109 protein-coding genes, 1 pseudogene and 3 riboswitches (2 of these 113 running past the window's edge) are annotated in these 110,811 nt (G+C 66.9%); of the genes and pseudogenes, 55 read left to right on the forward strand and 55 right to left on the reverse strand.

Features of this window, described 5'->3' with window-relative positions; all coding sequences use genetic code 11:
• The 5 genes in view from ACETK3_RS08180 to mnhG are tightly spaced (each overlapping or abutting the next) and all read left to right on the forward strand, a layout consistent with a single transcriptional unit that may run on beyond the window.
• A protein-coding gene (locus ACETK3_RS08180) for a Na(+)/H(+) antiporter subunit C (protein WP_236799962.1) crosses the window boundary here: on the forward strand, positions 1–181 show its 3' end. The gene continues 440 nt to the left of window position 1, outside the view; 181 of the gene's 621 nt are visible here — the last part of the coding sequence; its start codon lies off the left edge, out of view; it ends in the stop codon at positions 179–181.
• Positions 178–1,797, forward strand: a complete 1,620-nt coding sequence (locus tag ACETK3_RS08185; RefSeq protein WP_236799959.1) for a Na+/H+ antiporter subunit D — start codon at positions 178–180, stop codon at positions 1,795–1,797. The genes ACETK3_RS08180 and ACETK3_RS08185 overlap by 4 nt, the downstream gene beginning before the upstream one ends.
• The gene (locus ACETK3_RS08190) at positions 1,794–2,339 is read left to right on the forward strand and encodes a Na+/H+ antiporter subunit E (protein ID WP_236799957.1); all 546 of its coding nucleotides are present in this window, start codon (positions 1,794–1,796) and stop codon (positions 2,337–2,339) included. Before ACETK3_RS08185 ends, ACETK3_RS08190 begins: the two co-directional genes overlap by 4 nt.
• Entirely contained in the window at positions 2,336–2,614 is a 279-nt protein-coding gene (locus tag ACETK3_RS08195; RefSeq protein ID WP_237429112.1) for a monovalent cation/H+ antiporter complex subunit F, read from the forward strand. The genes ACETK3_RS08190 and ACETK3_RS08195 overlap by 4 nt, the downstream gene beginning before the upstream one ends.
• Positions 2,604–3,014: a monovalent cation/H(+) antiporter subunit G gene (gene mnhG, locus ACETK3_RS08200; RefSeq protein WP_237429111.1), complete on the forward strand. Its 411-nt coding sequence runs from the start codon at positions 2,604–2,606 to the stop codon at positions 3,012–3,014. Before ACETK3_RS08195 ends, mnhG begins: the two co-directional genes overlap by 11 nt.
• A gap of 7 nt (positions 3,015–3,021) precedes the next feature.
• On the opposite strand, the gene ACETK3_RS08205 is transcribed toward mnhG, so the two are convergent.
• The 4 genes from ACETK3_RS08205 to ACETK3_RS08220 all read right to left on the reverse strand — a co-directional run bounded on the left by ACETK3_RS08205 (position 3,022) and on the right by ACETK3_RS08220 (position 5,860).
• Positions 3,022–3,285 (reverse strand): DUF4235 domain-containing protein, encoded by a 264-nt coding sequence (locus ACETK3_RS08205; RefSeq protein ID WP_236799950.1) that lies wholly within the window; start codon positions 3,283–3,285, stop codon positions 3,022–3,024.
• A gap of 117 nt (positions 3,286–3,402) precedes the next feature.
• Positions 3,403–3,681: a CDGSH iron-sulfur domain-containing protein gene (locus tag ACETK3_RS08210; protein WP_237429110.1), complete on the reverse strand. Its 279-nt coding sequence runs from the start codon at positions 3,679–3,681 to the stop codon at positions 3,403–3,405.
• Entirely contained in the window at positions 3,678–4,808 is a 1,131-nt protein-coding gene (locus ACETK3_RS08215; RefSeq protein WP_373992723.1) for a glycosyltransferase family 2 protein, read from the reverse strand. The genes ACETK3_RS08210 and ACETK3_RS08215 overlap by 4 nt, the downstream gene beginning before the upstream one ends.
• Positions 4,805–5,860, reverse strand: a complete 1,056-nt coding sequence (locus ACETK3_RS08220; protein ID WP_373992724.1) for an iron-containing redox enzyme family protein — start codon at positions 5,858–5,860, stop codon at positions 4,805–4,807. Before ACETK3_RS08220 ends, ACETK3_RS08215 begins: the two co-directional genes overlap by 4 nt.
• 280 nt (positions 5,861–6,140) lie before the next feature.
• A riboswitch (TPP riboswitch) is annotated at positions 6,141–6,281 on the forward strand.
• Between the two features lie 66 nt (positions 6,282–6,347).
• Here ACETK3_RS08220 and ACETK3_RS08225 point away from each other — a divergent pair.
• The 5 genes from ACETK3_RS08225 to ACETK3_RS08245 all read left to right on the forward strand — a co-directional run bounded on the left by ACETK3_RS08225 (position 6,348) and on the right by ACETK3_RS08245 (position 12,263).
• Positions 6,348–6,971: an ECF transporter S component gene (locus tag ACETK3_RS08225; RefSeq protein ID WP_237429107.1), complete on the forward strand. Its 624-nt coding sequence runs from the start codon at positions 6,348–6,350 to the stop codon at positions 6,969–6,971.
• Complete coding sequence (locus ACETK3_RS08230) at positions 6,971–8,518, forward strand: ABC transporter ATP-binding protein (protein ID WP_373992725.1); 1,548 nt, start codon at positions 6,971–6,973, stop codon at positions 8,516–8,518. The genes ACETK3_RS08225 and ACETK3_RS08230 overlap by 1 nt, the downstream gene beginning before the upstream one ends.
• Complete coding sequence (locus ACETK3_RS08235; protein WP_237429105.1) at positions 8,515–9,315, forward strand: energy-coupling factor transporter transmembrane protein EcfT; 801 nt, start codon at positions 8,515–8,517, stop codon at positions 9,313–9,315. Before ACETK3_RS08230 ends, ACETK3_RS08235 begins: the two co-directional genes overlap by 4 nt.
• 129 nt (positions 9,316–9,444) lie before the next feature.
• Complete coding sequence (locus ACETK3_RS08240) at positions 9,445–10,968, forward strand: UDP-N-acetylglucosamine 1-carboxyvinyltransferase (protein ID WP_236799940.1); 1,524 nt, start codon at positions 9,445–9,447, stop codon at positions 10,966–10,968.
• Positions 10,969–11,036: 68 nt separating this feature from the next.
• Positions 11,037–12,263 (forward strand): glutamate--cysteine ligase, encoded by a 1,227-nt coding sequence (locus tag ACETK3_RS08245; protein ID WP_373992726.1) that lies wholly within the window; start codon positions 11,037–11,039, stop codon positions 12,261–12,263.
• 110 nt (positions 12,264–12,373) lie between these two features.
• On the opposite strand, the gene ACETK3_RS08250 is transcribed toward ACETK3_RS08245, so the two are convergent.
• From ACETK3_RS08250 to ACETK3_RS08260, 3 genes are read right to left on the reverse strand one after another with little or no spacing between them, the layout of a single operon-like run.
• Entirely contained in the window at positions 12,374–13,582 is a 1,209-nt protein-coding gene (locus ACETK3_RS08250; protein WP_373992727.1) for an O-succinylhomoserine sulfhydrylase, read from the reverse strand.
• The gene (locus ACETK3_RS08255) at positions 13,583–13,993 is read right to left on the reverse strand and encodes a rhodanese-like domain-containing protein (protein ID WP_236799937.1); all 411 of its coding nucleotides are present in this window, start codon (positions 13,991–13,993) and stop codon (positions 13,583–13,585) included. It abuts the gene before it with no gap.
• Positions 13,990–14,265, reverse strand: a complete 276-nt coding sequence (locus ACETK3_RS08260) for a DUF1737 domain-containing protein (RefSeq protein ID WP_237429101.1) — start codon at positions 14,263–14,265, stop codon at positions 13,990–13,992. Before ACETK3_RS08260 ends, ACETK3_RS08255 begins: the two co-directional genes overlap by 4 nt.
• A gap of 13 nt (positions 14,266–14,278) precedes the next feature.
• Positions 14,279–14,394, reverse strand: a riboswitch (SAM riboswitch).
• A 182-nt stretch (positions 14,395–14,576) separates the two neighbouring features.
• Between ACETK3_RS08260 and opgC the strand changes: the two genes are divergently transcribed.
• Positions 14,577–17,036: an OpgC domain-containing protein gene (opgC, locus tag ACETK3_RS08265; protein WP_373992728.1), complete on the forward strand. Its 2,460-nt coding sequence runs from the start codon at positions 14,577–14,579 to the stop codon at positions 17,034–17,036.
• Between the two features lie 126 nt (positions 17,037–17,162).
• Here opgC and ACETK3_RS08270 read toward each other — a convergent pair whose 3' ends face one another.
• A complete protein-coding gene (locus tag ACETK3_RS08270) occupies positions 17,163–17,417 on the reverse strand; it encodes a hypothetical protein (protein WP_236799935.1) in 255 nt (84 codons plus the stop codon).
• Between the two features lie 227 nt (positions 17,418–17,644).
• On the opposite strand from ACETK3_RS08270, the gene ACETK3_RS08275 reads away from it, so the two are divergent.
• Positions 17,645–18,349 (forward strand): TetR/AcrR family transcriptional regulator C-terminal domain-containing protein, encoded by a 705-nt coding sequence (locus ACETK3_RS08275; RefSeq protein ID WP_236820660.1) that lies wholly within the window; start codon positions 17,645–17,647, stop codon positions 18,347–18,349.
• Positions 18,350–18,366: 17 nt separating this feature from the next.
• On the opposite strand, the gene ACETK3_RS08280 is transcribed toward ACETK3_RS08275, so the two are convergent.
• Positions 18,367–18,831 (reverse strand): pyridoxamine 5'-phosphate oxidase family protein, encoded by a 465-nt coding sequence (locus tag ACETK3_RS08280; protein WP_236799933.1) that lies wholly within the window; start codon positions 18,829–18,831, stop codon positions 18,367–18,369.
• Between the two features lie 60 nt (positions 18,832–18,891).
• A complete protein-coding gene (locus ACETK3_RS08285; RefSeq protein WP_373992729.1) occupies positions 18,892–19,821 on the reverse strand; it encodes an aminodeoxychorismate lyase in 930 nt (309 codons plus the stop codon).
• Positions 19,822–19,914: 93 nt separating this feature from the next.
• Here ACETK3_RS08285 and cls point away from each other — a divergent pair, with 93 nt between their 5' ends.
• Positions 19,915–21,390, forward strand: a complete 1,476-nt coding sequence (gene cls, locus ACETK3_RS08290; RefSeq protein WP_373992730.1) for a cardiolipin synthase — start codon at positions 19,915–19,917, stop codon at positions 21,388–21,390.
• Positions 21,391–21,408: 18 nt separating this feature from the next.
• On the opposite strand, the gene ACETK3_RS08295 is transcribed toward cls, so the two are convergent.
• The 7 genes from ACETK3_RS08295 to ACETK3_RS08325 all read right to left on the reverse strand — a co-directional run bounded on the left by ACETK3_RS08295 (position 21,409) and on the right by ACETK3_RS08325 (position 28,263).
• Positions 21,409–22,683, reverse strand: coding sequence for a multidrug effflux MFS transporter (locus ACETK3_RS08295; protein WP_373992731.1), 1,275 nt, complete (start codon positions 22,681–22,683; stop codon positions 21,409–21,411).
• Between the two features lie 163 nt (positions 22,684–22,846).
• On the reverse strand, positions 22,847–24,913 hold the full coding sequence (pabB, locus tag ACETK3_RS08300; protein ID WP_373992732.1) for an aminodeoxychorismate synthase component I: 2,067 nt from the start codon (positions 24,911–24,913) through the stop codon (positions 22,847–22,849).
• Between the two features lie 33 nt (positions 24,914–24,946).
• Positions 24,947–25,498, reverse strand: coding sequence for a DUF2231 domain-containing protein (locus ACETK3_RS08305; protein ID WP_373992733.1), 552 nt, complete (start codon positions 25,496–25,498; stop codon positions 24,947–24,949).
• 78 nt (positions 25,499–25,576) lie between these two features.
• Positions 25,577–26,110, reverse strand: a complete 534-nt coding sequence (locus tag ACETK3_RS08310) for a low molecular weight protein-tyrosine-phosphatase (RefSeq protein WP_236799928.1) — start codon at positions 26,108–26,110, stop codon at positions 25,577–25,579.
• A 134-nt stretch (positions 26,111–26,244) separates the two neighbouring features.
• Positions 26,245–26,868 (reverse strand): LysE family transporter, encoded by a 624-nt coding sequence (locus ACETK3_RS08315; protein WP_236799927.1) that lies wholly within the window; start codon positions 26,866–26,868, stop codon positions 26,245–26,247.
• Positions 26,869–26,914: 46 nt separating this feature from the next.
• Entirely contained in the window at positions 26,915–27,733 is an 819-nt protein-coding gene (locus ACETK3_RS08320; protein ID WP_237429095.1) for a methyltransferase domain-containing protein, read from the reverse strand.
• Between the two features lie 29 nt (positions 27,734–27,762).
• Positions 27,763–28,263, reverse strand: coding sequence for a MarR family winged helix-turn-helix transcriptional regulator (locus ACETK3_RS08325; protein ID WP_236799925.1), 501 nt, complete (start codon positions 28,261–28,263; stop codon positions 27,763–27,765).
• 204 nt (positions 28,264–28,467) lie between these two features.
• Here ACETK3_RS08325 and ACETK3_RS08330 point away from each other — a divergent pair, with 204 nt between their 5' ends.
• From ACETK3_RS08330 to ACETK3_RS08360, 7 genes are all read left to right on the forward strand, one after another.
• On the forward strand, positions 28,468–30,669 hold the full coding sequence (locus tag ACETK3_RS08330; protein ID WP_373992734.1) for an efflux RND transporter permease subunit: 2,202 nt from the start codon (positions 28,468–28,470) through the stop codon (positions 30,667–30,669).
• Between the two features lie 168 nt (positions 30,670–30,837).
• Complete coding sequence (locus ACETK3_RS08335; RefSeq protein WP_373992735.1) at positions 30,838–31,278, forward strand: hypothetical protein; 441 nt, start codon at positions 30,838–30,840, stop codon at positions 31,276–31,278.
• 233 nt (positions 31,279–31,511) lie between these two features.
• The gene (gene dnaK / locus ACETK3_RS08340; RefSeq protein ID WP_236799922.1) at positions 31,512–33,389 is read left to right on the forward strand and encodes a molecular chaperone DnaK; all 1,878 of its coding nucleotides are present in this window, start codon (positions 31,512–31,514) and stop codon (positions 33,387–33,389) included.
• Between the two features lie 3 nt (positions 33,390–33,392).
• On the forward strand, positions 33,393–34,100 hold the full coding sequence (locus ACETK3_RS08345) for a nucleotide exchange factor GrpE (protein WP_373992736.1): 708 nt from the start codon (positions 33,393–33,395) through the stop codon (positions 34,098–34,100).
• A gap of 95 nt (positions 34,101–34,195) precedes the next feature.
• Entirely contained in the window at positions 34,196–35,167 is a 972-nt protein-coding gene (locus tag ACETK3_RS08350) for a DnaJ C-terminal domain-containing protein (RefSeq protein WP_373992737.1), read from the forward strand.
• A 14-nt stretch (positions 35,168–35,181) separates the two neighbouring features.
• Positions 35,182–35,607, forward strand: coding sequence for a heat shock protein transcriptional repressor HspR (locus tag ACETK3_RS08355; protein WP_272910812.1), 426 nt, complete (start codon positions 35,182–35,184; stop codon positions 35,605–35,607).
• Between the two features lie 182 nt (positions 35,608–35,789).
• A complete protein-coding gene (locus ACETK3_RS08360; RefSeq protein ID WP_373992757.1) occupies positions 35,790–36,176 on the forward strand; it encodes a hypothetical protein in 387 nt (128 codons plus the stop codon).
• A gap of 123 nt (positions 36,177–36,299) precedes the next feature.
• Here ACETK3_RS08360 and ACETK3_RS08365 read toward each other — a convergent pair whose 3' ends face one another.
• The 6 genes from ACETK3_RS08365 to ACETK3_RS08390 all read right to left on the reverse strand — a co-directional run bounded on the left by ACETK3_RS08365 (position 36,300) and on the right by ACETK3_RS08390 (position 42,800).
• The gene (locus ACETK3_RS08365; RefSeq protein ID WP_373992738.1) at positions 36,300–37,121 is read right to left on the reverse strand and encodes an HpcH/HpaI aldolase/citrate lyase family protein; all 822 of its coding nucleotides are present in this window, start codon (positions 37,119–37,121) and stop codon (positions 36,300–36,302) included.
• Positions 37,106–37,891, reverse strand: a complete 786-nt coding sequence (gene hpaH, locus ACETK3_RS08370; RefSeq protein ID WP_373992739.1) for a 2-oxo-hept-4-ene-1,7-dioate hydratase — start codon at positions 37,889–37,891, stop codon at positions 37,106–37,108. The genes ACETK3_RS08365 and hpaH overlap by 16 nt, the downstream gene beginning before the upstream one ends.
• 2 nt (positions 37,892–37,893) lie before the next feature.
• Complete coding sequence (gene hpaD / locus ACETK3_RS08375) at positions 37,894–38,979, reverse strand: 3,4-dihydroxyphenylacetate 2,3-dioxygenase (protein ID WP_373992740.1); 1,086 nt, start codon at positions 38,977–38,979, stop codon at positions 37,894–37,896.
• Positions 38,980–39,074: 95 nt separating this feature from the next.
• Positions 39,075–40,586, reverse strand: coding sequence for a 5-carboxymethyl-2-hydroxymuconate semialdehyde dehydrogenase (gene hpaE / locus ACETK3_RS08380; RefSeq protein WP_373992741.1), 1,512 nt, complete (start codon positions 40,584–40,586; stop codon positions 39,075–39,077).
• Positions 40,587–40,647: 61 nt separating this feature from the next.
• Positions 40,648–41,334: a GntR family transcriptional regulator gene (locus ACETK3_RS08385; protein WP_236820648.1), complete on the reverse strand. Its 687-nt coding sequence runs from the start codon at positions 41,332–41,334 to the stop codon at positions 40,648–40,650.
• Positions 41,331–42,800: a fumarylacetoacetate hydrolase family protein gene (locus ACETK3_RS08390; RefSeq protein WP_373992758.1), complete on the reverse strand. Its 1,470-nt coding sequence runs from the start codon at positions 42,798–42,800 to the stop codon at positions 41,331–41,333. Before ACETK3_RS08390 ends, ACETK3_RS08385 begins: the two co-directional genes overlap by 4 nt.
• Positions 42,801–43,033: 233 nt before the next feature.
• On the opposite strand from ACETK3_RS08390, the gene ACETK3_RS08395 reads away from it, so the two are divergent.
• Positions 43,034–44,962, forward strand: coding sequence for an FAD-binding monooxygenase (locus tag ACETK3_RS08395; protein ID WP_373992742.1), 1,929 nt, complete (start codon positions 43,034–43,036; stop codon positions 44,960–44,962).
• Here the strand turns inward: ACETK3_RS08395 and ACETK3_RS08400 are convergent.
• Both ACETK3_RS08400 and ACETK3_RS08405 read right to left on the reverse strand, forming a co-directional pair.
• A complete protein-coding gene (locus ACETK3_RS08400; RefSeq protein WP_237430557.1) occupies positions 44,935–45,789 on the reverse strand; it encodes a prephenate dehydratase in 855 nt (284 codons plus the stop codon). The two genes, ACETK3_RS08395 and ACETK3_RS08400, sit on opposite strands and share 28 nt — an antisense overlap.
• A gap of 53 nt (positions 45,790–45,842) precedes the next feature.
• Positions 45,843–47,756 carry an amylosucrase gene (locus tag ACETK3_RS08405; protein ID WP_236820645.1) on the reverse strand — a complete coding sequence of 638 codons (1,914 nt, stop codon included), beginning with the start codon at positions 47,754–47,756 and terminating at the stop codon, positions 45,843–45,845.
• Between the two features lie 198 nt (positions 47,757–47,954).
• Between ACETK3_RS08405 and ACETK3_RS08410 the strand changes: the two genes are divergently transcribed.
• Positions 47,955–49,007: a tartrate dehydrogenase gene (locus ACETK3_RS08410; protein ID WP_306969487.1), complete on the forward strand. Its 1,053-nt coding sequence runs from the start codon at positions 47,955–47,957 to the stop codon at positions 49,005–49,007.
• A gap of 20 nt (positions 49,008–49,027) precedes the next feature.
• Here the strand turns inward: ACETK3_RS08410 and ACETK3_RS08415 are convergent, their stop codons facing one another.
• Positions 49,028–49,696: a GntR family transcriptional regulator gene (locus tag ACETK3_RS08415; RefSeq protein ID WP_237429085.1), complete on the reverse strand. Its 669-nt coding sequence runs from the start codon at positions 49,694–49,696 to the stop codon at positions 49,028–49,030.
• A 125-nt stretch (positions 49,697–49,821) separates the two neighbouring features.
• Here ACETK3_RS08415 and glyA point away from each other — a divergent pair, with 125 nt between their 5' ends.
• The 8 genes from glyA to ACETK3_RS08455 all read left to right on the forward strand — a co-directional run bounded on the left by glyA (position 49,822) and on the right by ACETK3_RS08455 (position 59,647).
• Positions 49,822–51,162 (forward strand): serine hydroxymethyltransferase, encoded by a 1,341-nt coding sequence (glyA, locus tag ACETK3_RS08420; protein WP_236820642.1) that lies wholly within the window; start codon positions 49,822–49,824, stop codon positions 51,160–51,162.
• On the forward strand, positions 51,159–52,379 hold the full coding sequence (locus tag ACETK3_RS08425; protein WP_236799905.1) for a sarcosine oxidase subunit beta family protein: 1,221 nt from the start codon (positions 51,159–51,161) through the stop codon (positions 52,377–52,379). The genes glyA and ACETK3_RS08425 overlap by 4 nt, the downstream gene beginning before the upstream one ends.
• Before the next feature lie 29 nt (positions 52,380–52,408).
• Positions 52,409–52,813: a sarcosine oxidase subunit delta gene (locus ACETK3_RS08430; RefSeq protein ID WP_236799904.1), complete on the forward strand. Its 405-nt coding sequence runs from the start codon at positions 52,409–52,411 to the stop codon at positions 52,811–52,813.
• Positions 52,810–55,752 carry a sarcosine oxidase subunit alpha family protein gene (locus ACETK3_RS08435; protein WP_237429084.1) on the forward strand — a complete coding sequence of 981 codons (2,943 nt, stop codon included), beginning with the start codon at positions 52,810–52,812 and terminating at the stop codon, positions 55,750–55,752. Before ACETK3_RS08430 ends, ACETK3_RS08435 begins: the two co-directional genes overlap by 4 nt.
• Entirely contained in the window at positions 55,745–56,383 is a 639-nt protein-coding gene (locus tag ACETK3_RS08440) for a sarcosine oxidase subunit gamma (RefSeq protein WP_236799902.1), read from the forward strand. Before ACETK3_RS08435 ends, ACETK3_RS08440 begins: the two co-directional genes overlap by 8 nt.
• Positions 56,383–57,756, forward strand: coding sequence for an L-serine ammonia-lyase (locus ACETK3_RS08445; protein ID WP_236820640.1), 1,374 nt, complete (start codon positions 56,383–56,385; stop codon positions 57,754–57,756). Before ACETK3_RS08440 ends, ACETK3_RS08445 begins: the two co-directional genes overlap by 1 nt.
• Before the next feature lie 3 nt (positions 57,757–57,759).
• The gene (purU, locus tag ACETK3_RS08450) at positions 57,760–58,656 is read left to right on the forward strand and encodes a formyltetrahydrofolate deformylase (protein ID WP_236799900.1); all 897 of its coding nucleotides are present in this window, start codon (positions 57,760–57,762) and stop codon (positions 58,654–58,656) included.
• A 139-nt stretch (positions 58,657–58,795) separates the two neighbouring features.
• Positions 58,796–59,647, forward strand: coding sequence for an ABC transporter ATP-binding protein (locus ACETK3_RS08455; RefSeq protein WP_236799899.1), 852 nt, complete (start codon positions 58,796–58,798; stop codon positions 59,645–59,647).
• 8 nt (positions 59,648–59,655) lie between these two features.
• Here ACETK3_RS08455 and ACETK3_RS08460 read toward each other — a convergent pair whose 3' ends face one another.
• Positions 59,656–60,345, reverse strand: coding sequence for an AmiS/UreI family transporter (locus ACETK3_RS08460; protein WP_237429079.1), 690 nt, complete (start codon positions 60,343–60,345; stop codon positions 59,656–59,658).
• A 200-nt stretch (positions 60,346–60,545) separates the two neighbouring features.
• Here ACETK3_RS08460 and gdhA point away from each other — a divergent pair, with 200 nt between their 5' ends.
• The 3 genes from gdhA to ACETK3_RS08475 all read left to right on the forward strand — a co-directional run bounded on the left by gdhA (position 60,546) and on the right by ACETK3_RS08475 (position 63,080).
• A complete protein-coding gene (gene gdhA / locus ACETK3_RS08465; RefSeq protein ID WP_237429078.1) occupies positions 60,546–61,883 on the forward strand; it encodes an NADP-specific glutamate dehydrogenase in 1,338 nt (445 codons plus the stop codon).
• Positions 61,884–61,935: 52 nt separating this feature from the next.
• Positions 61,936–62,610, forward strand: a complete 675-nt coding sequence (locus ACETK3_RS08470) for a DUF1345 domain-containing protein (protein ID WP_236799896.1) — start codon at positions 61,936–61,938, stop codon at positions 62,608–62,610.
• Between the two features lie 62 nt (positions 62,611–62,672).
• On the forward strand, positions 62,673–63,080 hold the full coding sequence (locus ACETK3_RS08475; protein WP_236799895.1) for a DUF1003 domain-containing protein: 408 nt from the start codon (positions 62,673–62,675) through the stop codon (positions 63,078–63,080).
• A gap of 58 nt (positions 63,081–63,138) precedes the next feature.
• On the opposite strand, the gene ACETK3_RS08480 is transcribed toward ACETK3_RS08475, so the two are convergent.
• The 5 genes from ACETK3_RS08480 to ACETK3_RS08500 all read right to left on the reverse strand — a co-directional run bounded on the left by ACETK3_RS08480 (position 63,139) and on the right by ACETK3_RS08500 (position 66,928).
• Positions 63,139–63,315: a CsbD family protein gene (locus tag ACETK3_RS08480; RefSeq protein WP_214946270.1), complete on the reverse strand. Its 177-nt coding sequence runs from the start codon at positions 63,313–63,315 to the stop codon at positions 63,139–63,141.
• A gap of 138 nt (positions 63,316–63,453) precedes the next feature.
• Entirely contained in the window at positions 63,454–64,440 is a 987-nt protein-coding gene (locus ACETK3_RS08485) for an NAD(P)-dependent oxidoreductase (protein ID WP_237429077.1), read from the reverse strand.
• Positions 64,441–64,555: 115 nt separating this feature from the next.
• Positions 64,556–64,930 (reverse strand): cupin domain-containing protein, encoded by a 375-nt coding sequence (locus tag ACETK3_RS08490; protein ID WP_237429076.1) that lies wholly within the window; start codon positions 64,928–64,930, stop codon positions 64,556–64,558.
• Positions 64,931–65,084: 154 nt separating this feature from the next.
• Positions 65,085–65,843, reverse strand: coding sequence for a ThuA domain-containing protein (locus ACETK3_RS08495; protein ID WP_236799892.1), 759 nt, complete (start codon positions 65,841–65,843; stop codon positions 65,085–65,087).
• The gene (locus ACETK3_RS08500) at positions 65,843–66,928 is read right to left on the reverse strand and encodes a Gfo/Idh/MocA family protein (protein WP_236802950.1); all 1,086 of its coding nucleotides are present in this window, start codon (positions 66,926–66,928) and stop codon (positions 65,843–65,845) included. Before ACETK3_RS08500 ends, ACETK3_RS08495 begins: the two co-directional genes overlap by 1 nt.
• Positions 66,929–67,273: 345 nt before the next feature.
• Between ACETK3_RS08500 and ACETK3_RS08505 the strand changes: the two genes are divergently transcribed.
• Positions 67,274–68,566 (forward strand): ammonium transporter, encoded by a 1,293-nt coding sequence (locus ACETK3_RS08505; protein ID WP_237429075.1) that lies wholly within the window; start codon positions 67,274–67,276, stop codon positions 68,564–68,566.
• 99 nt (positions 68,567–68,665) lie between these two features.
• Here the strand turns inward: ACETK3_RS08505 and ACETK3_RS08510 are convergent, their stop codons facing one another.
• Positions 68,666–69,715, reverse strand: coding sequence for a glycoside hydrolase (locus ACETK3_RS08510; RefSeq protein WP_306969474.1), 1,050 nt, complete (start codon positions 69,713–69,715; stop codon positions 68,666–68,668).
• 203 nt (positions 69,716–69,918) lie between these two features.
• Positions 69,919–73,404: an SNF2-related protein gene (locus tag ACETK3_RS08515; RefSeq protein ID WP_373992743.1), complete on the reverse strand. Its 3,486-nt coding sequence runs from the start codon at positions 73,402–73,404 to the stop codon at positions 69,919–69,921.
• A 213-nt stretch (positions 73,405–73,617) separates the two neighbouring features.
• On the opposite strand from ACETK3_RS08515, the gene ACETK3_RS08520 reads away from it, so the two are divergent.
• The 4 genes from ACETK3_RS08520 (at position 73,618) to ACETK3_RS08535 (ending at position 76,581) form a co-directional block, all read left to right on the forward strand.
• Entirely contained in the window at positions 73,618–74,223 is a 606-nt protein-coding gene (locus tag ACETK3_RS08520; RefSeq protein WP_237429071.1) for a hypothetical protein, read from the forward strand.
• Positions 74,224–74,389: 166 nt separating this feature from the next.
• Positions 74,390–75,100 carry a protein tyrosine phosphatase gene (locus ACETK3_RS08525; protein WP_236820634.1) on the forward strand — a complete coding sequence of 237 codons (711 nt, stop codon included), beginning with the start codon at positions 74,390–74,392 and terminating at the stop codon, positions 75,098–75,100.
• A gap of 172 nt (positions 75,101–75,272) precedes the next feature.
• Positions 75,273–75,851, forward strand: coding sequence for an RNA polymerase sigma factor (locus ACETK3_RS08530; RefSeq protein ID WP_236799886.1), 579 nt, complete (start codon positions 75,273–75,275; stop codon positions 75,849–75,851).
• Positions 75,844–76,581, forward strand: coding sequence for a hypothetical protein (locus ACETK3_RS08535; protein WP_236799885.1), 738 nt, complete (start codon positions 75,844–75,846; stop codon positions 76,579–76,581). Before ACETK3_RS08530 ends, ACETK3_RS08535 begins: the two co-directional genes overlap by 8 nt.
• A gap of 18 nt (positions 76,582–76,599) precedes the next feature.
• On the opposite strand, the gene ACETK3_RS08540 is transcribed toward ACETK3_RS08535, so the two are convergent.
• Positions 76,600–77,175 carry a hypothetical protein gene (locus ACETK3_RS08540; protein WP_236799884.1) on the reverse strand — a complete coding sequence of 192 codons (576 nt, stop codon included), beginning with the start codon at positions 77,173–77,175 and terminating at the stop codon, positions 76,600–76,602.
• 284 nt (positions 77,176–77,459) lie between these two features.
• On the opposite strand from ACETK3_RS08540, the gene ACETK3_RS08545 reads away from it, so the two are divergent.
• Complete coding sequence (locus ACETK3_RS08545) at positions 77,460–77,960, forward strand: sigma-70 family RNA polymerase sigma factor (protein WP_236799883.1); 501 nt, start codon at positions 77,460–77,462, stop codon at positions 77,958–77,960.
• Positions 77,957–78,610, forward strand: a complete 654-nt coding sequence (locus ACETK3_RS08550; RefSeq protein WP_306969470.1) for an anti-sigma factor — start codon at positions 77,957–77,959, stop codon at positions 78,608–78,610. The genes ACETK3_RS08545 and ACETK3_RS08550 overlap by 4 nt, the downstream gene beginning before the upstream one ends.
• Here the strand turns inward: ACETK3_RS08550 and ACETK3_RS08555 are convergent.
• The gene (locus ACETK3_RS08555) at positions 78,607–79,107 is read right to left on the reverse strand and encodes an SRPBCC family protein (RefSeq protein WP_373992744.1); all 501 of its coding nucleotides are present in this window, start codon (positions 79,105–79,107) and stop codon (positions 78,607–78,609) included. The two genes, ACETK3_RS08550 and ACETK3_RS08555, sit on opposite strands and share 4 nt — an antisense overlap.
• Before the next feature lie 27 nt (positions 79,108–79,134).
• Complete coding sequence (locus tag ACETK3_RS08560; RefSeq protein ID WP_236799880.1) at positions 79,135–79,944, reverse strand: DUF1206 domain-containing protein; 810 nt, start codon at positions 79,942–79,944, stop codon at positions 79,135–79,137.
• Positions 79,945–80,187: 243 nt separating this feature from the next.
• Between ACETK3_RS08560 and ACETK3_RS08565 the strand changes: the two genes are divergently transcribed.
• Together ACETK3_RS08565 and ACETK3_RS08570 are read left to right on the forward strand one after the other, a co-directional pair.
• Positions 80,188–81,768, forward strand: coding sequence for a hypothetical protein (locus tag ACETK3_RS08565; protein ID WP_236799879.1), 1,581 nt, complete (start codon positions 80,188–80,190; stop codon positions 81,766–81,768).
• 5 nt (positions 81,769–81,773) lie between these two features.
• Positions 81,774–82,220 (forward strand): hypothetical protein, encoded by a 447-nt coding sequence (locus tag ACETK3_RS08570; RefSeq protein WP_236799878.1) that lies wholly within the window; start codon positions 81,774–81,776, stop codon positions 82,218–82,220.
• Positions 82,221–82,269: 49 nt separating this feature from the next.
• On the opposite strand, the gene trmB is transcribed toward ACETK3_RS08570, so the two are convergent.
• Entirely contained in the window at positions 82,270–83,193 is a 924-nt protein-coding gene (trmB, locus tag ACETK3_RS08575) for a tRNA (guanosine(46)-N7)-methyltransferase TrmB (protein WP_236799877.1), read from the reverse strand.
• A gap of 43 nt (positions 83,194–83,236) precedes the next feature.
• Positions 83,237–83,506 carry a hypothetical protein gene (locus ACETK3_RS08580; RefSeq protein WP_236799876.1) on the reverse strand — a complete coding sequence of 90 codons (270 nt, stop codon included), beginning with the start codon at positions 83,504–83,506 and terminating at the stop codon, positions 83,237–83,239.
• Between the two features lie 487 nt (positions 83,507–83,993).
• On the opposite strand from ACETK3_RS08580, the gene ACETK3_RS08585 reads away from it, so the two are divergent.
• Entirely contained in the window at positions 83,994–85,247 is a 1,254-nt protein-coding gene (locus ACETK3_RS08585) for an MFS transporter (RefSeq protein ID WP_373462171.1), read from the forward strand.
• Between the two features lie 8 nt (positions 85,248–85,255).
• The gene (locus ACETK3_RS08590; protein ID WP_236820624.1) at positions 85,256–86,689 is read left to right on the forward strand and encodes an MFS transporter; all 1,434 of its coding nucleotides are present in this window, start codon (positions 85,256–85,258) and stop codon (positions 86,687–86,689) included.
• 25 nt (positions 86,690–86,714) lie between these two features.
• On the opposite strand, the pseudogene ACETK3_RS08595 reads toward ACETK3_RS08590, so the two are convergent.
• Positions 86,715–87,518, reverse strand: a pseudogene (locus ACETK3_RS08595) (cyclopropane-fatty-acyl-phospholipid synthase family protein).
• A 317-nt stretch (positions 87,519–87,835) separates the two neighbouring features.
• On the opposite strand from ACETK3_RS08595, the gene ACETK3_RS08600 reads away from it, so the two are divergent.
• Entirely contained in the window at positions 87,836–89,746 is a 1,911-nt protein-coding gene (locus ACETK3_RS08600; protein WP_236799871.1) for a DEAD/DEAH box helicase, read from the forward strand.
• 124 nt (positions 89,747–89,870) lie between these two features.
• On the opposite strand, the gene ACETK3_RS08605 is transcribed toward ACETK3_RS08600, so the two are convergent.
• From ACETK3_RS08605 to ACETK3_RS08640, 8 genes are all read right to left on the reverse strand, one after another.
• Positions 89,871–90,995 carry a permease gene (locus ACETK3_RS08605; protein WP_236820622.1) on the reverse strand — a complete coding sequence of 375 codons (1,125 nt, stop codon included), beginning with the start codon at positions 90,993–90,995 and terminating at the stop codon, positions 89,871–89,873.
• Between the two features lie 49 nt (positions 90,996–91,044).
• The gene (locus tag ACETK3_RS08610; protein WP_236820621.1) at positions 91,045–91,695 is read right to left on the reverse strand and encodes an MBL fold metallo-hydrolase; all 651 of its coding nucleotides are present in this window, start codon (positions 91,693–91,695) and stop codon (positions 91,045–91,047) included.
• Positions 91,696–91,699: 4 nt separating this feature from the next.
• A complete protein-coding gene (locus tag ACETK3_RS08615) occupies positions 91,700–92,017 on the reverse strand; it encodes a putative quinol monooxygenase (RefSeq protein ID WP_236799865.1) in 318 nt (105 codons plus the stop codon).
• A 41-nt stretch (positions 92,018–92,058) separates the two neighbouring features.
• Positions 92,059–93,072 carry an aldo/keto reductase gene (locus ACETK3_RS08620; RefSeq protein ID WP_236820620.1) on the reverse strand — a complete coding sequence of 338 codons (1,014 nt, stop codon included), beginning with the start codon at positions 93,070–93,072 and terminating at the stop codon, positions 92,059–92,061.
• Positions 93,073–93,103: 31 nt separating this feature from the next.
• Positions 93,104–93,730, reverse strand: a complete 627-nt coding sequence (locus ACETK3_RS08625) for a nucleoside/nucleotide kinase family protein (RefSeq protein ID WP_237429063.1) — start codon at positions 93,728–93,730, stop codon at positions 93,104–93,106.
• 9 nt (positions 93,731–93,739) lie between these two features.
• Positions 93,740–94,105: a multidrug efflux SMR transporter gene (locus tag ACETK3_RS08630; protein WP_236799860.1), complete on the reverse strand. Its 366-nt coding sequence runs from the start codon at positions 94,103–94,105 to the stop codon at positions 93,740–93,742.
• The gene (locus tag ACETK3_RS08635; RefSeq protein WP_237429062.1) at positions 94,105–94,428 is read right to left on the reverse strand and encodes a multidrug efflux SMR transporter; all 324 of its coding nucleotides are present in this window, start codon (positions 94,426–94,428) and stop codon (positions 94,105–94,107) included. Before ACETK3_RS08635 ends, ACETK3_RS08630 begins: the two co-directional genes overlap by 1 nt.
• A 10-nt stretch (positions 94,429–94,438) precedes the next feature.
• Positions 94,439–94,504: riboswitch (guanidine-III (ykkC-III) riboswitch) on the reverse strand.
• A 70-nt stretch (positions 94,505–94,574) separates the two neighbouring features.
• Entirely contained in the window at positions 94,575–95,144 is a 570-nt protein-coding gene (locus tag ACETK3_RS08640) for a HutD family protein (RefSeq protein ID WP_236799857.1), read from the reverse strand.
• Positions 95,145–95,247: 103 nt separating this feature from the next.
• Here ACETK3_RS08640 and ACETK3_RS08645 point away from each other — a divergent pair, with 103 nt between their 5' ends.
• Together ACETK3_RS08645 and ACETK3_RS08650 are read left to right on the forward strand one after the other, a co-directional pair.
• Positions 95,248–95,859 carry a phosphoribosylanthranilate isomerase gene (locus ACETK3_RS08645; RefSeq protein ID WP_236799855.1) on the forward strand — a complete coding sequence of 204 codons (612 nt, stop codon included), beginning with the start codon at positions 95,248–95,250 and terminating at the stop codon, positions 95,857–95,859.
• A 146-nt stretch (positions 95,860–96,005) separates the two neighbouring features.
• Positions 96,006–96,422, forward strand: a complete 417-nt coding sequence (locus tag ACETK3_RS08650; protein ID WP_236799854.1) for a YccF domain-containing protein — start codon at positions 96,006–96,008, stop codon at positions 96,420–96,422.
• On the opposite strand, the gene ACETK3_RS08655 is transcribed toward ACETK3_RS08650, so the two are convergent.
• From ACETK3_RS08655 to ACETK3_RS08665, 3 genes are all read right to left on the reverse strand, one after another.
• Positions 96,419–96,802 carry a VOC family protein gene (locus ACETK3_RS08655; protein WP_236799852.1) on the reverse strand — a complete coding sequence of 128 codons (384 nt, stop codon included), beginning with the start codon at positions 96,800–96,802 and terminating at the stop codon, positions 96,419–96,421. The genes ACETK3_RS08650 and ACETK3_RS08655 overlap by 4 nt on opposite strands.
• 105 nt (positions 96,803–96,907) lie before the next feature.
• Positions 96,908–97,717, reverse strand: a complete 810-nt coding sequence (locus ACETK3_RS08660; RefSeq protein WP_373992745.1) for a 2-phosphosulfolactate phosphatase — start codon at positions 97,715–97,717, stop codon at positions 96,908–96,910.
• Positions 97,714–98,583: a DUF4031 domain-containing protein gene (locus tag ACETK3_RS08665; RefSeq protein WP_373992746.1), complete on the reverse strand. Its 870-nt coding sequence runs from the start codon at positions 98,581–98,583 to the stop codon at positions 97,714–97,716. Before ACETK3_RS08665 ends, ACETK3_RS08660 begins: the two co-directional genes overlap by 4 nt.
• A 118-nt stretch (positions 98,584–98,701) precedes the next feature.
• On the opposite strand from ACETK3_RS08665, the gene ACETK3_RS08670 reads away from it, so the two are divergent.
• The 5 genes from ACETK3_RS08670 to clpB all read left to right on the forward strand — a co-directional run bounded on the left by ACETK3_RS08670 (position 98,702) and on the right by clpB (position 104,714).
• Positions 98,702–99,112, forward strand: a complete 411-nt coding sequence (locus tag ACETK3_RS08670; protein WP_236820615.1) for a molybdopterin-binding protein — start codon at positions 98,702–98,704, stop codon at positions 99,110–99,112.
• Positions 99,109–99,945: a molybdate ABC transporter substrate-binding protein gene (modA, locus tag ACETK3_RS08675; RefSeq protein ID WP_373992747.1), complete on the forward strand. Its 837-nt coding sequence runs from the start codon at positions 99,109–99,111 to the stop codon at positions 99,943–99,945. The genes ACETK3_RS08670 and modA overlap by 4 nt, the downstream gene beginning before the upstream one ends.
• 14 nt (positions 99,946–99,959) lie before the next feature.
• A complete protein-coding gene (locus ACETK3_RS08680) occupies positions 99,960–100,844 on the forward strand; it encodes an ABC transporter permease (protein WP_373992759.1) in 885 nt (294 codons plus the stop codon).
• Positions 100,841–101,899 (forward strand): sulfate/molybdate ABC transporter ATP-binding protein, encoded by a 1,059-nt coding sequence (locus ACETK3_RS08685; RefSeq protein WP_373992748.1) that lies wholly within the window; start codon positions 100,841–100,843, stop codon positions 101,897–101,899. The genes ACETK3_RS08680 and ACETK3_RS08685 overlap by 4 nt, the downstream gene beginning before the upstream one ends.
• Before the next feature lie 172 nt (positions 101,900–102,071).
• Positions 102,072–104,714: an ATP-dependent chaperone ClpB gene (clpB, locus tag ACETK3_RS08690; RefSeq protein WP_373992749.1), complete on the forward strand. Its 2,643-nt coding sequence runs from the start codon at positions 102,072–102,074 to the stop codon at positions 104,712–104,714.
• A gap of 43 nt (positions 104,715–104,757) precedes the next feature.
• Here the strand turns inward: clpB and ACETK3_RS08695 are convergent, their stop codons facing one another.
• Positions 104,758–105,438 (reverse strand): septum formation family protein, encoded by a 681-nt coding sequence (locus ACETK3_RS08695; RefSeq protein ID WP_373992750.1) that lies wholly within the window; start codon positions 105,436–105,438, stop codon positions 104,758–104,760.
• Positions 105,439–105,708: 270 nt separating this feature from the next.
• Here ACETK3_RS08695 and ACETK3_RS08700 point away from each other — a divergent pair, with 270 nt between their 5' ends.
• Complete coding sequence (locus ACETK3_RS08700; RefSeq protein ID WP_142135039.1) at positions 105,709–105,942, forward strand: DUF3073 domain-containing protein; 234 nt, start codon at positions 105,709–105,711, stop codon at positions 105,940–105,942.
• 216 nt (positions 105,943–106,158) lie between these two features.
• Entirely contained in the window at positions 106,159–106,932 is a 774-nt protein-coding gene (locus tag ACETK3_RS08705) for a VOC family protein (protein ID WP_373992751.1), read from the forward strand.
• A 72-nt stretch (positions 106,933–107,004) separates the two neighbouring features.
• Here the strand turns inward: ACETK3_RS08705 and purM are convergent, their stop codons facing one another.
• The 3 genes from purM to ACETK3_RS08720 are packed head-to-tail and all read right to left on the reverse strand — an operon-like array spanning position 107,005 to position 110,189.
• Positions 107,005–108,150, reverse strand: a complete 1,146-nt coding sequence (gene purM / locus ACETK3_RS08710) for a phosphoribosylformylglycinamidine cyclo-ligase (protein WP_236799836.1) — start codon at positions 108,148–108,150, stop codon at positions 107,005–107,007.
• On the reverse strand, positions 108,147–109,817 hold the full coding sequence (gene purF, locus ACETK3_RS08715; RefSeq protein WP_373992752.1) for an amidophosphoribosyltransferase: 1,671 nt from the start codon (positions 109,815–109,817) through the stop codon (positions 108,147–108,149). The genes purM and purF overlap by 4 nt, the downstream gene beginning before the upstream one ends.
• Positions 109,818–109,874: 57 nt before the next feature.
• Positions 109,875–110,189 carry a hypothetical protein gene (locus tag ACETK3_RS08720; RefSeq protein WP_236799834.1) on the reverse strand — a complete coding sequence of 105 codons (315 nt, stop codon included), beginning with the start codon at positions 110,187–110,189 and terminating at the stop codon, positions 109,875–109,877.
• Positions 110,190–110,515: 326 nt separating this feature from the next.
• Here ACETK3_RS08720 and ACETK3_RS08725 point away from each other — a divergent pair, with 326 nt between their 5' ends.
• Positions 110,516–110,811, forward strand: the start of a protein-coding gene (locus ACETK3_RS08725) for an S-(hydroxymethyl)mycothiol dehydrogenase (RefSeq protein ID WP_236799833.1). It continues 790 nt past the right edge of the window; only the first 296 of its 1,086 coding nucleotides appear in the window; the start codon lies at positions 110,516–110,518; the stop codon falls past the right edge of the window.

Consider the following 110,811-nt stretch of genomic DNA (forward strand, 5'->3'; position numbering starts at 1 on the left):
CGTCTCCAACCACGGAACGCCCGGTGCCGGCTCCGAAAGGGGTGTGGGAAGCCAGGAAACGGACCAGCCCGTGGCCACGCTGGTGGCCGGGGGCCGGGAGATGCCCGCAGAACACGCTGCCGCGGAGGAAAAGCCCGGCTCGCTCAACGTTGACCCCAACCCGGAAGGAGGCGGCAAGTGAACATTGCAAGCCTGGCCCCGCTCGCCGTCGTACTTCCCATCCTGGGCGCCGCCCTCACCTTCCTGCTGATCCGGCACTCCCGGGCCCAGCGTGGGGTGAGCATCGGCCTGCTCTCGCTGACCCTGCTCCTCGAATGCCTCCTGCTGGCGTCCGCCTGGAGCGGCGGCACCACGGCGGTGACCATTGGCGGCTGGGTGCCGCCGTTCGGCATCGTCATGGTGGTGGACCAGTTCTCATCGCTGATGCTGGTGGTGTCCTCCGCCGTGAGCCTGGCCGTGCTGATCTACGCCACCGGACAGGGCATGGCCGACGGCGACGAGGACGCCCCGGTCTCGATCTTCCACCCCACCTACCTGATCCTGGTGGCCGGGGTGTCCAACGCCTTCCTGTCCGGGGACCTCTTCAACCTGTACGTCGGCTTCGAGATCCTGCTGACCGCAAGCTACGTGCTGATGACCCTGGGCGGCACCGGGCCGCGCATCAGGGCCGGCGTCACCTACGTGGTGGTCTCCGTGGTGTCCTCCGTGCTGTTCCTGATCGCGATCGCCATGGTTTACGGGGCCACCGGAACGGTCAACATGGCGGACCTGGCCATCAAGCTCGGCGAACTGGACCAGGGCACCAAGACCCTCCTGCACGTGATGCTGCTGGTGGCGTTCGGCATCAAGGCCGCCGTCTTCCCCCTGTCCTTCTGGCTCCCGGACTCCTACCCCACGGCCCCGGCACCCGTCACCGCGGTGTTCGCCGGCCTGCTCACCAAAGTGGGCGTGTACGCGATGGTCCGCACCGAGACCCTGCTGTTCCCCGGCGACACCCTGAACACGCCGCTCATGGTGGCGGCGCTGCTGACCATGGTGGTGGGCATTCTGGGTGCGCTGGCCCAGAGCGACATCAAGCGTCTGCTCTCGTTCACCCTGGTCAGCCACATCGGCTACATGGTGTTCGGGCTGGCCATGTCCTCGGCCGTGGGGCTGGCGGCGGCCGTCTTCTATGTGGCGCACCACATCACCATCCAGACCAGCCTGTTCCTGGTGACCGGGCTCATCGAACGCCGGGGCGGCAGCTCCTCCGTGGACCGGCTGGGCGGCCTGGCCAAGTTGTCGCCCATGCTGGCCCTGCTGTTCTTCATCCCCGGCATGAACCTGGCCGGCATCCCGCCGTTCTCCGGGTTCCTCGGCAAGGTGGGGCTGATGCAGGCAGGCATTGAGCTGGGCACGCCGCTGGCCTACGCCCTGGTGATCGGTGGGGTGGTGACCAGCCTCCTGACGCTGCTGGCCATCGCCAGGGTCTGGAACCGTGCCTTCTGGCGCCGTCCAACCGACGCCGAACATCCGGACCCGGTGCTGCTTGCCACCCCTGGGACGAGGGCTTCCGGGCCCGGAGCCAAGGCCAACAGCACCGTGACCCTCCTGCCGCGCACCATGGTGGGCTCGACGGCGGGCCTGGTGGCGCTTGGCGTTGCCCTCTCCGTGTTCGCGGGGCCGCTGTTCGGGCTGTCGGACCGGGCGGCCCGCGACATGCTTGAGCGCACCCCGTACATCCATGCGGTCCTGGGGGAGGGCACCGCTGTACCGGGAGCCGCTGCAGGGACCTCCACCGGGGGAGGAACACGATGAGCCGCCAACGCATCTCCCTGCGCCAGGAACTGCCGCTCCTGGTCTGGCTGGTGATTGTCTGGGGCGCCCTCTGGCAGGATTTCAGCCCTGGCAACCTCCTGTTCGGTGCCCTGCTGGCCGTAGGGGTGGCCCGGCTCTTCTACCTTCCGCCGGTGGAGCTCAGTGGCCGCTTCAACATCCTTCATGCCGTGCCCTTTGCCCTGGTGTTCCTGTGGAAGGTGGTGGTGGCCAGCGCGCAGGTCCTCTACCTCGCCACGGTCCGCGGCCCCAAGGTGACCAACGCCGTCGTCGCCGTACGGCTGCGCAGCCACCAGGACCTGATCGTCACCGCCACCGGGCATGTCATTTCCCTGATCCCGGGGTCGCTGGTAGTTGAGGTGGACCGCTCGACATCCACCCTCTACCTGCACGCACTCAACATCACCTCCCCGGAAGACGTGGAGGGCCTGCGGAACGAAGTCCGGTCCATTGAGGCCGGCCTGATCCGCATCATGGGCAGCCGGGAAGAACTTGAAGCCGTCCGAATGGAGGCCGCCGCATGATGCCCGTTGTCCTGGCTGTTACAGCCGTCATCTTCTCGCTGGCCGCCGCCGGAGCGATCATCAGGATTGCCCGCGGGCCGTCGCTCCTGGACCGGGTACTCGCCGCCGACGTCCTGCTGGCCATCCTGGGCGGGGCGCTGTGCATCGACATGGCCGTGAACCGGCACCTGAACAACCTGATGCTGGTGGTGGCCATCTCCATTATTGGCTTCATCGGATCTGTGACCGTGGCACGCTTCGTAGCAGACCGGAGGGTGAAACCCGATGAATCCTGACTTCTCCGACCCCGACGCCTGGATCGACCTGGTTTCGGCCATATTCATGGTGGTGGGGGCACTCATGTCCCTGGGCGCGGCCATCGGCCTGCTCCGCTTTCCGGACCTGCTGAGCCGCATGCACGCGGCCACCAAGCCCCAGGTGCTGGGCCTGTTCCTCCTGCTGGCCGCCATTGGGCTGCAGATGCGGACGTGGTGGGTGTGGCCGGTGCTGGTGGTGGCCTGGATCTTCCAACTTCTGACGGTGCCGGTGTCCGCGCACATGGTGGGCCGCGCAGGCTACCGCACCAAGCACCTGCACCGGGAACTGCTCACCGCCGATGAGCTGGAGGCCGTGGTGCAAAAAGCCGCCGCCGAGGCTGCCCGGAAGGACAGCCCCGACGACGGCCGGCAGCGGTAAGGAAGAGCTAGACGATGTCCTGGCTCTTGGCGAACCGGGTGATGGCACGCTGCGTGCCGCGGTTGGCCAGGACCTGGATGATGGCGCTCACCGATGCCGAGATCAGCGCGAAGGTCAACGCCGAACGCAGGCTGGTGGGGACGTCCTCGTGCTTGCCGGTGGGCGGCTTCTGTCCCGTGGTCTTTTCCCAGATGGTGTTGACCAGCTTGGTGCCGGCCAGGCCTGCACCCAGGCTCACCCCGGTCCCGAGCAGCTTGATGAAAAGGTTCATTCCTATTACTCCTTGCGGGCGGAAAACGGACTGTCCCCAGCCTAGCCGCACACCCGCCAACCACCCGGCAAGAGTCGGGGCAAGGGCGTGGCAGGCAGGCGGAGCTTGCTGGACTGGCTAAGCAGCCGGGGGCTCTGTGCGGAACTTGATCAGCTTGTGCGTGCCGTCGCAGTACGGCTTGATGGCGGAGGCCCCGCACCGGCACAGGGCCACCGTCTTCCGGTCCCGGGGTACGGCACCGCCGGACGGGGTGACGAGCTCAAACTCACCGCGGACAATCAGGGGCCCGTCCGGGCAGACCACGATGGAGCTCGCGGCGGGGTCCTGCTCCGCATTTGCCCGCTCCACATCCACCTGTTCCAGGTCGGCTCCTGTTCCATGCTGTTCACGATTCATGCCTGCACCGCATCCATCCTTGTTGTTCCTGGTGTGCCCGGGACGCGTCTGTCCGGGACCCCTCTGCCCGGGACGCCCTGCAGCCTGCCCCCGTGGCGCCGCAGGAGCTCCGCCTCGGAGTGCGCCGCCGTCCTGATCCTGCTGCCCGCGTAGGGAACGCCGCCCCTCGACCTGAACCCGAGGGCCAGCCACACGCAGGTGGCCCGCTCAAGTGCCCACAGCGGAGCGAACCAGGCTGCCGAGGCGGGGAAGACGGCGGTACCGTTGTGCCGCCGTCGTCCAATCTCTGCAGCGGTGGTGATCACCACGGCGAGCCCGCACAGGGTGGTTGCCCGCCCTTTGCCCGGAAGGAACAGCGCGGCTGCGGCTGCCGGGAACAGGGCAAGCTCGGCGGCCAGCCGCCGAGGCTGGGCGAAGCCGTCGTACGCCTGGCGCACCCGCTGGCGCAGGAAATGCCGCACGGTGGGCGGCCTGCGGGCCACGAACAGGTCCGCAAGTGTCCGCTCGCTCCCCCCTGCGGCCTTGATGGTCCTAATGAGTTCGAGGTTTTCGAACAGGACGCCGGCATAGCCGCCGGTGGCCAGCAGCGCGTCGCGGCGCACCCCCAGCGTTCCCGGGTAGTCGGCCGACCAGGCCCGGTTAAGCAGGGTCCGGGCCGTGTCCCAGCGGGCGTGCCATGGGAGGGGGGTGAAGTAGTTCTGCGGGCGCACCACGTGGGCGGACTCCAGGTGATGGACGACGGCGGCGAGGGCCTCGCGCGTATAGCGGACGTCGTCGTCCGCGATGACAAGGAACGGCGCACCCGGGGTGCGCACGCCGGTCATGACGCCTGCCACCTTGCCGTTACTGGCCTGCCCGTGAAGGGCAATGCTGTCCGGCGGGGTGTCCGGCCGGATGTGGCGGACCGCTGCGGGAAACGTGGCACGGTGCCGGTCGAAGAGGTCGGGGTCTGAGCCGTCCACCACGGTGACCGGAATCCAGCCCACCAGTTGGCGGAGGTAACCGGCCAACTCTGCCAGGCCCGAGTCCTCCGTCCAGCGCAGGGGAAGGATGTACTCCGCGTCGGAGACCAAACGGGGACGCCCTTCCCTTGCCCCGGGAGCGACTGCCGCGGGCGCGGCTGTCACGCTGCCGCCGGTACAGCCGCCCGGAGCGAGGTCTGCCCGGCTTCCCAGGACGACATCAGGTGGGCGGTAAGGCGGCTGTCGATGGCCATGACCGCCGTCGCCCCGAACAGGACATCGGCAAGCAGTTGCGGTTCGGCTTCCACCAGGCCGCCGGCGAGGTCCCGTCCCGCAATCTGTTCGTGCACGGCGTCGGCCTCCACGTGCTCGTCAAAGTAGTGCGTGATGTCAGGCCCGAAGCCGTGCCGGCGGAATCCGTTGCCGTAGAAGCGGTTGGGCTGCGAGGAGGTCATTTCGTAGATGGCGAGGTGCCCGGTGATGGCACCGCGGAGCCGGCGGTTCAGGCCGCAGAGCGACATGAGGTTGACGGAAGCCAGGGAGATTGCCGGGACTGTGTCCACGTAGGCGCCGTAGCTGTCATCCAGGCCCAGGCCTCGCATGGTCCGGGCGAACAGCGCGCTGTGCATCCGCTCAGGCCGGCCGCCGCCGTATTCGTCCGCCTGGATTTCCACCAGGGCCGCCTTCGGCCTGCCGCTGAGCCGCGGAATGGCCCAGGTGTGCGGGTCGGCTTCCTTCAGCTGGTACATGGATTTGTGGACCAGGAACTCCTTGAGCTGGTCCAGGGTGGCTTTCCGGGCCACGTAGCGGGACAGGCTGGGGCCGGTGTCCGTGGCGGCCAGGCCGAAGAGGACGTCGGCAACTGCGTCACTGGTCATGGCAATTCCGTCGGGCAGTTCGAAGTTTCCTGCCGCCTCCTTGGCGGCAGCGCGCAGTGCCGCTTCGAAGGGTTCCTCGATCAGCCGCCGGACCCTGATCAGCGCAGGCTCCCACTCCCAGCTGTCTGAAACGCCGTCCAGCCCGGAGTAATGGAGTTCGTAAAGGCAGAATAGTGCGAGTTGGATGTCCTCGTCGGCAATGATGTCGCCGGTTCCGGCCAGCTGCCGCACCACCAGGGAGTACAGCCCATCCAGGCCCGGCCCCGCGGCGTCCGGAGCCTGCGCCAGGACTTTGAACAGTGCGCTGCTGACGGGGCCTCTGGTTTCCGGGATTCTCATGGTGCTCCTTGGTCTGCCGCGCTGCTGACGGGAACGAACGCGGGGCCGACCATGGTGAGTCCCATGTGCCCGTACTCCTCGAAACCCGGGAGACAACATAGTAAGCATGATTACTAATAAAAGCTAAGCGCGCTTGTTTCCATGCCTGGCGCCACCACGCACGGCCGGTCACATCCTGTCCGGTTGGCGCCCGCAGCCCTCAATCCAGCGCCGTTCGGTGTAAACTGGACCACGCCCGGATGGGCAAATCAAAAGCCTTACCCAAACCAAAAAGCAACACTAAAAACGACAGGGGAGCGCCGCCGTCGGGCATCCTGGCAGAAGCCGGGCACCGCAGGTGGGCGCTGAGAGTGCGGACCGCCGCAGACCCTCGAACCTGATCCGGTTAGTACCGGCGCAAGGGAGTCGAGTTCTCAAAGTGTCGCGGCTGCACGGCAACGGGCCGTCAGCCGGTCCACTTTCCCCTCCTGTTCCCCAGGAGGATCACATGAGCACTGCAGCAATCAAGAAGACCACCAGCAGGTCCTGGCGCGTCGTGGACATCGTGGTGGCCGCGCTGGTGGCCATCGCCGGCGGCGTCATCTTCTGGGCATGGGACCAGGGCGCGGCAGCACTGTCCGCCCCCATGAACGCGGCCTACCCGCCGCTCACCGGTCTGCTGGCCGGCGGATGGATGATTCCGGGCGTGCTGGGCATGCTCATCATCCGCAAGCCGGGCGCGGCGCTGTTCTGCGAGACCGTGGCCGCCACCGGAGAGCTGCTCATGGGCTCGCAGTACGGCGCCTCGGTCCTGTTCTCGGGGTTAATCCAGGGCCTGGGTGCGGAGATCATCTTCATCATCTTCGCCTACCGCAAGTTCAACCTGCCCGTCTCCCTGCTGGCAGGCGCCGCGGCCGGCTTCTTCTGCGGCCTGAATGACTCGTTCGCGCCGTGGGGCTGGAACATCGCCTACTCAGGTGCGGACAAGTTCGCCTACATCGTCCTCACCACCATCTCCGGCGCCGTCCTGGCCGGCGGCCTGTCCTGGCTCGCCACCCGCGGCCTGGCCCGCACCGGCGTACTGAGCTCCTTCGCGTCCCGCAGGGCTGCCACGGAGCCAGTCTTCTCCTGATGGCACCCTCCCAGGGCGCAGCCGGCGCCGTCCGCCCCGCCGCGGTCACTGCCCGCGGCTGGGGCTGGCGGCATGCCGGCAGGGCCAGGCCCGCCGTCCATGCCCTTGACCTGGACATCAGCCCCGGCGAGCGGGTGCTGCTGCTGGGCCCCTCGGGCGCCGGAAAGTCGACGCTCCTGCATGCGCTGGCCGGCGTACTGGGAGACATTGACGACGACGGCGAGGCGGGCGACGCCGACGAGTCGGGTTCGCTGCTGGTTGACGGCGCCGTGCCCCGCTCCCAGCGCGGCCGCGCCGGCTTGATGCAGCAGGACCCGGAGACGCAGGTGGTCCTGTCGCGGGTGGGGGACGACGTCGCGTTCGGAGCCGAGAACCTTGCCGTGCCGCGTGACGCCATCTGGGCGCGCGTGCACGAGGCGCTTGCCGACGTCGGACTGTCCCACCTCCCGCTGGACCACCCGACGTCGGCCCTGTCCGGCGGGCAAAAGCAGCGCCTGGCGCTGGCGGGGATCCTGGCCATGCGCCCGGGGCTAATCCTGCTGGATGAGCCCACCGCCAACCTGGACCCGGACGGGGTGCTGGAAGTCCGCGACGCCGTGGCGCGCTGCCTGGACAAGACCGGGGCCACCCTGGTGGTGGTGGAGCACCGGGTGTCGGTGTGGAAGGACCTGGTGGACCGGATCGTGGTCCTGCAGCCGGGCTCCGCCTCCGAGCCCGCCGTGCTCTTGGACGGGCCGCCGGACCGGGTACTCAGTGAGGCGCGCACCATGCTCGCCGCGGCGGGGGTGTGGGTTCCCGGCTACGTCCCGGCCACCCGTGCCCGGGCTGCGGTGCAGGCGCCGGGAACGGGGAATCTCCTGCTGGCGGCCGAACAGCTGGGTGTTTCCCGCGAACGACCCAGCCGCAAGGGCTTCCGCAGGATCCCGCCCGTCCCCGTCCAGGAAGGCGTGGCCGCGCAGGTCCGCGCCGGGCAGGCCCTGGCCATCACCGGTCCCAACGGCGCCGGCAAGTCGACCTTCGCGCTGACCCTTGCCGGCCTCCTGGAGCCGGTCTCCGGAAAAGTCTCCGCCACCCTGGACCTCAGCCGGGGTGCGGGCATCGACCCGTTCCGGTGGAAGGCCGAGCAATTGATTTCCCGCGTAGGGACGGTGTTCCAGGAGCCTGAGCACCAGTTCGTGACCGGCAAAGTGCTGGATGAGCTGCGCTTTGGCCCCCGGCACCTGGGCCATGGTGAGGACCGGGTTGACGAGCTGCTGGAGCGGCTGCGGCTCACCCAGCTGGTGGATGCGAACCCGTACACGCTCTCCGGCGGTGAAAAGCGGCGGCTGTCCGTGGCCACCGTCCTTGCCGCCAGCCCCCGGGTCCTGGTCCTTGACGAGCCCACCTTCGGGCAGGATGCCAACACCTGGGCCGAATTGGCCTCGTTCCTGTCCGAGCTGCTTGATGCCGGAACGGCGGTGGTTTCGGTGACCCATGATGCCGAATTCACTGAGGCGCTGGGCGGCGAGGAGCTGCGGATGTTGGCTGCGGAAACGGTGGCGCCATGAGGCAGCAACTCACCCTCAGCGGCAACCGGGCCGTGCTCACCCGCGCCAACCCGCTCAGCAAATTCGCGGCGGTCCTGCTCATCACCGCCGTCCTTGCCCTGTCCATCGACTGGGTCTCGGCATCCGTGGCGTTGGTCTTCGAGCTTCTGCTCTTTCCCCTGGCCGGGCTCACCCTGTCCCTGCTGTGGCAGCGGGGCTGGCCGCTGATCCTCGCGGCCGCCATAGGCGGTTGGAGCACGTCCATCCTGGCGCCGGACAGCGGCAGGATCCTGCTCGACGCCGGCATCTGGACCATGAGCGAAGGTTCCCTTCAGCTGGGGATCGGCTTCCTCCTGCGCGGCTTTGCCATCGCCCTTCCGGCGGTGCTCCTGATGAGCTGCACTGATCCCACGGACCTTGCCGATGCGCTGGCGCAGAAAGCGCGCCTGCCGCACCGGTTTGTCCTGGGAACCCTCGCCGCAATGCGGCTGGTGGGGCTCATGGCCGAGGAGTGGCAGACCATCGGCATGGCACGGCGTGCCCGCGGCGTGGGTTCACGCGGCAGCCTGGGCCAGCGGGTGAAGGCTACGCTGGGGCAAAGCTTCGGGCTCCTGGTGCAGGCCATTCGGCGCGCGTCGAGGCTGGCCGTCACCATGGAAGCGCGGGGCTTTGGCGGTGCCACGCGAACCTGGGCGCGGGAATCAACCTTCAGCCTGCTGGATCTCGGAGTGGTGGCCGGCGGCGTCGTGGTGGCCGGGCTTGCGCTTTTTGCGGCTGTTACCGCCGGTACCTGGAACATGGTGTGGTTGGGAAGCTAAGTCCCGGGCTTAGGTGCTATGTAGGCTTCCCTATCGCACTTGATGGGTACAGCCTTTCCGTATCCCCCCAATGGGCCCTTGGGTAGGTGCTCGGCAGGCTGGATAACTCATTTATGATATATTCGGCGTATGACGCAAGAGACCGCTGAACACGTTGCCGCCATGCTGAGGGACGCCCGGAGCGAGAAGGGGTGGACCCAGGGCCAGTTGGCTGCCGAACTCGGCACCAGCCAGAGCGCCGTGGCCCGGATGGAACAGGGCAAGCAGAACCTGAGCCTAAAAATGATCCAGCGCCTGGAAAACATCTTCGACCGCAGCATCGTCAACGTGGGCAAGCCGCAGATGACCCACCTGCGGGTAGAGGGCGGCCGCACCCTGTCCGGCGCCGTGGACGTGAACAGCAGCAAGAACGCCGGCGTCGCCCTTCTGTGCGCCAGCCTGATCAACCGCGGCACCACCGTGCTCCGCCGGCTGGCCCGCATCGAGGAAGTTAACCGCATTGTCGAGGTGCTCACCAGCATCGGCGTGGAATGCACCTGGCTTAACGACACGGACCTGCGCCTCCGCCGTCCTGCCGTCCTGGACCTCGAAGCGATGGACGTGGACGCGGCACGCAGGACCCGCAGCGTCATCATGCTGCTCGGCCCCATGCTGGATGAATCGCGGGAGTACCGGCTGCCCTACGCCGGCGGCTGCGACCTTGGCACCCGCACGGTGGAGCCCCACATGCAGGCACTGCGCGAGTTCGGCCTCTCGGTGGAAGCCACGGCCGGTTTCTACACCGTCCAGGCACCTCCTGCCGACACCCGCGACCGTTCCTTCGTCCTCACCGAGCGCGGCGACACCGTCACCGAGAATGCGATCATGGCGGCGGCGCACCGGCCGGGAACAACCGTGATCCGCAATGCCAGCCCCAACTACATGGTCCAGGACCTCTGCTTCTACCTGCAGATGCTGGGCGTCACCATTGAGGGCGTGGGCACCACCACCCTGAAGATCACCGGCCAGCCCGAGATCGACGCCGAGATCGAATACTTCCCCTCCGAAGACCCCATCGAAGCCATGAGCCTCATCACGGCCGGCATCGTCACCAACTCCGAGGTCACGGTGCGCCGCGTTCCCATCGAGTTCATGGAAATCGAGCTGGCCACCCTGGGCCAAATGGGCCAGAAGCTTGAGATTTCGGGCGAGTACATGGCCCGCAACGGCCGAACCCGCCTGGTGGACGTCACCACCAAACCCTCCGAGCTGCGCGCCCCCGAGGACAAGATCCACCCCATGCCCTTCCCCGGGCTGAACATCGACAACCTGCCGTTCTTCGCCGTCATCGCCGCGAACGCCCATGGCCAGACCATGATCCACGACTGGGTCTACGAAAACCGGGCAATCTACCTCACCGAGCTGAACCGGCTCGGCGCCCAGGTACAGCTCCTGGACCCGCACCGGATCTACGTCAACGGGCCCACCAAGTGGCGTGCCGCCGAGGTTGGCTGCCCGCCAGCACTCCGCCCGGCGGCCTGCCTGCTGCTGGCGATGCTGGCAGCACGCGGCGTCTCCGAACTGCGGAACATCTACGTGATCGAGCGCGGATACGAAGACCTGGCGGAGCGTTTGAACACCATCGGTGCCAAGGTGGAGTACTTCCAGGACTAGGCATTCACGGTTCGTCATGAACCGCGTGTGACAGTTCCAATATCCCTGCGCTGCCGCAAAATGTTCGTATGCGTACGTTCGGCGTAGAGGAAGAACTCCTGATCGTTGATCCGGAGTCCGGGGAACCGCTTGCGCTGGCTGACGCCCTCCTTGCCGGCCACCGCGTTGCGGCGGACGATCTTCCCGTGGAACCGGACACGCATCACGCCGGGAACCACGGGGATTACGACGACGAGATGGGCCTGAGTGCCGAGCTGAAGCTTGAGCAGATCGAGACCCAGACCCGGCCATGCGTGGATTACGGCAGCCTCCTGGAACAGATCCGCGCCGGCCGTGCCCTGGCGGACCAGGCGGCCCGGAAACACGGTGCCAGGGTGGCGGCCCTTGCCACCTCGCCGGTGGCATCCCCCAGCCATACCACCCCGGATCCGCGCTACGCCAGGATGCTGGAACGCTTCGGCCTCACTGCACAGGAGCAGCTGACCTGCGGCTTCCACGTCCACACCTACATCGAATCGCCGGAGGAAGGCGTGGCGGTCCTGGACCGCACCCGGGACAAGCTGGCGGTCCTGACGGCGCTGAGCGCCAATTCACCCTTCTGGAACGGGGTGCCCACCGGGTTTGAAAGCTACCGGACCCAGGCCTGGAACCGGTGGCCGACGGCTGGGCCGGCAGGTATCTACGGCACCTACCCCGCCTACCGGAGGGTGGTGACGCGGCTGCTGGATACCGGGGTCATGTTGGACGAGGGGATGCTGTACTTTGATGCCCGCCTGTCCCGCAACCACCCCACCGTTGAGGTGAGGGTGGCGGATGTATGCCTGCGGGCCGAGGACGCAGCCCTTATTGCCGTGCTGGTCCGGGCGCTGGTGGAATCTGCCAGCAGGGAGTGGCGGGATGACGTTGATCCCACACCCGTTCCCACAGTTCTTTTGCGAATGGCCTCCTGGCAGGCCAGCAGCGAGGGGCTCAGCGGCGAGCTCCTGGATTTTGGCAACTTCCGTCCGGCCCCCGCCGCGGATGTGGCCCGTGCGCTGGTGGATTACCTGGCCCCTGTCCTGCAGGAGCAAGGCGAGCTGGCTTTGGCCCGGCAGGGTGTGGAGGAGATCATCGCCCGCGGAACAGGGGCCGCCGAACAACGCCGCGCCCGGGACAAAGCCCTTGCCGGTCCGCCGCCTGAGGATATGGGTTTTGGCGCCGTGGTGCGCCAGGCCGTGCAGGTGACCATGCGCGGAGCGCTGGATCTCGGAGACGTGGAGGACACGCCGGAGCTGCTGCGGGTCCGCCAGGCCTGACCCGCCGCGGCGCGCAGTTTCCTCTTCGACGCGGTGCTTCCTTCCCGCGGCCCACATTCGGGCCGCGCCAGGGAATATGCGCCGCGGGAACACCGCAGCGCGTCGAAAAATTAGATCTGCTTGAGCGCCTGCTCCAGGTCGCGGATGAGGTCGTCCGCATCCTCCAGTCCCACGGAGAGGCGGACCACGCCGTCGCTCAGGCCAATGGCCGCTCGTCCTTCCGGGCCCATGGCGCGGTGCGTGGTGGTGGCGGGATGCGTGATCAGCGACTTGGAATCGCCCAGGTTGTTGGAGATGTCGATTATCCGCAGCCCGTCCAGCAGGGCGAAGGCGGCTTCCTTGCCGGAGCGTCCGCCTGACGGGGCAAGCTCCAGGGTCAGGACGGTGCCGCCTGCGCTCATCTGCTTCGCCGCCAGCCCGTACTGCGGGTGCGATTTCAGCAGCGGATACTTCACCCAGCTCACGGCGGGCTGCTCCTCCAGCCACTCGGCAAGCCGGAGGGCCGTGGCGGAGGAGTGGTTGACGCGCAGCCCCATGGTTTCCAGGCCCTTGGTCAGGACCCAGGCGTTGAACGGGGACAGGGCGGGGCCGGTGTGGCGCATCAGCTGCTTTACGGGGCCGTCAATGAACTCCTTGGTGCCCAGGATGGCACCGCCCATCACCCGGCCCTGCCCATCGATGTGCTTGGTGCCGGAGTAGACGATGACGTCCGCGCCCAGGTCACCGCAGCGCTGCAGCAGGGGAGTGGCAAAGACGTTGTCCGCCACCACGGTGGCCCCGGCGGCGTGCGCCAGGTCGCTGACCGCGGCGATGTCCACGATTTCCTGCATGGGATTGGATGGGGATTCGAAGAAGACAGCCGTGGTGGGCTTGGAGAGCGCTTCGCGCCACTGGTCCAGGTCCGGGCCGTCCACGAACACGGTCTCCACGCCCCACCGGGGCAGGATCTCGTTCAGGACCACGAAGCAGGAACCGAACAGCGAGCGGGCGGCCACTACACGGTCGCCGGCTGCCAGCAGGGCGCCCAGGGCGGTGAACACCGCGGACATGCCCGACGCCGTCGCGAAGCACGCTTCGGTGCCTTCGAGCAGCCGGAGCCGTTCCTGGAACGTGGCCACGGACGGGTTGCCGTAGCGGGAGTAGACAAAGCGCTCGTCTTCGCCGGTGAAGGCGCGTTCAGCAGCGGCTGCGGATTCGTAGACGAAGCCGGAGTTGAGGAAGATGGCCTCCGACGTTTCCTGGAAGTTGCTGCGGTCCAGCCCGCCGCGGACGGCCTGGGTGTCGGGGTTCCAGCCGGGGGCGTCGTGGTTGAAGCTCACTTAGTTCTTTCCGAGGTTGGTGGGCAGGCCGCGGTTTTTCCAGCCATTGACGGTCCGTTCGCCGAAGCGGTCGGGATCGCCCTCGAAGCCCTCGAGGACGCTGTAGGCGGTGAAACCCGCCTGGGTGGCGGCGGTGGCAGCGGCGACGGAGCGCTTGCCGGAGCGGCACAGGAACACCAGTTCCGTGCCCGGGTCCTCCGGCGCCTGGTCCGTCAGATCCTTGATGAAGTCGGGGTTGGGGATGCCGCCGGGGAAGGTCCACTGGATGAAGAGTGGGTCGTTGTCCGTGGCCTTGGTGTCCGGGATGCCGATGTGGGCCCATTCGCCCTCGGTACGGACGTCCACCAGGACGGCGCCCTGCTCCAGCTTGGCCCAGGCTTCCTGCGGCGTCAGGTCTCCGGCGTAGCTCATGCGTGGCCCTCGCCGTCAAACTCGCCGTCGAACTCGCCCTCAAGCTCGTCAACGGCCGTTGCAACGGCGGCGTCTGCCGAGGCGATCGCGGCCGGAAGGACGATGGCCTGCGCCACGATGACGGTGGTGCCGTTAAAGGTTGCTGCCGGGCTGCCGTGCAGCACGTAACCGTCCGCGAGTGCAGCGGAGATCCGCTCGCAGAACTCACGGTTGTCCGCGCCGGTAATCAGGCGGTAGGACAGTCTTTCCTCAGGGGCGGGTGCGTCGGACACGACGGATCTCCTTCTTTCACGCTTGCAGCTCGAATCGGTCGATATGCCGAGTATTCACCTGAGGCACCCCGCCGCGAAAGGGAGGGTTGCCGACCGGCCAGTCAGGGCTTCACACCGGTACTCATTACTCCCCAAAAACGTAACACCTGCGCTCCCAAGCCGCACCGCCGCCGTCGTCATGTTCCGTAATTCACCGGACGGCCAGGCGACACGCAAGGGCCGGCCGCCGGATAAAGTTCTTACCGGGGGCACCACCCCGTCGCCTAAGCAACGGGCAGCAGAGCAAAGAGTACCGGGGGGTCCTTGTCAGCATGCGGGCAATCACATCGCATCACCGCGCCACCAGCCACGTAAACCGTCCGCGCTCTGTGGCTGCCTTTCTAGCGGCCATCGTCATCGCCTTCCTGGCCGTGCTGGCGCCGGCAGGTCCGGCGCAGGCTGCACCGGACAGCGGCAAGCCGTGGCTGGGTGCGGTGCTCGAGTGGGGCGAGGATACCGCTGCAGGCTTCAGTGACCGGCTGGGCGCCACCCCTGCTGTCTTCGGCCACGACATCACCCTTCCGTTCCGTGATTCCGAACGGAACGACATCGACGGCTTCCTGCAGCAGGCCGCAGCCAAAGGTGCCCACGCCCTGCTCACGGTCAAGCCCTCGGTGCCGCTGGACCAGCTCGGCACTGCCGAAGCCGAAGCCTTCGCGCAGCAGGTGCACACCCTCACATCCGGGTTCAAGGGGCAGCTGCTGATCCGGTTCGCCCCTGACATGAACACAAGCTGGGTGGGTTGGGGCCAGCAGCCCGCCGAGTACCGCCAGGCTTTCCAGGAGGTGTCCAAGGCATTCAAGAAGTACGACGGCGGCCGGGCCACCATGGTGTGGGCGCCTTACCTGGGCAAGGACTACCCCTTTGACCGGAGCCGGAATGCGCCGCAGCCAGGAAGCGAGGGGTTCGCGCTCCTGGACACCAACGGGGACGGCACCTGGAACGGAAGCGACAACGCCTACGCACCGTACTACCCGGGCGACGACGCCGTGGACTGGGTGGGCCTGGCCGCCTACCACGACGACACCGCAGGCGGGGCCGCCGTCAACACCTTGCCGCGGGCCGGCGAGCTTGAGGAGATGCTGACAGCCTCCGGAAGCGAAAACTTCTACGCCACCTACTCCGAGGGGCGCAGGAAGCCTTTCCTCCTGCAGACCGCGGCGTTCTACAGCCCTTCAACCGGCGGCGCGCCCGAAGCCGGCATCAAAACCGGCTGGTGGGACCAGGTGGTGGGAACTGCCACCTCTCCGGAGTTCGCACGCACGGCCGCCGTCGTATGGGACGAACGCACCAGCACCAGGGACACCGGCGTGGCGAGCATCAGCTGGCTGCTCACTGGAAACCCGGACATTGCCAAGGCCGCGGGGGACAGGCTGAAGGCCTCCCCGATGGTGACCGGCCCTGTCACCGATCAGGCACCCACCGGCACTTATGTCCGCGCCAACACCCTGTCCGGGCCTGCTGCCTGGACTGTTGCCGCCGCCATGGTCATCCTCCTGGTGGCCCTGTGGCAGGTTCCGCGCAGGATCAATGCAGCCACAGCCTGGAGCTACCAGGATCCTTCCACCAGGGACTCGCGCGTTGACCTGCTGCGCGGAATGGCCATCGTCTTCGTGGTGGTCAACCACCTGGGCATGGCCTCGCTGTTCCAGTTGCTCACGCAGGAGGCCGTGGGCTTCGTGTCAGGCGCAGAGCTGTTCGTCCTCTTCTCCGGACTGGTGGTGGGCATGGTGTACGGGCCCAAGGCAAAGGAGGACTTCGGCCGGGTTGTGGACCTCACGTCACGCCGCGCAGGCAAGCTCTACCTGACGGCGCTCGCCGTGCTGATCGGGGTCTTCCTGCTGTCCCTGCTCCCGTTCTTCCACGCCGAGGCGCTCACAACCTTCGTGGACCAGGGAACCGGCGGCGCCGGGCACAACGGTGCCGGCCGGACCTACGACCTCTATGCGGGCATGTCGTCCTTGTTCCAGTTCCCCGTGCCGCCCCAGGTGCTTCCGGCCATCGTGCTGCTGCAGTTTGGGCCCTGGCAATTCAACGTCATGGGCCTCTACGTGGTGCTCTTACTGGTCAGCCCGCTCATCCTGGCCGCATTGAACCGCGGAAAGGCCGTCTGGGTGCTGGCCGCGACCCTTGCAGTGTATGCAGTTGGTGCCGTGACCAGGTTCCGGGTCCTGCCGTCGCAGTTCGAGGACTCCTTCCCCCTGCTGGTGTGGCAGGTGCTGTTCGTGCTGGGGCTGGTTGCCGGCTATCACCGCCGTGCCGTCGTTGCCTGGCTGTCGAGGCATACGTGGGTGGTGGTTGCCTGCACCGCGGCGGCGTTCGCGCTGGCCTTCCTGTCCTGGGGGAATCCCTACCTGGCGAACAACTACGACGTCCGCATGGCGCTCATGCCGGACGGCGTATACCGCGCCATGTATGACGCACTCTTCGGCCGCACGTACCTGGCTCCAGGCCGACTGCTTAATGTCATGGTCCTGGTGGTGGCGACCTACGCATTCCTCAGCGCTTACTGGAAGCCGGTGCAGCGGGCGCTGGGCTGGTTCCTGATTCCACTGGGCCGGGCCACGCTGTACGTGTTCATCATGCATGTGCTGCTGATCGCCGTCGTAGCCAATATTCCGGCGTTGCAGCAGCAGAGTATCTTCCTCAACACCGCGGCCTATGCCGTGGTCCTGGGACTGCTGTGGGTGATGGTGCGCACCAGGTTCCTCTTCCGGATCATCCCTACCTAGCCCAGGCGGGGACGCGCTCCTCAACCTTGGCCGCGGCTGCTTCAGGGCATGAAAAATGCCGTGGCACCGGAGTGCCACAGCATGTGTTCATGCGCCCAAGGGGTGCCCCAAGGCGGGCCGGGGAAGCTAGACAAGCCCCGGATAGCTGGTGAGGATGTAGTCGGCCGCAGCTGGACCCTTCATGCGGAGTCCGTTGTGCCCGGGGTTGATCCTGTGCTTCATGGCTGACCAAAAAGTGGATTCGCTGCCGAGCGGCTGCTGATTGATCACGCACCAGCTGGTGTACAGCCCGTAGAGGCGGTCGCGGTTCAGGCTGGAATCGGATACATGATCGGAATAGGTTGCTTCGTGGAGGAACAGATCGAACTGCGAGTTAGCCATGACGGCTCCCTTCGCTAAGTGCTCGGCGCTGCCGTGTGGCTACAACAGCAAACCGCGATCCCCTGCACGGGGGCGATCGGGGTATATAGTCCATCCCCGGCTGAGACTGAGGGGACGAACAGCGCTCTCACCGCTTGTCTACACTGTAGACTTTACCCGTAGACTACAAGTGAGGCAACCGTCTTGAATAACTCCGGGACCACCGCCGGCGGGGCGAGGACCAATCCATGACTTCCACTGCAGCTTCCGGGCCTCGCTCGCCCAAAACCCGGCTGAGCCGGGACGTTGTGCTAACCAAGGCCCTGGAACTCGTTGACGCCGAAGGCCTGGAGGCCCTGACCATGCGCCGGCTGGGGCAAGAGCTCGGCAGGGACCCCATGAGTCTTTACCGGTACGCGGAAAACCGGGCAGCCCTGCTGGACGGAGTCTCGGAACTGGTGCTCAACCAGCTCAGAATCCATCCCGAGGACCCGGACTGGAAGGCCCAGCTGCGGAGAATCGCCCACAACCTGCGGACGCTGGCGCTTCAGCATCCCAACGTAGTGCCCCTGCTGGTAACGCGGCCCCTGTCCACGCCGCTGGGACTACGGCCCCTGGGTACGCTGCGGCCGCTCGAGCAGATCCTGTCCCTGCTGGTGGCCGCGGGGTTCCAGCCGGCGGATGCGCTGCACGTCTACCGCGCCTACTACGGCTTTCTCTACGGACACATCCTCAACGAACTGCAGGAATACGTCGTTGACCCGGAAGAAAACGAGGTGCTGCTGCGGCTGGGGCTCCACCGCCTGCCCGCCAAGGAGTTTCCCAGGCTGCGTGCCCTGGCTCCGGCGCTTGCAGAATACGACGGCGGCGCGGAGCTTGAGCAAGGACTCACCATCCTGCTTTCCGGGCTGGAAGCACAGCTTTCCGGAAAGGGCCCAACTTCCCACGCCTGACAAGGCGCCGCCGGCCGCTACTCGAACGAAGCGCGGCGCCGGTCCTGCAGCCGGGTGTTCCAGACATCCGGCCGGTTCACCTGGAACCTGCGGCCCGTCAACGCTTTGGCGTTCAGCCTGACATAGTTGGCCTTCTCTCCGGGCTGCCACGGCTCCAGGCCAAGTCCGTCCACTGCATCCCGGACGGCCTGGTCCTCGATGATTTCTGTGTCGCCCCGAACCACTACGCTCCAGGCCTGTTCCGTCGAGGGGTCGTAGCCGTCAATTTCCAGCGCCGCCGGCCGCTCCATCCTGGCGCCCCAGAGTTTTGAGCCCGGAGCGGTGCGGAAGACGATGCTGCGCAGGTGCACAACGTAGTTCACGGGGAAGATTTCCGGATGCCCGTCCACCACGATGGCCAGCCTGCCCACCGTGTCATTCTCAAGCAGTTCCCAGCAGTCGTCGAAGGACAGGTTTTCGATCGGCAGGTTTCGCGAGTCCATGGTCCACACCTTACGGGTGATGCGGGTGCGGGAAAAGGGATTAAGCGCCTGTTGCAGGGCCTAGTGGATGCCGGCGAAAAGTCCGCTCAACTCGGCGGTCAGCTCCTTCTGGACGGACGGGCTGCCGATCTGCTTGCCGTCGATCGTGTTCACAGGGGCAAGAAGGCGGACGCTCGAGATCAGCCAGACCGCATCCGCGTCCAGGAGGTCCTGCGGCTCCAGCGGGCCGTAACCCAGCTCCCAGCCTGCCGCCTTGGCGGCAGCGAAAAGCGCGCCCTGGGAGGTTCCCGGGAGGATGCCGCTGTCCAGCTGGGGTGTGATGAGGCGCTTCACCGGCGTGCCGTCGTCGGACTTTCCCACATGCGCCAGCAGCACCGTGGACGTGGGGCCTTCCAGGACGCGGCCGTCGGAGGACAGGAAGATGACGTCGTCCGCGCCCTGCTTATGCGCGTAGCGGAGCGCGGCCATATTGACGGCGTAGGAAAGCGTCTTGGCGCCCAGAAGCAGCCAGGGCGCCCGTTCGGCCACGTCACTGTCGTAGCCGCGGTCAAGGAGGATGACGTCAATACCTGTTTCACGCTGCCGGCGGCCGGTAGCCCCCGCGGGCGATGCCTGCACCCAGGCTGTAGGAGCGGGGGCACCCTCCACGCCGCGGGTCACCACAAGCTTGACCACCAGTTCATCGGCAGCAGGATCGGCGGGTGGGTTCTCTGACCGGTGCCGCGCCACGGCAGCGGCAATGGCGCGGCGCCACGCATCCTGGTCCGGGATGTCCAGGTCCAGTGCCGCGGCGGAGCCTGCCATCCGGTCCAGGTGGGCCTGCATTTTCCGCACTGACCCGCCCACCGCCAGCATGGTTTCGAAGACGCCGTCGCCCCTGGTAACCCCAAGATCCGTGACCAGCAGCTGGGGTTTGGACGCATCGGCCGCCCTGCCGTCAGGAAATGCGGGATCGAGGAAAAGGAGAACCACTGGGGCTGGAGAGGTCATGGCACCAGCTTAGTGCGGCACCGCGGATAAGCTGGGCAGAGTGCCCCGGCCGGAAGCCGTCCTCCGGAGCCCAATCTCCCGGGAGTTATAGACGTGTTGTGGCCTTTTTCGCTTGCCGGCACCGCGCCGACGTGGGTGGTGGTGCTTCTGGGCTTTGTAGACCTGGTCATCCGGGTCCTGGCCCTGGGCATCATTCCCGGCAACAGACGCCCCACCACGGCCATGGCCTGGCTGCTGGGGATTTTCTTCATTCCCTTCGTGGGCATCCTCCTGTTCCTGCTGTTCGGCAATTTCCAGCTCTCCAGCCGGCGCCGCGCGCAGCAGCAGCTGGTCAACGAGCGGGTGCGGGCCGGCATCACGTCGCTCTCCGACGTCGAAAGCGACTACCCCGGCCCCGAGTGGGTCAAGTCCGCTGCTGAGCTGAACCGCACGCTGGGTTCGCTGCCCATGGTGGACGGCAACACCGTGGACCTCATCCCCGGCTACCCGGACTCCATCCTGGAGATGACTAAGGCGGTGCGGAAGGCGAAGAAGTTCGTCAATGCCGAGTTCTACATCATGAGCTCGGACCACGTCACCAACGATCTCCTCACCGCCTTGGAGGAAGCCGCCGAGCGCGGCGTCGAAGTCCGTCTCCTCTTCGACCACATTGGCACGCTGCGTATCAAGGGCTACAAGAAGCTGCTGAAGCGCCTCAAAGCGGGCAAGATCCAGTGGAAGCGGATGCTGCCGCTCCTGCCCATCCACGGCCAGTGGCGCCGCCCGGACCTCCGCAACCACCGCAAGATCATGGTGGTGGACGGCGAAATCGCGTTCACTGGGTCACAGAACCTGATCGAGCCCTCCTACAACAACCCCCGCCACCGCAAGGCGGGCCGCGAATGGGTGGAGCTGATGGCGTGCCTGCGCGGACCGATCGTCACCACCCTGAACGTCGTGTTCGCCACCGACTGGCTGAGCGAAACCGACGATTCGCTGGAACACCAGCTGCAGCTTCCCTCCGACCCCCATCCCGGTGGCATCACTGCCCAGGTGGTGCCCAGCGGCCCCGGGTTCATCACCGAGAACAACCTGCGCCTGTTCAATACCCTGATCTACTCGGCGCAGCACCGGATATCCATCTGCAGCCCCTACTTCGTTCCGGACGATTCCCTGCTGTACGCCATCACCACGGCGGCCCAGCGCGGCGTTGACGTGGAGCTGTTCGTGTCCGAGAAGGGCGACCAGTTCCTGGTCCACCACGCCCAGCGGTCCTACTATGAGGCCCTCCTGGAAGCCGGCGTGCGCATCTACCTGTACAAGGCCCCGTTCGTGCTGCACGCAAAGCACTTCACCATCGACGACGAGGTGGCCGTCCTGGGCTCCAGCAACATGGACATGCGGTCCTTCTCGCTGAACCTTGAGGTGTCCGTGATGCTCCTGGGCGAGGACATCGTGAACAAAATGCGGGCGGTGGAGGACACCTACCGGGACATCTCCCACGAGCTTAAGCTTGCGGACTGGGTCAAGCGGCCGCTCGCGGCGCGGTATGTGGACAACGTGGCCCGGCTGACGGCCACCGTCCAGTAAAGGCGCTGTGCTGTAAAGCTAGTCGTCGGCACTGACGCGCTCGCCGTCGTCGAGCCCTGCGTTTTCTGCCCAGCCGCCCTTCCGGAACGCGGGAGTTCCCACGGCAAGCACCGCGACCGCCAGGGCGCAGCTGCCGATCATGACAATGACCATCGACAGCGAATTTCCGCCCAGGACCCCCACCAGGGGGCTGACCAGTCCGGCCACCCCGGACTGCAGGGCGCCAATCACCGCTGCCGCCGTTCCCGCCATGTGGCCGTAATTGTGCAGGGCAAGGACGGAGGCGTTCGCCGGGACCATGCCCTGCATCGACAGCACCAGCCAGAGTCCGGCTATCACCCCGAACGCTCCGCCGGCGCCGGTGGCCACCACCAGGAGCAGCAGCAGGGCCAGGACCAGCTGGACCACGAGCGCGGTGCGCAGGAGGCGGACCGGCGGGAATTTGCGGACCAGAGCGGCGTTGAGCTGGGCCGAGAGGACAAGCGCGGCGCCGTTGAGGGCGAAGACGAGGGCGAACTGTTGGGCGGTGAGGCCGTATTCGTTCTGGAAGACGAAGGGCGATCCCACCACGTAGCTCATGATCAGGGCCAGCCCCAGACCGGGAATGACAGCCAGCGCCATGAAATGCCTGTCCCGCAGCAATGCCCAGTACGCCTTGGCCACATGCTTGGGGTGGCCGGGGCTGCGCCGGTTCTCCGGCAGCGTCTCCGGCATGAACTTCAGGACGATTGCCACCAGGACCACCCCGATGAGCGCCAGCGCGTAGAAGACGGCACGCCAGTTCCAGATCCCGGCGATCGCCTGTCCCACGGTGGGCGCGAGGAGCGGTGCCACGCCGATGACAAGCATCAGCCGGGACAGCAGCCGGGCGGCGGCCGAGCCAACGAACCGGTCGCGGATCACGGCGAGTGCCACCACGGCGGCGGCCGCGTTGAAGAAGCCCTGCAGCACGCGCAGCCCTGTCAGTGTTTCGATGTTCGGCGTGATGGAGCACAGCAGCGAGATGGCCACGTGCAGGGAAATGCCAATGATAAGCGGCAGCCTTCGCCCGAACCGGTCCGAGAACGGGCCGATCACAAGCTGGCCAAAGCCTGCCCCGACGAGGGTCCCGGACAATGTCAGCTGGGCCGCGGTCTGGGTGGTGTGCAGATCGGCTTCCACTGCGGGCAGCGAGGGCAGGTACATGTCCGTGGTGAGGGCCGGAAGCGCGGCCAGGGCGCCAAGCATGAGGACGTATTTGAAGCTGCGCGGTGCATGCTTCCTGCTGGTGTGGGGATGGGAGGAGTCCGTCACGCGGCAAACCTAACTCGTGGAAGCGCCTTTGGAGTCCGCCGCCTGGCTTGAGCGGTTCAGCTGACGCTCTGAGGCCCTACCCCCTGCACCGTTCTCCTAAACGGGCGTCCGCAGTGTGGATGCAGCGTGGATGCCGATGGCAGGAGCCGGGCCATGCCCGCCCTTAGTCTTCCGGAAAGACTGCGCCCAGCGTGGAGAGGACGCCATAGGCCTTGGTGCGGATCTCCTCGTACTCCTCGTCGGCAACGGAGTCCGAGGTGATGGCGCCCCCGACGCCGAGTGACAGTTCCACAGTCCCGTCCCCTGCCGTGTTGAGCACCAGCGTCCGGATGGCGACGGCGAGATCGGCCGCCCCGTTGAGCGAAAAGTAGCCGATGGCACCGGAATAGAGCCCCCGCGGCCCCGCCTCCAACCGGTCCAGGATGGCCATGGTGCTGATCTTGGGTGCTCCGGTCATGGAGCCTGCCGGGAAACATGCCGCCACCGCCTCTGCCCGCGGCGCCCCCGGGAGGAGCTGCGCATCGATGGTGCTGACCATCTGGTGGACTGTTGCATAGCTTTCGATCGCGCAAAGCCGGCTGACCGTAACGGATCCCGGTTCTGCGAAGTGGCTGAGGTCGTTGCGCAGCAGGTCCACGATCATGATGTTTTCGGCCCGGTCCTTGAGGGACGTGGCCAGGTCCGTGCGCAGCATGCTGTCCTCCGCCGGGTCGGCAGCCCGGCGCCGGGTGCCCTTGATTGGCTCGGCGCGCATGCCGCCGTCGGAGGCTATCTTCAGGAACCGCTCGGGGGACGTGCTGGCCACGGCAACGTCTCCCAGCCGCAGGTAGCTGGCAAACGGTGCCGGATTCCTGCGGCGCAGCGCCAGGTAGGTGGCCCACGGGTCCAGCGAGCCGGCCGGGGTCCGGGCTTCGAGCGTGGTGGTCAGGCACACCTCGTAGGTGTTTCCCTCGGCGATTTCGTGCTGGGCGGCGGCGATCTTTTCCCGGTACCTGGCGCCGGTGTCCCGGCTTCGGAAGACGGGCGGTGGGGAAGGTACGACGCCGGTGCTGCCGCCGGCGTCCGCGGTTGCGCTTGCGGCGGCTTCCACGGCCGCGCGCGCCCGGGCCAGCCATTCCCCGGCGTCCGGTGCCTCCAGCGCCAGCAGCCAGGCGGCGCCTTCGGCGTGGTCCAGGACCACCGCCCGGCCGGCAAAAATCAAGGCAGCATCCGGGGTGGGCGCGGAAACGTCACTGCCCCCGGTTTCGCGCTTCAGCTCATAGCCCAGGCAGCCCAGCCAGCCCAGGGTGAACTCGCCGGGATACCCGTCCGGGGTGCGCACGGCCCGCCGGCCCCAGACGGTATCCAGCCAGCGGAAGAATGGACCCGGGACCCGTGCCGTGCAGGAGCCGGCGCTGATCCGGCTGACGCCTGAACGGTACGTGACGGACTGTCCAAACATGCCGCCGTCGTCCGCCATGACGCTGAACCGGCTCCGCTCAGCGGCTGTCCGCGCCGCCGCGCCTGCCGCGCCGGGCGAGCTGCCCGCATTCGAGGAATCCAGCCATACAGCGTTGGCCGCTGCGCCGTACAGCGACTGGAACAGCGCCGGTGCGTCCGGCACGGCATCCAGCCGCTCGGCGCGGAGCCGCAGGCCCCGGCGGGCGGACAACTCGGGCGCGAGGACCGGTGCCAGGGCGGGCAGGTAGGGGAGGAGCTGCAGCACGTCCGACGGGGCTGATCCGTCAGCGAGGTTCTGGACGCGAAGGTCCGCCTGGCCGGGCACGTCGTCCCGTCCCAGCCATTCTTCTTCCTGGGCAGCCCACCGGTCCCAATACGGCTCAAAAGTTGCGCCGTCCCGGCCCAGCGCCCGGGTCCGGCGGGTGTCGTCCGGTGACTCGGCCCAGATCACCGCGTCGATCATGGGGCGGGCGGCCTCCGCGGCGGCCCCTACGCCCTCGATGATGACGATCTCTGCGGGCAGCGTCACCCGGGCGTCGCCGTCGTAATGGTTCTCCCAGTCCCAGCTGGTCCAGGAGGCTGCCTCGCCGCGGCTCAGCGGCGTGAGGACGGTGGTGACATAGCGTTCGATTCCGGCGGCCAGCCCGTCCCAGCCCGGGTAGATGTCCTCCAGGTGAAACAGTGAGACCTTGTGGTGGGCGCGGAGCCGCGCCGCAAGTTCGACGGCGAGGGTGGTCTTCCCTGCGCCGGAGCGCCCGTCGACGGCGATGATGACGGGGGCTGGGCTCATGGACTAGAGCGTACCGTTTTCCATCGACCCGTTTTATCCATGAACTACGCCCTGCCGCGAGGCATGCCGCCCGCTGCTGAGGTGCCCGCCCAGGAACCCGCTCACCAGCAGCAGGACTGCCCCCATCCGCGCCAGCCGTACCCCCGCCCGGTGGTTGCCGCGGGATCGCGCCCGCCAGGAGGCGACGTAGACGGCCGTGGCCGCGGCATTGGCGGCAGCGTGCACAACGCCTACGCGCTTCAGTGGGCGGTCCTTGCCTGACCAGGTTGCCCAGCCGGACAGGGCGGTGGGGACGGCGGCCACAACCCCAAGGGCCACCAGTCGCTGGGAGGAGCGGCGTGAGGCCTCGTCATCGAAAAGGTCCAGGAACACCGCGGACCACCAGGCGCCGAACGGGCCGTCAGTGAGGATGGTGTGCAGGGGAATGCCGGTGGTGTCGCCGCGGACGATGGTGCGGACTTTGCGCTGCGCCATCAGCCGGGCCGCCAGTGGTTCTGCTGCCGTGACGGCAGCGTCCAAACGTTTGGCCTCCTCCAAAGCGCCAAGGAGACGGGTGTACCTGCCAGGGTTGGATGCGGCGTGCATGCAGCACAAAATACTCCTGGCGCTGCCGGATTGCACCGGCTTTCTTCCGCTGGAAGATTTTCCTGCGCTTGGAGGCTCCTAGTGCGGTTGAAGCTGGGTGTTCTGCAGGACGGCGGCCTTGATGTGCTGGACAAGGCCCGGGAGGGCGGCGTGAATCTGATGCCACACGGCGTCGAAATCCGCGTGCCCGCCGTACCAGGGATCCTCGATGCCCTGGTCCAGCAGGTCACGGTCCGCCATGGCGGGATCAAAACTGCGGAGCATCCGGATCTTGTCCAGCGATTCCTGGTCCGGTGCGGCTTCAGTCAGCCACGCGTAGTGGTCAATGTCCAGGGCCAGGATCAGGTCGCGCTCGCGGAACCAGTCCGGCTCCCACTCCCGCGCAACGTGATGCTCTGATGCCAGCTGTGTGGCGGCGAGCCGGCGGGCTGCCCGGGGATCGATGGGCCGGCCGGCCTCGTAACCGGTGGTGCCGGCCGAGTCCACCTCCACCAGTCCGTCGAGGCCCTCGCGTTCCAAGGCTGCCCCGAGCATGAGCTCGGCCATGGGGGACCGGCAGATGTTGCCCGTGCAGACGGTGATGACGCGGTATGCGCTCGACGTTGAGTTCATGGGACTAAGCATGCGCGCTGCCGAACCCTCTTGGCTACCCGGCTGTTCACATTGTTTTACAAGCTTGTAAAGATGCATTACTTGGCCCGAAATGGGTACGTGCCATCCCCGTGCCGAAGCGGGAAGGGCCCCTGTCAGTGGATCAGGGCCAGCAGGATTCCCACGCCAACGAACAGGACGCCGAAGACCCTGCTGAGCACCAGTTGGCCCTGCTCGGTGCTGGTAAACCGCTGGAACGAACGCGCGGCCGCCGCAAAAAAGAACCACATCACCAGGATGTCGATGGCCACGATGGTGGCTGTCAGAATGGCGTACTGGGTGAACAGGGGCTGGTCCGGCCGGATGAACTGCGGCGTGAACGCAAGGAAAAAGACGATCGCCTTGGGGTTCAACAGGTTGACCCAAAAGCCCCGCCGGAAGATGGACCAGGTGGGCTCGTTGCGGAGGACCGCCGCCTGCTCCTGCGCGGCCGCGGGCTTGCTGAGGAACTGGCGGATGCCCAGGTACACCAGGTAGGCGGCCCCCGCATAGCGGATCACGTTGAAGGCGATGGGGGAGCTCGCCACCAGCACCCCAACGCCCAGGGCCACGATCAGGACGTGCACTATGAGGGCCGCCTGCTGGCCCAGGATTCCCCATATGGAGCGGCGGAACCCGGCGTTGAGCGAGTTGCTCATGGTGTTGATGGCCCCGGCCCCCGGGGTGAAGCTGATCAGGACGCCGGCACCCGCCAGGGCCAGCCACAGGGAAAATTGCACTAAACAATATTACGTGGGGTGCGGGTGTTCACGGCGAGCGGCGGAACTACGCCCGGGCGATGACCTCGCCGTTGGGGATCAGGAACCAGCCGTCGTCCGTAGATCCCCAGCGGTGCCAGCCGGCCGAGATCCGCGCCAAATCCGCGGGCTCGGCGTACCCGTACTCCAGCGCCTGCTCGGCGAAGGCAGAATGGAGCACCCGCTCACCCCAGACGCGTGCCTGCCAGCGGCGCTGCTGTGCGGTCGCGTAAAGCCAGTTGCTGCTGGTGGGGGCAACATCGGTGAAGCCCGCGGACTGGGCCCAGCTGACCAGCCGCCGCCCGGCGTCGGGCTCTGCTCCGTTGCGGCGGGCGATCCGCTGGTACAGGTCCATCCACTCGTCCAGTTCAGGGATTTCGGGGTACCAGCTCATGCCGTGGAAGTCGGCGTCCCGTACCGCCACGATGCCGCCCGGCTTGGCCACGCGCCGCATCTCCCGCAGGGCCTCCACGGGATCGGTCAGGTGCTGGAGTACCTGGTGGGCATGGACGACGTCGAAGCTTTCGTCGGGAAAGTCGAGGTCATAGATGTTGCCCGCCACGAATTCCACATTGGGCACTTCCCGTTCGACGGCGAGCGCCTGAGCCTGGGCGACGATGTCCGGTGAACGGTCCAACCCGGTGACCTTTCCGGGTTTGACCAGGGCGGCGAAGTCGCAGGTGATGGTGCCCGGTCCGCAGCCGACGTCCAGCAGGGTCGACCCGGGCGTGAGGTAGGGGAGGACGAAGGCCGCGGAATTTTCGGCGGTCCTGGCGGCATGGGCGCGGACCACCGATTCGTGGTGGCCGTGCGTGTAAACGTCGTCTTCGGGCTGCTGCGCACTCATGATCAAACGCTACCCCTCCATCGGTCCTGCTATTCGGATTCCGTCCTTGCCGCCACGGTTGCGTCAATCATTGCCGTCATGAAGCGCGTGACAGTGTCCAGCTCCTCCTCCGAGAAGCCGGCGATGGCGCTGCCCATGTGCTGCGCCAGCGGAGCGAAGATGGCACCCCCCTCCCGGAATGCCTTCGGTGTCATCTTGAGCTGGACCTGACGCCGGTCCGTGCTGTGGCGTTCCCGGACCACATGCCCGGATTGGTCCAGCCGGTCGATCAGTGCGGTAGTGGCGGGTGAACTCAGGTTCAGTTCCTTCCGCAGCAGGCCGGGCGTCACCACGTTGCCCCTGGCGGTATGGCGCATGATCACGGCGAGGGCGTTCATGTCCGTGCGGTGCATGTCCTTGCGGTCCCCGGCGGCATCCACGTAGCGGTTCGCCTCGATGGTGAACTCCTGCAGGATCCGCAGCAGCGGGTGCCCGAACTCCGGGCCCGCCTGCTCGAAAGGGGAAGCATCCGGAGCCTTGTTCTCCGCCATCTCCACCTCCCAGCTTTCATTCCTGCGCCGAGTTTTGCCCAGGCGTCCTGACGGATATTACTCCAGGCCCCATGGAGCCACCTGCACCCGCCGGGTCAGCAGTTCCGGCGGAATGAAAAAAGCTTGACTGGCACTTATCTCTGTCATGGAGATAATCTATGCTGGAACAAATACTACTCCTCCTGCTCACCCTTGGAAGGCATCATGAAACGCACAAAAGTTGGCAGGGAACGTGTCCCGTTCTGGCTGCGCTGGCTGGTCCCGGTTGTCCTGGTGCTGACCTGGCTGGGCCTCGCGGGCGTGGGCGGCCCAACCTTCGGCCGCCTGGAGGAGGTTTCGTCCAACGACCAGGCCTCCTTCCTGCCCGCCAGCGCCGAGGCCACGGAGGCCCAGGATTGGCAGGCGAAGTTCCGCGACTCCGACGAAGTCCCCGGCATCATCGTCATCGAGAAGAGCGAGGCATTCACGCCCCCGCAGCTGGGCGAACTTGCCACCCTGAAGGCCGACCTTGAGAACCTCAAGCTGGGCAGCACCGTCATCGGCCCAATTCCCTCCAAGGACGCCAAGGCTGTGCAGTTCGTTGTGCCCATCGGATCGTCGGCCGAGCTCAAGGGCGCCGTCAAGGAACTCCGCGACACGGTCAAGGAGGCAGCGCCCGAAGGTGCCCAGACCTTCGTGACCGGTCCGGCCGGACTTGCGGCGGACCTTACCGCTGCGTTCGGCGGAATCGACGGCATCCTGCTGCTCGTGGCCCTGTCCGCCGTGTTCGTGATCCTCCTGATCGTCTATCGGTCCCTGCTGCTGCCCATCATGGTGCTGCTGACCTCGGTGTTCGCCCTGTGCGCTGCCATCCTGCTGGTGTTCGGCATGGCCAAGGCCGGCTGGATCCAGCTCAACGGCCAAAGCCAGGGCATCCTCTCCATCCTCGTGATCGGCGCGGCCACGGACTACGCCCTGCTCTTCGTAGCCCGCTTCCGCGAGGCCCTCACCCACACCACCAACCGCACCGCCGCCGTCCTGACCGCCTGGAAAGCGTCCTTCGAGCCGATCGTGGCCTCCGGCGCCACCGTGATCATCGCGCTGCTGTGCCTGCTCTTTTCCGACTTGAACTCCAACAAGGCACTGGGGCCGGTTGCCGCGGCAGGCATCCTGTGCGCCCTGTTCGCCGCGCTGACCCTGCTGCCCGCCCTGATGGCTCTGCTTGGCAGGGCCGCGTTCTGGCCCTTCCGTCCCAAGCTCCTGCCGGCAGACCAGCGCGAGCCTGAGCTGGTCACCGGGCTCGAAGGCCAGAAGGGCCTGTGGCGCGCCACCGGTTCGCTGGTGTCGCGCCGCCCCAGGACGGTTTGGGTGGCCTCAGTCCTCCTGCTGCTGGTCGCCGCAGGCGGCCTGTTCCAGCTGAAGGCCAACGGCGTGCCGCAGACGGATGTCATCCTCACCGCCTCCAATGCCGTCGACGGCCAAGACGCACTGGCCCGGCACTTCGACGCCGGCAGCGGCAGCCCCGCCGTCGTGGTGGCCGACCAGGACAAGGCAGCAGAGGTGCTGGCCAAGGTGAAAGCGGACGACGGCGTGGGCGAGGCGTACCTGCTCGGCCCGGGCAGTGTGCCCATCACCGGAGCCCCCGGCACTCCCAGCGCCCCGGACGTACGGGACGGAAAGGTGCTGATCAATGCCACGCTGAACAATGCCGCGGACTCGCTGGAGGCGGAGGAAACCATCAAGGCCCTCCGCACCGAGGTGAAGGCCGTTGATCCCGGCGCCCTGGTTGGCGGCGTAACCGCAACGGCGCTGGACACCAACACCACTGCCCAGCACGACCTGGTGGTCATCATCCCCGTGGTGCTGGTGGTGATCCTCTTCATCCTGATGCTGCTGCTGCGCTCCGTCGTGGCCCCGGTCCTGCTGGTGCTCTCCGTGGTGCTGTCCTACGCAGCCGCGCTGGGAGTCTCGGCCTTCGTATTCAACAACCTCTTCGGCTTCCCCGGCGCCGACGCCACCGTTCCGTTGTTCGGTTTCGTGTTCCTGGTGGCCCTGGGCGTGGACTACAACATCTTCCTGATGAGCCGGGTCCGGGAGGAATCGCTCAAGCATGGCACCCGCCCCGGCATCCTCCGCGGCCTCGGCGTGACCGGCGGCGTGATCACCTCCGCAGGCGTGGTGCTGGCCGCCACCTTTGCGGCATTGGGTGTCATTCCGATCATGTTCCTGGTGCAGTTGGCCTTCATCGTGGCCTTCGGCGTCCTGCTGGACACCGTGCTGGTGCGCTCGCTGCTGGTCCCGGCACTGGCCTACGACATCGGCCCTCGAATCTGGTGGCCCAGCAAGCTGGGGCGGACCGACGGCGGAAACCCCGTGCAGCCGCGGGAGCCCGGCGTCGAGCCCCTGGAAGAGGTTCCCACCCGCTAGTCCCTGCCTTTCCCGCCCTAACCCTGTTGCCGCCACCATTCCACGGTGGCGGCAACAGCCGTTTCCAGTGGGCGATGCGGGCCGCCGGAACCCTGTTGGTGCGCCCGCCCCGTCGGTAGACTGCCAATGCGCCCGCACGGACGCGGAGCCTCGAAGGAGAGATGCACCATGACTGAGAACCCGGAATTTGCAGCCGAGGAACCCCGCAGCGGCAGCAGCGCACCTGGACTGGAAGGGGAAGGTGGGCAGTACGTGGATGGCGATTACGGCGACGCCGGAGCCGTGGACAGGCCGGCGGAGGGCGCGGATGAGGGCCAGTACCTGGAGGGCGATTACGGGGACGCCGGGCCTGCCGGCACCCGCGCGGAAAATGCGGGGGAAGACGGGCAATACGAAGACGGCGACTATGGCGACGCGGGTGCCCTCAATGAGCCGGAGCGGGGTACGCCGGAGGGCGAGTATGAGGAAGGCAATTACGGTGATGCCGGGACGGCCGGTGATGCCCGCACCGAGAAAGTCATCCGGGAAGGGCTGACCGGCGGCGGCCAGATGCAGGCGACAACGGAGGAACGCGGACCCCTCCACGGAGACCGCGGCACGGAGCGCTAAGCAGCCCGGCGGCGCCGTTCTCGCAGAGCGAACTGCCCTGCCGCCGTCGTACTTCTTTCTTTGGATGCCGGAAACACAAGGAATTTTGCGGCCTTAAGCCTGGACACATTTCAAAGTTGAGCGGGGTCCGCTCAACTTTGGATTGACATCGGTGGCGCCCTGAGTAGAGTTGAGTGCAGAACGCTCAACGCTTAGGGCGCCAACCAGTTTCCAAGGAAAGAAGGAAGCAACACATGTCACGTGCAGTAGGTATCGACCTCGGAACCACCAACTCCGTCGTCTCCGTTCTCGAAGGTGGCGAGCCCACCGTTATTGCCAACGCCGAGGGTGGCCGCACCACGCCGTCGGTCGTTGCATTCTCCAAGTCCGGCGAGGTCCTGGTTGGCGAGATCGCCAAGCGCCAGGCCGTCAACAACATCGAGCGCACCATCGCTTCGGTCAAGCGCCACATGGGCACCGACTGGACCGTGGCCATCGACGACAAGAAGTACACCCCGCAGGAAATCTCCGCGCGTATCCTCATGAAGCTGAAGAACGACGCCGAGTCCTACCTGGGTGAAAAGGTCACCGACGCCGTCATCACCGTTCCGGCCTACTTCAACGACGCCGAGCGCCAGGCCACCAAGGAAGCCGGCGAAATCGCCGGCCTGAACGTCCTGCGCATCGTCAACGAGCCCACCGCCGCAGCACTCGCCTACGGCCTGGACAAAGGCAAGGAAGACGAACTCATCCTGGTCTTCGACCTCGGTGGCGGTACCTTCGACGTCTCCCTGCTGGAAGTCGGCAAGGACGAAGACAACTTCTCCACCATCCAGGTTCGTGCCACCGCCGGTGACAACCGCCTGGGCGGCGACGACTGGGACCAGCGCGTCGTTGATTACCTGCTGAACCAGCTCAAGGTCAAGGGCATCGACCTCTCCAAGGACAAGATCGCCCTGCAGCGCCTCCGCGAAGCCGCCGAGCAGGCCAAGAAGGAACTGTCCTCCTCGTCCAGCACCAACGTCTCGCTCCAGTACCTCTCCGTCACCCCCGACGGCCCGGTCCACCTGGATGAGCAGCTGACCCGCGCCAAGTTCCAGGACCTCACCAAGGATCTGCTCGAGCGCACCAAGAAGCCGTTCCACGATGTCATCAAGGAAGCGGGCATCAAGCTCTCCGACATCAACCACATCGTGCTGGTCGGTGGCTCAACCCGTATGCCCGCCGTCTCCGAGCTGGTGAAGGAACTGGCCGGCGGCAAGGAGCCCAACAAGGGCGTCAACCCGGACGAGGTCGTGGCAGTCGGCGCAGCCCTGCAGGCAGGTGTGCTGAAGGGTGAGCGCAAGGACGTCCTCCTGATCGACGTCACCCCGCTGTCCCTCGGCATCGAAACCAAGGGCGGCGTGATGACGCACCTGATCGAGCGCAACACCGCCATCCCCACCAAGCGGTCCGAGACCTTCACCACCGCCGACGACAACCAGCCGTCGGTGGCCATCCAGGTCTTCCAGGGCGAGCGTGAATTCACCCGCGACAACAAGCCGCTGGGCACGTTTGAACTGACCGGCATCGCCCCGGCACCGCGTGGTGTTCCGCAGGTTGAGGTCACCTTCGACATCGACGCCAACGGCATCGTCCACGTCTCCGCGAAGGACAAGGGCACCGGCAAGGAACAGTCCATGACCATCACCGGTGGCTCCAGCCTTTCCAAGGAAGACATCGAGCGCATGGTCCGTGACGCCGAGGAGCACGCAGCCGAGGACAAGGCCCGCCGCGAGGCAACCGACACCCGTAACACCGCCGAGCAGCTGGCCTACTCCGTGGACAAGCTGATCGCCGACAACGCGGACAAGCTGCCCGAAGAGGTCAAGACCGAGGTCCAGGGCGACGTTGACAGCCTCAAGAAGGCCCTCGAAGGCACCGACGACGCCGCTGTGAAGTCTGCGTTTGAGAAGCTTCAGGCTTCCCAGACCAAGCTCGGCGAAGCGATCTACGCCCAGGCCGGTTCCCCGGACGGCGCAGGGGCTGCAGGCGCTGCAGGTGCTGAAGGTGCCGCCGGAGCTTCGGCAGGTTCCTCCGACGAGGACATCGTCGACGCCGAGATCATCGACGAAGACGAAGCGAAGAAGTAACCCATGCCGCACCACGGTAACGAGGAAGAGCACAACGCATCCGCCGGCCAGGAGCGCGGTCAGAACGGCGAACCGGTCATCCGGGACAACCGCAAGGTTGACCCGGTGACCGGGCAGGCCCGGCACCCCGAGGGCGGTCACGCTGAAGGCGGAAACACTGCCCCCGGGGCCGGTTCCCAGGCCGGAGCAGATTCCGACGGCGACGCACTGGCCCAGGCCGAGGAGATTCTCAACGGCGTGGACGTGCCGGCCGAGGAATCCGTGGCCCAGGGGGCACCGGCAGGATCAACCGGCAACGCCGAGGCAGCCGAACTGCGCAACGACCTGCTCCGCCTCCAGGCTGAGTACGTCAACTACCGCAAGCGCGTTGAACGCGACCGCGCCGTGGCAGGGGAGATGGCCGTTATCGGCGTCCTGAACTCCCTGCTCCCGGTCCTGGACGACGTCGACGCCGCCCGGCAGCACGGCGACCTCACCGACGGACCCTTCGCCGCGATCGCCAACAAACTGGAGAACGCGCTGAAGACGTACGGCCTGGTCCGCATCAACGAGACCGGCGTGGAGTTCGATCCCACGATCCACGAGGCCCTGATCCAGCAGCCCGGCGAGGACATCGAGGTTGACACCGTCAGCCAGGTGCTCCGCTCAGGCTACAAATCAGGAGACCGCGTCCTCCGCGCAGCCCAGGTCATCGTCGCTGTACCTGCGTAGCATTACTCCAACGAGATGGCAGTTCGCAGCAATGATTCGTAAGAACACTGATGTGAACTGCCATCTCGGCACGTACTTTTTGAAAGGAAACGCCATTGGCTAGCCAGGATTGGGTGGACAAGGACTTTTACAAGATCCTTGGTGTTGCCAAGGACGCTTCCGACGCCGACATCAAGAAGGCCTACCGGAAGCTTGCGCGGCAGCACCACCCTGATACGAATGCGGGGAACGCTGCTTCCGAGAAGAAGTTCAAGGACATCTCCGAGGCTTATTCGGTGCTTTCGGATCCCGATGAGCGCCAGCAGTATGACGCCATCCGGGCCATGGGCAGCGGGGCGCGGTTTGCTCCCGGCGGTGCCGCCGGTGGCAACGGCGGGTTCGAGGACATGTTCGGCGGCCTGTTCACCGGCAACACCGGACGCCATGCGGGCGGGTTCAATCCTTCCGCCGGTGGCATCCCTCCCGAGTTCGCGGATCTTTTTGGCGGCTTCGGCGGTGCCCCCGGGTTCCAGCGCACGCCGCAGAAGGGCGCTGACCGGACCGCTTCCACCAGCATTTCCTTTGCCGGTTCCATCCGCGGCACCACTATCGGCCTGCGCGAGCCCAGCGGCGAAGTCATCGATGTCCGCGTTCCTGCCGGCATCAAGGACGGCCAGAAGGTCCGCGTGCGCGGCAAGGGCCAGCCGGGTGCTGCCGGCAACGGCGACCTGGTGGTGTCCGTCTCCGTCCAGCCCCACGCTTTTTACACGCGCGACGGCGACAACCTCCGCATCCACGTCCCGGTCACCTTCCCGGAGGCTGCCCTGGGCGCCGACATCGAAGTGCCTACCGTCGACGGCGACAAGGTGAAGGTCCGCGTCCCGGCGGGCACGCCGTCGGGACGCACCCTGCGGGTGAAGGGCAAAGGCGTGAAGACCTCCAAGGGCACCGGCGACCTTCTGGTGACCATCGACGTCGCAGTTCCCAAGAATCTCAACAAGGACGCCGAAGCTGCGGTCAAGGCGTTCGCCGAGGCAACGTCGTCGGCGGACGTCCGCGAGGGCCTGGCAGCCAAGGCCCGGCTTTAGGGCGGAGGTGAGCCGTGGACATCAGTGCTGACCAGCCGATCTTCGTGATCTCCGTGGCGGCCGAGCTGGCGGACATGCATCCGCAGACCCTGCGGCAGTACGACCGGCTGGGCATCGTCAAGCCCAGCCGCGCCCCCGGGAAATCGCGGCGCTATTCGCAGCGTGACGTGAACATGCTGCGGGAAGTGCAGCGGCTGTCCCAGGAAGGCGTATCGCTCGAGGGCATCAAGCGCATCCTGGAACTCGAAAACCAGGTCGCGGCCCTCCAGAGCCGCATCACCGAGCTCACCGAGGAACTGGGCCGCCGGCCCCGTGCGGTGGACTCGCGGATCTTTGCTGCCGGCGCAGCCGGTGACGTGGTGAGCCTGGCACGCGGACAACGGCCCCGGCCCAGGTCGCAGGCTGTCATGCTGTGGCGGCCCCGGGCCATTGGGCAGTAGGTACTGCATTCCGCTGCCTGCCGAAAATAGAGTACCTACTACTCGTGACCGGACAGCCCCCTGAAACTTGAATGGAACCATCGCCGGATCAGCGGCGGTGGTTCCATAAGTTCTGGGGGTTTTTCCGTGTTTAGAGTTCTCAGCAAAGGTCTCATCCGCAAGGCCCGGCCATGAGTCCGGGGATGGAATCGGTGGCCGCGTTCAGCCACTCCCTGCCTGGGCAGATCCTGCTGGCCATCGGGCAGACTGTCGTTGTGGTCTGCGTCTGCTTCGACATGGTCCGCGAGCTTTCCGTCCCGAGGTCGCACCGGCGCTACGTGGCCAGCACGGTGTTCCGGACCCTGGCCATCCCGTCCATCATGGCCAATGCCATGACCGTCTTCATTGCCCTGGTGGTTTCCTCCTGGATGGATGTGGTGATGGGCATGTTCGTGCTGGTGGCCATCGTCTTCCGCTTCCACCACAACCAGGACGAGGACAACTGGTGGAAGGGCAAGGGCAAGAAACTGGCCCGCTGGGCCCGCCGGCAGTTCGCCGGCCGGACGTCAGCCGCCCCGGCCGTGGGCTAGCAACGAAGGCCCCTGTGCCGCACTGGCCCATCTTTTGGAGATAACCCACGACGGGAGCCCGGGTTTCCGGGTTTCCCGCGTCGAAAACTGGGCCAGTCCGGCAGCGGGCTCAACCACCGGGGCTTAGTAGCTGGGCCGGGTTTCGCCGTCGGTTGGCTTTACGAACTTCGCCGCGAGGGCCTCGGAGCCGCGGGCCAGGAGGGCGACGTCGGCGCCGACCAGGATGAAATCGGCGCCGTGGTCGAGGTAATGCTGCGCGGTGTCCGGGTTGAAGGCGTTCACGCCCGCGGGTTTTCCCGCGGCTGTGGCGGCTGTGAGGCAGTGTTCGACGGCGGCGCGCACCTCTGAGTGTTCCTGCTGTCCCAGCAGGCCCATGGAGGCGGCCAGGTCGGACGGCCCGACGAAGACGGCGTCCACACCGTCGACCTTGAGGATGTCCTCCACTGACTCGACAGCCGCAACGGACTCGATCTGGACCGTCACGCTGATGGTCTCGTTGGCGCGGGCCAGGTAGTCCGGGACCCGGTTCCAGCGGGCGGCGCGGGCCAGCGCGGATCCGACTCCGCGGACGCCCTGCTGCGGGTAGCGGGTGGCGGCCACGGCGGCCTCGGCCTCGGCCACCGAGTTGACCATGGGGATCAGCAGGTTCTGCACGCCCAGGTCCAGGTACTGCTTGATCACCACGGTGTCGTTGACCGGCGGCCGGACCAGGGTATGCACAGGGTAGCCGTGGATGGCCTGGAGCTGGGCGAGGATGGATTCGAGTCCGTTGGGGCTGTGTTCGGCATCGATCAGCAGCCAGTCCAGTCCGGATCCGGCGCAAAGTTCAGCGATGAGCGGACTGCCGGAGCAGACCCACATGCCGGCCAGCGGCCGGCCTGCTTCACCCTTGTGCTTTTCCGCTGCCAGCGCGGACCGGAAGGTGTCCTCTATTCGAAACGGCATGTCACGCTCCCCAGCGGTCCGTAGTCGGCATGCACGGTATCACCCTTGTACACCCACATGGGACGGGTGAAGGAACCGGCGAGGATGATGTCCCCGGCCTTCAACGCGTCACCGTGGGCGGCGATCTTGTTGGCCAGCCAATGGACCCCGTTGGCGGGGTGGTCCAAGACTCCGGCAGCAACCCCGGTCTCCTCCACGGTCTGGTTCTTGTAGAGGATGGCCGAGACCCAGCGCAGGTCCACGGCGTCCGGCTTCACCGGGTTGCCGCCGATCACCATGGCGCCCATGGCCGCGTTGTCCGAGATGGTGTCCACGATGGTCCGGCCCTCCATTTCGATCCGGGAGTCCAGGATCTCGAGGGCCGGAACCACGTAGTCGGTGGCCTTCAGGACATCGAAAATGGTCACGCCCGGGCCCTTGAGCCCGTCCTTCAACACGAACGCCAGCTCCACCTCCACCCGCGGATGCGTGTACTGGTCCCACTGGACCGAGCATCCGGTGTCCAGCACCATGTCATCGAAGATGGCGCCGTAGTCAGGTTCCGTGATGCCGGTGGCGGCCTGCATGGCCCTGGACGTGAGGCCGATCTTGCGCCCCACCAGGGTCCTGCCGGCGTCCTCGTTCCGGCGCCGCCACAGCTGCTGCACCGCGTAGGAGTCCTCCACCGTCATGCCAGGGTAGCGGGCGGTCAGGCGGGCAACAGGGGTGCGGGTCCGGCCGGCTTCCACCAGCTCGTCCGCGATGGCCTCAATCGTCTTCGGCTCCAACATGGCTAGACCTGGACTCCCAGCTTGAAGCCGGTCCGGTCGCCTTCGGGCGAGCCTTCCTTGCGGGTGTAGGAGAAGCCGTCGGCCCCCACGGTCACCGCCATCTCGGACTTTTCCTCGCGGACGATGACCGGCTGCGGGTTGCCGTCCAGGTCCAGGACGAGGGAGGCCTCGGTGTACCAGGACGGGACGACGGGGTTGCCCCACCAATCGCGGCGCTGGTTGTCGTGGACGTCCCAGGTGATGGTGGGGTTGTCCGGGTCGCCGGTGTAGTAGTCCTGGGTGTAGATCTCGATGCGGTGGCCGTCCGGATCCAGGATGTAGAGGTAGAACGCGTTGGACACGCCGTGCCGGCCGGGGCCGCGTTCGATCCGGTCGCTGATGCGCAGGGCGCCCATCTTGTCGCAGATCTGGATGATGTTGTGCTTCTCATGGGTGGCGAACGCGACGTGGTGCATGCGCGGGCCGTTGCCGCCGGTCAGGGCCGTGTCGTGGACCGTCTGCTTGCGGTGCATCCAGGCGGCATAGGTGACGCCGTCGGAATCCTTGATGTCCTCGGAGACGCGGAAGCCGAGGTCCTCCAGGTACGCCCGGCCGCGCGGGACGTCGGGGGTGACCTGGTTGAAGTGGTCCAGGCGGACCAGTTCACCGGCCGAGTAGAGGTCGTAGCGCTGGGTGAGGCGTTCGACGTGTTCCACTTCGTAGAAGAACTCGTAGGGGAAGCCCAGCGGGTCCTCGACGCGCACGGAGTCGCCGATGCCCTTGGTGAAGCCGTCCTTGCGGCGCTCCACGCGGCAGCCGAGCTCCTTGTAGTAGGCCTCGGCGGCGTCCACCTCGGCGGGGGACTTCACCCGGTAGGCGAAGGCGGCGACGGCGGCGACCGGTCCCTTGCGCAGGACCAGGTTGTGGTGGATGAACTCCTCCAGGGAGCGCAGGTAGATGGCGTTCTCGTCCTCTTCGGTGACGTGCAGGCCCAGGACGTCCACGTAGAACTCGCGGGACCTGGCGAGGTCCGTGACCACGATTTCCATGTAGGCGCAGCGCACGATGTCCGGTGCCGGGACGGTGGGGGTGGGAACGAAGTCGGTCATGGGATTCTCTCTTCTTCGAAAGGGCTTTCCCCAACTGACTGGCAGTAGTTGTCGTTTTGGAGCTTCAAAACGACAACAAGTGCGAGCTAGTTGGGCTAGGCGCCGAATTTGGGGGTGTGGACGGAGCCGAGCGTGATGTGCACGGCCTGCTGGTCGGTGTAGAAGTCGATGGAGCGGTAGCCGCCCTCGTGGCCCAGGCCGGATGCCTTGACACCGCCGAACGGGGTACGCAGGTCGCGGACGTTGTGGCTGTTCAGCCAGACCATGCCGGCTTCCACGTTTTGCGAGAAGTTGTGCGCCCGGGTCAGGTTCTGGGTCCAGATGTAGGCCGCCAGGCCGTACTTGGTGTTGTTGGCCAGCGTGAGGGCTTCGTCGTCGTTCTCGAACGGGGTGATGGCCACGACGGGTCCGAAGATTTCCTCTTGGAAGATCCGGGCGTCGGGTGCGACGTCGGCAAACACCGTGGGTGCGATGTAGTTGCCTTCGGGCAGGTGGTCGGGGCGGCCGCCGCCGGCCAGGAGCCGGCCTTCGGACTTGCCGATCTCCACGTAGGAAGCCACCTTCTCGTAGTGCTCGGGGTGGACCAGGGCTCCCACCTGGGTCTTGGGGTCGTGGGGGTCGCCGACCACGATGTTCCTGGCCCGGGCGGCGTACTTCTCGCAGAATTCGTCGTAAATGCCGCGTTCCACCAGGATGCGGGAACCTGCGGTGCAGCGCTCCCCATTGAGGGAGAAGACGCCGAACAGGGCGGAATCGATGGCGGCGTCCAGGTCCGCATCAGCGAAGATGACGCAGGGGGACTTGCCGCCAAGCTCCATGGACAGGCCCTTGAGGTTGGTTGCGGCGTTGCGGAAGATCGTCTGGCCGGTGGTGGTCTCGCCGGTGAAGGAGATTAGCGGGACGTCCGGGTGCTTGACCAGTGCGTCGCCGGCTTCCTCGCCCAGGCCGTTGACCAGGTTGAAGACACCGTCGGGCAGACCGGCGTCCTTGAAGATGGTGGCCCACAGCGAAGCGGACAGGGGAGTGAACTCGGCGGGCTTGAGGACCACGGTGTTGCCGGTGGCAAGGGCCGGGGCGAGCTTCCAGGACTCAAGCATGAACGGGGTGTTCCACGGGGTAATCAGGCCGGCGACACCGATCGGCTTGCGGTTCACATAGTTGATCTGGGAGCCGGGGACCTTCATGGCATCGTCGAACTGGGCGACAATCAGGTCCGCGAAGAACCGGAAGTTCTCCGCCGCGCGCAGCGCCTGGCCCTTGGCCTGGGTGATGGGCAGGCCCGTGTCGAAGGTTTCGAGTTCTGCCAGGCGGCCTTCCTGGGCCTCGACGGCATCGGCGATTTTGTTGAGGATGCGGGCGCGCTCGCGGGGCTTCATCTTCGGCCATGGGCCATTGACGAACGCTTCGCGGGCGGCAGCCACGGCGAGGTCGATGTCTTCCTTCTGACCCGCCGCTGCCGTGGCGTAGTTCCGGTTGGAGACCGGGTCCAGGACGTCGAAGGTCTTGCCGCCCACGGAGTCCACGAACTGGCCGTTGATGTAGTGCTGGATGTGCGTGGGCAGATCCTCCGGAACGTGATGCTTGGCGGTTTCTACAGAGGCAGTCATCGTTGAAGTCCTAACTGTGTTCTTTGTCGTGCAAGGGTTTGCGCGTCCAGGTGGTTCGCGCTTAGGGGGTTTGGGCGAGGTACGCGTCCAACGTCGCTGTCCGGTGGAGCCGGGCTGCCTTTTCGATGGCGTCCGCGTCGGCTCCGGTTTCGAGGAGTTTCAGCAGGTTCTCGTGTTCCTCCACGGAGTCGCGGGCGCGGCCGGGGACGAAGCGGAAGGTGGAGGACCGGAGGGATGCGAGCCGGTTCCAGCCGCGGTGCACCAGGTCCAGGATGTGCGGGTTGGGGCAGTGCTCGAACAGGACGCTGTGGAAGTCCTGGTTGAGCTGCGTGAACCGGACCGGATCGAAGTGTTCCAAACACTCGCGCATCTCCTGGTTCACAGCCCGGGCCCGGGCCACCGCGGCGGAGTCGATCAGCGGGGCCGACAGTGCCGTCGCGGCCCCCTCCACAATGCTGAGGGTCTGCATCGTGTACAGGTACTCCGTGGGATCGATTCCTGCCACGGTGGCGCCGACGTTCCGTTCGAAGGTCACCAGGCCCTCGGCTTCCAGTCGCCGGATGGCCTCCCGCACCGGGACCACGCTGAACCCCAGGTCCTTGGCGATGGCCCCCAGGACCAGCCGGTAGCCGGGGGTGTAGGTGCCTTCCACGATCCGGGCCTTGACGGACTGGTAGGCCTGCTCCGACTTGCTGCCAGCAGGGGTATCGGAAAGCTCCGGCACGCCGGTCAATGCTGTCTCAGTCATTGGTGCTGCCTGCCCATCCGTTCCCACTCCACGTACCTCTTCTGCCATTCGGCGTTCATGGGGTAGAGGCCATCCACGCTGTTGCCCTGCTTGACCATCTCGAAGATGAAGGCTTCTTCCTTCTCCTGCTGGATGCAGTCGTCCACCAGTTCCTCGGCGATGGCCGGCGGGATCACCAGGATTCCGTCCGAGTCGGCCACGATGATGTCGCCGGGCTGCACGGTGGCGCCGCCGCAGGCGATGGTGATGTCGGTGTCCCACGGAATGTGGCGCCGTCCCAGTACGGCAGGGTGAGGGTTGGCGAAGTAGGTGGGCATTTGCAGGTCCGCGACGGCCGAGTAGTCCCGCACGCCGCCGTCGGTAATGATGGCAGCGGCGCCCCGCACCTGGGCACGGAGGGCCAGGATGTCGCCCACCGTGCCGGTGCCCTTCTCGCCGCGGGCTTCCATGACCAGGATTTCGCCCTCGTTCACGGAGTCGATGGCCTTCTTCTGGGCGTTGAAGCCGCCGCCGTGGGTCTTGAACAGGTCTTCGCGGTTGGGCACATACCGGAGGGTCCGGGCCAGGCCCACCACGCGGCGGTCCGGCCGGGTGGCCTGCAGCCCATCGATGCTGACGTTGTTCAGGCCGCGCTTTCGCATTTGCGAGGACAGTGTGGCGGTGGCAACCGACTCAAGTTTTGCCTTCAGTTCCGGGGAGAGGGCGGGCGAAACCCCGGCAAGTCCTGCGGCTTCGCGCGACCCGTAGGCCTCCTCCCGCTGCAGGTCATCGACCTTGGGCTGCGCGCCAAAGTCGGCGAACGCCGTCGTGCCTTCCTCAACTTTGGTGACCAGGCGGCCGGTGGACAGGGCACCATCACAGGTGTCCACCTCCACCTCCAGGATGTCTCCGGGCTTTGCCACGGAGGCGCCGGCCGGGGTGCCGGTGAGGATGATGTCCCCCTCCTCGAGGGTGAGCAGCTGGGAGAGATCGGCGATGAGGCGGGCGAACGGGAAGAGGAGGTCTTCGGTGGTGTCGTCCTGGACCAGCTCATCGTTGTGCCAGGTGCGGATGCGGAGCCTGGAAGGGTCGACGGCGTCTGCCGGGATCAGTGCCGGGCCCACGGGGGTGAACCCGTCCCCGCCTTTGGACCGAAGGTTGGAACCCTTGTCGGCGTACCGCAGGTCGTACACGCCGAGGTCATTGCTGGCCGTGACGGCGGCGACATGGCTCCACGCGTCCTCCATGCTGACGCGGCGGGCGGCCTTGCCGATCACCAGGGCGATCTCGCCTTCGTAGCCGAGCAGTTCGCAGCCGGCTGGCCGCTCGACGGGGCTTCCGCTGAGTGCCAGGGAACTGGAAGGCTTGAGGAAGTAGGACGGCTGGGCCGGGGTGCGGCCGCGCTGGGCAGCCCTGCTGGGGTAGTTGATATGCACCGCGATCACCTTGCGTGCTGCCGCCAGGGTGTCGCCGTTGACCTGCTCCAAATCCTTCTCCTCATCAGGTACGAAATCGTATACGATCACTATGGCCGCTTCCGCGCGGTCCGTCAACCCCCGGTTTTCTACCGCTTTCCTGATAGCTCCTGGTCCACTTGTCGCCCACATCACATGCGGCGTACAGTGGAAACCAAGTTTTTAGTTTCGATTATCGAATCTAATGTTCCAATATCGAACAAAATCTGACGGAACAGTTATCCACAATGAAGTGAGGAAAGCCCGTGCAGTTCCACCACCACGGATACGTATCCGGTGACCCGCGCGTCCAGCCCGCAGCCGGCGTCGGCCTGAACCGCCCCGAGGAGCTCCCTGGGGAAGTGGACGTCCTTATCGTCGGCACCGGCCCGGCCGGTATGCTCGCCGCCGCGCAACTGTCGATGTTCCCCAACGTGACCACCCGCATTGTCGAGCGCCGTCCCGGCAGGCTGGCCATCGGCCAGGCCGACGGAATCCAGGCCCGCAGCGTGGAGACCTTCCAGGCCTTCGGCTTTGCGGAACGCATCACCGGCGAGGCGTACCGGATCACGGAGATGGCCTTCTGGAAGCCTGATCCCGCCAATCATGCCAACATTGTCCGTTCTGCCCGTGCCGTGGACGACGAGATGGGCATCAGCGAGTTCCCGCACCTGATCGTCAACCAGGCACGCGTTCTGGACTACTTCGCCGAGTTCGCCGCGAATTCGCCCACCCGACTCAAGCCCGACTACGGCTACGAATTCCAGGGCCTCACCGTCGCCACTGAAGGGGACTACCCGGTGACCGTGACCCTGCTCCACACCGTCGGACCCAACGAGGGGCAGGAGCGGACGGTCCGCGCCAAGTACGTGGTGGGGGCCGACGGTGCCCGCAGCAAGGTTCGCCAGGCGATTGGCTGCACCATGGCAGGGGACCAGGCCAACCACGCCTGGGGCGTCATGGACGTACTGGGCGTCACCGATTTCCCCGACATCCGTACCAAGTGCGCCATCCAGGGCGAGAAGGGCAGCATCCTGCTGATTCCGCGCGAAGGCGGCCACCTGTTCCGCATGTACGTGGACCTGGGCGAAGTGGATCCCGCCACCCACCACGCAGTGCGCAACACCAGCATTGAGCAGATCATCGCCAAGGCAAACGACATCCTCCACCCCTACACCCTGGATGTGCGCAACGTGGCATGGCACAGCGTGTACGAGGTGGGCCACCGCCTCACGGACAGGTTCGACGACGTCCTGCCGGCGGACCGCGGCACCCGCACCCCCCGCGTATTCATCACCGGCGACGCCTGCCACACCCACAGCGCCAAGGCGGGCCAGGGCATGAACGTCTCGATGCAGGACGGCTTCAACATCGCCTGGAAGCTGGGGCATGTTCTTGAGGGCCGCAGCCCCGAAAGCCTGCTTTCCACCTACTCCGAGGAGCGGCAGGTGGTGGCGAAGAACCTGATCGACTTCGACAAGCAGTGGTCATCGATGATGGCCAAGAAGCCCGAGGAGTTCGAGGACCCATCGGAGCTGGAGGAGTTCTACGTCCGCACCGCGGAGTTCCCGGCCGGTTTCATGACCCAGTACGCGCCGTCGCTGATCGTGGGCAGCAGCGGGCACCAGGACCTGGCTGCGGGCTTCCCGGTCGGAAAGCGCTTCAAGTCCGCACCCGTGGTCCGCGTCGGTGACACCAACCCCATCCACCTGGGCCATCACGCCACCGCCGACGGCCGCTGGCGGATCTACGTCTTCGCCGATCCCGCCCTGCCCGGCACCGGCTCCGCCACGGACAAGCTCGCGGAATGGTTCGCCAACTCGCCGGAATCTCCCCTCGCCGCCACCCCTGCCGGCGCCGACCCGGATGCGTGGTTCGACCTGAAGGTCGTCTACCAGCAGCCGCACACCGCCGTCGACATCGGGGCCGTCCCTGCAGTGTTCAAGCCGCAGGTGGGGCCCTTCAAGCTGACAGACTACGAAAAGGTGTACGCCACGGATCCCAAGGCCGACATCTTCGACCTGCGCGGCATCGACCGCAACGGCGCCGTCGTGGTGGTCCGCCCGGACCAGTACGTGGCCAGCGTCCTGCCGCTGGCGGCGACTGCTGAGCTCGGTGCGTTCTTCGGTCCCCTGCTCAAGCGCAGGGAACCGGTGACGCAGCCCCGTCAGGCTGTGGCTGCTGCCGCGCGGTAGTCCGCGGCCGGGTAGACGCCCAGGATCCGCACCTCGGTGGTGAAGAAGTCCAGTTCCTCGAGGGCCAGTTTGAGCGGCAGGTCCTCGGGGTGGCCTTCAACGTCGGCCATGAACATGGTGGCCGCGAACTCGTTGCCCACCATATAGCTCTCCAGCCGGGTCATGTTCACCCCGTTGGTGGCAAAACCGCCCAGCGCCTTGTACAGGGCGGAGGGGACGTTGCGGACGCGGAACACGAAGCTGGTGACTGCCGGTCCGGGAAGTTCGTCCCGGGCCGGCAGTGCCGTTTCCCGGGCCAGGACCACGAAGCGGGTGGTGTTGGAGGGGTCGTCCTCCACGCGCGAGGCCAGGACATCCAGGCCGTAGATCTGCGCGGCAAGCGGGGGAGCCAGGGAGAGCTTGCGGGGATCGTTCCATTCGGCTACTTCCCGGGCAGACCCTGCGGTGTCGCCGGCGATGACCGGCTTGAGGCCGTGTTCGCGGATCAGCTTCCGGCACTGGCCCAGCGCGTGGATGTGGCTGTGCACCTCGGTGGCGCCTTCGATGGTGCTGCCCGGGATGCCCAGCAGGTCGAAGTGGATGGGCAGGAAATACTCGCCCACGATCTGCAGGTTGGACTGCGGCAGCAGGATATGGATGTCCGCCACGCGCCCGGCGATGGAGTTCTCGATGGGGATCATGGCCAGCTCCGCCTCGCCGCTGGCCACCAGCTCAAAGGCGTCCTCGAAGCTGGCGCATGGAACGCTTTCCATGTCCGGGAACATCTGCTGACACGCGATATTGGAGTTGGCGCCGGGCTCACCCTGGTACGCAATCTTGGAGGCCATGATCCGTATGGTTTCACGCACGGACACGGGTTAAGAAAACGGGCACCGCGATGCTACGCCGGGGTGACGCGCAGCCAGAGGTATTGCCGGGGAAGGAGCGTTACGCCGTCGTCCAGCTGAAGGGCGGCTTCGGAGAGAAGGTCGACGGCGGCCGGCGCGAATCCGCCGAAGGTCTCCGGCGGAAGGGTCTGGGCGGAGTCGCTGAAGTTGGCAAGGGAAAGGACCGCGCTGCCATCCTCCGGATCGCCGGGCCGCTGGTAGGCCAGGACTGACCGGTTGTTCGTGTGGAAGTCCACCAGCGTGGTTCCGGCAAGTTCAGCGGTATTCGCCCGGACCTCGATCATCCGTTTCAGGCCTGCATACACTGCACCTTCCGGAGTGGCGGGATCCAGGCGGCGGGCGTACTGCTCCGCCGGAAAGTGCGGGCGGTGGACCCACCGGCTGTCCTCCCCGTGGCCCGGTTCCGACGCGTAGCCATAGTCGTTGACCTGGCCCACCTCGTCGCCCAGGTACAGCAGCGGGATGCCGCCGGTGCTGAACGGCACCGAGTGGGCCAGGAGGATCCGTTCCACCGCCTCAGCCGGGTCAAGCTCCATGCCGCACAGGGACGCCGTCGTGCCTGAAATCCGGCAGTCACCGGTCTTCGGATTGTCCTGGAAGGGGACGCCGCGGGCGAAGCTGCCCGGGAACCTGTTGACGTAGAAGGAGTTCAGGAAACGGCGGTGGTCAAAGCCGTTGATGCCCAGTTCGGCCGCGTCCTCGTCGGCGAAGGTCCAGCCGATGTCATCGTGGCTGCGGACGTAGTTCACCCAGGCCGTGCCGTCCGGGATGTTGTGCCGGCGCTCCAGGGCCTGGGCCAGGAGCGAGGCATCGCGGGTGGCCAGGGATTCCCAGATCAGGGCCATCTGCAGCGGGTTGTAGGACAGCTGGCATTCTTTGGGGTCGATGTACAGGGCCACCTCGTCCGGGTGAACGATGGCCTCTGACTTGAACAGCAGCGACGGCGCCGCCAGCCGGCACACGGCGTTGAAGGCCCGCAGCAGCGTGTGCGCCTGCGGGAGGTTTTCGCAGGGCGTGCCGAGCTGCTTCCAGATGAACGCCACCGCATCCATGCGCAGGATGTCCACGCCCTGGTTGGCGAGGAACAGCATCTCGCCGGCCATGGCCCGGAACACCTCCGGGTTGGCGTAGTTCAGGTCCCACTGGTACGTGTGGAACGTGGCCCACACCCACCGGCCGTCCTCCATCTGGATGAAGGAGCCGGGGTGGTTCTCGGGAAAGATCTCGCGGACGTTCGCCTCGAAGGCGTCCGGCATGGTCCGGTCCGGGAAGATCCAGTAGTAGTCGCTGAATTCGGGATCTCCCGCGGCTGCCTTCCGGGCCCATTCGTGCTCGTCCGAGGTGTGGTTGAAGATGAAATCCACCACCAGGCTGATGCCGTTGGCCTTCAGCTCCGCTGCAAGGGAGCGCAGCTGCTCCATTGTGCCCACCTTCGGGTTGACCTGCCGGTAGCTCGAGACCGCGTAGCCGCCGTCCGAATGGGGTTCGGGTGCCAGGAACAGGGGCATGAGGTGCAGGTAGGTCAGGCCCAGTTCCTTGAAGTACGGGATGCGGGCGCGCACCCCTTCCAGGCTTTCGGCATAGCGGTCCACGTAGCAGACCCCGCCGAGCATCCGGTTGGACTGGAACCAGTCGGGAGTCCCTTCGCGTTCGGCGTCCAGGGCCTTCAGCTCCGGGGAACGCTCCTGCCAGGAGCGGGCACATTGGAGGACCAGGTCCGTGAGCTGGTCCAGCCAGTCATTGCGGTCGCCGTACAGGGAGTGGAACAGGCTGCGGAGCGTGGGAAAGTGCTCCTCGAGGCGCCGGTCGAAGTCCGGGTCCGGGCGCAGCCCAAGCCCGCGTTCCCGGGACACAGCAGACAGCACATGCCGGCGTGCCTGCTGGTCCTCGTTAACCGTTTCCTGCATGTTGACCGGCCTTTCCACACTTCCTCCGGCCTCCCTGGCCGCTCACCTGTAGGGAAGTATTCCACGTCACATGCGGAAGGCGTCCGACGGCGACGGGACGGTTACGTTTCGCAGGGCCCCGGTGGGCCGGAGCAGGTGGTGCCAAGTCCGGCCTAAGCTTTATCCGTATACAGGTACGCCGGAAATGATAGGAAACCCATGAGCCGCAACTTCACCATCGACTCAATTCCCGGCGACGGCATCGGCGTGGATGTCACCGACGTGGCCATGGAATGCGTGGACGCCCTGGCCGGGCTGCACGGCTTTACCGTTACCTGGCGGGTCCGCGACTGGAACAGCGACCTGTACGTCAAGACCGGCAGGATGATGCCGGTTGACGGTATTGAGCAGCTCAGCAGTGGCGACGGCATCTTCCTGGGCGCCGTGGGAACCCCTGACGTCCCGGACGACGTGACCCTGTGGGGACTGCTGATTCCCATCCGCCGCGAGTTCGACCAGTACATCAACCTGCGCCCCATGAAGCTGCTGCCCGGCGTCACCGGTGCGATGCCGGGCATCGAAGACCTGGACATTGTGGTGGTGCGGGAGAACGTTGAGGGCGAATACTCGCAGATCGGCGGGCGCTTTGGCGCCGGGACGGAAGCGGAGTTCGCCGTCCAGGAGAGTGTGTTTACCAGGGCCGGCATCAGCAGGGTGGCGCGCTATGCAGCCCAAGCAGCCGCCGGCCGTGGCGGAACGCTGGTCTCAGCCACCAAATCCAACGGCATCATCCACACCATGCCGTTCTGGGACGAAGTGGTGGCTTCCACGGTGGCCCAGTTCCCGGGCGTCACCGTGGACAAGGTGCTCATCGATGCGCTCGCTGCCCGGCTGGTCATGAAGCCCACCAGTGTTCGCACCATCGTGGCCTCGAATCTGTTCGGCGATATCCTGTCCGACCTTGTGGCCGGCGTCGCCGGCTCCATCGGCATCGCGCCGAGCGCCAACCTGAACCCTGAACGGCGCTTCCCGTCGATGTTCGAACCCGTTCACGGTTCTGCCCCGGACATCGCCGGCAAGGGCATCGCTAACCCGGTCGGTGCCCTTTGGGCTGCGGCCATGATGTTGGAGCACCTGGGGGAGGTGGCGGCAGCGCGGTCCCTGACAAGCGCTTTCGAATCCACGCTTGCGGACGGAGTGGCCACTCCGGACCTCGGCGGATCAGCCACCACCATGGAGTTCGCGAAGGAAGTGCGCCAGCGGCTGCAGTAGCTGCGCTTTAGACACGACGACTAAAGCACGCTGCGGATGGCCTGTTCAAAACTGGTGACGTGCTCCAGGGCGAGTTTGCCCGCCCGGTCGGAATCGCCGTCGGCCACGGCCTCCAGCAGTTCCACGTGCTCGGCGATGTGCGACGCAACGGACGGCACCTTTTCCAACACCATGCACCAGATCCGGGTGGCCAGGTTGTCGTAGCGGATCAGGACGTCTTCGAGGTGCGCGTTGGCCGCGGCCCGGTAGATCAGCCGGTGGACTTTGATGTCGTACCGCATGAGGTCGTAGGGATCATAGCCGTCCCCCATTTTGGCGATCGCCGCCGCGGTCTCGCGAATCTCCGCGCGCAAAGCCGGCGTTGCCAGCTTGGCCGCCCGGCGTGCCGCCAGGGGCTCCAGTGATTCGCGCAGCTCGGAGACGTCGGCGAGTTCGGTGATGTCGACGATGGTGGCGAACGTTCCGCGGCGGGGATATGAGACCACAAGATGGTCGCTTTCCAGGCGCTTGAGTGCTTCCCGGACCGGCGTCCGGCCAATCCCCAGTTCGGCGGCCAGCTTGCCGTCGTTGATCGCCTCGCCTGGCCGGATGTCCAGCATGATGAGCCGGTCGCGGAGGTGTCGGTAGGCCTGTTCGGAGAGTGAGAGATCTCCGTCCCCGGCCAGGTGGTTCTCTAATGTGACGCTCATTTCGAGCCTTCCCAGGAGTGCTATTGACGTCCAAGTGATCTGGAACATACTATTACGACAGTTCTAATATATCAGTTACAGATCAGTTATAGATCAGTAACTCCGAAGGGCTTTGAAGGAGAACAATGCAGGACGTACTGAACGCCTCGCTCGCCACGGTCGACGCCGACGTCGCCGCCGCTGTGGCACGGGAACTGCACCGCCAGCAGTCCACCTTGGAAATGATCGCCTCGGAGAACTTTGCTCCGTCCTCCGTCATGGAGGCCCAGGGCTCGGTCCTCACCAACAAGTACGCCGAGGGCTACCCCGGCAAGCGCTACTACGGCGGCTGCGAGCACGTGGACGTCATCGAACAGCTCGCCATCGACCGCGTGAAGGCCCTGTTCGGCGCCGAGTTCGCCAATGTCCAGCCGCACTCCGGCGCGCAGGCCAACGCCGCCGCCATGTTCGCCCTGCTGAACCCCGGCGACACCATCCTTGGCCTGTCCCTGGCGCACGGCGGCCACCTGACCCACGGCATGAAGATCAACTTCTCCGGCAAGCTCTACAACGTGGTTCCCTACCACGTCCGGGAGGAAGACCTCCGGATTGATATGGCCGAGGTGGAAGCCCTGGCCCTGGAGCACAAGCCCAAGCTGATCGTGGCCGGCTGGTCCGCCTACTCACGCCAGCTGGACTTCGCGGAGTTCCGCCGGATCGCCGACCTCGTGGGCGCCTACCTGATGGTGGACATGGCCCACTTCGCCGGCCTGGTGGCCGCAGGCCTGCACCCCAACCCCGTCCCCTACGCGGATGTGGTGACCACCACCACCCACAAGACCCTGGGCGGCCCCCGCGGCGGCGTCATCCTCGCCAAGGAGGAATACGCCAAGAAGATCAACAGCGCCGTGTTCCCCGGCCAGCAGGGCGGTCCCCTGGAGCACGTGGTCGCCGCCAAGGCCGTGGCCTTCAAGCTCGCCGCCGCCCCCGAATTCAAGGAGCGCCAGGAGCGCGTCCTGGCGGGCGCCAAGCTGCTGGCAGATCGTCTCCTCAAGGAAGACGTGGCAGCGGCAGGCATCTCCGTGGTCAACGGCGGCACCGACGTCCACCTGGTCCTGGTGGACCTGCGCCACTCCGAACTCGACGGCCAGCAGGGCGAAGACGCACTCCACCAGATCGGCATCACCGTCAACCGCAACGCCGTCCCCTTCGACCCCCGCCCGCCGATGGTCTCCTCCGGCCTCCGGATCGGGACACCCGCCCTGGCCGCCCGCGGTTTCGGCGCCGCCGAGTTCACCGAGGTTGCGGACATCATTGCGACGGCCCTGATCGCGTCGGCGTCCACCGGCACCCTGCCCGGGGACACCGCCGCCGAACTCCGCTCCCGGGTGACGGCCCTGGCCGAAAAGTTCCCCCTGTACCCGCACCTCACCGCCGACGCCAGCCTGGCAGAAGCCGAAGCAGACCTGATTGGAGCAGCCCAGTGAGCGCAGACCTCCTCCCCGAGCACCCGGATTTCCTCTGGCGCAACCCGGAGCCCAAGTCCTCCTACGATGCCGTGATCGTCGGCGGCGGCGGGCACGGCCTCGCCACCGCCTACTTCCTGGCCAAGAACCACGGGATGACCAACATCGCCGTCCTGGAAAAGGGCTGGCTGGCCGGCGGCAACATGGCCCGGAACACCACCATCATCCGCTCCAACTACCTCTGGGACGAGAGCGCCGCAATCTACGAGCACGCGCTCAAGCTGTGGGAGATCCTGCCCGAGGAACTCGAATACGACTTCCTGTTCAGCCAGCGCGGCGTGATGAACCTGGCCCACACCCTGGGCGACGTGCGCGAAAGCATCCGCCGCGTCGGCGCCAACAAGCTCAACGGCGTGGACGCCGAATGGCTGGACCCGCAGCAGGTCAAGGAACTTTGCCCCATCCTGAACATCCGGGACAACATCCGCTACCCGGTCATGGGCGCCACCTACCAGCCCCGCGCCGGCATCGCCAAGCACGACCACGTGGCCTGGGCCTTCGCCCGCAAGTGCGACGAAATGGGCGTGGACATTATCCAGAACTGCGAGGTGACCGGCTTCCTCAAGGACGGCGACCGCGTAGTGGGCGTCAAGACCAACCGCGGCACCATCAACACCGAAAAAGTTGGCCTGTGCGCCGCCGGCCACAGCTCGGTTTTGGCCGAGATGGCAGGCTTCCAGCTACCCATCCAGTCCCATCCGCTGCAGGCCCTGGTCTCCGAACTGCACGAGCCTGTCCACCCCACGGTGGTCATGTCCAACCACGTCCACGTCTACGTTTCGCAGGCGCACAAGGGTGAACTGGTCATGGGCGCCGGCGTGGACTCCTACAACGGCTACGGCCAGCGCGGCTCCTTCCATGTGATCGAGCAGCAGATGGCGGCCGCCGTCGAACTCTTCCCCATCTTCGCCCGGGCCCACGTGCTCCGGACCTGGGGCGGCATTGTGGACACCACCCTGGACGCCTCGCCGATCGTGGGCCTGACCCCGGTGGAGAACATGTTCGTGAACTGCGGCTGGGGTACCGGCGGGTTCAAGGGAACGCCCGCTGCCGGCATGACCTTTGCGCACACCATCGCCACCGGCGCGCCGCACAAGCTGAATGCGCCGTTCTCGCTGGAACGCTTCGAAACCGGCGCCCTCATCGACGAACACGGCGCCGCCGCCGTGGCCCACTAGCCGCCGCCACCAGAAAAGGACTAACGCACATGCTGCTGATCCCATGCCCCAACTGCGGCCCGCGGGACGAAACCGAATTCCACTACGGGGGACAGGCCCACGTCCCCTACCCGGAGAACCCGAATGAACTCAGCGATACGGAGTGGTCCCGCTACCTCTTCTACCGCGAGAACCCCAAAGGCACCTTCGCCGAGCGCTGGGTCCACAGCACCGGCTGCCGGCAGTGGTTCAACATGCTCCGCGACACCGTCAGCTACGACATCCAGGCCGTCTACCCCATGGGAACACCGCGGCCCGACCGTTCCCCGAGGGTCACGCCCGAATCCGGAACCGCCAGCACGGCCCCTGACAGCACCACCACGGGAACCGCTGGACCCAGCACTTCCACCACGAGCATCCTGACCACCACCGCCCCGGAAGGAGCGACCAAGTGACTTCCCAGAACGCCCGCCTGGCTACCGGCGGCCGCATCGACCGCACCATTTCCTGGCGCTTTACGGTGGACGGCGAGGAATTCACCGGCCACCCCGGCGACACCCTGGCCTCGGCCCTGCTGGCCAACGGCCGCATCGCCGCCGGCAGCTCGCTGTACGAGGACCGTCCCCGCGGCATCATGTCCGCCGGAGTCGAAGAGGCCAACGCCCTGGTCCGCGTGGAAGCCCGCTTTCCCGGCCACGTAGCCGAATCCATGCTCCCCGCCACCACCGTCTCCCTGGTGGACGGCCTGAAGGCCACGCTTCTGAATGGCCTGGGCAAGCTTGACCCGGAAGACGACCGCGCTGAATACGACAAGAAGTACGTCCACACCGACGTCCTGGTGATCGGCGGCGGCCCCGCCGGCCTTGCCGCGGCGCGAGACGCTGTCCGCACCGGCGCCCGTGTCATGCTGCTGGACGACCAGCCCGAACTCGGCGGCTCCCTGCTCTCCGGCTCCACCGCCGAGGGCCTGGCCGAGACCATCGAAGGCAAGCCAGCCCTCGAGTGGGTGGCCGATGTTGAAGCTGAATTGGTCTCCGGCGCCGAGTCAACGGTCCTGAACCGGACCACCGCGTTCGGTGCCTACGACGCCAACTATGTCATCGCCGTCCAAAACCGCACCGACCACCTGTCCACCCCCGCAGCTCCCGGCGTCTCCCGCCAGCGGATTTGGCACATCCGTGCCAACCAGGTGGTGCTGGCACCGGGCGCGCACGAGCGTCCCCTGGTGTTCGAGAACAACGACCGCCCCGGCATCATGCTGGCCTCTGCCGTGCGCAGCTACCTCAACCGGTACGGCGTGGCCGCCGGCAAGCGCGTGGTCATCAGCACCACCAACGACAGTGCCTACGCCGCCGCCGCTGACCTGACCGCCGCCGGCGTCAAGGTCGCAGCCGTGGTGGACGCCCGTCCCCAGCTCACCGCGGTGGCAACTGCCGCCGTCGAAAGCGGGCTCCGGGTGCTGATCGGCAGCGCGGTTGCCAACACGTCGGCAGACAGTGACGGCCGGCTGGACGGCGTCACCGTCCGCAGCATCAACGACGACGGCGAGCTCACCTCCGGCGTCGAACAGATCGCCTGCGACCTGCTGGCTGTGTCCGGCGGCTGGAGCCCGCTGGTCCACCTCCACTCCCAGCGGCAGGGCAAGTTGCGCTGGGACGAGGACCTGGCAGCGTTCGTGCCCAGCACCGAAGTGCCCAACCAGCAGACCATCGGCTCCGGCCGCGGTTCCTTCGACACCGCTGACTGCCTGGCCGAGGGCATCTCCGCCGGCGCACGGGCAGCCATCGCCGCCGGGTTCGCATCCGCCGTCGAACCTTCCGTGTTCGGCGCGCCGAAGGCCTCCGCCCCCACCCGCCAGCTGTGGCTGGTACCGGGGGAGAACGGCACCCCGGATGACTGGCACCACCACTTCGTGGACTTCCAGCGCGACCAGTCCGTGGCGGACGTCCTCCGCTCCACCGGCGCCGGCATGCGCTCGGTGGAGCACATCAAGCGGTACACCTCCATCAGCACCGCCAACGACCAGGGCAAGACTTCCGGCGTCAATGCCATCGGCGTCATCGCCGCCGCACTCCGGACCGCCGGCGAGGCGTCCCGCGGCATCGGCGACATCGGCACCACCACCTACCGCGCACCGTTCACCCCGGTGGCCTTCGCGGCACTGGCCGGACGCCAGCGCGGCGAACTCTTCGACCCCGCCCGCATCACGTCGATCCACCCCTGGCACGTTGCCAAGGGCGCGCTGTTCGAGGACGTCGGACAGTGGAAGCGCCCCTGGTACTACCCGCAGGCCGGGGAGGACATGGACGCCGCCGTGCTGCGTGAATGCGCTGCGGTCCGCGAATCCGTAGGGTTCATGGACGCCACCACCCTGGGCAAGATCGAGATCCGCGGCAAGGATGCGGGCGAGTTCCTCAACCGCATGTACACCAACGCGTTCAAGAAGCTCGCCCCGGGCTCGGCACGCTACGGTGTCATGTGCACCCCGGACGGCATGATCTTCGACGACGGCGTGACCCTCCGCGTTGACGACGAAACCTACTTCATGACCACCACCACCGGCGGCGCCGCCAAGGTGCTGGATTGGCTGGAGGAATGGCTGCAGACCGAGTGGCCGGAACTGGACGTGAACTGCACCTCGGTGACCGAGCAGTGGAGCACCATTGCCGTCGTCGGGCCCAAGTCCCGCGAGGTCATCGCCAAGGTGGCGCCGGAACTGGCTGCCAACGGCGGCCTGGAGGCCGAGGCCTTCCCGTTCATGACCTTCCGCGAAACTACGTTGGCGTCCGGCGTCCGTGCCCGGATCTGCCGGATCTCGTTCTCCGGCGAACTCGCCTACGAGATCAACGTGCCGGCCTGGTACGGCCTGAACACCTGGGAAGCCGTGGCGGCGGCCGGTGCCGAATTCAACATCACCCCGTACGGCACCGAAACCATGCACGTGCTCCGCGCCGAAAAGGGCTACCCGATCGTCGGGCAGGACACCGACGGCACGGTCACCCCGCAGGATGCCGGCATGGAGTGGATCGTCTCCAAGGCGAAGGAATTCATCGGCAAGCGCTCCTACTCCCGGTCGGACGCGCAGCGTGAGGACCGCAAGCACCTGGTCAGCGTCCTTCCCGTGGACGGCTCGCTGCGCCTGCCGGAAGGCACGCAGCTGGTGGAAAAGGGCCGCTCCACCAACCCGGCCTATGGTCCGGTGCCGATGGAAGGATTCGTCACCTCCAGCTACCACAGTGCAGCGCTGGGCAGGTCCTTTGGCCTGGCCCTGATCAAGAACGGACGCAACCGCATCGGCGAAACGCTGGTGGCAGCCGCCGGCGACCAGCTGGTGGACGTGGTTGTGGCAGAGACAGTGCTTTTTGACCCCGAAGGGACCCGTAAAGATGGCTGAAACAGCAGCATCCCCCACCTCTGCAGACAAGAACCTCGCAGCCCGCATCAGCCCTGCCAGGCAGCTGGCCGAAGCATTCGCGGCAGGCTCCCTGCCCGGTACCGTCGAGCTCACCGAGCTGCCCTTCCTGACCATGGTGGGGCTCCGGGCCGCGGCGGGGTCGGACGTGGCGCAGCGGCTGGCCGCTGTCACCGGCGGCCTCCCGGCCGGGTCCGGCGCGGTGGCCGGCAACGGCGACGTCTCCGTCCTGTGGCTGGGCCCCTCCGAGTTCCTGGTGGTGGCACCCACCGAGGCACACGAGTCGCTGGGCGGCGGCCTGATCCCCGCACTCCGGGACGCGCTGGGCAGCGACGCAGGCCAGGTGGTGGACCTCTCCGCCAACCGCACCACCTTTGAACTGAAGGGCCCGCGGGCCCGCGCTGTCCTGGAAAAGGGCTGCTCGCTGGACCTGCACCCGCGGGTGTTCAAAACGGGCACCGCCTTCTCCACGGAAATCGCGAACATCCCCGCCGGTCTGTGGAAGACCGGGGAGGACACCTTCCGGATCTTCCCGCGTGCTTCGTTCGCCGAGTTCCTGGGCCGGTGGCTGCTGGACGCCATGCGGGAGTACGCCTCGCCAGAGGTTCCCTGATGGCGCTCAGCGTCCTGGACCTGTTCTCCGTTGGCATCGGGCCCTCGTCGTCACACACGGTGGGCCCGATGCGTGCAGCCAAGCTTTTCGCTGACGGGCTGAAGGGCGACGGGCAGCTGGCCGCCACCGCCAGGGTCCAGACCGAACTGTTCGGGTCCCTTGGTGCCACCGGCCGCGGCCACGGCTCGGACAAGGCAGTGGTCCTGGGGCTGAAGGGCCTTGACCCGGAAACCGTGGACACCTTCACCGCCGACGACCAGGTGGCGGCCGCCGCGCTGGACGCCGAACTGCACATCGCCGGGGTGCACCGGGTGGACTTCAACTGGGAAGAGGACGTGGTGCTCCACCGCCGCAAGTCCCTTCCCGCGCACCCCAACGGCATGACCTTCCGGGCCCTGGACCACGCCGGCGCCGTGCTGAGCGAGCGGAGCTTCTACTCCATCGGCGGCGGCTTTGTGGTGGACGGCGATGCCCGGGGCGGGGACAAGGTGGTGGCGGACGACACCGTCCTGCCGTACCCGTTCTCTACCGCAGACGAGCTCCTGCAGATCTGCAGCCGGGAAGGCATGTCCATCTCCGACGTCATGCTGGCCAACGAACTGACCTGGCGCAGCGAAGCCGAACTCCGGGAGCAGCTGCTGGGGCTGTGGGCCGTGATGAAGGAATGTGTGCAGAACGGCTGCAACGCCGAGGGCATCCTGCCCGGCGGCCTTAAAGTGACCCGGCGCGCACCGGCCCTGTACAAGACACTGTCGGCGGATTCGGCCACCAAAGATGCGCTCCATGCCATGGAATGGGTCAACCTGTTCGCGCTGGCCGTGAACGAGGAGAATGCCGCCGGCGGGCGGATCGTCACCGCCCCCACCAACGGCGCCGCCGGGATCGTGCCGGCCGTCCTGCACTACTACGTGAAGTTTGTTCCAGGGGCCGACGACGACGGTGTGGTCCGCTTCCTGCTGGCGGCGGCCGCCGTCGGAATCCTGTTCAAAACGAACGCCTCCATCTCCGGTGCCGAAGTGGGCTGCCAGGGCGAGGTTGGTTCTGCCTGTTCGATGGCCGCCGCCGGGCTCTGCGAGGTGCTTGGCGGAACGCCCCCGCAGGTGGAAAACGCAGCGGAGGTGGGGATCGAGCACAACCTGGGCCTGACCTGCGACCCCGTGGGCGGCCTGGTGCAGATCCCGTGCATTGAACGGAACGCGATCGCCAGCGTTAAGGCGATCAACGCGGCCCGTCTGGCCCTGCACGGGGACGGCAGCCACAAGGTCTCGCTGGACAAGGCGATCAAGACGATGCGGGACACCGGAGCCGACATGAAAACCAAGTACAAGGAAACCTCCCGAGGAGGCCTCGCCGTGAATGTGATCGAGTGCTGAGCCATGACCGTTACTGAAACCCACGTGCCCGCGCCCAAGGCGCCCACCACCGTGGAACACGTCCTGACCCTTGACTGCCCGGAAGGGCCCGGCATCGTGCACGCCGTCTCAGGCTTCCTGCTGGAGCACGGCTGCGACATCATCGACAACAAGCAGTTCGGGGAGCGCTCCGAAGGCCACTTCTTCATGCGTGTCCACTTCGTCTCCGAAGGCGATGAGTCCACGCTGGAGGTCCTGCGTTCTTCCTTTGCCCCGGTGGCCGACAAGTTCGGCATGCGCTGGCAGCTGGAACGCCAGGGCTCCAAACGTAAGGTCCTGATCATGGTGTCCAAGTTCGGGCACTGCCTTAACGACCTGCTGTTCCGTTCCCGCATTGGCGAGCTGCCCGTGGAAATCGTGGCGGTGGTGTCCAACCACCGGGACCACGAGGCCCTGGTGGAGTGGCACGGCATCCCGTTCCACCACATCCCGGTCACTGCCGACACGAAACCCGCAGCGGAAGCCGCGCTGATGGCGCTCGTGGACGGGCTCGACGTTGAGCTCGTGGTGCTGGCCCGCTACATGCAGGTGCTCAGCGACGACCTGACCCGGAAGCTGGACGGGCGGGCCATCAACATCCACCACTCGTTCCTGCCCAGCTTTAAGGGCGCCAAGCCGTACCACCAGGCCTATGCGCGCGGCGTCAAGACCGTAGGCGCCACTGCGCACTACGTGAACGCGGAGCTGGACGAGGGGCCCATCATCTCGCAGCAGGTTGTGGACGTGGACCACACCTACGGGCCCGAGGACCTGGTGGCCGCCGGCCGCGACACGGAATGCAAGGCCCTTTCCAACGCGGTGAAGTGGCACTGCGAAGGCCGGGTCATCCTGCAGGGAAACCGCACTGTAGTGCTCCGGTAACGGAACAAAACTTCATAGCAATGCACGGCCGGCTGCCCTTGAGGGCGGTCGGCCGCTGCCATATGTCGAACGCTTTTGCATTCATTCGGGACGGGACGCGAGAGTTGGGGAAACACCAACCCTTTGAGGAGACCCAAAGATGAACCACCGCCCGGTGAACAACCAGGTACTGGAACTGGACGACGTTTCGTTTCGCCGGGACGGCCGCGACATCATCAGCGGGATCACGCTCTCGGTCAAGGCCGGAGAACACTGGGCATTGCTCGGGGCGAACGGAGCCGGGAAGAGCACCCTTATGGGGCTGTGCGGGGCCGTCAACCACCCCAGTTCCGGAACGGTATCCGTGCTTGGCGAACGCCTGGGGCGGGTGGAACTGAAGGCACTTCGCCAATCCATCGGCCACGTAAATCCGCGCCACCAGGTCCTGTCACCCCTCACTGTCCGCCAGGTTGTCCTCACGGGCCTGACGGGGAGCAATGACCTGGCCCCGCGGTGGGAGCCCACCCACGCCGAGTATGCCAAGGCCGATGAGCTCGTGGAGCAGTTTGGACTGGCCCACAAAGCCGGTCTGCGCTGGCCCACCCTCTCCCAGGGTGAGCGTGGGCGGGCGCTGATTGCCCGGGCCCTTATCTCCTCCCCGGAGCTGCTGCTTCTTGATGAACCCTGCACGGGCCTGGACATCGCTGCCCGGGAGCAACTGCTGGAAACCATCGACGACCTCGCCTACACCCACCCGCAGATGGCGTCAGTCCTGGTCACCCACCACCTGGAGGAACTGCCCGCCACAACCAGCCACGCGCTGCTGATCACGGCCGGGCAGGCAGTGGCCGCCGGGCCTGCTGCCGGGGTCATCACCAGCGAAAACATCAGCGCCGCCTTCGGGCACCCCATTGACGTCGAGTACCGGCACCAGCGCTGGAGCGCCCGCACGGGCCGCAGCAGCAGGCGTGGGATCCGGCGGCAGCATGCAGCCGAGGTCACCGCTTCCTAGGCGCTGCGTTAGTCTGCCAGGCGGGTTTTGCCCCGCTCGCCGGCGTGACGGAGCGAAGCGTCGTTGACTGTCGCAGCCAGCCCCGGGGCGCCTGCACTGGCCCGGCGAGGACTGCGCCGTCCCCGCCGCGCCAGCAAGCCCGCTGCCACGAAGAGACCGGCCAGGAGCGCCGCCGCCAAACACGCCACCAAGCCGCTCCGGGGCCACAGTCCGGCCAAGCCCAGGAACGCCGGGACGGTGGCCGTCACCTGGCTGGCCAGGACCAGCGCCCAACCGGCGAACGGTTCCAGCCGCGCTGCTCCCAGCGCTGAGGAAGCAAACAGCAGGCCCCACAGCACCGACCAGCACACCCACAGCACAGCGAGCAGCGGATCGGTGCCCACCCAGGCACCCGCCAGCAGCAGGCCAAAGAACGCCACCATGCCGCAGAACCAGCCCAGTCCCTTTGAGCCAAGCCCCAGCAGGACGTCCAGCCCGGCGTAAACGTAGGTCAGTCCGAACAGGAACATGCCGACGCCCGTCATGAGGGCTTCACTGCCGGCGCCGGTCCCCGAAAGATGCCCGACGCCGAGCACCAGTTGGGTGCCACCGAGCACCATGCTGAACACGGCTGCGTCGCGGCGGGGGAGTTGGCCGAGTGTTGCCAGTCCGTTGACCAGCAGCGCGGCGCCGGAGAGCAGGAGGCAGATGTAGGGCATCAGCGCTTCCTCCCGGACCTTAAATAAGGTTCTATAGTTCCCGAATGATGGAATTCTTCTGTCACATTACGGAGATTAGTGGAAGCGCGCGGATCCGCCTACTGGTGCCCGGTCGTAATCGGATACGTTGAAGCGTGAACCTTTGAAGCGATGGCGCTTTCCTGCGCCGGCCCTCATATCGGCAACGTTAGGAACTGTTCATGGACGCACGGCTCGAATCCATCAAGGACACTGTCCTTGCGTGGAACCCCGGCGAAGCGGAGTTCCACCAGGCGGTGGTTGAGGTGTTTGAAAGCCTGGGTCCGGTCCATGACAGGCACCCCGAATTCCTTGAGGCTGCCATCCTTGGGCGTCTCTGCGAGCCCGAGCGCCAGATCATCTTCCGGGTTCCGTGGACCGACGACTCCGGCCGCGTCCAGATCAACCGCGGGTTCCGGGTGGAGTTCAACTCGGCGCTGGGCCCCTACAAGGGCGGCCTGCGCTTCCACCCGTCTGTTTACCTGGGGATCGTGAAGTTCCTCGGCTTCGAGCAGATCTTCAAGAACGCCCTCACCGGCATGCCCATCGGCGGCGGCAAGGGCGGCTCCGACTTTGACCCCCGCGGCCGCAGTGACGCCGAGGTCATGCGGTTCTGCCAGTCCTTCATGACCGAGCTCTACCGGCACATCGGGGAGTACACAGACGTCCCGGCGGGCGACATCGGCGTGGGCGGCCGCGAAATCGGCTACCTCTTCGGCCAGTACAAGCGCATCACCAACCGCTACGAGTCCGGCGTGCTGACCGGTAAGGGCATCTCCTGGGGCGGATCCCTGGTCCGCCCTGAGGCAACCGGCTTTGGAACCGTCATCTTCACCCAGGAGATGCTGAAAACCCGAGGCACGTCCTTCGACGGCCAGCGCGTGGTGGTGTCCGGCTCCGGCAACGTGGCCGTCAACGCGATCGCCAAAGCGCAGGCCCTCGGCGCCACCGTCGTGGCCTGTTCCGACTCGTCAGGCTACGTGGTGGACGAGGCGGGGATCGACGTCGAACTCCTCCGCACCGTCAAGGAAGTGGAGCGCGGCCGCCTGGAGGAATACGCGGAACGCCGTGCCGGCGTCTCCTACGTGGACGGCGGGTCCGTGTGGGACGTGGACGCCACGGTGGCGCTGCCGTGCGCCACGCAAAACGAGCTCGACGGCGGTGCTGCCGCCCGCCTGGTGCGGAGTGGCCTGCTGGCTGTCGGCGAAGGGGCCAACATGCCCTCAACCCGGGACGCCGTGGCGGTGTTCCAGGAGGCTGGGGTGCTGTTCGGACCCGGCAAGGCCGCCAATGCCGGCGGCGTGGCTACCTCGGCCCTGGAGATGCAGCAGAACGCCAGCCGCGATTCATGGTCCTTCGAACATACCGAGGAGCGGCTCACGGAGATCATGGTGGGCATCCACGACCGCTGCGCCGCCACCGCTGACGAGTACGGTGAACCCGGAAATTACGTGCTGGGTGCGAACATCGGAGGGTTTGTGAAGGTGGCCGACGCCATGCTGGCGCAGGGGCTGATCTAGCCTGGGGAGCGGCATCCAGCCGCGCCCCAGCCTCCCGTGCCATGATCGGGGAATGAAGTCCATGACGGTTCCCGGCGACCACCACCGGAACTTCAACTCCCTCGCACATCATTCGCGGCTCCGGATGCTGGTCATGCTGGTCGTCGGCCTGGCTGCGGCACTGTTGGTCGGTCCCTCAGGGGCCTGGGCCTATGCACCCGCGCTCGGGTGGGCAGTCGCCTCGGCCACCTACCTGGTTTGGGTGTGGAGCGTTATTGGGCGCCTGGGGCCCGCGGCCACTGCGGCGCATGCCCGAAGAGAGGACCCGGGCCGGGTCTTTTCGGACGCCCTGGTCCTCACCGCCACGGTGGCCAGCTTCGCGGGAGTCGCCCTGATCCTGCTTGACGCCTCCAATGAGCAGGGTGGAGCCAAGGATGTCACCGTGGCCATGGCCCTGGGCAGCATTGCCCTGTCATGGTTCCTGGTGCACACGCTGTTCACCCTCCGGTACGCCGCGATCTACTACCGGGACGGCACCGGCGTCGATTTCAATGAGGAGTCCCAGCCCCGCTACTCGGACTTTGCCTATCTCGCCTTCACCGTAGGCATGACCTTCCAGGTTTCGGACACGGACCTGAAGACCAACGCGATCCGTTCCACGGTCCTGCGGCAGGCGCTGCTGTCTTACCTCCTTGGGGCCATTGTCCTGGCCACCACCATCAACCTGGTCTCGGGGCTCATCCACTAGGCGATCGAAGCCGCGCCATCGGTGCCGCCCTGCCCGGGGCGCCGGGGATTTATTCTGGGCGCATGGTTGAGATGAGAGTTAACTGGCACCGGCGGCACAAAGAAGGCCTTAGCGCGGGCGACAAGGCTGCGGACAGGCTTCGGAACGGCATGGGCAGTTGGCCTTTCGTAGGCATCTTCGTGGGCTTCATGGTGCTCTGGGCAGGAGTGAATTCCTACCTCCTCGCCAACAATGCATGGGACCCGTATCCCTACATCCTGCTGAACCTGTTCCTGTCCATGCTTGCCGGCCTGCAGGGCGCCATCCTCCTCATCGCGGCCAAGCGCCAGGACGCCATCGCCTCCGCCATGGCCCAGCATGACTATGAGACAGATGTCCGCGCTGCCGCCCAGATCGAAATGCTCATGGCGGTCAATGCTGAGCAGCTGAAGCTCCTGCAGGAGCTCCGGGACCAGCGCGACCAGCCCTAGGAACGCCAATGGGTGCAGCTCCTGCTGGAGCTGCACCCATTGCTGTGTGTGTCGCCGACTAATCCTTCTTGAAGGCGTCCTTGACGTTCTCGCCGGCCTGCTTCAGGTCCGATTTTGCCTGGTCCGTCTTGCCTTCGGCCTTCAGGCTCTCGTCGCCCGTTGCGCTGCCGGCAGCTTCCTTGCCCTTGCCGCCAAGCTTTTCTGCGGCGTTACCGATCTTGTCGTCCAAACCCATGGAGTTGCTCCTTACAGTTGGTGCTCTCCCTGGCAAAGCCAGAGCCTGACCCCTCCATACTAAGCATGCTTTCGACTTTGGTGCCCATCCGCCGTCGTACATTTTGGGTAAATTTGCCAGGACCTCCAGGCGAGCCACTCAGGCGGCAGGGACGCCCAGTGGGCGGGCGACGTGCAGCTGGCCGTGGTCAACGAGCCACTGGACGGCTTCGAAGATGGCCTGCTCGGGCTCGTACCGCGGCACGTAGCCCAGCACTGAAGCGGCCTTCTCAATGCTGAAGCACTGGCTGCGGTAAAGGTGGCCCCAGGTGGACTCTGCGTAGTCCCGCGTCGTGTCTTCGCGGAAGCGGTCCCACGGGACTGTTTCCAGCACGGCGGCGTGTCCGAACCAGGCCGCGGCGATGTCCGCGTAGCCGCGGACGGTCAGCGCTGTGGGGGCGACGATGTTGAAGTCCTCGCCGCTTGCTGCTTCCCGCTGGGCGATGGCTTTCTCGAAGGCCTGGGCGACGTCGTCGGCATGCACATGGTGCATGAGCTCAGTACCGCTGCCGGGGACCCGGAGGGGCTGGCCGGCGGAAATGGTCTGCCATACGGCGGGGTCGAGGTTTCCCAGCGGGCCGATCGGATGCCAGCCCGGTCCTGTGATGTGGCCTGGATGCAGCGAGGTGGTGGCCAGTCCGCCGCGCGCCGTTTCCTCCTTCAACATCAGGGCAATCCGGTTCTTCTGGATGCCGTACTCGCCGAAAGGCTCCGCGGCCGAATCCGATTTTTCCCTGATGGGCAGTTTCAGGCTTTGCCCGTAACGCCAGACGGAGCCACAGTGCAGCAGGTGGCCCACCTTGCCGCGCAGGCTCTGTACCAGCGACGCTGCCGATTCAAGGGTGAAGCAGACCAGGTCCACCACGGCGTCCGGCTTCAGGGCAGCAACCCGGTCCCCGAAAGTCCCGTGGCGGTCCTCCGCCTCCCGGTCTGCAGTGACCTGGCGCACCTCCTGCCATTCGGGTGCCTCGTGGTAAGGCTTGCGGTTGCCGCGGCTGATGACGGTGACCTCGTGGCCAGCTCGGACCAGCCGGGGGACCAGGAACGACCCGATGTGGCCGCTGCCGCCGATGACGGTGACTTTCATTGCTCTCCGATCGTTGTGTTCCCTCCACCGTAGGGCCCGGGGAACAGGAAAGGGAGGTCCTTGTGGACCTCCCTTGGGAGTTTCTGCACTGCGAGCAGTTTGTGCACTCCTGTGGTCAGGCGGGCTTGGCGAACTCGGCTGCACTGATGATTTCGTAGCCGACGTACGCCTCGTCGTTTTCCACCCAGGCGTCGTGCCCGGCGGGAATGGAGTAGGCGTCCCCGGCATGGATGGTCATTTTGCTCCCGTCGTCCAGCTGTACGGTCAGGGTGCCGCCGGTGCAGAAGCCCAGGTGGTTGACCTGGCAGCTGTCCGTATGGACCACCGTCTTGACTGTTTCGGACCAGCGCCAGCCGGGTTCAAAAGTGAAGCGGCCCAAGGTGGCACCGCCGATGTTCACCACGTCCACCTGGGTCTTGGGTGGCCGGCGCTTTTCGTCGGGCTCGTTGAAGGACTTGGATTCAAGATCCTTAACCGTTACTGCAGGCATTTCTGGCTCCTCGGAAGGGAGTGGTTATGAAAATTCATACCCAAGCGCGCTGAGCCGCTCCGGGAAAAGGCACGGCAGGGCGGGGTGTGCCCGTCCACAGCCTGCCGAACCTTGCGTTGCAACGATTTCAATCTGCTCTTGCGCGCACCCTGTGTCAATGACGTTTTTCGGCCTCAAACCGCTCCCGGGCCGGGTTGCTGACACCAGGGATCGAGCGGTCTAACCCGGGCTGCGCCGCCCACACCACACCGTTGGCCAGGACGCGCTGGATCTGCGGGTGGTGGTACACCGGGTACTCCTGGTCCCCAGGGCTGAAGTAGAAGATACGGCCCTTGCCCCGGGTGAACGTGACACCGGAGCGGAACACCTCACCGCCCGCGAAGGAGCTGATGAAGATCAGGTCGTCCGGGTCCGGGATATCGAACAGTTCCCCGTACATCTCCTGTTCCGGGATGACGATGGGGCTGTCCACGCCTTCCGCGATGGGATGCGAGGGCTTCACGGTCCACACCAGCTCGCGCTCGCCGTCGTTGCGCCAGGCAAGGGAGCAGCTGGTCCCCAGCAGTTTGGTGAAGATCTTCGAGAAATGCCCCGAGTGGAGCACGATCAGCCCCATCCCGCCCAGCACGTGCCGGTGGACGCGTTCGACGACGGCGTCGCTGACGTCGGCATGGGCTATGTGGCCCCACCAGAGCAGGACGTCCGTGTCCGCCAGCACCTCCTCCGCAAGGCCGTGCTCATCATCCGTGGCCAGGACCGCCGTCGTGACCTCCGCGTCCGGAAGGTGGGAGCGAAGCCCGGCGGCGATGGCGCCGTGAATGCCCTCGGGGTAGATCTCCCCGATGTGGGCCGGCTGGTTGTTGGCCTCGTGCACGCCCTCGTTCCATACCCGGATCCGCAGTTTGCCGTCCATTACAGCCGAACCTCCCTCTGCTCCAGTGCTGACTGGTAGCAGGCGTCGATGATCTGTGCCCGGTACAGCGCCAGAGAGCCATCGTGACGGCTCCACACCTGCGCGCCGCCGCGAACTGCGGCGACGAAGTCCTCCACCACTTCATCGTGGGCGCGGCCCGGTACGACGGCGGGCATATAGTCAGCGGATTCGCCGTCTTTGTCAGTGAACACACGGAGCTCGCCAACGGGTGGAAAAGGGGCCCCGTGGGCCTTGAGTTCGGCGCCGCCGTCGGTGCCGTAGACCGTGAACTCCAGCTGGTCGTCCACTTCCCGGTAGGTGGCCCAGCTTGCTTCGACGACGAGTGTTGCGCCGCCTTCCAGCCGCAGGAAGGCCGAGGCAAAGTCCTCCACCTCGAATGCGTGGCTGGAGGCCTGGGCGGTGAACCGGGTTCCGCCGCCCCTGCCCTGCGGCCCGAGCTCGGAGTGGGTGGCGGCGGAGACAGCAACCACTTTCGGTTCGCCCAGGAGGTACAGCGCGTAGTCCAGTGCGTGGACACCGATGTCGGCAAGCGGTCCGCCGCCGGACAGCTCGGGGTTGGTGAACCAGCTGCCCAGGGTGGGGATGCCGGAGCGGCGCAGCCAGGATGCCTTGGCGTAGTAGGGGCGGCCCAGGCCGCCGTCGTCGATGACCTGCTTGAGGGCCCGGATGTCCCCGCGGCGGCGGTGGTTGAACGCCACGTCCAGCACGCGCCTGGCCTCCCGTGCCGCGTCCACCATGGCCTGGCCTTCCACGGCGTTGCGCGCGATGGGTTTTTCGCTCAAGACGTGGATTCCCCGCTTCAGCGCGGCGATCGCCACCGGCGCATGCAGGAAGGTGGGAACTGCAACGCTGACTGCGTCCAGGCCGCCGTGGTCCAGCATCTCCTCCCAGTCGGCGAAGCCGTTCGGGATGGAGTATTCGGCCTGTAGGGAGTCCCGGAGTTCCTGCTCCATTCCTGCGAGCGAGACGATGCTGACGCCTTCCAGCCCGGCGTAGGCCTTCAGGTGCTGTTGGCCGGCCCAGCCGATGCCTACCACGCCCACCCTGAGCTCAGTCGGCGGCATGGGGGAGGGCTGCGTGCTGTTCAAGGGCTGGCTCCTTCGGGGTGGTTTGCTGCCCGGATTCCCTTAGCCTAGTCCTGCAACCGCTTGCTCCTGGGCTGCCACGTATTCCTGCGGCTGAAACATCAGGTGCTCCTGCGCCCTGCGTTACAGCTGAAACCCCGGGGCAAATGACGGAAACCATCATTTAACACCCCTGAAACCCAACCAAAAATGGGCGCCATAGATTGAGACCAGACGGCACAAGCCGCCCCTCCGCCGGACGTGGTTACTCCGTCCACGTCCCTCCAGGCGGAACGGCTCTGACAGCAAGTTACCGTCCTGTTCGCATCTTGAAAGGGGTTTCCCATGGATTCGGGAAATGTCGCTTGGATTTTGGCCAGCTCGGCGCTGGTTTGCATGATGATCCCCGCCCTGGCCCTGTTCTACGGGGGCATGGTGGGGTCGCGCCGCATCCTCAACATGATGATGATGTGCGTCGGCGGCGCCAGCCTGGTGGCCGTCCTGTGGGCCCTGTTCGGGTACTCGATGGCGTTCGGGAACTCTGTCGGCGGCCTGGGCCTGATCGGTGACGTCACCGAGTTCCCAGGCATGGGGCAGCTGCTGGCCAAGGATGATTCGGCCTCCATCCCGGTCATCCTGTTTGCCGCGTTCCAGCTGTTTTTCGCCTGCGTCACCACCGCGCTCGTCGCCGGGGCTGCCGCAGGCCGCATGAAGTTCGGCGCCTGGATGCTGTTCGCAGGCATTTGGGCCACCATTGTCTACTTCCCCATCGCCCACTGGGTTTTCGCGTTCAATTCGGCCGACGGCAGCAGTGTGGGTGGCTGGATCGCCAACGGGATCAAGGCGATCGACTTCGCCGGCGGCACCGCGGTGCACATGAACGCCGGCGCCGCTGCCCTGGCCCTGGCCCTGGTCCTGGGCAAGAGCTCCGGCTGGCCCAAGGTGGAACACGCCAAGCCGCACAGCCGCCCCTTGGTGCTGCTGGGTGCAGGCCTGCTCTGGGTGGGCTGGTTCGGCTTCAACGCGGGATCCGCCCTCTCCGCCGGCCAGTCAGCGTCGGTGGTCTTCCTCAACACCGCGGTGGCAGCTTCCACGGGCTTGCTGGCCTGGGCGCTCGTGGAACGGTTCCGCCATGGCGCGGCCACCAGTATGGGCGCCGCCTCCGGCCTGGTCGCCGCGCTGGTGGCTATTACGCCGGCCTGTGGCGCGGTGAGCCCGCTGGGGGCACTGGCTATCGGCGCCATCGCCGGGGCCGTCTGCTCACTGGCCATCGAATGGAAGTTCCGCCTGGGCTTCGACGACTCACTCGACGTCGTGGGCGTCCACCTGGTGGGCGGCATCCTGGGCACCCTGCTGATTGGCCTCTTCGCCACGGACAAGGCTCCGAACGGCGTCAGCGGCCTCTTCTACGGTGGCGGGTTTGAACTGCTGGGCGTGCAGGCCCTGGCCACGGTCACGGTGTTGGCCTACTCCTTCGGCATCACCTGGGTCCTCGCCAAGATCCTGGACAAGGCCATGGGCGGTCTCCGCATCAAGCCCGAAGACGAACTGCGCGGCATCGACCTCGCAGCACACTCGGAGCTGGCCTATCTGATGGACGAGGATCCGGTGGAGCTGGGCTCACCGCAGCGGGTCTAGTCCCAGCCCGACAGTCAGGGCCAAACCTTGGACCGGTGCCGGCAGCCGCCGGCTTATAGTTCCAGGGTTTGGCCCTTCTGTGCGTCGAGGGCTTAGTGCCTAGTGTTCCGTGCAGACCAGGTTTCCGTCCAGCACTTCCAGCACTGCCGCCCGGACGTGGCTGAGGCGCGTGCCGGGGTCCGGCGCCATGGTGTCGATGTCCTCACCACCCCAGTACGGGTGCGTGAAGTAGACCAGCAGCGCACGCTGCGTGCCGCCGTCGGCCCTTTCTCCGGGCGCCCCGCCGGCAAGGGGCACCACGTCAGCATGGCGCCCGACGACGGCCCTTCCGTCCACCGATTCCGGCGCCGTGAGGATCAACCCGCCAAGGTGCTCCTGCCGGACCCAGGTGTCTGCAGCATCATCGGAGCGATAGACGGCCTGGCCGCGCCATTCGTCCACGATCATCCAGTAGTGGCCGCCCAGCGGGAAGACCTTGGGGCCTTCATGCGGACGCCCGGGGATGGCAACCCCTTCCAGGACCCACGACGACGGGTCCTCCGGGGTGTCGCTGACCGCGCTGTAGGTGTTGGAGCCCCGGGCCTCATCCTTGTACCAGAGCCGGTGCCGGCCGTCCCCGCACTGGGCGACGGCGGCGTCGATCACCCGCGGCGAGTCCAGGTCGATGCCGCCCAGGTACTCCCAGTTCTCCAAGTCCCGGCTGGCGAACTGGACGATTTCCGCCTTCCCGGTCCAGTCCGTCCGCCTGCCGCCCAGGACGGTCAGGTACATGATCCACTGGTCGTCAATGCGCACGACGTCGGGCGCCCAGAGGGTTGCCGGCAGTTCCGTTCCGGGCGGGACCAGTCCCTCCACGGTGCCCTGGTAACGCCAGGTTGCGCCGCCGTCGGACGACCTTGCGACGCCGACGCCGGTGCCGTGCACCCACTCGACTCCGGTTAGTCCCGGTGCTGTGGCACGGCGCTGGGTGTAGAAGAGGACCCACTCGCCCTTGAGGTTGTCCCCAACGAGGATGGGGTCGGTGGGCCCGTCCCAGACCGGATCACGGTAGGGGGCGGTGAAGGCGTCCGGGCGCAGGTGCGCCAGGAGTGGTGGTGCTGTGACGGCAGGCTGCGCGGCCGTCCGCGCGGTTGTCTGCTGGTGGTTCACCGGCTTCTCCAACGTTGTAGTTTTGGTTGGATACCAGCATAGGGTGCGGTTCCCGACGCGCAAACGCATCCGCGCTGCGCAGGCTCCCCAACGCTGTGGATATTTGGGCCGCGAAACGGAACCCGCGCGTCGCAAATGACTATCCGCGTCGCAACCGACCATCCGTGTCCGCTTTGGGCAGGGCAGCCGCGGCCCCGGATCCCCTACTCCTTGAACAACCCCGCCAGGTCCTCGGCGGTGATGGCGCCGCCGGCCAGGGCGTCGCCCTCCATCACGTCCGCGAACAGCTGCGACTTCCGGGTTTTCAGCGCCATGACCTTTTCCTCGATGGTGTCCTTGGCTACGAGCCGGTACACCATCACGTTCCGGGCCTGGCCGATGCGGTGGGTCCGGTCCACCGCCTGCGCCTCGGAGGCGGGGTTCCACCAGGGGTCGAGCAGGAAGACGTAGTCGGCTTCGGTGAGGTTGAGCCCGAAACCGCCGGCCTTCAGCGAGATCAGGAACACCGGCGCACTGCCGTTCTTGAACTCGCTGACCACATCGGCCCGGTTGCGGGTGCCGCCGTCGAGGTAGCAGTACTCGATCTCCTCCTCGTCCAACCGCTCCCGCACCTTGCCCAGGAATCCGGTGAACTGGCTGAAAATCAGCGCCCGGTGCCCCTCGGCCACCAGGTCCTCCAGCTGCTCGAACAGGACGTCCAGCTTGCTGGAACGCACGGCGGACAGCGCCGGGTCCACCAAGGACACGTCCAGGCTCAGCTGCCGGAGCAGCGTCAGCGACTGGAAGATGGTGAACCGGTTCTTGTTGACGTCCTCGATCAGCCCCAGGATCTTCTGCCGCTCCCGTTGCAGGTGCGTCTGGTACACCTTCTGGTGCCGCGGATTCAGCACCACCTCCAGGACCTGCTCCTGCTTGGGCGGCAGGTCCTTGATCACCTGGTCCTTGGTGCGGCGCATCATCAGCGGCCTGACCCGGCGGCGGAGCTTCTCCAGCTGCCCCTTGTCGCCGTTCTTCTCCACCGGCTTCTGGTAATACTCGGCGAAGCGCTTGGGGCTCGAGAAGAGTCCCGGCGCCACGATGGAGGTCAGCGCCCAGAACTCCATCAGGTTGTTCTCCAGGGGCGTGCCGGTAATGGCCAGCTTGAACGCCGCCGGCAGCTTGCGCGCGCACTGGTACGCCTTGGACTGGTGGTTCTTCACGAACTGCGCCTCGTCCAGCACCAGCCCGGACCAGGTACGGGAGGCGTAGGACTCGTAATCGATCCGGAACAGGGCGTAGGACGTGATCACGATATCTGCCCCTCCCAGGGCCTCTGCCACGTCCTGGCCGCTCTTGGCGAAGGTCTCGCCGACGGTCCGCACGGTGAGGCCGGGGGCGAAGCGTGCGGCCTCGAGCGCCCAGTTGCCCACCACGCTGGTGGGCGCCACCACCAGGAAAGGCGCGACGGCGGCCGGCTGGTTTGCGTCATCCACACCAGGGGCGGCGGCAGCACCGTCGTCGGGCTTCTCCGCGGACGACCGGGCCTCAACAGCCAGCTCCCTCGCCGCGCACATCAATGCCAGCGCCTGCACGGTCTTGCCCAGGCCCATGTCGTCGGCGAGGATGCCGCCCAGCCCGTGCTTGTACAGGAAGCTGAGCCAGTTAAACCCCTCCAGCTGGTACGGCCGCAGTTCGGCGTTGAGGGACGCCGGCAGCGGCAGCCCGCCCGTTCCGCCTTCCAGGAGCCCGCCCACCGCTGAGCGCCAGGCCGCTGCCTGCTCGTCGACGATCCCCAGCTGCGCCAGCTCGTCCCACAGCCCGGCCTGGAACCGGCTGATCTGCAGCGGAGCATCCTTGTTGTCCTGCAGCGACCTTGCTTCCTCGATCAGCGCCCGCAGCTGGTGCAGCTCCGGCAGGTCCAGCGAGAAGTAGGCTCCGCTGGGCAGCAGCATCTTGGTCTGGCCGGCAGCCAACGCGGAGAACACGGCGGCGAAGGAAACGGGCTGGCCCTCGAGGGAAATCTGGATGCCCAGGTCGAACCAGTCCCGCTGTTCTGTTGCCTTGGTGGAGATGGACACCACGGGCGCTTCCTCGGCCTCACGGTAGTCGGCGATCTCGCCCACGGTGTCGACATCCACGTCCGGCGCCTCCCGCAGCCGGGGCAGTACTTCCTCCGTGAACGCCAGCGTGTCCAGGCCCGTCAGCTCGGCAGAAGCCGCCAGCCGGGGCGTGCCCCAGCCGCCAGTGGCGGATTCGCCCAGCGCGGGCACCACGTTCCACGGCTGGCCGACGCCTTCGAGGATGCGGGACTCGGCGGTGTCGTCCCGGTAGCCGGCGTCGCCCGGGTGACGCCACAGCGGCTGCGCCGTGACCAGTTTGCCGGTCTTGTAGTGCCACTCCCAGTGCAGCCGCACCCGGTGGTCAGCCCCGTAGTTGGCCAGCAGCGACAGGGTGGGGACGGCAAGTTCGGGCAGTTCCACCGACTCGTCGCGCGCCGTCACGCGGGCCGTCTGCTTCAGTTTGGGGTAGAAACCGGTCAGGAACCGCGATTCGTCTTTGGCGGGAATGTGCAGCGTGCTTCCCGCCGTGACGAAGGCCAGCAGTTCCTCGCTCAGCCCGTTCTCCAGCGGCGCCAGCGTGATGGTTCCGTTGGGGTCGGGGACGCCGGGCAGCGACGCCTCCCCGGAGGTGAAGAACAGCCCGTGCACAGGCCGGCCGATCGTTCCCACCGAGGCCGGATCAACGTCTGCGCCCTCAACGGTGATGGTGGGCGAAAGCTCCAGCCCGCCGTCGGACGCCTGTACCTTGACGGCGTCCACCGCGGCAGGCTCCGCAACAGGAGCCCCGTAGCGGCTCAGGGAAAGTCCGACGGCGGCGGGGGCCTCGGCGACACGGACCGGCTCGGTGCCGCGCGAGTGGACCAGGGCGAGCCCGATCTTCCGGGCGTCGGACAGGAGGCTCCACAGGTTCTTCCCGGCGTAGGAGTTCAGGCTCAGCCACAGGCCTGCCGAGTTGTGCACCCGGCTGGCGGAGGAGGAGTGGCCGGCCAGGAACTCCTGCAGCCACTCCACGTGCGCCTGGTTCGATTCACGCCGGAAGTTCAGGTAGCTCAAGGTGTTCCAGGAAACGTCGCCGCGGATCCACTTGCCCTTGGCGCCCATGATGACGGGCCGCACCTTGAGCTGCCGCACGCCGCGGACCGGGTCCCGGCGGCCGGTGTAGGAGAAATGCGGCGGCGGTTCCTCCACCTCGAACTGCAGGGCCAGGGGAACGCCGCTGGTGGAGGGGGCGGATCCGGGCTGCGAGATCAGCGGGCTGAGGGCCTGCTCCCAGTCGGACAGGGCGGCGGAGGGTGCGCGGGACACCTGCGTTGCCGTGGACGGCGCCAGCAGCTGCATCCGGACCGAGGGGTTGTCCTCCGCGGCGAAGAGCAGGGCCGCCACGTGCTTGCAGTCCTTCCGGACCGGGCAACTGCAAACGCCAACGGTGCAGCTCCAGCCGCCGGCCTTGCGCACCAGCTTGGCGGTGGTGGAATAAGGAACTTCGGCGCCGCCCCGGACCTTTCCCAGCATGAGGCCCGTGCCGCCGTCGAACGATATGCCGGAGACCCTGCTGGCCATGGCGTACGCCAGCCCAGCCGCTAGTGAGCGGTCGTTGATGGCAGGTGTCTGTATCGCCAGGTCCGCACTTTCGTCCGGTTGGGATGGCATGGTGGCACTACTTTCGGGAGGTCACGGCGGAGCCGGGTCCGGTGGGTGGCTATCTGATCCATCTTAGTTCGCCAGAGCGGGGGCCTTTGCCGGGCGCTTTCTCCACACGCCCCAAAAACTTCGCTTGGCGTTCATTTCTCCCCGGCCCAGCCGTGACACTTCCCCCGTACCGTAAAGGCGTCCGCCGCACCGCCACCTCCACCAAGGATCACCATGGCCACCACGCACCTGCCCGTCGTCCTCACCAGCAGCAGCATCGACGGCAGGGACGAAGAGGTGGTGGAGGCCAACGCGGCGATCGTCAACGCCATGCACCATGCCCTGCTGCTCGCGGACGAGATGTCGCCCGTTGCCGTCCGGAGCTGCGCCGTGGACTTCTACCTTTGCCAGGTGCTGGACGGCGGCTTCACACGCTATGCCGCCATGGCAGGCCGGCGCTCCGGTGCCGCCGACGCACTGGTCCGCGAGGGCATGGCCGCAATGGGTGCTGCCGCCCATCTGGACCTTTTCAACCTGGCCATGGAGGCCCTCGCTGCGCTGCCCGGCGGGGCTGGGTCCAGCGCCCGTGGCGCCGGTGCCGTTTCCGACGGCGTCTTCCGGATGGCGGAGCTTGACGGCGAGTTTGAGGAGCTGCTGGAACGCGAAAACGTCACGGCCCTCAACTCCGGGTGGCTGCGCGGCCAGCCGGACCTCCTGGTGCTGGATGACGAGGAAGTAGGGCCCTACATCCAGCGCATGGCGGCGCGGGTTCCTGACATGGCAGGCAGGAAAACGGCCGGCGCTGGCGCCGCAGCTTCGCGGATCGCGGGATCGCTGTGACACCGCCGGAGCGGACCGGCGATCCGGAAGCTTTCCAGCGATCTGGGGGCAGAAAAAAGAAAATTGTGGGCGTCCGTAACCTTTCCGCCACCGCAGGCGATGTAGTCCGTGATGGGCCCGCCCGGCGGGCCCAGCCCAATGTGTTGTCTAGGTTTTGGAGAAGTAAATGTCTGTGTTCACCGTTCTCGCCACCAGCAAAGTCGCCGCAGGAGTCCTGGCTGCCGGAACCCTGGCAGTAGGAGGAACCGGTGCCGCCGCCGTCTCGGGCGTCCTCCCCACCCAGGCCCAGCAGACCGCCCACGAGCTCTTCGGTGCGCCCGCCCCCAAGCTGGCAGCGGAAGCAGCCGCTGACGCCCAGGCCACCCCGGCTCCCACCGCCACCGCCGCTGTGACCGACGCCCTGAAGACCGCAGAAGCCACCGGGGACGCCACCGCCAAGGCTTCCGCTACCGCTGAGGCTTCGGACGAAAAGGTCAGCGCCGACGCAACGGAGTCGGCAAAGGCCAACACCGCCGTTGACGCCGCCGGCCCCGCGGCCCTGGGCCTCTGCACCGCCTTCACCCACGGCGGCCTGGACGCTTCCTCCAAGGCATTCTCCTCGCTGTCCATCGCAGCCCAGGGCGACGCGAACATCAAGAGCTACTGCGCCGACGTCGTGACCAAGGCTGACGCCGCCGCGAAGGCCGGCGCCGAAACCAAGGGGTCCGTGTCCGTCCAGGCTGAGAAGCCCGAGGTTCCGTCCGCTCCCGCTGTGCCCGCAGTTCCGGCCGTTCCGGGTGTTGACGGCAAGACCACCGTCCCCGCTGTTCCTGCCGTTCCCGCTGTCCCGGCTGTGGGCGGCAACACGGCCCACAGCTCTTCAGTTTCGGCCCGCTAAGGCTCATTCGCTAGTCTGGACTGCGGCTCGCAAGCCGCAGTCCAGGCAGCCGGGCGGGGTCGCGCACGTTTGCCGGGGCGCCCCTGGAAGACCCGCCAAGAGGCAGCCGGATGACCACGGGGACTGGCAGTCCGTACCGGAGACCGGGACAAGGCTTGAGCCGAGTCCCGGGATGGAGGAGCCGCTGGTGCTAGACACTCTGGCCCAAGAAGAGATGGACATATTCGACAACGCAGCCGGAACCGATCCGGCCGCGTTGTTCGCTGCTGCCTATCGAACCTTCGCGGGCCCCGTGCAGGGGTACCTCAAGGCGCGCGGACTCGATGACCCCGAGGCTGTCACCCAGGACGTGTTCCTGGCCTTCTACCCCCGGATCAGCAACCTCACCGGTGGCCTGCAGGGCGCCAAGTCCCTGATCTTCTCCATTGCCCACGCCCGCATGGTGGACCACTACCGCCGGCTGGAGCGCAGGCCGCAGCTCACACCGTACGACCCCCAGTACGACGGCCGCACCACGCCGTCGGCTGAAGACCACGCCGTGGAACTGAACAGCGGAGCCGCGGCGATGCTGGAAGGGCTCAGCGAGGAGCACCAGGAGGTCCTGGCCCTTCGCGTCGTGGCCGACCTGTCCATCGACCAGGTGGCCGCCATCATGGGCAAGAGCGCCGGAGCGATCAAGCAGCTCCAGCGCCGCGCCCTGCAGAACCTCAAGGCACAAACGCTCAAGAGAAACCAGGCGAATCATGAGTGACACCGCAGGATCCCGCAACCACGGGGCCGTTGACCAGCTCCTGCTGGAAGCAGGCATGGGTGACGACGGCCAGCTCCGCGACGCCTTGGCCGACCTGAGGTCCCTCGCGGCGGAGGCCCCGGCGCCCTCCGCCGAAATCGCGGCGTTGATGGCGGGTTCATCACACGCAGCCACGCCGGCCGACACCACGGTACTTCCCATCGCGGACCGGCCTGGCGATGAACTTGCCGCCCGCCGCAAGGCCAAGCGCCGCATCACGCTTACCACGCTGTCCGTGGCGGCATCGCTCGCCGCCGGCGGTGCTGTCGCCGCAGCCTCGGACCAGGGCTTCCGCGAGTCCTTCAGCCAGCTGAACCATGCCGTGACCACTTTCGTGTCGGGCTCCGGCGCCACACCTGAGGGCAGCACCGGCGGTCAGGTACCCGCGCCTGGGCCCGCAGCTTCCCGGCCATCGGCGACCAGCAGCCCGGACTCCGTTCCGGCGGCAACCGCGCCTGCTTCGGCGCCTGCCGCCGCGGCGCCATCGAGCATTCCTGCCCGGCCCGGAAATACCCCCACCCACGGAGCGCCTGCCCAGAAGCCGGCGGAAGTCCCCGCGCAGCCGTCCCTGCCCGCGGATGTTCACGGGGATGTCAAGAAGGGCCTGGAACAGGGCAACCCAAAACTCCCCGTTCCAGTGCCCACGGAAATCCCGCTCCCGGGCAAGGTCCCGGACGTACCCCTCAAGTAGGGGTGGCAGCGGGCAGGCCTAGTAGCCCTGGCCCGGCGCCTTGATCATCGCGCCCGACGGATCCGACAGGTACCACACACCGCCCACGCCCTGGCCAAGGGTGTCGCCCGGCTTGGTGTCCTTCGCGAAGTAGTACAGCGGCATCCCGTTCAGGGTCACCTGCTTCTTCCCGTCGGGGGTGCTGATGGTGCCCACTTTTCCGGTCACTCCCTCTGCCGCCGGTGTGCCCGAGTTGGTGGTCAGCGGCGGCCATGAGACCAGGCAGGAGCCGGTGCAGGCGCTGGTGCCGGAGTCCTTGGTGTCCTTGGTGAAGAAGTAGAGGCTCATGCCCTTCGCATCCACCACGATGCTGCCCGCCGTCGAGGAAGCCGTCTTAAGGTCGACGGCGGCGCCTGCCTGGGACGATGAGGCGGACGATGACGTGGAGGTTGAAGACGGGCCGGCAGACGACGCCCCGGATGACGCGGTGGCTGTGCTGCCCGCGGCGCCCGTAGCCGGGCTGGTTCCGGCCGGGGCTGTACTGCTGCTGCCGCAGCCGCTGAGGGCTGCTGCCAGGGCCAGGATGGCAAGGCCTGGCCCGAGATGGTGTTTCATGGTGTGCTCCTTGGCTTTGATGTTTTTTGCTGTGGCGTTCTTCGCTGCTGCCTTCGCAGCGGGCGCCGGCCCCGCATTACCGGGCACCTACCCCTACCACGCCGCCGGGTAAAGAATGGTTCACAGCGCGGTGGAGCGGGATTGCGGGCGAGGGCCGTTGAACCGTTGGAAGGCTTCATGCGTGGTAACAGCCAGGAGCGCCGGATGCTGTGGCGTTCCTGCACAGTGGCCCGCGTGTGGCGACATGGGCCATGCAGTGCCGGGGCAGCGATGGGAGGGGCGGCATGCCGCTCGACGACAATGTGGTGGAGGCCATCTACCGTGAACACGGGAACGCCCTGCGCCGGTTCGTGCTCAGCGCCACCCATGATCCGCAGCTCGCGGAGGACGTGGTCCAGGAAACCGTGCTCCGCGTGTGGCAGCACGCCCCGGACGTCAACGGCAGCTTCCGCAGTTACTTGTACCGCACGGCCAGGAACATCATGATCGATAACTACCGACGCAGCCAGCGCCGCCCGCGGGAGGCGCTGGAGGGCAGCCCCACCGATCCCGTCGAGGTGATGGGCCGCGTTGATGAGCTGCTCAACAGGGTCCTGATGGAGGAGGCACTGCTGCGGCTGAGCAAGGAACACCGGGACGTTTTGGTGGCCCTGCATTACCGCCGGTTCACGGTCAACGAGGCGGCTGTCCAGCTCAACATCCCCAGCGGCACGGTCAAGTCCCGCGCGTATTACGCCCTCCGGGCCCTGCGGGGCATCCTGGATGAAATGGGGGTGGAACGATGAGCACCAACCCACACACCTTGCTGGGGGCCTATGTGCTGGGCGGCCTTGAGCCCGCCGACCTTGCCCTCTTCGAGACGCATCTGCAGGGCTGCGCCGGCTGCCGCAAGGAACTTGCCGTGCTGGAGAAGGTGCCAGTGCTTCTGGACGCGCTTCCCGTCCCCGACGCCGTGGCGCTTACCGACGTTCCCGGCAGCGGGGCGGCTGACCCCGGCGTCCCCGTCCGCCTTTTCGACGAACTGGCGCGCCGCCGTCGGACATTACGACGGCGGTGGGCAGCGCTGGCGGGCGCCGTCGCCGCTGCCTGCCTGGCGGTGGGCCTGGCGGTGGGGCCTTTGCTGGCCAGGCCGCCGCAGCCGGACGCCACCTATTCGGTGGTGTCCGGGGGAGGGCTGCAGGTGAACATCGACATGGCGCGGAAGACGTGGGGGACCGAACTCGCGGTGAGCGGCAGCAGCCTGCCGGCGGACGGGACGCTCTCGCTGTGGGTGCGGGACCGCGCCGGCGGGGAGGACCGCGCCTGTGCCTGGACGGCCACGCCCAGCGGAAAGGTCAAGGTCACCGGGGCAACGCCCATCCAGCTGGGCAGCATCTCAAGCGTGGAGCTGCGGGACGGCGCGCAGCACGCGGTGGCGGTGATTACGGTTCCCTAGGTGCGCGGCGACTGGTCCCGGGTCCCCAGTGCCTTGAACTCCGCGACCAGGGCCTCGTCCTCGCAGGCGCGGGCGAAGGCATCAATCCGCCGTTCGATCTCGTAGCCCAGCAGCCAACTGCCGATCCGCTCCATGATGGGCCGCAGCAAGGGCGGCCGGCAGGAAAAGGTGTACTTCCAGACCGCCCGGGTGCCGTCGTCGTCAGCGGTGAAACGCCAGCCGCCGCCGAAGTTCTTGAAGAACCAGGGCCCGGACACCATGGTCATGCCCACGTTCCGCGGCGGCGCGTAGGAGACATACTGGCTGACCATCGTCAGGCCAAGGCGCGACCTGGTGCGGGTGCGGACGCCCTTGCCTGCTGCCTGCGCTCCGTCCAGGAAAGCCTGTGCGGAGATGAAGGGGTCCCACTTGAGGCGGAACTCTCCGGTGGTCTGGGAAAAGGCGAATGCGGTCTCCGGATCGATTCGGATGAGGCGTTCGGCACGTACCTGCGGCATTCCCCCACCTCATCACACTGCAGCCGGCTATTTGGTCATTTTGGCCAGCCGGGCGCGCATGATCATGTACGCGCCGTAGCAGACCAGCCCGGCTCCCACCGCGGCCAGGAGATAGGGGCCCATCGGTTGGTCCCGAAGGGCACGCAGCCCGCCGTCCAGACCGGTGGAGTCCTCCGGATGTTCCTTGATGGTGGCAATCACGATGAGCAGGCCGGTCAGCAGCAGCACCATGCCCTTGGCCAGGTATCCCGCAACCCCCAGGGTCACCACCGCTGTACGAGCCGTCCCGGAGGCCGGCATCCGCAGGTGCTTCTCGAAGGATTTGTTGGGGCCCCGCATGCCGTAGGCCACGCCCGCGACCGCCACGGCCAATCCGATCAGGACGAGCAATGCCACCCCGCCCGGGGCCTGCACCATGGCGATAGTGAAGTCGCTGGCGGCCTTGCGGTTGTCCCCGCCAGTCCCGGAGCCCGTTACGAAGTGCCAAACAGTCACGGCCAGGACGGCGTACACGACCGCCTGCAGGGCGGCCTTGGCCTTGTTCTTGATCTTTTTTCTGGTGGCCTGGTGGTTGAAGTCGAAAATTGCATCGCCGGTCTGCCAGAGCGACAACGCGGCGCAGGCCGCGAAGCTGCCCCATAGCAGAAACGGGCCCACAGGCATGGTTGCCAGCTCGGCCATCGCGCCGCTGAAATCGGCATTGCCCGTGCCGCCCACGGCCAGCCGGACGGCAATGGCACCCACCAGCAGGTGCAGGATGCCGCTAACGGCAAACCCGGCCCGGGCCAGGAACTCGAGGATGCGCGAATTCGTGACGTCCTCGGCCTTCTCGACCACCTGTTTGAGTTCTTCTTTTATCGTCTTTCCTTTGAGCAGGCGCGGTAGTGCGCTGGTGTGCGTGCCCTTCGTACAAGGGCAATCGTGCCATGCCGGCCGGGATGCGGAACAGTCGGCTCCCGGCACTGTCCGCGCCCGGACCGCCGGGCGATGGGGAGGGATCCCCATCGCCCGCGTCCGGTACCTGTGCAACCATAAGGACCAGCGATCGACAGGCACCGCACACTTTTCCCGGGGGAAACCATGACTTTTTACGGCGCAGACATCAGCCAGCTGCGGGCGCTGGCCAAGGCGGCCGACCAGGCAGCATCCCTGTTGAGCAGCCGGGCCGGTTCACTGCACAGCCAGATCCAGTCCGCACCGTGGAAGGGCAGGGACGGTGAACGCTTCCGCCAGGAATGGAGCGCCAGCCACCGCCCCAGCCTGGACAAAGTCGTCGCCAGCCTGCGGGAAAACTCCAAAATCCTGATGAAACACGCCGATGAACAGGAGAAAGCTTCCACCCGCGGAAGCGACGGCTCCGGCGGCAGCGCCTGGGACAGGATTACTTCTTTGGCGGCGCAGGCCAAGGATTGGTTCCAGGAAAAGGCCGAAGCCGCCAGGGAGCTCGCGGAGCACCACCGCGAACTGGCGTCGGGGCTGGACCGGATGCTCAACGCCAGCCCCGAAGAGCAGGCGAAGTGGTGGGCCGGACTGTCCGACGCCGACCGCAGATACCTGATCGAGGGCGAAGGCAGCGACGGCCCCTTCGCCGAGGACCTCATGCGCATGGACGGGGGCATCCCCGCGGCCGCACAGCAACTGGCCAAACAGCACCTCCAGGAGCTGGCCAAGGCGGACATCCCGGTCTACTCGGAGACGGGCAAGGCCTCCATCGAAGCCCGGGTCGCCTGGGTCCATGGCGGTGCCGAAGTGGGGACCGAGGTGGTGGAGAACGCCGACGGGTCCGCCACCATGAAGGTGTACGGAAACCTGGGCCTGGGCGTGAATGACACCACCGGCACGGCGGGGGCCACCCTGACCGGCGAGGTATCCCGCGAGTACACCTTCGGCAGCGTGGAGGAAGCCATGGCTGCCCGCGAACAGATGTACCGGGACCTGCCGCCGGACAGCATCGGCGAGATCAAGGATGTGGCGGGCAACCCTCCCGGGTACGTCCTGGACACCATCAATGACGCTGCCAAGGACAACGGCTCCATGGGACAGGCGGACAAGGCCAAGGGCACGTTCTCGCTCGATGCAGAGGGTGAGGCCGGCACGGCCTCGGGCGGGGCAAAACTGGACCTTGCCTATGAGCGGAACCTGACGGACGGAACCTCCACCGCCAGCGGTGAAATCTCCGCGCAGGGCCAGCTCAAGCTTGACGGCAGGGTCTTCGAAGCCTCCGGAAAGGGGGGCTTGCAGGTCAACATGGACAAGAGCAACAACATCGATTCCGTCTCGGTGTCCATGGACGGCACCGTGGCGCAGGGCGTCACCTCCGGTGTGAAGACAGAAGCCGCCAAATTCGATTCCACCGTCACGGCAGGGACGCAGGGCAGCGTCAAGATCGACGTGGATTACTCTCCGGAGAACCGGCCCATCATCGACAGCTACCTGCGCAACGTTGCCCTGGGGAATGACACCGGCGCAGCCCGTGACGCGGCACGGCTCTATGAGGCCGGTTCCGCCACCGTCCAGGTGAACTCGGTTGTGACGGCCACCAACGAGGCAGGCTTTGACGTGAAGATGGGCGAGGTGGAGGTCAAGACCGAGAACCAGGCCACCACCAACGTCTCCACGTACTATAAGGTCCCCAACGACACCAAGCTCGAGAGGCTCTGAAACCCATGTCAGTGCACATCGAATCCCCGCTGGGCTTCACCGCAGACTTCCCCGAGCACACCCAGGTCCTGGGCGACTCCACGGCCGGGCCCAACAGCGAACAGTACGGCCTGCTGAACGGCGTGCTGGTCACCGTGATCAAGGACGACACCTCCGTGCAGGACGCCCCGCAGGCCAACGGCTGGGCGCACCTGATGGCGGGCTTCTACCTTGAGGACCGGGGCGGGACCCTCCTGGCGGAGGGCGAGCTGAACCTGCCCGGCAAGGCTGCCTACGCCGTGGTTGTGGGATATGACGACGACGGTGGGCCGGCCAAGGTGGCAGCCACGGTAGGCGTGTGGGAAAGGGGGCGGTTCATTGGCGTAGTGGTCATCTGGCCCTACCTGAACCCGGAGGCAGAACCCCGGCTGGACATGCTCAAGGAGATCGTGGGCTCCATCAGCGTCGGCTGAAAGTCCTGCCCGGACTGGCCGGGATGCACCGCCCAGGCAGGTTCAGCGTTCAACGGCGGCGGTAGCAGAGGTCGAAGATCAACCTGCCGGCCTCGTGTGCCTTTGCCTCAAAGCTGGTCCTGATCCGGCCCTCGAAGCGGGGTGCCCAGCCGCCCGTTTCGTCCACGCCTTCGTTGGGGCCGGTGTGTTCCGTGCTCACGGGCGCGCGTCCCTCGCGGACGGGCGCGCCGCCCACCACGGATTCAACGCCGGACTGCCACACCTGGGTCAGCGGGCTTTCGGGGCCGCGGCGCTCGCCGGTGTGCAGGTTCTCGAAGTCCATTGAAGCTGCCATCACGTCGCGGACGTGGACGGCATAGTTGGACCAGTCGGTGGCGATCCGGAATAGGCCCCCCTGTTTCAGGGCCCGCGCCGCCAGCTCTGCGAACTCAGGCTGGATGAGCCGGCGCTTGTGATGCCGCGACTTGTGCCACGGGTCCGGGAAGAAGACCCACAATTCACTGACCGAGCCTTCGGGCAGCATGGTGGCCAGTACCTCCGGAGCGTTTGCCTCCACCACCCTGACATTGTTCAGGCCCCGGCTGTTGATCTTGATGATGGTGTTGGCCAGGCCCGGGGTGTAGACCTCCACGGCCAGAAAGTTCGTGTCCGGGTTCTGTTCGGCTGCATGGCAGATGGCATCGCCAAGGCCCGAGCCAATCTCGACGATGAGCGGGGCGTCACGGCCGAATTCAGCCGCAGCGTCAAAGACGTAGTCGGGGTGGACCGAGGTGTTGGCCACGTGCCTTGGTACGTCGACGGCCCACCGCTCGGCATGCTCGGCCCAGGCAGCTTGCCTCCGGCCCTGCAATCGGGTGCCGCGGCGCACGAAGCTGACCGGGCGGCCGCCATAGGTGCCAAAGGAGGCCTGGGTTCCGGGCGTCACGGGCCTCGGGACATGCGGCTGCTGGGGGTTTTCAGGGGATTCGCTCATCCCTTCCAGAATAGCGCCGCGAGACTGCTCCGGATCGGAGGGGTCAGAACACCCCCACGTTGTCCAACGCCGGACCCAGTGCCAGGGCATAGACCAGACCGCCAAGACACAGCGCAACCGCCGCAGCGGAGCGGTCACCGGATCCCTGTGGCGACCGCTTTAGGGCAGGGATGGCCCGTCGCAGGGCGAGAGAAGCAAAGAGGAGCGGAAGGCTGAACAGCACCAGGGGAGTCACCCAGGGCCTGCTGGAAGAGCCGTTGGACGAATACGTCATCAACATGGCGAACATGGATACAGGTGCCGTGAGGATCATGCTTGCAGGGGCAAGGATCGCCAGGACCAGGCTGTCGGCCCCTTTATGCCTGGGCGCACCTGGCTGAGGCTGGCCAGGGCCTCCCTGCCGGGGAGGCGATCCCGGCCCGCCCGGCGGTGCGCTTCCCTTCGATGCAGCGTCCACGGATCTACTGGCCTGCGATGCACCGTTCATCGATCTACCGTCCAGCGACGCACCTTCCGCCAGTCGGCTTTCCGTCGATCCCGGGCCGGGTTCCGGTTGCGGCGTGGTTTCCATGGTGCTCCCATCGGTTGATGCAGCCATGTGCGTGGCCGCGGCTGCTTTCAACCTACGAAGTTGCAGGGGAAGCCAGAAGCCGCCTCTTCCCCTATGTGGAAAACCTGCATCCGCGCTCTCCTGCGAGAATGGGCCCATGAAGGACGCAATGAATGCCGGGGCAAGTAAGCAGCGGCGGATGACAGCCGCGGGGGACGCACAGGGCCGGGCCCGGAGCGGCAGCAGCCTGATGGACCTCAGCACCCTGGTGGACGCAGAAATCGATGAACTCCCGGCGGCGGCACCCACCCGGGTGGGCAGCCGCCGTGCCTTGGTCTACTTGGGGGTGTGCCTGGTCCTGATCGGACTGAACCTCCGCAGCGTCTTTTCCAGCCTCTCCGCAGTCCTTCCGGAAGTGACGTCCCAGGCGGCGCTGCCGGGCTGGTCCGTGGTGGTGCTGACCACCGTCCCCGTGACACTGCTCGGCGTGTTTGCGCCGCTCGCCCCGGTCCTGGCTCGCCGCTTCGGGGCGGAACGGGTGCTTTTGGGGGCCATGGCGTTGCTGACCGCCGGGCTGCTGCTGCGGCCCGTGGACACCGGGGCAGGCACGGGCGGGGCCGGCCACCTGCCTGCCCTCCTGGTTGGCACGGCTGCCTGCGGGGCCGCCATCGCACTGTGCAATGTGCTGCTCCCCGGCCTGGTGAAGCGCGACTTCCCCCACCGGCTGGGCCTCATGGGCGGCCTCTACACCACCGCCATCTGTGCGTCCGCCGCCCTGGGAGCCGGATTCACGTACCCGGTCTACACGGCGACGGGGGAGTGGACCAAGGCGCTGTGGGTGTGGGCGCTGCCCGCCGCCGTCGTCCTTTTGCTGTTCCTGCCCGTAGCCGTCCGGCAGGAAACTGTCCGGCACCAGGCGGTCAGGGACGGCGTCAATGTGTGGCGTTCCCCGGTCGCCTGGCAGGTGACCATCTTCATGGTGCTGCAGGCCATGATGTCCTTCAGCGGGTTCGCCTGGCTGGCGCCCATCCTCCGCGACAGGGGCGTGGACGGTGCCACGGCAGGGCTGATCGTCGCCGTGTGCATCGTGCTGCAGATGCTGGGTTCGCTGTTCGCGCCGGCCTTGGCCGCGAGGTTCCGGGACCAGCGGGCCATCAATACCGTAGTGGCGTTGATGACCGGCGCCGGGTTCGCGCTTAGCATCCTGGGTCCGCTCGATCTCATTTGGGTGTGGGCCGGGCTGCTTGGCCTGGGCCAGGGCAGCCTCACGGCTTGCGCACTGACCCTGATCATGCTCCGCACCCGTGACGGGCATACCGCCGCCCACCTGTCCGGCATGATGCAGGGTGTTGGCTACGGGGTGGGCTCCACGGGGACGCTCATGGTGGGGCAGTTGCACCAGGCCACAGGCTCGTTCGTGCCCGCCGGCATCCTGTTCACGGTGGTGGGCCTGCTCGCGGCGGTCTTCGGCTACCGCTCAGGCCGGAACCGGTTCGTGGGGTAGGAACTGCCGTGCGGGACTCCACCCTTCCGGCCGCCCATCCCGCCACCGGGATCTTCCGGCCCCCGTATCTGTGGGTGACCATCGGCACGTGCGCCCTGGTGTTCCTTGCCGCTTTTGAGTCCCTGGCCGTCACCACCATCATGCCGCTGGTCAGCCGGGAGCTGAACGGCGGCAGCCTCTACGCGCTAGCCTTCGCCGGGCCGCTGGCCACCGGTGTGATTGGCATGGTGGGAGCCGGCAACTGGTCCGACCGGCGCGGGCCAGCCATGCCGTTGTACGCCTCTGTCTCACTGTTCGTGCTGGGACTCCTGATTGCGGGCAGCTCGGTGTCGATGCCGATGCTCGTCGCAGGCCGCCTGGTCCAAGGGCTCGGCGGCGGCGCCCTTACCGTGGCGCTGTACGTGCTGGTTGCGCGGTTCTTTCCCGGCCCGCTCCATCCCAGGATCTTCGCTGCCTTTTCGGCCGCGTGGGTGGTCCCTTCACTGGTGGGGCCCTTCGCCGCGGGCGTGGTGGCACAGGTGTTCAGCTGGCATTGGGTGTTCCTGGGCGTGGTGGGCCTGGTCATTCCCGCGCTGGTGATGATCGTGCCGGTGCTCCGGGGCCTGGATGAACCTGAAGAGGCAGGCGCGCCCCAAGGGGCCGGTCAGCCAGCCCACCCCGTCCCCCCCTGGGCCCTGGGCCGGCTCGGGTGGGCGGCGCTGGCCGCGCTCGCGGTGCTGGGCCTCAACCTCTCGGCCGAGGTCAGCATCCCCTCGTTCCCCGCCGCCACGGCACTCCTGGCATCGGCCGCCGTCGTCCTTGCCCTGGTGGCCGTCCGGCCGTTGGTGCCCCACGGCACCCTTGCTGCCCGCCGCGGGCTGCCCAGCGTGATCCTGGCACGCGGGCTGGCTTCGGCTTCCTTCTTTGGTGCGGAGGTCTACCTTCCCTACCTGTTGATCGACCAGTACGCGTTCCCGCCCACCCTGGCTGGCCTGACCCTGACCGGAGGAGCGCTGGCCTGGGCCGGTGCAGCGGCGGTCCAGGGCCGGCTCGGTTCCAAGCTGCCGCACCAAAGCGCGGTGCAGACCGGCTCGCTGATGGTCCTGGCGGCGGTGCTCCTGGCCCTGGCCACCACGGCGCTGCACTGGCCCGCTGCCATCGCCATCGCGGGCTGGGTCTTGGCGGGCGGTGGCATGGGCCTGCTCTACCCGCGCCTCAGCGTGATGACCCTGGCGCTCTCCACCAAGGAGAACGAAGGCTTCAACAGCTCGGCCATGTCCATTTCCGACTCCCTGGGCGGAGCGCTGTCGCTGGCCACCACCGGGATAGTCTTCGCGGCATTTACGACGGCGGTCCAGTCCTTCGCGGGTGTCTTCGCCTTCACTGCGGCCATCGGAGTGGGCGCGGCGCTGGTGGCGCCCCGGGTTACCGGGCGTACGCCCTCAACCAGCCGCACGCCCTGAACCAGCCGTACGCCCTGAGGGGCGGTCAGGCGAGGCGCGTTGCGCGGAGGACGACGTCGGCGATGGTGGCTTCCTGCCCTTCCGGTCCGGTCACGGGGCGTTCCCGTGAAGTGAGGACTTCCAGCTGCCACTCCGGGCGGCCATTTGAATCGAGCCGGTCCAGCCCGAGCTCCTGTACCAGCTGGTCGGCGGTGTAGAACATGCCCGCATGATGGTGCGCTGGGCCCCAGGGCGGCAGCCGGTCAGGATGGTGGCCCACCACCAGCAGCGTCCCGCCCGGCTTCACGGCTCCGGCGGCGGTCCGCAGCGGAATCCGCCAGTCGAGCTCCTGGGAGTGCAGGAACTGCGACGTCACCAGGTCGTACAACGCCTCCGGCTGCCACTGCGTCAGGTCCGCCAGCTGCCACGTGATCCGGCTTCCGATCCCACCGTTGGACGCCTGCACGCTTTCCCGTTCCAGCTCGGCCAGTTCGTGCGAGTGCGCCCGTTCCAGGGCTACGGCGGAAACGTCGACGGCGGTCACGGACCAGCCCTGCTGCGCAAGCCAGATGGCGTCGGCACCTTCGCCGCAGCCCAGTTCCAGCGCCTTTCCCGGGCGCAGGCCGCCGGCTTCACGGACCAGCTGCGGGTTGGGCTTCCCGCTCCAGAGCCGCGCCTTGGTGCGGTACCGCTCGTCTCAGACCGATGCGGCATCAATGCTGCCGCCCGCCGCCTCGGGCGCGCTGCCGCCGTCGTGCGCTTGATTCCAGGGCGCTTCGTCCCCTTGGGGCCGGTGCCCCTGCGCTTCCTGCCGGTGCGTTTCCTGTTGCTCCTCCGGGTGCTCGTTCATGGGTCAACACTGCCCCGCCGGGGCTCCCATGGCAACGCCGCGGAAGGACGCCGGGCGCCGGGATGGTAGACTGGTGGAACTTGATGTGCAGTGATGCCGCCTGCTCCTGATCTGGAGATCCTTTCCGGGGAGTGGGCTTTCTTCATGTGAGAGGCACATCCTGCGTCGATGAACGCGTTCCATTTGGTCCCGGCCGGCTGTCCCTATTTACAGCGCCCGGTTGATCACCTGACTTTTCTTCGGCGAAACCCCTGGTCCAACCGGCATCGGGGGCCGATATCCGCCCGGATACCGCCAGAAAGACCGTAAAGAACTACATGACTACTTTTGCTGCCCTCGGTACTCCCAAGGCCCTTGCAGACACCCTTTCCGCGCAGGGAATCGTTGAACCGTTTCCCATCCAGGTCAAGACCCTTCCGGACACGCTGTCCGGACGTGACGTCCTGGGCCGCGGCCGGACCGGATCCGGTAAAACCATCGCTTTCGCCATCCCGCTTGTAGCAAGACTCGCTGAGCGGGAAGCCAAGCACTTCCGTAAGCCCGGCCGCCCCATGGGCCTGGTCCTGGCACCCACCCGTGAGCTGGCCACCCAGATCAACGCCACCATCGAGCCCCTGGCCAAGGCTGCCGGTCTGAACACCACGGTGATCTACGGCGGCATTTCCCAGGCGCGGCAGGAAAAGGCGCTGCGCGCCGGCGTCGACATCGTCATCGCCTGCCCCGGTCGCCTGGAGGACCTGATCCGCCAGCGCATCCTCACCCTCGAGGCCGTGGAGATCACCGTCCTGGACGAGGCCGACCACATGGCTGACCTCGGCTTCCTGCCCGTGGTCAAGAAGCTTATGGACATGACCCCAAGCCAGGGGCAGCGGTTGCTCTTCTCCGCCACTCTGGACAACGGCGTGGACAAGATCGTCCAGCGCTACCTGTCCAACCCGCTCACCCACTCCGTGGATGACCCGCAGGCCGCGGTGACCACCATGGAGCACCACGTGCTGGTGGTCAACGACCAGACCGTCAAGAAGCAACTGATCGTGGAGCTTGCTTCCGGCGCCGGCCGCCGCGTCCTGTTCATGCGGACGAAGCACCACGCCCGCAAGCTGGCCAAGACCCTGACGGACGCCGGCATCCCCGCCGTCGACCTGCACGGCAACCTGTCGCAGAACGCCCGCGACCGCAACCTGGCTGAGTTCTCCAATGGTGACGTCCGCGTCCTGGTCGCCACCGACGTCGCCGCCCGCGGTGTGCACGTTGACGACGTCGAACTCGTCATCCACGTGGACCCGCCCACCGAGCACAAGGCATACCTGCACCGCTCCGGACGCACCGCCCGCGCGGGTTCCGACGGCACCGTGGTGACGCTGACCCTGCCGGAGCAGCAGACCGACGTGAAGAAGCTCATGAAGGCCGCCGGCGTGGACGTCAGCTTCGAACGCGTCACTGCCAGCTCGCCCATCGTGGCCGAGCTCGTCGGTGACATCGCCGAAAAGGTCGACCCCCGGACCCGCGCTGCACTGATGGCCGCCAAGACGGCCAAGCAGGGTGGCGGCACCTCCACCGGAGCCAACGCGGAACGCAAGCGTGCACGCCGCCAGGCTGCCCCCACCGCCGGTGGCCGTGGCGGCCGCGGCGGACGCGGCAAGGTTGCAGCAGAGGCAGTGCGCGGCGACGTTCCGCGTGCCGAGCGCCGCGCCGCAGCATTCGAGGGCCGCACTGAGGCCCGCGCAGCGTTCGACCGCAACGCCGAGCAGAACGAGGACCGCGCGGTGGCCGCAGCAGCTGCACGCCGCAACGCCCGTGGCCGCGGCACCGCTTCGACCCACCGCAACGACGTCCCCGCGGCAGGTGGCCGCTCATCGGCCGGCCGCGGTTCGGACGGACGTGCGGCGGAAGGCCGCGGCGATTCCCGGATCACCCGCAGCGACGCCCCGCGCGGCGGCACCGGCCGCCCGGCCTCAGGCGGGCGCCCCGCTTCCGGTGGACGTCCGGCAGCCGGTGGTCGGCCCGCTTCCGGCGGCGGCCAGCGCAGTGGTCGTCCGGCGACCGGGCAGCGCGCAGCAGCAACCGGTGGCAGCAAGGCCGTCTGGTCGTCCAACACCGGCGGAACCTCCGGCGGTTCGTTCAGCTCAGGTAATGGCGGCTCGGGCAACGGCGGCTCAGGCCGTCCGGCCCGCAGCGGCCCGCGCCGCGCATCCGCCCCGGCGTCGAATGAGCGCCGCGGACGGTAACAACGCCTGGCCCATCGAGTGCTCCGATAACGTCGTTTAGGAGGTTCTAAACGACAGTTGCGGAGCACTCGGTGCGTTAAACCGGGTTTGGCAGCAGGGACCAGGGCCGCGGCTGCCGGGTGCCTCAGGTCAGCGCCGCCATGGCGACCGCGCCCGCCAGGCCCAGCCCCATCACGGCAGCCCCAGTGGCTGCGATCACCCGGCCGGGGAAGGCCCCGCGGACCATAAGCATCGACGGCAGGCTTAGCGCGGGCAGGGTCAGCACCAGGGCCGCCAGGGGAACCATTCCAACTCCAGCGGCCATCAACGCGCCGATGATGGGGATTTCCGCGGCGGTCGGGATTACGAACAGGGTTCCGACGACGGCGAGCAGGACGGCGGCGAGCACGCCCCAGGACGCGAGCGTGCCGGCTTCCGGGAACAGCCAGCCACGAAAGGCGCCCAGGAGCATCACCACCACCGCATACTCCGGCAGGAGTCGCACCGATAACCGGACCAGGGCCTTGGCGAACCTGTGGACTGCGCCCGCGGCAGTCACGGTTTCAGCGGGCTCTTCCACCGGTCCGGCGACGCTGGTCCCTTTTGCCAGGCGGCTCACGAGCAGCGTGACGCCAAAGACAAGGATCACGCCGGTGCCCACGCGGACGGCCACGAACTGCCAGGGGAGCACAAAGGCCATGAATGCCAGGGCTGCCGGATTGAGCACGGGATTACCCAGCCAGTATGCGAGCGCGGAGCTGACGGGCACCCCTCTGCGGCGAACATTCAACGCGACGGGCGCGGCGCAGCATGTGCACATCATTGATGACATGGACAGGAGCCCGCCACAGACCGTGCTCACAGCCGGGCCACGCCTGGCCTGGAACAGCGCGAGCAACCGGCGGGCGGGAAGAAACGCCTCCACCGCCGCTGCAACGAGCAGGCCGGCCACCAGCGCCTGCCAGATCGACCCGACGTAGCCCAGGCTGTACTCAAAAGCCGCGTTCCACGAGGGGGCGGGCGGCGCGCTTGCCTTGCCGGACAAGACGGAGTTTCCCAACGAGTGGCTGTCCGCCACCGCCGGGATCTTGAGGGCATAGGGGTACCACTTGGCCCACAGGAGGACCGCGATGGCTATCCCGGCCGTGGCCAGCGTTCCCACAAGCACCATTCGCCGGGCAGCCGAATCCGGAGTGAGCTCCTGGTCCCGTTGCCCGGTGTCCCGTGTCCCGTTGTCCTGGCGGTCGATACCCGCGGCACTATCCTTCATGCGTTCCCGAAACCTCTCCTCGTGGGGCTTGGCGGCAGCTGGCGAGCCGCTACCAGCCGCGGGCGCGCCATTCGTCGAGGTGCGGCCGCTCTGCACCAAGAGTGGTCGGCTTGCCGTGGCCGGGATGGATGACCGCGGAGTCCGGGTAGGCGCCGAACAACCGCTCCGTGACGTCGGCCAGGAGCTGGTTGAACCGTTCGGGGTCCTTCTGCGTGTTGCCCACGCCGCCCGGGAACAGCGAGTCACCGGAGAAGATATGCGCCGGCCCGTCCGGGTCCTCGTAAACGAAGGCAATTGAACCGGGGGTGTGCCCGCGCAGGTGGACTGCCGTCACATCAAAGCCGTCGAAGTTGCCAACGTCGCCATGCCTGAGCCGGACGTCAACGGGAACCGGCAACGCATCGGCGTCGTCCGCCCCGGCGGCTGTCCGCGCCCCCGTAGCCGCCACCAGCTCCTTCAGCGCCCGCACGTGGTCCCAGTGCTGGTGGGTCGTTGCGATGAGGGCCAGCCGGGGAACAGCCGTCGTGTCCGCGGCCCCGTCCGCCAGCAACTGCTGGATGGCGGGAAGGTCGTCGGCGGCATCAATCAGCAGCTGGGCCCCGCTCTCCTTCGCCGTCAGCAAGTACACGTTGTTGTCCATCTCGCTGACGGAGATGCTGCGGATGGTCAGGGCCGGCAGGTCGTAGAGAAGTGAGTCCATGGGCTTAGGCCTGGGACGGCTGCAGGTCGAGCGGCATGGTCTCCGAGTAAACCTGCTTTGACGGTGTCCCGGCGAGAACCTCGCCCAGCCTGTGCTTCCCCTCCGGCGTCTTCCGCCATGCGGCGTAGTCGTCATGGTCCTGGGTGGTGGCCCAGGTTTCCACTACCAGGATGTGGCACGGATCTGCGTCGTCCACCAATGCTTCGATCCCCAGGTTTCCGGGCCAGGCACGGGTGGCGGCGAGGGTTTCAGACAGGTATGCGGCGGCGTCGTCGCGGCGGGCGGGGTCAATCTGGACTTCGAAGTGCACGATGGCAGGCATGGGGCTCCTTTGGGTTTGCGGTGGAATTGGTGAAAGGCGTGTTATTCCCGGCCCTCGGACACCCATTTGGGGTCCGCGGAACGGGAGCCGACGACGGCGTCTGAGGCCGCGTCCAGGGCCTCCAGGTGCGCCGGGGTGAGGTCGAGGGACAGTGCGCCGAGGTTTTCGTCGATGCGGGCGGCCTTGCGGGTGCCGGGGATGGGGACCACGGGCAGGCCCAGCCGCTTGCCCTGGGCCAGCAGCCACGCCAAGGCAACCTGGGCGGGGGTGGCCTGCAGCTGGTCCGCCACGGACCGGACCGCGTCCACCACGGCCTGGTTGGCGCTTGCGGCATCGGGGGCGAAACGGGGGATGTTCCGGCGGAAGTCCTTGTCGCCCAGGCTCGAGGTGTCCACGGTGCCGGTGAGGAACCCGCGGCCCAGCGGAGAGTAGGGAACAAAACCCACACCGAGGTTGGCGGCGGCGGGAACCACATTGCGTTCCACATCGCGGCTCCAGATGGACCATTCGCTTTGGACCGCGGCGATGGGGTGGACCGCCGAGGCGTCCTGCAGTTCCTGCGCCGTCACTTCGGACAGGCCCAGGTGCTTGACCTTTCCCTGCTTCACCAGCTCGGCCATGGCGCCCACGGTCTCTTCGATGGGGACCCGGACGTCCCGGCGGTGCATGTAGTAGAGGTCGATGACGTCCGTGCCCAGCCGCTGCAGGCTCCGCTCCACCGCCTGGTGCACGTATCCGGCGTCGCCCCTGATGTCCGTGTAGCCGTCCGTCGGCGTGCCCACCAGCGCGAACTTAGTGGCCAGCTGGACCTCGTCCCGCCGGTCCTTGAGCAGCTGGGAAATCAGTTCTTCGTTGCTGCCGCCGCCGTAGATGTCGGCTGTGTCAATGAAGCTGACACCGGCGTCCACGGCATGGTGCAGCGTCTGCAGTGCCTCCGCTGGGTCCACCTCGCCGTAAACGGGGGTGAGGGCCATGCCGCCGAACCCGAGGGGGCTGACGGCCAGGCCGTCGCCGAGCTGGACTGTAGTGCCGGGGTTGGTGGGGGCGTTAGCCATGGGTGCTCCTGTTCGTTTCCTGAGAATGACGTTACAGCCAGGGTATGACGCGGTCCGCGGCAGGGCGGGTTGCCTGGATCAGCCGGGCGTTCGCCTCGTCGGGTCCGCTGGCCCAGGCAAGCGCAGCCTCCGGGTCCATCCCGAACGACACATGCCGGTCAACCAGCCGCTGCAGCCGGAGCTCGTGCGGGGTTTCGAGGAACCACACCTCGTCCAGCTGCGCCCGCACCTCCTTCCATGGCTCCTGGTCCGCCAGCAGGTAGTTGCCCTCGGTGATCACCAGCGGGACGTCGGCCGGGACGGCGATGGACGCCGCTACCGGTTCATCGATGGTGCGGCGGAACTCCGGCGCGTACACCACTGCCTCGTCCCGGCGCGCCAGGCGGCGCAGCAGCGAGAGGTACCCGCCGCCGTCGAACGTATCAATGGCGCCCTTCCGCGCACGCAACGGCGTGCCCTCGATGATCGCGTTGCCCAGGTGGAAGCCGTCCATCGGGACCACAACCGAGGTTCCCGGGCTGAACTGCTCCTGGAGCCAGGTTGCGAAAGTGGACTTGCCGGACCCTGGCGCCCCGGCAATGCCGAGGATGGTCCGCGTGCCAGGCACCATGCGGCGCCGCAGCGCGTCGACGGCCTGGGCGATCTCGGGGGAGTCCATGGCAAAAGCCTAGTCACTGCTGGGAGCAGCCGGAGCGTCTTTTCCGGCCGGCAGCGCCTTCAGGCCGGCCGCGCAGCCCACGATGCCGGCGATGAACAGCAGTTTCACCACGCTGAAGGGCTCCACGCCGGTGGCCATTGCCCAGCCGACGGTGAGTGCGGCGCCTATACCCACCCAGATGGCGTAGGCGGTGCCCAGGGGAATGCTGCGGATGGCCATGCCCAGGCCCAGCATGCTCAGGGTCGCAGTGACGGCGAAGACGGCAGTAGGCAAGGGTTTGCTGAAGCCGTCGGACAGGCCAAGGGCCGTGGCCCAGACTGCTTCCAGGACCGCGGACGCCAGGAGCACCAGCCACGGGAGTGCGCGCTTCAGCATTACGCCACCACCTTCAGGCCAACCACGCACGCGGCGATGCCGGACAGCAGCAGCAGGCGCGCCGCCGTCGGGGGTTCCACTTTGGTGGCCATGGCGTAGGCGGAAGTGAGGACGACGCCCACACCCACCCACACGGCGTAGGCGGTGCCGGTGGGGATGGACTGCATGGCGACGGCAAGGCTGCCGGTGCTGGCCGCGACGGCCACGAGGAAGAGGGCGGCCGGGGCGAGGCGCCGGCGCCCGGAAACCTTGGAGGCCCGGTGCAGCGCGGCCGCCCAGACGGCTTCCAGAGCGCCGGAAAGAATGAGGATTATCCACGACATGACCAGATCCTTTGGCCAGTCTTGTCGCGTGCCGGGTACTGAACCGTCGTCCGGAGGCTCGGGTGCGGAGCCTTGGATTCCAGCGTAGCAACGCACGACGGCGGCCAGCCACCGTTGGTGCCCAACCTCACCAGCGGTGCCGGTACTTACGCGGTGGTGTCCACCGGGTCGATGGACACCACGGCCAGGAAGCCGCGCCCCAGGATTTCGGGAGAGCCGCCGTCCGAGCCCACTACCGTGTCGTAGCGGCCCAGCTCCATGGGCTCTCCGCCGCCCTGGCTGACCGTCGCCTGCCCTTGCAGCAGCACACCGAACTGCCCCTCGAACACCGGGTGGGCGCGCTTCCTGGACAGCTCAACGATGGACGTGAAGCCCTTGAAGGCCCCCGCCCGGGTGATGACGTTCAGGTCCCTGATGTCCCCGGTGGGCAGCTTGGCAGCGGTGGCAGCCCCGCCGTCGAACCTGAAGGGACGGTACTTCTCCAGGGGCTGCTCTGCGCCGTCAACGGAAAGCAGGATCAGTTCCCCTTCGATGACCGTCAGGACGCGCTCCATGCCGGGGAACGCCGTGAAATCTCCTGCCTTGGCAACGTCAGCAATGCTCACCCGCCAGTCAAAGCCGCCGTCTTCGGAGTCCTGGCGTGCGATTTCCCTGGTCACCCCGCCGCCATTGCGCCACGGTTGGGCCTTGAGTTCTGCGAAGCGGATGATCTGCATCAGCCCAGCCTAGTTGCCGCGTGTGGGCGGCATCGCAGTTGGGTCCGGTCCCTGCTACTCTCCTGCGGGGGGTCAACACGAAAACAGCCTGAAGGAGCCGGGAATGTTCGTCAAAGTGTGTGGTCTCAGCACGCCCGAATCGGTGCGAGAGGCAGTGGATGCCGGTGCGGACGCCGTGGGTTTCGTGCTCACGGCCAGCCCCCGGGTGGTCTCGCCGTCGCAGGCGGCTTCGCTGCTGGCAGGGGTCCCCAAAACCGTCTCCCCGATCGGGGTGTTCCGCGACGAACCGGTGGCCGACGCCATTGCCATCGCCCGGGCGGCGGGCCTGGAATGGATCCAGCTGCACGGCAGCCGGTCCCGCGCGGACGTGAAAACCGTGCACGACGCCGGCATGAAGCTGATCAGGGCCATCACCATGGGTGCTGCCCAGGATGATTTCGAGGACTGGGGCGAGGACCTGCTCCTGATTGATGCAGCGGTGCCCGGATCCGGCGAGTCCTGGGACTACGCCTCCGTGGCTGCGCTGCCCGCGCTGCAAGGGCGCAACTGGCTGCTCGCCGGTGGACTTGAACCCGGGAACGTGGGCCAGGCATCGGCAGCCGCGCATGCCTGGGGGGTGGATGTTTCCTCCGGCGTTGAAGTATCCCGGGGCGTGAAGGACCTGGCCAAGGTCCGCGCCTTCGTGCACGCTGCCAAGGACGCCGCCACGGTCTAGGTGGGCTGCCAGGGCTGGGCTGGCAGGGCGGCAGCCCCAAGTTCCGGCCACCGGATCGGGCAGGACCCCTGGGCACGACCAGTATCAGGGCAGGATCAGGGGAGTCCCCCACCCTTTTGTCGGAGGGGCGGGGGCACAATGGGTGCATGAAGACACTTCTGAACATCATCTGGCTGGTTTTCGGCGGCCTGTGGCTTGCCCTGGGCTATTTCCTGGCGGGTGTGGTCTGCTGCCTGCTGATCGTCACCATCCCGTGGGGCATTGCCTCGTTCCGGATCGCCGCCTACACCCTGTGGCCCTTTGGCCGAATGGTGGTGGATAAGCCCGGCGGCACCGGTGTCTTCTCGCTGCTGGGCAATGTGATCTGGCTGCTGGTGGCCGGAATCTGGATCGCCATCGGGCACGTGGTCACGGCGTTCGCCATGGCCATCACCATCGTCGGCATTCCGCTGGCCATCGCCAACCTGAAGCTCATCCCGGTGTCCCTGATGCCGCTCGGCAAGCAGATCGTGCCCACCAGTACCCCCTTTGTGAGCACCTACCCCGTCAGGACCTACCGCTAGCCGCCTTCGCCGGGCCTCAGGGCGCGAAGCACGCAGAACTCGTTGCCGTCCGGGTCAGCCATGACCACCCACGTGGCGGCCGCGCCCTGGCCCACGGAGACCTGGCGGGCACCCAACTTCTCGAGCCGGGCCACTTCAGCATCCTGGTCCTCGGGCCGGAGATCCAAATGCAGGCGGTTCTTGAGCTCTTTCCGTTCGGGGACCCGCAGGAAGAGCAAATCGGGCACCACGCCGTCTTCCTTGCTGCCCGCCGGCGGCTCCAGCACGACTTCGTCATCCTCCTCATGGGTGCGCCGCCACCCCAGCGCCTTTTCCCAGAAGGCTGCCGGAATCCCGGGCTCGGTCGAATCAACGGCGATGGCTTGGATGCGCAGGCTCATCCGTGCAGTTTTGCACAGCTGCAGGGATTCCTGAACTCTCTCCCGGCGACGGTGACGGCGCCCGTCCCGGGCCTGCCGCGGCGGGTCTGCGGGTTAAGCTGTTCCTCAAAGCTGCCGGAATGCCCCGTTCCGCAGGATGGCCACCGAATCGCTTTGGTCCAGTTCCGCGGCGATGTCAACGTCCCCGGCGTAACCGGCCCCGGACGGCTCCCGCCCGCTGGAGCATTGCTGCAGCATCTCCCGCAGGCGCGGTTCTGCGGATTCGTAGACAGCCATGGCCGCTACGGCTTCCGGTGCATAGCCGTGCCGTCCGTCACCGGCTTCATACCCGCCCTTGCCGGCAGCCACCAGCCCGGCGATGAACGCACCGGCTCCGATCTGGTCCTCGACGGCGGGGCGAAGTGTGCCGTCCGGCCAGCGTTCACCGGCGGCCACCACCGCCACCACCGCATCGCCCGGAAGATTGCCGGCCACCCACTCCGCCGTGGCCGCGGCATTCCGCAGGCATACCGCGGCCACCAGGGGAACCTCCCCCGCAAGCGCGTGGCACAGTTCCGAACCGTTGGGGGACGGCAGCACCACTCTCTCCAGTCCCTCCGCCTCTCTGAAGCTTGTCGGGGACAGGCTCAGCCCGCCGCCGTCGCGCGGCCCCGCCAGCTGCGCCTGGTGGTGGGCAGCGAAGTCTTCCGCGCCGGTGTCCCGCCACCGGTAAGGGAAGACTTCCGCGCCCCGGTCCAGCGCCACGCTGACGCACGTACTGAAGGACAGCACGTCCACCACCACCGCAATATCCGCCCCGGGCGCCACCGTCAATGCCCCGGCGAGCCCCCAGTCCAGCCGGACCGTGAACGGGAGTTGCCGGTGCGCGGCATTGGCGGAGAACGTGTGCCGCGGGCTGGAGCCGGGCGCGTTCACGTCAGTTCGCTTTCCAGGTTGCGGTGCGCCGCGTCCAGCCACAGGTCCCGGGCGCGCTCGTGGTGGAAGAGCGGGTCCAGTTCCAGCAGTTGGCGCACGACGGCGGCCCTGCCGGCTGCGAAATCGGCGTCACCGATGTGCGCATAGTCCTTCCGTACGGCGGCAACATACCGGGCGTAGTCCTCCGGCTCCCCACCCAGGACGGACAGGTCCGCGTCGCAGAGGAGGGCGCCGTCGTCGTCGCCTGGTTCCGGCCGGTGGTCGGATGTCAGCCGGACCAGCCGCGCCGTCTCCGCCACCTCTTCCTCCGGCAGGCCGGCCTCGGTAAGGCGTTTCTCGGCAAGCCGTGCGGATTCCTCCTCATCCTCGCCGGCGGCCCCGCGGTACACGGCGTCGTGGAACCAGGCGGCCAGCAGCACGGACCGCGGCGCCTCGTCCGGTTCGGTGAGCAGGTCCAGCGCCTCCAGTACCGAGAGCAAATGCGTGCAGCCGTGATAGTGGCGGTGTGGTTCGCTCCACCGGTCCAGCAGGTCCAGGAACAGTGCGTCATTGCCCGGCATGATGGCCTCCCACCGGTTCAGGAGCGGGACCTTCAGCGCCTTGTTCCGACGCCGGGCCGGGATGCGCAGTCCACTCGCGATGAGCCTGCGGACCAGCACCCTGGCCTCCACGGGCACCGCGCCGGCCGCCACGAGCTCCTCGAAGCGGCGTTCCGGTACGTCGTAATGGTCGCCGTCGAAGGCCCGCTCCGGGATCCCGGCGGCGGCAGCGAAGGCATGCAGCTCGTCCAGGGAAGCGTCCGAGACCAGGTGTGAGAAGTGGGTTCCGTGTGCAGGCCACAGCGGCGGGTCGATGTAAATGGCCATGGAAGCGAGTCTAGTGCTGCGGTGTGTCCGGAAGCCTGGGGTCCACAGGACAGGCTCAGCTCCTCCTTTGCGCCCTAATGCTGTTTCTGCTGCCGCATTTGCGGACTAGGATCTGTCCATGGCCCTTATCCGCGTTTCCGAAGCCGCCCGGTTCCTCGGCGTGAGCGACGATACCGTCCGCCGCTGGACCGAGAACGGAACCCTCAACCCGCTGCGCGACGGCTCGGGCCGGCTCGCGGTCGACGGGCTGGAACTGGCGGCCCACGCGCAGAAGCTGGCCCAGCTCCCGGATGACCCCAAGCGCGGCAACAGTTCCGCGCGGAACCGCTTCGTGGGCCTGGTGACCAACGTGATCACGGACAAAGTGATGGCGCAGGTGGAACTGCAGTGCGGACCCTTCCGGGTGGTGTCGCTGATGAGCAGCGAGGCGGTCCGCGAACTGGGCCTCGAGCCAGGCGCCGTGGCCACCGCCGTCGTCAAGGCAACAACTGTCATCATCGAGGCCCCGAAAGGGAAGGCCACGGCATGATCAGGCAGGACATCCCCTTCCTGAGGCTCCGCTTCTGCGCCGCGCTGCTTGCCTTGGGTATCCTCCTGCCGGCTTCGCTCGCCGGATGTGGCGCGCAGGCCGGCAATGCCCCGGATCCCGGCGCCGCCACCACGCCAAGCGGCACCGTCACCGTTTTTGCCGCCGCCTCCCTCAAAGCCACCTTTACCGAGCTCGCCCGCACTTTCGAAGCGGAATACCCGGGAACACACGTGGCCCTGAGCTTCGCGGGATCCTCGGACCTGGCCGGCCAGCTCAGCCAGGGTGCACCGGCGGACGTCTTCGCATCAGCAGACACGGCCAACATGAAGAAGGTGCAGGACGCGGGCCTCGCGGACGGCCCGCCGAAAGACTTTGCCACCAACACCCTGGCCATCGCCGTGCCGCCCGGCAACCCGGCCGGAATCGCCTCGCTGCAGGACCTGGCCCGGCCGGGCATCAAACTGGTCACCTGCGCCCGGCAGGTTCCGTGCGGTGCCGCGACGGCCAAGGTGGCTCAGGCCGCGGGGCTTACCCTGAACCCGGTGAGCGAGGAGAATGCCGTCACGGACGTCCTGGGCAAGGTCACTTCCGGTGAGGCCGACGCCGGGCTGGTCTACGGCACGGACATCACGGCCGCCGGTTCCAGCGCGAAAGGCATCCCGTTTCCGGAAGCTGCGGGTGCAGTCAATACCTACCCGATCGCGGGTGTCGCCACCGGCCGGAACAAGGCCACCGCCAGGGCCTTCCTAAGCCTGGTCATCGGTCCGGAAGGCCAACAGGTCCTGGCCGCGGCAGGGTTCGGCCCGGCCGGCGAGGGTGCGGGCAGCAAGTGACGCAGCAAGGGAAGGTGGCCCGGCAGCAGGGAAGGCCTGCGGCGCGCCCGCGCACCCAAACCAGCGCGTACTCGGGCATCCCCGGCTGGGTGCGGGCGCTGGCCGTCGTGGCTGCCGTCGTCGTCGTGCTCCCGCTGCTGGCCATGGTGCTGCGGGTGGACTGGGCCCATTTCATTCCGCTGGTGACGTCCGGCCCGTCGCTGACGGCGCTGGGGCTGAGCCTGCGGACTTCGGCCGCGAGCACCCTGCTGTGCATCGTTTTGGGCGTCCCGTTGGCCCTGGTCCTTGCGCGGGACACGTTCCGCCTGCAGGGCCTGCTGCGCTCGCTGGTGCTCCTGCCGCTGGTGCTTCCCCCGGTGGTGGGAGGCATCGCCCTGCTCTACACGTTCGGCCGGCAGGGGCTGCTGGGGCGGACCCTGGAAGTGCTCGGCCTGCAGATCGCCTTTTCCACCACGGCAGTGGTCCTGGCGCAAACGTTCGTGGCGCTGCCCTTCCTGGTGGTGAGCCTGGAAGGCGCGTTACGGACCTCCGGGTCCAGGTACGAGGCGGTTGCAGCAACCCTGGGAGCCCGCCCGGGCACCGTCTTCCGGCGTGTCACGCTGCCGCTCGTCCTGCCCGGCCTGGCCTCCGGCGCCGTCCTCTCCTTCGCGCGGAGCCTGGGAGAATTCGGCGCCACGCTGACCTTCGCGGGCAGCCTGCAAGGGGTGACCCGGACCCTGCCGCTGGAGATCTACCTGCAGCGCGAAACGGACCCGGACGCCGCCGTCGCCCTGTCCCTGGTGCTGGTGGCGGTGGCCGTGGCGGTGGTTGCCCTCGCCTACCGGCGCCCGGCAGCGGGCCGCGCCGGATCAGGACAACGCACGACGGCGGCTGCTCCGGCAGGAGGGAACGCACGGTGACGCTGTCCTTCCAGGCAGCCGTGGCCGGCCGGGGGTTCGACGTGGCCTTCACCGTCCGGCCGGGCGAAACCGTCGCCGTCATGGGACCCAACGGCGCCGGTAAATCGACCCTGCTGTCCAGCATTGCCGGCCTGCTGCGGCCGGACAGCGGCCGGGCCGAACTCAACGGCAGGACGCTCTTCGACCTCGATGGGGCACAGCACACCTGGTCGCCGCCGCACGACCGCGGCACGGCCCTGCTCGCCCAGGAACCCCTGCTCTTTCCCCATCTGAACGTCCTGGAGAATGTCGCTTTCGGGCCCCGCAGTGCCGGCGTGTCCAGGCGGGAGGCCAAGGAGCAGGCCCTGCGGCTGCTGGCGGACGCCGAAGCGGACCATCTTGCCGCGCGTCGTCCTGCCGAGCTCTCGGGCGGGCAGGCCCAGCGCGTCGCCGTGGCCCGGGCGCTCGCCGCCGACCCGGCGCTCCTCCTGCTCGACGAGCCGCTGGCCGCCCTGGACATCCACTCCGCCCCGCTGCTGCGCCGCCTGTTCAAGCGCGTCCTGGCCGGGCGGCAGGCCATTATCGTCACCCACGACGTACTGGATGCGCTGATGCTCGCGGACCGCGTGGTGATCCTGCAGGACGGCAAGATTGCGGAGGAGGGACTCACCCGGACCGTCCTGGAGCGCCCGCGAAGCTCTTTCGCCGCCGGGCTTGCCGGACTGAACTTCGTTGCCGGCACCCTCGACGGAACCGGGGTCCGGACCGATGGCGGCCTCAGGGTCACCGGCCACGACGACGAACCCGGCCACCTGCACACGCCGGGCGGTTCCGGCGTCGCCGTCTTCCCGCCGTCGGCCGTTTCCGTGTTCCTGACGGACGCACATGGAAGCCCCCGGAACTCGCTGGCCGTCACCATCACCGATCTGGAGCCGCACGGCGACCAGATCCGCGTCCGCGCCGGAAGCCTCGCCGCGGACATCACGCCTGCCGCTTCCGCGGACCTGGGCCTCGTCCCGGGCATGACGGTGCACTTCGTGGTGAAGGCTGCCGCCGTGTCCGTGTACGGAACCTAAGGGCCCTGAACACAGGGCCGGAGCCGGTTCCCGGGAGGCCCCCGGTTCCTAAAAGGTCCTCGGGCTCTGGACAGCCGTTTCGCCTTGGGCAAACATGGCTAGTGGACCTCCCCGTTCAAAGTTGAGCGTAGTAGACTCAACTTAGTCAACAAGCCCCCGAAAGGAGCTCTCTTTGGACGTCAAATTCACCACCAAGAGCCAGGAGGCTCTTTCCGCCGCCGCAATGAACGCCTCGACGGCCGGGAACCCCCAGGTGGAACCGGCCCACCTCCTCAAGGCCCTGATGGACCAGCGGGAGGGCGTGGCCGTTGCGCTGCTCCGTGCGACCGGGGCCGACCCCGACGCCGTCAGCGTCCAGGCCAGCAGCGCCATCAAGGCCCTGCCCGCAACGTCCGGCGGCTCCAGCCAGCAGGCCCAGCTGTCCCGGCCTGCGCTGCAGGCCATCCAGCACGCCAAGGAGGAGGCTGACCGGCTGGGCGATTCGTTCGTGTCCACCGAAGTGCTCCTGGTGGGCCTCTCCGCCGGCAATGACGCCGCTGCCCGCCTGCTGCGCGACGCCGGCGCTTCCCGCGAAGCCCTGCTCGCCGCGCTGCCCGGCGTCCGCGGCGACCGCAAGGTGGACAGCCCGGACCCGGAAAACACCTTCCAGGCACTTGAGAAGTACGGCACCGACCTGACTGCCATGGCCCGCGCCGGCAAGCTGGACCCCGTGATCGGCCGCGACTCTGAAATCCGGCGCGTGGTCCAGGTCCTGTCCCGGCGTACCAAGAACAACCCGGTGCTCATCGGTGAGCCCGGCGTGGGCAAGACCGCCGTAGTGGAAGGCCTGGCGCAGCGGATGGTGGCCGGGGACGTCCCGGAAAGCCTGCGCGGCAAGACCCTGATCTCCCTGGATCTGGGTTCCATGGTTGCCGGTGCCAAATACCGTGGTGAGTTTGAAGAACGGCTGAAGGCGGTGCTTGAGGAAATCAAGGGCTCCGAGGGCCAGATCGTCACCTTCATCGACGAGATCCACACCGTGGTGGGGGCCGGCGCCACCGGCGACTCCTCCATGGACGCCGGCAACATGCTCAAGCCCATGCTGGCCCGTGGCGAGCTGCGGCTGATCGGTGCCACCACCCTGGACGAGTACCGCGAGAACATCGAGAAGGACGCGGCTTTGGAGCGCCGCTTCCAGCAGGTGTACGTAGGTGAGCCCAGCGTGGAGGACACCATCGGCATCCTCCGCGGACTGAAGGAACGCTACGAGGCGCACCACAAGGTGTCCATCGCCGACTCCGCGCTGGTGGCAGCGGCCACGCTCTCCAACCGCTACATTTCCGGCCGGCAGCTGCCGGACAAGGCCATCGACCTGGTCGATGAGGCGGCTTCACGCCTCCGCATGGAAATCGACTCCGCCCCGGAGGAAATCGACCAGCTCCGCCGGCAGGTGGACCGCCTCACCATGGAGGAACTGGCCCTGAGCGGCGAATCGGACCCCGCGTCCGTGGAGCGGTTGGCCGCACTCCGTGCCGACAAGGCGGACAAGGAAGAGGAACTCTCCGCGCTGAATGCCCGGTGGGAAGCCGAGAAGGCCGGCCTCAACCGGGTAGGCGACCTGAAGGCCAAGCTGGATGAGCTGCGCTCCGCCGCTGACAAGGCCCAGCGCGAAGGTGACCTGGAGACGGCTTCGCGGATCCTCTACGGCGAAATCCCGGCGCTGGAACGCGAGCTGAACGCCGCCGCGGAGGCTGAGGCCGCCGTCACGGACAAGCCGGCGCAGATGGTGGCGGAGGAAGTGACCGCGGAAGACATCGCGGAGGTCATCTCGGCCTGGACGGGCATCCCTGCCGGCCGGATGCTGCAGGGCGAAAGCCAGAAGCTGCTGCACATGGAGGAGGAGCTGGGCCGGCGCCTGATCGGCCAGGCCAAGGCCGTGCAGGCAGTGTCGGACGCCGTCCGGCGCGCGCGGGCGGGCATCAGCGACCCCAACCGCCCTACCGGTTCGTTCCTGTTCCTGGGCCCCACAGGCGTGGGCAAGACCGAGCTGGCCAAGGCCCTGGCGGACTTCCTGTTCGACGACGAGCGTGCCATGGTGCGCATCGACATGTCCGAGTACAGCGAGAAGCACAGCGTGGCCCGCCTGGTCGGGGCGCCTCCGGGATACGTGGGCTACGAGGAAGGCGGCCAGCTGACCGAGGCCGTCCGCCGCCGCCCGTACTCCGTGGTGCTGCTGGACGAGGTGGAGAAGGCGCACCCCGAGGTGTTCGACATCCTCCTGCAGGTGCTCGACGACGGCCGCCTCACCGATGGGCAGGGCCGCACCGTGGACTTCCGCAACGTGATCCTGGTGCTGACCTCCAACCTGGGCAGCCAGTTCCTGGTGGACCAGTCGTTGAACGCCGAGGCCAAGCGCAATGCCGTGATGGCCACCGTGAACGCGTCCTTCAAGCCGGAGTTCCTAAACCGGCTCGATGAAGTGGTCCTGTTCGACGCCCTTACGGTGGAGGAACTGGCGCACATCGTGGAACTGCATGTGGCGGAACTGGGTCGGCGGCTGCACGAGCGGCGGCTCACCCTCGATGTCACCGACGGCGCCAAGGCGTGGCTGGCGTTGTCCGGCTACGACCCCGCCTACGGCGCCCGGCCGCTGCGCCGCCTGGTGCAGCGCGAGATCGGCGACCGGCTGGCGAAGGCCATCCTGGCGGGCGAGATCAGCGACGGCGACACAGTCCTGGTGGACACCGCGCCGGACTTCGGCGAACTCACCGATTCCAGCGTCGATACGCTGACCGGTGCCCCGAGCTCAGGGCTGTCGGTGCGTCGGAAGGACTAGCCTCGCGCTGCGGTTTGGGTGTGCTGCCCGGGCAGGCTCTCTGTCAGGGCAGCACACTTGCGTTGATCACGTTGCCGCCGTCGGCCGCGACGTAGCAGTCCACCCGACGGTCGCCTGATCCCCAGCTGGTGGTGCTGGGGTAACTGCGCTGGTAGTTGAGCGGGAACTGCTTCGCCGCCGGGCTGAGCTTTGCTGCCTGGCAGACCTCCAGCGCTTTTGCCTTGAGCGGGTCCGCACCCGGATACTCGGCGTCATGCGGGTAGTGCAGGGTGGCCACCAACTGCGCCGAATGGGGCGTGTCACAGGCCACCACCGTGGACGTCAGCGCCTGCGGGTCGAAGTCCTTGAAGCAATCACCAACGGCGTACGCGGCGGGTGCCACCCCTTCCCGGGGGAGGGGCTGGGGGCTGGCGGGCGGAGTGACGGCGGTCTGCAGCACACCCGGTGCAGCGGCTTTCGGTGCCTGGGTGCCCGGGGAAGAGCCCAGCCACACGGCAAGCCACACCAGCGATCCCGCAACCGCCAGGATTACGACGACGAGAAGCGCCTTCCAAAAGGCCGGCCGCCTGTTGGCGCGCTTTTCCAGGGCGGGCTCGTGGGGCGTTTGGGACCAGGTGACGGATTCCGGCGCGGGAGCTGACGTGCCGTTTCCGTTAGGGATCTTAGGCAGGCCTCCGGTGCGCGGCGGCGAGGACGGTTTTGGCGGGAGGTCCTGCTGGTTCACGGGTGCGCATCCTCCTGGTTTGGTTCCGCGGCTCGCCAACGGCCGGATAATATCGGCAGTTCTTAGGTGACTCTACCGAAGAAAAATGCCGGAATCCCGCGGGTGGGAGTGCGTCATGGTACCCCACCGGGCCATGCGGGCCTCCAGGCGGCAAGCGGGGCCCGCCGAAAGCATGTAATCTAGGTGTACGACAAATTGACCAAACATTCCGGGGCCTCACCGATCGCCAAGGTGACCACCTCCGGTCCAAGTACAAAAGGGGGTCACGCCATGGGGCGCGGCCGTCAAAAGGCAAAAGCTACCAAGCAGGCTCGGGACATCAAGTACTACTCCCCGAACACTGACTACTCGGCACTTCAGCGTGAGCTGACGGGCCCTGCCAGTCGTTCAACGAGCCGTTACTCGAATGAGCCGGTCGAACCGGATTATTCGGCTTATGTGGATAAGTACGCGGATGATTTGGATGACGATGACGACGAGGTTGACCACCGTCGCATCGGCTAGTTGTCGCAAGCCCGCCGTGGCTCTGGCCCGGCTGCTGTGGCGCTCAAGCACAGACTGATCCCGCAGCAATGCGGACGCAGGTAATGTGCGGGAACTCCTTTTTGATACCCGGTTCGGGTGACCGCTTACAGCGCGAAGCCCGCTGCCACCCCGGATTACCGGTGCGGCAGCGGGCTTTCCGTGTTGCTTCACGGACCGGATTGGTAACCTGACCGGATGACTGTTCGGACCACGTACGCCAACGGCGAGCCCTGCTGGGCGGATCTGCAGACCCCGGATGTTGCCGCCGCCAAAGACTTCTACGGCCGTATCTTCGGCTGGACCTACCAGGACTTTCCCACCCCGGATGGCCGCAGCTACGCGCAGGCCTTCGTGGGCGGAGAGCTGGTATCCACGATCGCACCGCAAAACCCCCTCCAGTTGGAGGCCGGCACTGCCGCAAAGTGGAACATCTACTTCTCCGCCGAGGATGCCGCGGACGTGCTGGAAGAAGCACGCCACACCGGCGGCACTGCTTTGTTCGGCCCGGAGCCGGTGGGCGATACGGGAGTGCTTGGCTTCCTGGCCCCTCCCGGCGGTGGAACCACCGGGATCTGGCAGCCCGGAACGCACTTCGGAAGCCGCTTGTTCAACGAGCCCGGTGCGCTTGCCTGGGCGGAACTGTTCACGCCCGAGCCTCCGGCCGCCGTCGGCTTCTTCCAGCAGCTGTTCGGGCATGAGGTCACCGAGTATCCCCAGGACGACGGCGGCAGCTACAGCACGCTGCTCATCGACGGCAGCGAGGTGGCCGGCGTCGTTCCTGCCGATGAAGGCGAGCAGGCCGACTGGCAGGTCTATTTCGGCGTGGCGGATGTTGCAGGGGCGGCAGCGGCGGCCCAGGCAGCAGGCGGCGAGGTCCTGGTGGAGCCGGACGAATACCCTGTTGACGGTTCACTGGCCACCATAAGGGATCCCCAGGGCGGAGTGCTCAACCTGATCCAAGTCGATTAAAGGCATCGAGTGCTGAGTACTTGTCGTTCCCAGGCGTGAAAACGACAAGTACCCAGCAATTGATGGAGGGTTTTAGGCGTAGGCGTTGACCAGGCGGACAGCTCCGCCGTCCACGCCCTTGGCGCCCTGCACGTAATCGGGGCCGGACTTGTCGATCGAATCGGAGTCCGCGGTGACGGTGCCCATGATCCAGGACGGCAGCCCGCGCTCGTTGAGGCGGGCCACGGCGGCATCCGCTGCCTCGGGGGACACGATGGCCACCATCCCCACGCCGAGGTTCAGCGTGCGCTCCAGGTCGGCCAGGGGGACGTTGCCCAGCTCGGACACGAGCTTGAAGATGGCCGGCAGTTCCCAGGTGGCGCGGTCAACCGTGGCCACCAGGCCCTGCGGCAGGACACGGGCCAGGTTGGCGGCCAGGCCACCGCCTGTCACGTGGCTGAAGCCATGCACGGCCGCGCCGGCGCTGACCGGGAAAGTGCGGGCCAGGTCCAGGCAATCGGCCGCGTAGACGCGGGTCGGTTCCAGGAGTTCCTCACCCAGGGTGCGGCCCAGTTCCGAGACCTGGCGGTCCAGCGCCCAGCCGGCATGGTTGATGACGCGGCGGACCAGGGAGTAGCCGTTGGAGTGCAGCCCGGAGGAGGCCATACCGATCACCACGTCCCCGGCGCGGACCCGGTCCGGACCCAGCAGCGCGTCGGCCTCCACCACGCCGGTGGCTGCACCGGCAACGTCGTACTCATGCTCGCCCAGCAGACCGGGGTGCTCGGCGGTTTCGCCACCCACCAGGGCGGTGCCGGCTACGGAGCAGGCGGAGGCGATGCCGCGGACGATGTCGGCGATGCGCTCCGGGACAACCTTGCCGCAGGCGATGTAGTCGGTCATGTACAGCGGCTCGGCGCCCACCACCACGATGTCGTCCACCACCATGCCCACCAGGTCGAACCCGATGGTGTCGTGGATGTCCATCGCCTGCGCGATGGCCACCTTGGTGCCCACGCCGTCCGTTGAGGTGGCCAGCAGCGGCTTCCTGTAGGTCAGCAGCCTGGAGACATCGTAGAGGCCCGCGAAGCCGCCCACCCCGCCGATCACCGAGGAGTTGTGGGTCGCCTTGACGGCATCCTTCATGAGCTCGACGGCGCGGTCCCCGGCTTCAACGTCCACGCCGGCGGAGGCGTAGGTGATGCCGGAGTTTTCTGCGGCGGGGCTGGCGGAGGTCATACGGAATCCTTCTTGTCGGCGCTGGTGGCGGCGTGTACGTCGGGCACGAGGTCGGCTTCGGTCAGCAGGTTCTCGAATTCGGAGTCCGGGCCCGGATCGCAACCGGTGGCGCCGGACTTTTCCGCGGGATCCTCGGCGGCGTCAACGGCCAGGGCGGCGGTTTCACCGGGGAGCGCGGACGGGGAAGGCTTCAGGCCGCCGAGGTCCGTGCGCTCCAGCAGGTTCTTGCCCAGCTTGTCCGCATCGGGAAGCTTAATGGGGTATTTGCCGGTGAAGCAGGCAGTGCAGAGGCGTTCGCGCGGCTGCCGGGTGGCCCCGATCATGCCGTCCTCTGAGATATAGGCCAGTGAGTCGGCGCCAATGGCCTGGGAGATCTCTTCAATGGTGGCGCCGTTGGCGATCAGCTCGGCCCGGGAGGCGAAATCGATGCCGTAGAAGCAGGGCCACTGTACCGGCGGGGAGGAAATCTTCACGTGCACGGCGGCAGCTCCGGCTTCCCGGAGCATCCTTACGATGGCCCGCTGGGTGTTGCCGCGGACGATCGAGTCATCCACCACGACAACGCGCTTGCCGCGGATCACCGATTCCAAGGCGTTGAGCTTGAGCCGGATGCCCAGCTGGCGCAGGGTCTGCGACGGCTGGATGAAGGTGCGGCCCACGTAGGAGTTCTTGACGAAGCCGTGGGCGAAAGGGATGCCGGATTCCTCGGCATAACCGACTGCTGCCGGGGTGCCGGACTCCGGCACGGGGATGACGATATCCGCAACCTGGGTATTTTCCCGGGCCAGCTGGCGTCCCATCTCCACCCGGGATTCGTACACGGACCGCCCTGCTATGGCGGCGTCCGGGCGCGCAAGGTACACGTACTCAAAAACGCAGCTCGCCGGCGTCGGCTCCGCGAAGCGCTTGGAACGCACCCCGTCCTCGTCGATGGCGATGAACTCACCCGGCTCGATCTCGCGGATGAAGCTGGCACCCACGGTGGCCAGGGCGGACTGTTCGGACGCGACGACCCAGCCGCGCTCCAGCCGGCCCAGGACCAGGGGGCGGATGCCGAAGGTGTCGCGCGCCGCGTAAAGGGTTCCTTCATCCATGAAGACGAAGCAGAAGCCGCCTTTGATCTTGGGCAGCAGTTCGGTGGCGGTTTCCTCGAGCGTCTTGCCCGGCTCGCCCTCCAGCAGGGCGGTGACCAACGCGGTGTCCGAGGTGTTGCCCTGCTTCATTTCACCGGTGAGATGACCGCCGTTGCGTTCGGTGATCATGGCGTTGAGTTCCACGGTGTTGGTCAGGTTGCCGTTGTGTGCCAGGGCAACCGTGCCAGTGGCCGTGGCGCCGAGCGTGGGCTGTGCATTGGCCCAGTGGCTGGCGCCGGTGGTGGAGTAGCGGCAGTGGCCCACAGCCAGGTGCCCGGTCAAGGTGTTCAGGGTGGTCTCGTCGAAGACCTGGGAGACGAGGCCCATGTCCTTGTAGACGTTGATCCGTTTGCCGTCGCTGGTCGCTATGCCAGCCGACTCCTGACCGCGGTGCTGCAATGCATACAGCCCGTAATAGGTAAGTTTTGCTACTTCCTCACCCGGTGCCCAGACGCCGAAGACGCCGCAAGCGTCCTGGGGGCCTTTTTCGCCGGGGAGAAGATCATGGGAAAGTTTTCCATCGCCGCGTGCCACTGATCGATTATCGCACGATATGGGGTATGTCTTTTCCGGCCACCGGTTTGTGACCTGCTAGCCCTGGGTATCGGTATCGGGCTCTGAATCCGGAACAGCCTCCACCACGGCCCTCTGCTGCCGTTTCACGCTTCGACGGTCAAGGACCAGCGCCAGACCAGCACCGAGGATGGCACCGATGGCAGCGAACATGATCAGAAAGAAACCGAAGACGGCTCCGGGGTCGAATGACGCGTCGCCCGGAACCGCATATGCCACCACTGCGGCAGCGATAATTCCCACCACGGCACCCAGGATCAGGAATGGAACGTATTTGGGTGCCCGGCGGACGGTTACTTCGCGCCGCTCGGCAGGGGTTTCTTCAAAAGCCATGCCATCCAGCCTACTGCCGGACTTTTGGGCCACATAACAGGACGCCGGGCGGCGGGAGCCCAGGTTTCCTGCCCCGCCAAACTTCGCCCGGAAAGGATCCGTGCCCCGCGCCGCAACTGGCCTGCAACTGATATATCTATTGACACGACCTGTAGCCGCTGCCATATTTCCCGTTAGTGCTCTGTGCAACTTGTTGTGTAATCCGCAATCATCCCCGCAGGTCGCACTGGCCATGGCGAGACCCCTGGGCCTTGGCACGTCAGCTAGATTGGCACTTGGTGCCGACTCACCGGATCCAGCCGGATCCAGGAAAGGAACACAAGACCATGGTCCACAAAGTCCAAGCAGTTGTGGTTAAGGAAAAGAACGCCCCGGTGTCGCTGGAGACGATCCTGGTGCCGGATCCGGGCCCGGGGGAGGCCTTGGTCGACATCCTGACCTGCGGTGTCTGCCACACCGACCTGCACTACAAGCAGGGCGGTATCGGCGACGACTTCCCGTACCTGCTCGGTCACGAAGCCACTGGCGTGGTTAGCGCTGTCGGCCCTGATGTCACCTCCGTGGCTCCCGGCGACCGGGTCATCCTGAACTGGCGCGCTGTGTGCGGCGAGTGCCGCGCGTG

The organism is Arthrobacter sp. E44, assembly GCF_041877125.1.
GTDB lineage: Bacteria > Actinomycetota > Actinomycetes > Actinomycetales > Micrococcaceae > Arthrobacter.

What these genes read in the sequence shown, in the direction of transcription:
- hpaD (WP_373992740.1), bottom strand. Translation starts at nt 38,979, where the DNA reads ATGACCGACTTCGTTCCCACCCCCACCGTCCCGGCACCGGACATCGTG.
- hpaE (WP_373992741.1), bottom strand. Translation starts at nt 40,586, where the DNA reads ATGACTGCCTCTGTAGAAACCGCCAAGCATCACGTTCCGGAGGATCTG.
- ACETK3_RS08615 (WP_236799865.1), bottom strand. Translation starts at nt 92,017, where the DNA reads ATGCCTGCCATCGTGCACTTCGAAGTCCAGATTGACCCCGCCCGCCGC.
- ACETK3_RS08505 (WP_237429075.1), top strand. Translation starts at nt 67,274, where the DNA reads ATGGATTCGGGAAATGTCGCTTGGATTTTGGCCAGCTCGGCGCTGGTT.
- ACETK3_RS08645 (WP_236799855.1), top strand. Translation starts at nt 95,248, where the DNA reads ATGTTCGTCAAAGTGTGTGGTCTCAGCACGCCCGAATCGGTGCGAGAG.
- ACETK3_RS08225 (WP_237429107.1), top strand. Translation starts at nt 6,348, where the DNA reads ATGAGCACTGCAGCAATCAAGAAGACCACCAGCAGGTCCTGGCGCGTC.
- dnaK (WP_236799922.1), top strand. Translation starts at nt 31,512, where the DNA reads ATGTCACGTGCAGTAGGTATCGACCTCGGAACCACCAACTCCGTCGTC.
- ACETK3_RS08520 (WP_237429071.1), top strand. Translation starts at nt 73,618, where the DNA reads ATGGCCACCACGCACCTGCCCGTCGTCCTCACCAGCAGCAGCATCGAC.
- ACETK3_RS08310 (WP_236799928.1), bottom strand. Translation starts at nt 26,110, where the DNA reads ATGAACTCAACGTCGAGCGCATACCGCGTCATCACCGTCTGCACGGGC.
- ACETK3_RS08475 (WP_236799895.1), top strand. Translation starts at nt 62,673, where the DNA reads ATGGTTGAGATGAGAGTTAACTGGCACCGGCGGCACAAAGAAGGCCTT.
- ACETK3_RS08540 (WP_236799884.1), bottom strand. Translation starts at nt 77,175, where the DNA reads ATGAAACACCATCTCGGGCCAGGCCTTGCCATCCTGGCCCTGGCAGCA.
- ACETK3_RS08330 (WP_373992734.1), top strand. Translation starts at nt 28,468, where the DNA reads ATGAAACGCACAAAAGTTGGCAGGGAACGTGTCCCGTTCTGGCTGCGC.
- ACETK3_RS08570 (WP_236799878.1), top strand. Translation starts at nt 81,774, where the DNA reads ATGTCAGTGCACATCGAATCCCCGCTGGGCTTCACCGCAGACTTCCCC.
- ACETK3_RS08285 (WP_373992729.1), bottom strand. Translation starts at nt 19,821, where the DNA reads ATGACCTCTCCAGCCCCAGTGGTTCTCCTTTTCCTCGATCCCGCATTT.
- modA (WP_373992747.1), top strand. Translation starts at nt 99,109, where the DNA reads ATGATCAGGCAGGACATCCCCTTCCTGAGGCTCCGCTTCTGCGCCGCG.
- ACETK3_RS08545 (WP_236799883.1), top strand. Translation starts at nt 77,460, where the DNA reads ATGCCGCTCGACGACAATGTGGTGGAGGCCATCTACCGTGAACACGGG.
- ACETK3_RS08320 (WP_237429095.1), bottom strand. Translation starts at nt 27,733, where the DNA reads ATGAGTGCGCAGCAGCCCGAAGACGACGTTTACACGCACGGCCACCAC.
- ACETK3_RS08495 (WP_236799892.1), bottom strand. Translation starts at nt 65,843, where the DNA reads ATGGACGGCAAACTGCGGATCCGGGTATGGAACGAGGGCGTGCACGAG.
- ACETK3_RS08610 (WP_236820621.1), bottom strand. Translation starts at nt 91,695, where the DNA reads ATGGACTCACTTCTCTACGACCTGCCGGCCCTGACCATCCGCAGCATC.
- ACETK3_RS08460 (WP_237429079.1), bottom strand. Translation starts at nt 60,345, where the DNA reads ATGCCCTACATCTGCCTCCTGCTCTCCGGCGCCGCGCTGCTGGTCAAC.
- ACETK3_RS08470 (WP_236799896.1), top strand. Translation starts at nt 61,936, where the DNA reads ATGAAGTCCATGACGGTTCCCGGCGACCACCACCGGAACTTCAACTCC.
- purM (WP_236799836.1), bottom strand. Translation starts at nt 108,150, where the DNA reads ATGACCTCCGCCAGCCCCGCCGCAGAAAACTCCGGCATCACCTACGCC.
- ACETK3_RS08205 (WP_236799950.1), bottom strand. Translation starts at nt 3,285, where the DNA reads ATGAACCTTTTCATCAAGCTGCTCGGGACCGGGGTGAGCCTGGGTGCA.
- ACETK3_RS08550 (WP_306969470.1), top strand. Translation starts at nt 77,957, where the DNA reads ATGAGCACCAACCCACACACCTTGCTGGGGGCCTATGTGCTGGGCGGC.
- ACETK3_RS08440 (WP_236799902.1), top strand. Translation starts at nt 55,745, where the DNA reads ATGGCTGAAACAGCAGCATCCCCCACCTCTGCAGACAAGAACCTCGCA.
- ACETK3_RS08365 (WP_373992738.1), bottom strand. Translation starts at nt 37,121, where the DNA reads ATGCCGTTTCGAATAGAGGACACCTTCCGGTCCGCGCTGGCAGCGGAA.
- pabB (WP_373992732.1), bottom strand. Translation starts at nt 24,913, where the DNA reads ATGAGCCCAGCCCCCGTCATCATCGCCGTCGACGGGCGCTCCGGCGCA.
- ACETK3_RS08700 (WP_142135039.1), top strand. Translation starts at nt 105,709, where the DNA reads ATGGGGCGCGGCCGTCAAAAGGCAAAAGCTACCAAGCAGGCTCGGGAC.
- ACETK3_RS08275 (WP_236820660.1), top strand. Translation starts at nt 17,645, where the DNA reads ATGACTTCCACTGCAGCTTCCGGGCCTCGCTCGCCCAAAACCCGGCTG.
- ACETK3_RS08405 (WP_236820645.1), bottom strand. Translation starts at nt 47,756, where the DNA reads ATGCAGGAAACGGTTAACGAGGACCAGCAGGCACGCCGGCATGTGCTG.
- ACETK3_RS08515 (WP_373992743.1), bottom strand. Translation starts at nt 73,404, where the DNA reads ATGCCATCCCAACCGGACGAAAGTGCGGACCTGGCGATACAGACACCT.
- ACETK3_RS08485 (WP_237429077.1), bottom strand. Translation starts at nt 64,440, where the DNA reads ATGAAAGTCACCGTCATCGGCGGCAGCGGCCACATCGGGTCGTTCCTG.
- ACETK3_RS08630 (WP_236799860.1), bottom strand. Translation starts at nt 94,105, where the DNA reads ATGCTGAAGCGCGCACTCCCGTGGCTGGTGCTCCTGGCGTCCGCGGTC.
- ACETK3_RS08245 (WP_373992726.1), top strand. Translation starts at nt 11,037, where the DNA reads ATGCGTACGTTCGGCGTAGAGGAAGAACTCCTGATCGTTGATCCGGAG.
- ACETK3_RS08400 (WP_237430557.1), bottom strand. Translation starts at nt 45,789, where the DNA reads ATGGCCTCCAAGATTGCGTACCAGGGTGAGCCCGGCGCCAACTCCAAT.
- ACETK3_RS08235 (WP_237429105.1), top strand. Translation starts at nt 8,515, where the DNA reads ATGAGGCAGCAACTCACCCTCAGCGGCAACCGGGCCGTGCTCACCCGC.
- ACETK3_RS08255 (WP_236799937.1), bottom strand. Translation starts at nt 13,993, where the DNA reads ATGAGCTACGCCGGAGACCTGACGCCGCAGGAAGCCTGGGCCAAGCTG.
- ACETK3_RS08210 (WP_237429110.1), bottom strand. Translation starts at nt 3,681, where the DNA reads ATGAATCGTGAACAGCATGGAACAGGAGCCGACCTGGAACAGGTGGAT.
- ACETK3_RS08580 (WP_236799876.1), bottom strand. Translation starts at nt 83,506, where the DNA reads ATGATCCTCACGGCACCTGTATCCATGTTCGCCATGTTGATGACGTAT.
- ACETK3_RS08585 (WP_373462171.1), top strand. Translation starts at nt 83,994, where the DNA reads ATGGACCTCAGCACCCTGGTGGACGCAGAAATCGATGAACTCCCGGCG.
- ACETK3_RS08650 (WP_236799854.1), top strand. Translation starts at nt 96,006, where the DNA reads ATGAAGACACTTCTGAACATCATCTGGCTGGTTTTCGGCGGCCTGTGG.
- ACETK3_RS08455 (WP_236799899.1), top strand. Translation starts at nt 58,796, where the DNA reads ATGAACCACCGCCCGGTGAACAACCAGGTACTGGAACTGGACGACGTT.
- ACETK3_RS08620 (WP_236820620.1), bottom strand. Translation starts at nt 93,072, where the DNA reads ATGGCTAACGCCCCCACCAACCCCGGCACTACAGTCCAGCTCGGCGAC.
- ACETK3_RS08430 (WP_236799904.1), top strand. Translation starts at nt 52,409, where the DNA reads ATGCTGCTGATCCCATGCCCCAACTGCGGCCCGCGGGACGAAACCGAA.
- ACETK3_RS08410 (WP_306969487.1), top strand. Translation starts at nt 47,955, where the DNA reads ATGAGCCGCAACTTCACCATCGACTCAATTCCCGGCGACGGCATCGGC.
- ACETK3_RS08360 (WP_373992757.1), top strand. Translation starts at nt 35,790, where the DNA reads ATGGAATCGGTGGCCGCGTTCAGCCACTCCCTGCCTGGGCAGATCCTG.
- ACETK3_RS08490 (WP_237429076.1), bottom strand. Translation starts at nt 64,930, where the DNA reads ATGCCTGCAGTAACGGTTAAGGATCTTGAATCCAAGTCCTTCAACGAG.
- ACETK3_RS08530 (WP_236799886.1), top strand. Translation starts at nt 75,273, where the DNA reads ATGGAGGAGCCGCTGGTGCTAGACACTCTGGCCCAAGAAGAGATGGAC.
- glyA (WP_236820642.1), top strand. Translation starts at nt 49,822, where the DNA reads ATGCAGGACGTACTGAACGCCTCGCTCGCCACGGTCGACGCCGACGTC.
- ACETK3_RS08635 (WP_237429062.1), bottom strand. Translation starts at nt 94,428, where the DNA reads ATGTCGTGGATAATCCTCATTCTTTCCGGCGCTCTGGAAGCCGTCTGG.
- gdhA (WP_237429078.1), top strand. Translation starts at nt 60,546, where the DNA reads ATGGACGCACGGCTCGAATCCATCAAGGACACTGTCCTTGCGTGGAAC.
- ACETK3_RS08335 (WP_373992735.1), top strand. Translation starts at nt 30,838, where the DNA reads ATGACTGAGAACCCGGAATTTGCAGCCGAGGAACCCCGCAGCGGCAGC.
- ACETK3_RS08195 (WP_237429112.1), top strand. Translation starts at nt 2,336, where the DNA reads ATGATGCCCGTTGTCCTGGCTGTTACAGCCGTCATCTTCTCGCTGGCC.
- ACETK3_RS08535 (WP_236799885.1), top strand. Translation starts at nt 75,844, where the DNA reads ATGAGTGACACCGCAGGATCCCGCAACCACGGGGCCGTTGACCAGCTC.
- ACETK3_RS08655 (WP_236799852.1), bottom strand. Translation starts at nt 96,802, where the DNA reads ATGAGCCTGCGCATCCAAGCCATCGCCGTTGATTCGACCGAGCCCGGG.
- ACETK3_RS08280 (WP_236799933.1), bottom strand. Translation starts at nt 18,831, where the DNA reads ATGGACTCGCGAAACCTGCCGATCGAAAACCTGTCCTTCGACGACTGC.
- ACETK3_RS08305 (WP_373992733.1), bottom strand. Translation starts at nt 25,498, where the DNA reads ATGCACGCCGCATCCAACCCTGGCAGGTACACCCGTCTCCTTGGCGCT.
- mnhG (WP_237429111.1), top strand. Translation starts at nt 2,604, where the DNA reads ATGAATCCTGACTTCTCCGACCCCGACGCCTGGATCGACCTGGTTTCG.
- ACETK3_RS08345 (WP_373992736.1), top strand. Translation starts at nt 33,393, where the DNA reads ATGCCGCACCACGGTAACGAGGAAGAGCACAACGCATCCGCCGGCCAG.
- ACETK3_RS08190 (WP_236799957.1), top strand. Translation starts at nt 1,794, where the DNA reads ATGAGCCGCCAACGCATCTCCCTGCGCCAGGAACTGCCGCTCCTGGTC.
- ACETK3_RS08480 (WP_214946270.1), bottom strand. Translation starts at nt 63,315, where the DNA reads ATGGGTTTGGACGACAAGATCGGTAACGCCGCAGAAAAGCTTGGCGGC.
- purU (WP_236799900.1), top strand. Translation starts at nt 57,760, where the DNA reads ATGACCGTTACTGAAACCCACGTGCCCGCGCCCAAGGCGCCCACCACC.
- ACETK3_RS08600 (WP_236799871.1), top strand. Translation starts at nt 87,836, where the DNA reads ATGACTACTTTTGCTGCCCTCGGTACTCCCAAGGCCCTTGCAGACACC.
- ACETK3_RS08500 (WP_236802950.1), bottom strand. Translation starts at nt 66,928, where the DNA reads ATGCCGCCGACTGAGCTCAGGGTGGGCGTGGTAGGCATCGGCTGGGCC.
- ACETK3_RS08640 (WP_236799857.1), bottom strand. Translation starts at nt 95,144, where the DNA reads ATGCAGATCATCCGCTTCGCAGAACTCAAGGCCCAACCGTGGCGCAAT.
- ACETK3_RS08525 (WP_236820634.1), top strand. Translation starts at nt 74,390, where the DNA reads ATGTCTGTGTTCACCGTTCTCGCCACCAGCAAAGTCGCCGCAGGAGTC.
- ACETK3_RS08240 (WP_236799940.1), top strand. Translation starts at nt 9,445, where the DNA reads ATGACGCAAGAGACCGCTGAACACGTTGCCGCCATGCTGAGGGACGCC.
- ACETK3_RS08415 (WP_237429085.1), bottom strand. Translation starts at nt 49,696, where the DNA reads ATGAGCGTCACATTAGAGAACCACCTGGCCGGGGACGGAGATCTCTCA.
- ACETK3_RS08720 (WP_236799834.1), bottom strand. Translation starts at nt 110,189, where the DNA reads ATGGCTTTTGAAGAAACCCCTGCCGAGCGGCGCGAAGTAACCGTCCGC.
- ACETK3_RS08325 (WP_236799925.1), bottom strand. Translation starts at nt 28,263, where the DNA reads ATGGCGGAGAACAAGGCTCCGGATGCTTCCCCTTTCGAGCAGGCGGGC.
- ACETK3_RS08445 (WP_236820640.1), top strand. Translation starts at nt 56,383, where the DNA reads ATGGCGCTCAGCGTCCTGGACCTGTTCTCCGTTGGCATCGGGCCCTCG.
- ACETK3_RS08270 (WP_236799935.1), bottom strand. Translation starts at nt 17,417, where the DNA reads ATGGCTAACTCGCAGTTCGATCTGTTCCTCCACGAAGCAACCTATTCC.
- ACETK3_RS08555 (WP_373992744.1), bottom strand. Translation starts at nt 79,107, where the DNA reads ATGCCGCAGGTACGTGCCGAACGCCTCATCCGAATCGATCCGGAGACC.
- trmB (WP_236799877.1), bottom strand. Translation starts at nt 83,193, where the DNA reads ATGAGCGAATCCCCTGAAAACCCCCAGCAGCCGCATGTCCCGAGGCCC.
- hpaH (WP_373992739.1), bottom strand. Translation starts at nt 37,891, where the DNA reads ATGTTGGAGCCGAAGACGATTGAGGCCATCGCGGACGAGCTGGTGGAA.
- ACETK3_RS08625 (WP_237429063.1), bottom strand. Translation starts at nt 93,730, where the DNA reads ATGGACTCCCCCGAGATCGCCCAGGCCGTCGACGCGCTGCGGCGCCGC.
- ACETK3_RS08605 (WP_236820622.1), bottom strand. Translation starts at nt 90,995, where the DNA reads ATGAAGGATAGTGCCGCGGGTATCGACCGCCAGGACAACGGGACACGG.
- ACETK3_RS08385 (WP_236820648.1), bottom strand. Translation starts at nt 41,334, where the DNA reads ATGACTGAGACAGCATTGACCGGCGTGCCGGAGCTTTCCGATACCCCT.
- ACETK3_RS08565 (WP_236799879.1), top strand. Translation starts at nt 80,188, where the DNA reads ATGACTTTTTACGGCGCAGACATCAGCCAGCTGCGGGCGCTGGCCAAG.
- opgC (WP_373992728.1), top strand. Translation starts at nt 14,577, where the DNA reads ATGCGGGCAATCACATCGCATCACCGCGCCACCAGCCACGTAAACCGT.
- ACETK3_RS08665 (WP_373992746.1), bottom strand. Translation starts at nt 98,583, where the DNA reads ATGGCCATTTACATCGACCCGCCGCTGTGGCCTGCACACGGAACCCAC.
- ACETK3_RS08230 (WP_373992725.1), top strand. Translation starts at nt 6,971, where the DNA reads ATGGCACCCTCCCAGGGCGCAGCCGGCGCCGTCCGCCCCGCCGCGGTC.
- ACETK3_RS08220 (WP_373992724.1), bottom strand. Translation starts at nt 5,860, where the DNA reads ATGAGAATCCCGGAAACCAGAGGCCCCGTCAGCAGCGCACTGTTCAAA.
- ACETK3_RS08705 (WP_373992751.1), top strand. Translation starts at nt 106,159, where the DNA reads ATGACTGTTCGGACCACGTACGCCAACGGCGAGCCCTGCTGGGCGGAT.
- ACETK3_RS08670 (WP_236820615.1), top strand. Translation starts at nt 98,702, where the DNA reads ATGGCCCTTATCCGCGTTTCCGAAGCCGCCCGGTTCCTCGGCGTGAGC.